Origin of the sequence: Streptomyces sp. LaPpAH-108, assembly GCF_000373625.1 — a bacterium.
Lineage (GTDB): Bacteria > Actinomycetota > Actinomycetes > Streptomycetales > Streptomycetaceae > Streptomyces.
The window spans coordinates 515,926-630,521 of the sequence record NZ_KB891994.1 but is presented as its reverse complement, the minus strand read 5'-3'; the positions used below and the strand labels follow the sequence as shown (position 1 = coordinate 630,521).

Annotated in this window: 100 protein-coding genes and 4 pseudogenes (2 of these 104 only partly in view); 50 read left to right on the top strand and 54 right to left on the bottom strand. The window is 70.5% G+C overall.

Annotation, left to right across the window (positions count from 1 at the left end):
• Together B079_RS0118430 and B079_RS0118425 are read right to left on the bottom strand one after the other, a co-directional pair.
• Window positions 1-387: the start of a D-arabinono-1,4-lactone oxidase gene (locus B079_RS0118430; RefSeq protein WP_026248832.1), read on the bottom strand. It extends 933 nt beyond the left edge of the window; only the first 387 of its 1,320 coding nucleotides appear in the window; its start codon is at window positions 385-387; its stop codon lies off the left edge, out of view.
• Window positions 347-1,588: an MFS transporter gene (locus B079_RS0118425; RefSeq protein ID WP_018547319.1), complete on the bottom strand. Its 1,242-nt coding sequence runs from the start codon at window positions 1,586-1,588 to the stop codon at window positions 347-349. The genes B079_RS0118430 and B079_RS0118425 overlap by 41 nt, the downstream gene beginning before the upstream one ends.
• A gap of 197 nt (window positions 1,589-1,785) precedes the next feature.
• Between B079_RS0118425 and B079_RS0118420 the strand changes: the two genes are divergently transcribed.
• Both B079_RS0118420 and B079_RS0118415 read left to right on the top strand, forming a co-directional pair.
• A complete protein-coding gene (locus B079_RS0118420; RefSeq protein ID WP_018547318.1) occupies window positions 1,786-2,928 on the top strand; it encodes a ferrochelatase in 1,143 nt (380 codons plus the stop codon).
• A gap of 8 nt (window positions 2,929-2,936) precedes the next feature.
• A complete protein-coding gene (locus tag B079_RS0118415; RefSeq protein ID WP_018547317.1) occupies window positions 2,937-3,785 on the top strand; it encodes an inositol monophosphatase family protein in 849 nt (282 codons plus the stop codon).
• Between the two features lie 68 nt (window positions 3,786-3,853).
• Here B079_RS0118415 and B079_RS35535 read toward each other — a convergent pair whose 3' ends face one another.
• Window positions 3,854-4,027, bottom strand: coding sequence for a hypothetical protein (locus B079_RS35535; RefSeq protein WP_018547316.1), 174 nt, complete (start codon window positions 4,025-4,027; stop codon window positions 3,854-3,856).
• Window positions 4,028-4,444: 417 nt separating this feature from the next.
• Between B079_RS35535 and B079_RS0118405 the strand changes: the two genes are divergently transcribed.
• The 4 genes from B079_RS0118405 to B079_RS0118390 all read left to right on the top strand — a co-directional run bounded on the left by B079_RS0118405 (window position 4,445) and on the right by B079_RS0118390 (window position 8,017).
• Complete coding sequence (locus tag B079_RS0118405; RefSeq protein ID WP_018547315.1) at window positions 4,445-5,098, top strand: response regulator transcription factor; 654 nt, start codon at window positions 4,445-4,447, stop codon at window positions 5,096-5,098.
• Between the two features lie 6 nt (window positions 5,099-5,104).
• The gene (locus tag B079_RS0118400) at window positions 5,105-6,352 is read left to right on the top strand and encodes a sensor histidine kinase (protein ID WP_018547314.1); all 1,248 of its coding nucleotides are present in this window, start codon (window positions 5,105-5,107) and stop codon (window positions 6,350-6,352) included.
• A 395-nt stretch (window positions 6,353-6,747) separates the two neighbouring features.
• Window positions 6,748-7,044, top strand: a complete 297-nt coding sequence (locus B079_RS0118395) for a DUF4193 domain-containing protein (protein WP_005481602.1) — start codon at window positions 6,748-6,750, stop codon at window positions 7,042-7,044.
• Between the two features lie 13 nt (window positions 7,045-7,057).
• Complete coding sequence (locus tag B079_RS0118390) at window positions 7,058-8,017, top strand: hypothetical protein (RefSeq protein ID WP_018547313.1); 960 nt, start codon at window positions 7,058-7,060, stop codon at window positions 8,015-8,017.
• A gap of 2 nt (window positions 8,018-8,019) precedes the next feature.
• Here B079_RS0118390 and B079_RS0118385 read toward each other — a convergent pair whose 3' ends face one another.
• Window positions 8,020-8,490, bottom strand: coding sequence for a DUF3093 domain-containing protein (locus tag B079_RS0118385; RefSeq protein WP_018547312.1), 471 nt, complete (start codon window positions 8,488-8,490; stop codon window positions 8,020-8,022).
• A gap of 58 nt (window positions 8,491-8,548) precedes the next feature.
• On the opposite strand from B079_RS0118385, the gene B079_RS0118380 reads away from it, so the two are divergent.
• From B079_RS0118380 to B079_RS0118350, 7 genes are all read left to right on the top strand, one after another.
• Window positions 8,549-9,133 carry a PaaI family thioesterase gene (locus B079_RS0118380; protein ID WP_026248830.1) on the top strand — a complete coding sequence of 195 codons (585 nt, stop codon included), beginning with the start codon at window positions 8,549-8,551 and terminating at the stop codon, window positions 9,131-9,133.
• Window positions 9,130-9,690 carry a dUTP diphosphatase gene (gene dut, locus B079_RS0118375; protein WP_018547310.1) on the top strand — a complete coding sequence of 187 codons (561 nt, stop codon included), beginning with the start codon at window positions 9,130-9,132 and terminating at the stop codon, window positions 9,688-9,690. Before B079_RS0118380 ends, dut begins: the two co-directional genes overlap by 4 nt.
• A gap of 1 nt (window position 9,691) precedes the next feature.
• Entirely contained in the window at window positions 9,692-10,444 is a 753-nt protein-coding gene (locus B079_RS0118370) for a DUF3710 domain-containing protein (protein ID WP_018547309.1), read from the top strand.
• A 205-nt stretch (window positions 10,445-10,649) separates the two neighbouring features.
• Window positions 10,650-13,226: a sensor histidine kinase gene (locus tag B079_RS0118365; RefSeq protein WP_018547308.1), complete on the top strand. Its 2,577-nt coding sequence runs from the start codon at window positions 10,650-10,652 to the stop codon at window positions 13,224-13,226.
• Window positions 13,223-13,909, top strand: coding sequence for a response regulator (locus B079_RS0118360; RefSeq protein ID WP_018547307.1), 687 nt, complete (start codon window positions 13,223-13,225; stop codon window positions 13,907-13,909). Before B079_RS0118365 ends, B079_RS0118360 begins: the two co-directional genes overlap by 4 nt.
• A 105-nt stretch (window positions 13,910-14,014) precedes the next feature.
• Complete coding sequence (locus tag B079_RS0118355) at window positions 14,015-14,413, top strand: OB-fold nucleic acid binding domain-containing protein (RefSeq protein ID WP_078495991.1); 399 nt, start codon at window positions 14,015-14,017, stop codon at window positions 14,411-14,413.
• Window positions 14,414-14,416: 3 nt separating this feature from the next.
• Window positions 14,417-15,202, top strand: a complete 786-nt coding sequence (locus B079_RS0118350; RefSeq protein ID WP_018547305.1) for a DUF3159 domain-containing protein — start codon at window positions 14,417-14,419, stop codon at window positions 15,200-15,202.
• Window positions 15,203-15,267: 65 nt separating this feature from the next.
• Here B079_RS0118350 and B079_RS0118345 read toward each other — a convergent pair whose 3' ends face one another.
• The 3 genes from B079_RS0118345 to B079_RS36340 all read right to left on the bottom strand — a co-directional run bounded on the left by B079_RS0118345 (window position 15,268) and on the right by B079_RS36340 (window position 16,851).
• Entirely contained in the window at window positions 15,268-15,939 is a 672-nt protein-coding gene (locus tag B079_RS0118345) for a potassium channel family protein (protein ID WP_018547304.1), read from the bottom strand.
• Window positions 15,939-16,610 carry a potassium channel family protein gene (locus B079_RS0118340; protein ID WP_018547303.1) on the bottom strand — a complete coding sequence of 224 codons (672 nt, stop codon included), beginning with the start codon at window positions 16,608-16,610 and terminating at the stop codon, window positions 15,939-15,941. Before B079_RS0118340 ends, B079_RS0118345 begins: the two co-directional genes overlap by 1 nt.
• A 106-nt stretch (window positions 16,611-16,716) precedes the next feature.
• The gene (locus B079_RS36340) at window positions 16,717-16,851 is read right to left on the bottom strand and encodes a hypothetical protein (RefSeq protein ID WP_018547302.1); all 135 of its coding nucleotides are present in this window, start codon (window positions 16,849-16,851) and stop codon (window positions 16,717-16,719) included.
• Window positions 16,852-17,021: 170 nt separating this feature from the next.
• Here B079_RS36340 and B079_RS0118330 point away from each other — a divergent pair, with 170 nt between their 5' ends.
• Window positions 17,022-19,070 (top strand): APC family permease, encoded by a 2,049-nt coding sequence (locus B079_RS0118330; RefSeq protein WP_018547301.1) that lies wholly within the window; start codon window positions 17,022-17,024, stop codon window positions 19,068-19,070.
• Window positions 19,071-19,687: 617 nt separating this feature from the next.
• Window positions 19,688-21,016 (top strand): class I SAM-dependent RNA methyltransferase, encoded by a 1,329-nt coding sequence (locus B079_RS0118325; protein WP_026248829.1) that lies wholly within the window; start codon window positions 19,688-19,690, stop codon window positions 21,014-21,016.
• Window positions 21,017-21,481: 465 nt separating this feature from the next.
• On the opposite strand, the gene B079_RS34035 is transcribed toward B079_RS0118325, so the two are convergent.
• Window positions 21,482-22,282, bottom strand: a complete 801-nt coding sequence (locus B079_RS34035; RefSeq protein WP_199779932.1) for a hypothetical protein — start codon at window positions 22,280-22,282, stop codon at window positions 21,482-21,484.
• Window positions 22,283-22,696: 414 nt separating this feature from the next.
• Here B079_RS34035 and B079_RS0118315 point away from each other — a divergent pair, with 414 nt between their 5' ends.
• Both B079_RS0118315 and B079_RS34025 read left to right on the top strand, forming a co-directional pair.
• Window positions 22,697-23,206 (top strand): hypothetical protein, encoded by a 510-nt coding sequence (locus tag B079_RS0118315; RefSeq protein ID WP_018547298.1) that lies wholly within the window; start codon window positions 22,697-22,699, stop codon window positions 23,204-23,206.
• Between the two features lie 288 nt (window positions 23,207-23,494).
• Window positions 23,495-23,716 (top strand): annotated as a pseudogene (locus tag B079_RS34025) (ATP phosphoribosyltransferase); the annotation flags it as partial.
• Window positions 23,717-23,977: 261 nt separating this feature from the next.
• Here B079_RS34025 and B079_RS0118305 read toward each other — a convergent pair.
• The 4 genes from B079_RS0118305 to B079_RS0118295 form a co-directional block, all read right to left on the bottom strand.
• Entirely contained in the window at window positions 23,978-24,307 is a 330-nt protein-coding gene (locus B079_RS0118305) for a hypothetical protein (RefSeq protein WP_018547297.1), read from the bottom strand.
• Between the two features lie 15 nt (window positions 24,308-24,322).
• The gene (locus B079_RS0118300; protein WP_018547296.1) at window positions 24,323-24,868 is read right to left on the bottom strand and encodes a hypothetical protein; all 546 of its coding nucleotides are present in this window, start codon (window positions 24,866-24,868) and stop codon (window positions 24,323-24,325) included.
• 204 nt (window positions 24,869-25,072) lie between these two features.
• Window positions 25,073-25,267: a hypothetical protein gene (locus B079_RS35230; RefSeq protein ID WP_158685010.1), complete on the bottom strand. Its 195-nt coding sequence runs from the start codon at window positions 25,265-25,267 to the stop codon at window positions 25,073-25,075.
• 75 nt (window positions 25,268-25,342) lie between these two features.
• A complete protein-coding gene (locus B079_RS0118295) occupies window positions 25,343-31,561 on the bottom strand; it encodes a DNRLRE domain-containing protein (RefSeq protein WP_018547295.1) in 6,219 nt (2,072 codons plus the stop codon).
• Window positions 31,562-31,936: 375 nt separating this feature from the next.
• On the opposite strand from B079_RS0118295, the gene B079_RS0118285 reads away from it, so the two are divergent.
• Window positions 31,937-32,458 (top strand): hypothetical protein, encoded by a 522-nt coding sequence (locus B079_RS0118285; protein ID WP_018547293.1) that lies wholly within the window; start codon window positions 31,937-31,939, stop codon window positions 32,456-32,458.
• Between the two features lie 187 nt (window positions 32,459-32,645).
• Here B079_RS0118285 and B079_RS0118280 read toward each other — a convergent pair whose 3' ends face one another.
• Window positions 32,646-33,635 carry a GlxA family transcriptional regulator gene (locus B079_RS0118280; protein WP_420705776.1) on the bottom strand — a complete coding sequence of 330 codons (990 nt, stop codon included), beginning with the start codon at window positions 33,633-33,635 and terminating at the stop codon, window positions 32,646-32,648.
• A gap of 52 nt (window positions 33,636-33,687) precedes the next feature.
• Here B079_RS0118280 and B079_RS0118275 point away from each other — a divergent pair, with 52 nt between their 5' ends.
• A complete protein-coding gene (locus B079_RS0118275; RefSeq protein ID WP_037801696.1) occupies window positions 33,688-34,626 on the top strand; it encodes an NADP-dependent oxidoreductase in 939 nt (312 codons plus the stop codon).
• Between the two features lie 101 nt (window positions 34,627-34,727).
• Here B079_RS0118275 and B079_RS0118270 read toward each other — a convergent pair whose 3' ends face one another.
• Together B079_RS0118270 and B079_RS36335 are read right to left on the bottom strand one after the other, a co-directional pair.
• Window positions 34,728-35,693: an SDR family NAD(P)-dependent oxidoreductase gene (locus B079_RS0118270; RefSeq protein WP_018547290.1), complete on the bottom strand. Its 966-nt coding sequence runs from the start codon at window positions 35,691-35,693 to the stop codon at window positions 34,728-34,730.
• A gap of 80 nt (window positions 35,694-35,773) precedes the next feature.
• Complete coding sequence (locus tag B079_RS36335) at window positions 35,774-39,844, bottom strand: AAA family ATPase (RefSeq protein WP_158685009.1); 4,071 nt, start codon at window positions 39,842-39,844, stop codon at window positions 35,774-35,776.
• Between the two features lie 207 nt (window positions 39,845-40,051).
• Here B079_RS36335 and B079_RS35220 point away from each other — a divergent pair, with 207 nt between their 5' ends.
• Entirely contained in the window at window positions 40,052-40,231 is a 180-nt protein-coding gene (locus tag B079_RS35220; RefSeq protein WP_158685008.1) for a hypothetical protein, read from the top strand.
• A gap of 177 nt (window positions 40,232-40,408) precedes the next feature.
• On the opposite strand, the gene B079_RS0118260 is transcribed toward B079_RS35220, so the two are convergent.
• A complete protein-coding gene (locus B079_RS0118260; RefSeq protein WP_018547288.1) occupies window positions 40,409-41,053 on the bottom strand; it encodes a dihydrofolate reductase family protein in 645 nt (214 codons plus the stop codon).
• A 147-nt stretch (window positions 41,054-41,200) separates the two neighbouring features.
• On the opposite strand from B079_RS0118260, the gene B079_RS35215 reads away from it, so the two are divergent.
• Complete coding sequence (locus tag B079_RS35215) at window positions 41,201-41,371, top strand: hypothetical protein (RefSeq protein WP_018547287.1); 171 nt, start codon at window positions 41,201-41,203, stop codon at window positions 41,369-41,371.
• Window positions 41,372-41,535: 164 nt separating this feature from the next.
• Window positions 41,536-41,727 (top strand): hypothetical protein, encoded by a 192-nt coding sequence (locus B079_RS0118250; RefSeq protein ID WP_018547286.1) that lies wholly within the window; start codon window positions 41,536-41,538, stop codon window positions 41,725-41,727.
• Here B079_RS0118250 and B079_RS36330 read toward each other — a convergent pair.
• A complete protein-coding gene (locus B079_RS36330; RefSeq protein ID WP_018547285.1) occupies window positions 41,724-41,852 on the bottom strand; it encodes a hypothetical protein in 129 nt (42 codons plus the stop codon). The genes B079_RS0118250 and B079_RS36330 overlap by 4 nt on opposite strands.
• Here B079_RS36330 and gvpJ point away from each other — a divergent pair.
• From gvpJ to B079_RS0118235, 3 genes and pseudogenes are all read left to right on the top strand, one after another.
• Window positions 41,834-41,983 (top strand): annotated as a pseudogene (gene gvpJ / locus B079_RS34020) (gas vesicle protein GvpJ); the annotation flags it as partial. The gene B079_RS36330 and the pseudogene gvpJ overlap by 19 nt on opposite strands.
• A gap of 148 nt (window positions 41,984-42,131) precedes the next feature.
• Window positions 42,132-42,281: a hypothetical protein gene (locus B079_RS35530; RefSeq protein WP_018547284.1), complete on the top strand. Its 150-nt coding sequence runs from the start codon at window positions 42,132-42,134 to the stop codon at window positions 42,279-42,281.
• Between the two features lie 154 nt (window positions 42,282-42,435).
• Window positions 42,436-43,785 carry a hypothetical protein gene (locus B079_RS0118235; RefSeq protein ID WP_199779931.1) on the top strand — a complete coding sequence of 450 codons (1,350 nt, stop codon included), beginning with the start codon at window positions 42,436-42,438 and terminating at the stop codon, window positions 43,783-43,785.
• Window positions 43,786-43,853: 68 nt separating this feature from the next.
• On the opposite strand, the gene B079_RS0118230 is transcribed toward B079_RS0118235, so the two are convergent.
• Window positions 43,854-44,615: an SDR family NAD(P)-dependent oxidoreductase gene (locus B079_RS0118230; protein ID WP_018547282.1), complete on the bottom strand. Its 762-nt coding sequence runs from the start codon at window positions 44,613-44,615 to the stop codon at window positions 43,854-43,856.
• A gap of 234 nt (window positions 44,616-44,849) precedes the next feature.
• Here B079_RS0118230 and B079_RS0118225 point away from each other — a divergent pair, with 234 nt between their 5' ends.
• Complete coding sequence (locus B079_RS0118225) at window positions 44,850-45,347, top strand: MarR family winged helix-turn-helix transcriptional regulator (protein WP_234016811.1); 498 nt, start codon at window positions 44,850-44,852, stop codon at window positions 45,345-45,347.
• Between the two features lie 8 nt (window positions 45,348-45,355).
• Here B079_RS0118225 and B079_RS33320 read toward each other — a convergent pair whose 3' ends face one another.
• Genes B079_RS33320 through B079_RS33310 form a run of 3 tightly spaced genes read right to left on the bottom strand, consistent with a single transcriptional unit; the run spans window position 45,356 to window position 48,902 of the window.
• Window positions 45,356-46,075: a hypothetical protein gene (locus B079_RS33320; RefSeq protein WP_018547280.1), complete on the bottom strand. Its 720-nt coding sequence runs from the start codon at window positions 46,073-46,075 to the stop codon at window positions 45,356-45,358.
• Window positions 46,072-48,315 (bottom strand): hypothetical protein, encoded by a 2,244-nt coding sequence (locus tag B079_RS33315; protein WP_018547279.1) that lies wholly within the window; start codon window positions 48,313-48,315, stop codon window positions 46,072-46,074. The genes B079_RS33320 and B079_RS33315 overlap by 4 nt, the downstream gene beginning before the upstream one ends.
• A 53-nt stretch (window positions 48,316-48,368) precedes the next feature.
• Entirely contained in the window at window positions 48,369-48,902 is a 534-nt protein-coding gene (locus B079_RS33310) for a hypothetical protein (protein WP_018547278.1), read from the bottom strand.
• 285 nt (window positions 48,903-49,187) lie between these two features.
• On the opposite strand from B079_RS33310, the gene B079_RS0118205 reads away from it, so the two are divergent.
• Window positions 49,188-49,415, top strand: a complete 228-nt coding sequence (locus tag B079_RS0118205; RefSeq protein WP_018547277.1) for a hypothetical protein — start codon at window positions 49,188-49,190, stop codon at window positions 49,413-49,415.
• A gap of 42 nt (window positions 49,416-49,457) precedes the next feature.
• Entirely contained in the window at window positions 49,458-49,925 is a 468-nt protein-coding gene (locus B079_RS0118200; RefSeq protein ID WP_018547276.1) for a CHAT domain-containing protein, read from the top strand.
• Window positions 49,926-50,004: 79 nt separating this feature from the next.
• Here B079_RS0118200 and B079_RS0118195 read toward each other — a convergent pair whose 3' ends face one another.
• The 7 genes from B079_RS0118195 to B079_RS0118165 form a co-directional block, all read right to left on the bottom strand.
• The gene (locus B079_RS0118195) at window positions 50,005-51,255 is read right to left on the bottom strand and encodes a cytochrome P450 family protein (protein WP_018547275.1); all 1,251 of its coding nucleotides are present in this window, start codon (window positions 51,253-51,255) and stop codon (window positions 50,005-50,007) included.
• Window positions 51,256-51,264: 9 nt separating this feature from the next.
• Window positions 51,265-52,470 (bottom strand): cytochrome P450, encoded by a 1,206-nt coding sequence (locus tag B079_RS0118190; protein ID WP_018547274.1) that lies wholly within the window; start codon window positions 52,468-52,470, stop codon window positions 51,265-51,267.
• Complete coding sequence (locus B079_RS0118185; protein WP_018547273.1) at window positions 52,467-53,087, bottom strand: GTP-binding protein; 621 nt, start codon at window positions 53,085-53,087, stop codon at window positions 52,467-52,469. The genes B079_RS0118190 and B079_RS0118185 overlap by 4 nt, the downstream gene beginning before the upstream one ends.
• Window positions 53,065-53,418, bottom strand: a complete 354-nt coding sequence (locus tag B079_RS0118180; RefSeq protein ID WP_018547272.1) for a DUF742 domain-containing protein — start codon at window positions 53,416-53,418, stop codon at window positions 53,065-53,067. The genes B079_RS0118185 and B079_RS0118180 overlap by 23 nt, the downstream gene beginning before the upstream one ends.
• A complete protein-coding gene (locus B079_RS0118175) occupies window positions 53,415-53,843 on the bottom strand; it encodes a roadblock/LC7 domain-containing protein (protein ID WP_018547271.1) in 429 nt (142 codons plus the stop codon). Before B079_RS0118175 ends, B079_RS0118180 begins: the two co-directional genes overlap by 4 nt.
• Before the next feature lie 5 nt (window positions 53,844-53,848).
• Window positions 53,849-55,267 carry an ATP-binding protein gene (locus B079_RS36325; RefSeq protein ID WP_018547270.1) on the bottom strand — a complete coding sequence of 473 codons (1,419 nt, stop codon included), beginning with the start codon at window positions 55,265-55,267 and terminating at the stop codon, window positions 53,849-53,851.
• Between the two features lie 719 nt (window positions 55,268-55,986).
• Complete coding sequence (locus B079_RS0118165; protein WP_018547269.1) at window positions 55,987-56,694, bottom strand: SDR family NAD(P)-dependent oxidoreductase; 708 nt, start codon at window positions 56,692-56,694, stop codon at window positions 55,987-55,989.
• 101 nt (window positions 56,695-56,795) lie between these two features.
• Between B079_RS0118165 and B079_RS0118160 the strand changes: the two genes are divergently transcribed.
• On the top strand, window positions 56,796-57,653 hold the full coding sequence (locus tag B079_RS0118160; protein ID WP_018547268.1) for a helix-turn-helix transcriptional regulator: 858 nt from the start codon (window positions 56,796-56,798) through the stop codon (window positions 57,651-57,653).
• Here the strand turns inward: B079_RS0118160 and B079_RS0118155 are convergent.
• Window positions 57,632-58,126, bottom strand: coding sequence for a nucleotide triphosphate diphosphatase NUDT15 (locus B079_RS0118155; protein ID WP_018547267.1), 495 nt, complete (start codon window positions 58,124-58,126; stop codon window positions 57,632-57,634). The genes B079_RS0118160 and B079_RS0118155 overlap by 22 nt on opposite strands.
• Window positions 58,127-58,303: 177 nt before the next feature.
• On the opposite strand from B079_RS0118155, the gene B079_RS0118150 reads away from it, so the two are divergent.
• Entirely contained in the window at window positions 58,304-58,780 is a 477-nt protein-coding gene (locus tag B079_RS0118150; protein ID WP_018547266.1) for a hypothetical protein, read from the top strand.
• A 25-nt stretch (window positions 58,781-58,805) separates the two neighbouring features.
• On the opposite strand, the gene B079_RS0118145 is transcribed toward B079_RS0118150, so the two are convergent.
• The 6 genes from B079_RS0118145 to B079_RS0118120 form a co-directional block, all read right to left on the bottom strand.
• Window positions 58,806-59,786: a DUF4232 domain-containing protein gene (locus tag B079_RS0118145; protein WP_026248824.1), complete on the bottom strand. Its 981-nt coding sequence runs from the start codon at window positions 59,784-59,786 to the stop codon at window positions 58,806-58,808.
• Window positions 59,787-59,853: 67 nt separating this feature from the next.
• Window positions 59,854-59,997, bottom strand: a complete 144-nt coding sequence (locus tag B079_RS34640; RefSeq protein ID WP_018547264.1) for a hypothetical protein — start codon at window positions 59,995-59,997, stop codon at window positions 59,854-59,856.
• A gap of 53 nt (window positions 59,998-60,050) precedes the next feature.
• A complete protein-coding gene (locus B079_RS0118135) occupies window positions 60,051-60,443 on the bottom strand; it encodes an ArsR/SmtB family transcription factor (RefSeq protein ID WP_018547263.1) in 393 nt (130 codons plus the stop codon).
• 70 nt (window positions 60,444-60,513) lie between these two features.
• The gene (gene meaB, locus B079_RS0118130; protein ID WP_018547262.1) at window positions 60,514-61,515 is read right to left on the bottom strand and encodes a methylmalonyl Co-A mutase-associated GTPase MeaB; all 1,002 of its coding nucleotides are present in this window, start codon (window positions 61,513-61,515) and stop codon (window positions 60,514-60,516) included.
• A 6-nt stretch (window positions 61,516-61,521) separates the two neighbouring features.
• Entirely contained in the window at window positions 61,522-63,696 is a 2,175-nt protein-coding gene (gene scpA / locus B079_RS0118125) for a methylmalonyl-CoA mutase (protein ID WP_018547261.1), read from the bottom strand.
• Window positions 63,696-65,498, bottom strand: coding sequence for a methylmalonyl-CoA mutase family protein (locus tag B079_RS0118120; RefSeq protein ID WP_018547260.1), 1,803 nt, complete (start codon window positions 65,496-65,498; stop codon window positions 63,696-63,698). The genes scpA and B079_RS0118120 overlap by 1 nt, the downstream gene beginning before the upstream one ends.
• A 238-nt stretch (window positions 65,499-65,736) precedes the next feature.
• On the opposite strand from B079_RS0118120, the gene B079_RS0118115 reads away from it, so the two are divergent.
• The 8 genes from B079_RS0118115 (at window position 65,737) to B079_RS0118080 (ending at window position 74,357) form a co-directional block, all read left to right on the top strand.
• The gene (locus tag B079_RS0118115; RefSeq protein WP_018547259.1) at window positions 65,737-66,123 is read left to right on the top strand and encodes a cell division protein SepF; all 387 of its coding nucleotides are present in this window, start codon (window positions 65,737-65,739) and stop codon (window positions 66,121-66,123) included.
• A gap of 152 nt (window positions 66,124-66,275) precedes the next feature.
• Window positions 66,276-67,538 carry an AAA family ATPase gene (locus tag B079_RS0118110; RefSeq protein ID WP_018547258.1) on the top strand — a complete coding sequence of 421 codons (1,263 nt, stop codon included), beginning with the start codon at window positions 66,276-66,278 and terminating at the stop codon, window positions 67,536-67,538.
• Window positions 67,535-67,879 (top strand): nucleotide pyrophosphohydrolase, encoded by a 345-nt coding sequence (locus B079_RS0118105; RefSeq protein ID WP_018547257.1) that lies wholly within the window; start codon window positions 67,535-67,537, stop codon window positions 67,877-67,879. Before B079_RS0118110 ends, B079_RS0118105 begins: the two co-directional genes overlap by 4 nt.
• Before the next feature lie 210 nt (window positions 67,880-68,089).
• Window positions 68,090-68,560 carry a DUF6099 family protein gene (locus B079_RS0118100; protein WP_018547256.1) on the top strand — a complete coding sequence of 157 codons (471 nt, stop codon included), beginning with the start codon at window positions 68,090-68,092 and terminating at the stop codon, window positions 68,558-68,560.
• 49 nt (window positions 68,561-68,609) lie between these two features.
• Window positions 68,610-69,533: an LLM class F420-dependent oxidoreductase gene (locus B079_RS0118095; RefSeq protein ID WP_018547255.1), complete on the top strand. Its 924-nt coding sequence runs from the start codon at window positions 68,610-68,612 to the stop codon at window positions 69,531-69,533.
• A gap of 95 nt (window positions 69,534-69,628) precedes the next feature.
• Complete coding sequence (locus B079_RS0118090; RefSeq protein WP_018547254.1) at window positions 69,629-70,162, top strand: hypothetical protein; 534 nt, start codon at window positions 69,629-69,631, stop codon at window positions 70,160-70,162.
• Window positions 70,153-71,817 carry a 3' terminal RNA ribose 2'-O-methyltransferase Hen1 gene (locus B079_RS0118085; protein WP_018547253.1) on the top strand — a complete coding sequence of 555 codons (1,665 nt, stop codon included), beginning with the start codon at window positions 70,153-70,155 and terminating at the stop codon, window positions 71,815-71,817. The genes B079_RS0118090 and B079_RS0118085 overlap by 10 nt, the downstream gene beginning before the upstream one ends.
• Entirely contained in the window at window positions 71,814-74,357 is a 2,544-nt protein-coding gene (locus B079_RS0118080; protein WP_018547252.1) for a polynucleotide kinase-phosphatase, read from the top strand. The genes B079_RS0118085 and B079_RS0118080 overlap by 4 nt, the downstream gene beginning before the upstream one ends.
• 21 nt (window positions 74,358-74,378) lie before the next feature.
• Here the strand turns inward: B079_RS0118080 and B079_RS0118075 are convergent, their stop codons facing one another.
• Window positions 74,379-75,746: a PhoX family protein gene (locus B079_RS0118075; protein ID WP_018547251.1), complete on the bottom strand. Its 1,368-nt coding sequence runs from the start codon at window positions 75,744-75,746 to the stop codon at window positions 74,379-74,381.
• A gap of 226 nt (window positions 75,747-75,972) precedes the next feature.
• Here B079_RS0118075 and B079_RS0118070 point away from each other — a divergent pair, with 226 nt between their 5' ends.
• The 3 genes from B079_RS0118070 to B079_RS0118060 all read left to right on the top strand — a co-directional run bounded on the left by B079_RS0118070 (window position 75,973) and on the right by B079_RS0118060 (window position 79,930).
• On the top strand, window positions 75,973-77,196 hold the full coding sequence (locus tag B079_RS0118070) for an arginine deiminase (RefSeq protein ID WP_026248822.1): 1,224 nt from the start codon (window positions 75,973-75,975) through the stop codon (window positions 77,194-77,196).
• 137 nt (window positions 77,197-77,333) lie between these two features.
• Window positions 77,334-78,362 carry an ornithine carbamoyltransferase gene (gene argF / locus B079_RS0118065; protein ID WP_018547249.1) on the top strand — a complete coding sequence of 343 codons (1,029 nt, stop codon included), beginning with the start codon at window positions 77,334-77,336 and terminating at the stop codon, window positions 78,360-78,362.
• A gap of 110 nt (window positions 78,363-78,472) precedes the next feature.
• Window positions 78,473-79,930, top strand: a complete 1,458-nt coding sequence (locus B079_RS0118060; RefSeq protein WP_018547248.1) for an amino acid permease — start codon at window positions 78,473-78,475, stop codon at window positions 79,928-79,930.
• Here the strand turns inward: B079_RS0118060 and B079_RS0118055 are convergent.
• On the bottom strand, window positions 79,890-80,345 hold the full coding sequence (locus tag B079_RS0118055; protein WP_018547247.1) for an ATP-binding protein: 456 nt from the start codon (window positions 80,343-80,345) through the stop codon (window positions 79,890-79,892). The genes B079_RS0118060 and B079_RS0118055 overlap by 41 nt on opposite strands.
• A 370-nt stretch (window positions 80,346-80,715) precedes the next feature.
• A complete protein-coding gene (locus B079_RS0118050; RefSeq protein WP_018547246.1) occupies window positions 80,716-81,528 on the bottom strand; it encodes a PaaX family transcriptional regulator C-terminal domain-containing protein in 813 nt (270 codons plus the stop codon).
• Window positions 81,529-81,721: 193 nt separating this feature from the next.
• Between B079_RS0118050 and B079_RS0118045 the strand changes: the two genes are divergently transcribed.
• Both B079_RS0118045 and B079_RS0118040 read left to right on the top strand, forming a co-directional pair.
• Entirely contained in the window at window positions 81,722-82,150 is a 429-nt protein-coding gene (locus tag B079_RS0118045; protein ID WP_018547245.1) for a DUF6299 family protein, read from the top strand.
• Between the two features lie 460 nt (window positions 82,151-82,610).
• Window positions 82,611-83,342 (top strand): AfsR/SARP family transcriptional regulator, encoded by a 732-nt coding sequence (locus B079_RS0118040; protein WP_234016810.1) that lies wholly within the window; start codon window positions 82,611-82,613, stop codon window positions 83,340-83,342.
• On the opposite strand, the gene B079_RS0118035 is transcribed toward B079_RS0118040, so the two are convergent.
• The gene (locus tag B079_RS0118035) at window positions 83,285-84,538 is read right to left on the bottom strand and encodes an HTTM domain-containing protein (protein ID WP_018547243.1); all 1,254 of its coding nucleotides are present in this window, start codon (window positions 84,536-84,538) and stop codon (window positions 83,285-83,287) included. The two genes, B079_RS0118040 and B079_RS0118035, sit on opposite strands and share 58 nt — an antisense overlap.
• Window positions 84,535-85,254 (bottom strand): DUF5819 family protein, encoded by a 720-nt coding sequence (locus B079_RS0118030; protein WP_018547242.1) that lies wholly within the window; start codon window positions 85,252-85,254, stop codon window positions 84,535-84,537. The genes B079_RS0118035 and B079_RS0118030 overlap by 4 nt, the downstream gene beginning before the upstream one ends.
• Window positions 85,255-85,498: 244 nt before the next feature.
• Between B079_RS0118030 and B079_RS33305 the strand changes: the two genes are divergently transcribed.
• The 3 genes and pseudogenes from B079_RS33305 to B079_RS36585 all read left to right on the top strand — a co-directional run.
• A complete protein-coding gene (locus B079_RS33305; protein ID WP_018547241.1) occupies window positions 85,499-86,299 on the top strand; it encodes a hypothetical protein in 801 nt (266 codons plus the stop codon).
• A 130-nt stretch (window positions 86,300-86,429) separates the two neighbouring features.
• Window positions 86,430-86,762, top strand: a complete 333-nt coding sequence (locus B079_RS0118020) for a cupin domain-containing protein (RefSeq protein ID WP_018547240.1) — start codon at window positions 86,430-86,432, stop codon at window positions 86,760-86,762.
• 433 nt (window positions 86,763-87,195) lie between these two features.
• Window positions 87,196-87,480, top strand: a pseudogene (locus tag B079_RS36585) (FAD-binding oxidoreductase); the annotation flags it as partial.
• Window positions 87,481-88,040: 560 nt separating this feature from the next.
• On the opposite strand, the gene B079_RS0118010 reads toward B079_RS36585, so the two are convergent.
• The 5 genes from B079_RS0118010 to B079_RS34000 are packed head-to-tail and all read right to left on the bottom strand — an operon-like array spanning window position 88,041 to window position 98,895.
• A complete protein-coding gene (locus B079_RS0118010; protein WP_018547238.1) occupies window positions 88,041-89,486 on the bottom strand; it encodes a hypothetical protein in 1,446 nt (481 codons plus the stop codon).
• A complete protein-coding gene (locus tag B079_RS0118005) occupies window positions 89,483-92,371 on the bottom strand; it encodes a pPIWI_RE module domain-containing protein (RefSeq protein WP_018547237.1) in 2,889 nt (962 codons plus the stop codon). Before B079_RS0118005 ends, B079_RS0118010 begins: the two co-directional genes overlap by 4 nt.
• Window positions 92,368-95,964, bottom strand: a complete 3,597-nt coding sequence (locus B079_RS0118000) for a hypothetical protein (protein WP_018547236.1) — start codon at window positions 95,962-95,964, stop codon at window positions 92,368-92,370. Before B079_RS0118000 ends, B079_RS0118005 begins: the two co-directional genes overlap by 4 nt.
• Complete coding sequence (locus B079_RS32275; RefSeq protein ID WP_018547235.1) at window positions 95,964-97,187, bottom strand: HU-CCDC81 and SPOR domain-containing protein; 1,224 nt, start codon at window positions 97,185-97,187, stop codon at window positions 95,964-95,966. The genes B079_RS0118000 and B079_RS32275 overlap by 1 nt, the downstream gene beginning before the upstream one ends.
• Before the next feature lies 1 nt (window position 97,188).
• Window positions 97,189-98,895 carry a PD-(D/E)XK nuclease family protein gene (locus B079_RS34000; protein ID WP_158685007.1) on the bottom strand — a complete coding sequence of 569 codons (1,707 nt, stop codon included), beginning with the start codon at window positions 98,893-98,895 and terminating at the stop codon, window positions 97,189-97,191.
• A 203-nt stretch (window positions 98,896-99,098) separates the two neighbouring features.
• Here B079_RS34000 and B079_RS33995 point away from each other — a divergent pair, with 203 nt between their 5' ends.
• Window positions 99,099-101,096: an N-6 DNA methylase gene (locus B079_RS33995; protein ID WP_078495986.1), complete on the top strand. Its 1,998-nt coding sequence runs from the start codon at window positions 99,099-99,101 to the stop codon at window positions 101,094-101,096.
• Between the two features lies 1 nt (window position 101,097).
• Window positions 101,098-102,399 carry a serine/threonine-protein kinase gene (locus tag B079_RS32270; protein ID WP_018547231.1) on the top strand — a complete coding sequence of 434 codons (1,302 nt, stop codon included), beginning with the start codon at window positions 101,098-101,100 and terminating at the stop codon, window positions 102,397-102,399.
• Between the two features lie 12 nt (window positions 102,400-102,411).
• On the opposite strand, the gene B079_RS0117970 is transcribed toward B079_RS32270, so the two are convergent.
• From B079_RS0117970 to B079_RS0117940, 7 genes and pseudogenes are all read right to left on the bottom strand, one after another.
• Complete coding sequence (locus B079_RS0117970; RefSeq protein WP_158685006.1) at window positions 102,412-104,400, bottom strand: hypothetical protein; 1,989 nt, start codon at window positions 104,398-104,400, stop codon at window positions 102,412-102,414.
• On the bottom strand, window positions 104,393-104,797 hold the full coding sequence (locus tag B079_RS0117965; protein ID WP_018547229.1) for a hypothetical protein: 405 nt from the start codon (window positions 104,795-104,797) through the stop codon (window positions 104,393-104,395). The genes B079_RS0117970 and B079_RS0117965 overlap by 8 nt, the downstream gene beginning before the upstream one ends.
• 451 nt (window positions 104,798-105,248) lie before the next feature.
• Window positions 105,249-106,778 carry a helix-turn-helix domain-containing protein gene (locus tag B079_RS0117960; protein ID WP_018547228.1) on the bottom strand — a complete coding sequence of 510 codons (1,530 nt, stop codon included), beginning with the start codon at window positions 106,776-106,778 and terminating at the stop codon, window positions 105,249-105,251.
• A 66-nt stretch (window positions 106,779-106,844) separates the two neighbouring features.
• Window positions 106,845-107,039, bottom strand: coding sequence for a DUF4236 domain-containing protein (locus tag B079_RS0117955; RefSeq protein WP_018547227.1), 195 nt, complete (start codon window positions 107,037-107,039; stop codon window positions 106,845-106,847).
• Between the two features lie 196 nt (window positions 107,040-107,235).
• Window positions 107,236-107,730, bottom strand: a complete 495-nt coding sequence (locus B079_RS32265; RefSeq protein ID WP_018547226.1) for a hypothetical protein — start codon at window positions 107,728-107,730, stop codon at window positions 107,236-107,238.
• A gap of 95 nt (window positions 107,731-107,825) precedes the next feature.
• Window positions 107,826-108,363, bottom strand: a pseudogene (locus B079_RS32260) (DinB family protein).
• A gap of 169 nt (window positions 108,364-108,532) precedes the next feature.
• Window positions 108,533-109,147 (bottom strand): DinB family protein, encoded by a 615-nt coding sequence (locus B079_RS0117940; RefSeq protein WP_018547225.1) that lies wholly within the window; start codon window positions 109,145-109,147, stop codon window positions 108,533-108,535.
• Between the two features lie 235 nt (window positions 109,148-109,382).
• On the opposite strand from B079_RS0117940, the gene acnA reads away from it, so the two are divergent.
• Together acnA and B079_RS32255 are read left to right on the top strand one after the other, a co-directional pair.
• Window positions 109,383-112,100: an aconitate hydratase AcnA gene (gene acnA / locus B079_RS0117935; protein ID WP_026248821.1), complete on the top strand. Its 2,718-nt coding sequence runs from the start codon at window positions 109,383-109,385 to the stop codon at window positions 112,098-112,100.
• A 149-nt stretch (window positions 112,101-112,249) separates the two neighbouring features.
• Window positions 112,250-112,690: a DUF6234 family protein gene (locus B079_RS32255; protein WP_018547223.1), complete on the top strand. Its 441-nt coding sequence runs from the start codon at window positions 112,250-112,252 to the stop codon at window positions 112,688-112,690.
• Here B079_RS32255 and B079_RS0117925 read toward each other — a convergent pair.
• Window positions 112,663-114,237, bottom strand: a complete 1,575-nt coding sequence (locus tag B079_RS0117925) for a GMC family oxidoreductase (RefSeq protein ID WP_018547222.1) — start codon at window positions 114,235-114,237, stop codon at window positions 112,663-112,665. The two genes, B079_RS32255 and B079_RS0117925, sit on opposite strands and share 28 nt — an antisense overlap.
• Window positions 114,234-114,596: the 3' portion of an aldehyde dehydrogenase family protein gene (locus B079_RS0117920; RefSeq protein ID WP_018547221.1), read on the bottom strand. 1,140 nt of this gene lie beyond the right edge of the window; only the last 363 of its 1,503 coding nucleotides appear in the window; the start codon falls outside the window, past its right edge — the gene reads right to left on this strand; the stop codon is at window positions 114,234-114,236. Before B079_RS0117920 ends, B079_RS0117925 begins: the two co-directional genes overlap by 4 nt.

Genomic DNA, 114,596 nt, shown 5'->3' with positions numbered 1-114,596 from the left:
GTGGGTGCCGGTGCTGACCGCCCCGGCCACGGTCTGCTCCATGATGTCGCCCATGTTGGCCAGCGACAGGCCCTCGCGCGCCAGGGCCGCGTTGAGCCGCTTGAGCGGGGTGCCCGCCTCGACCGTGACGGTCATCGCCGTACGGTCGATCTCCCGGATACCGGCCAGCAGTTCGGGCCGTATCTGCACCCCGTCGGTCGCGGCTATGGAGGTGAACGAGTGCCCCGTACCGACCGGCTTGACCCGCAGCCCCTCCTCGGCGGCCTTGCGTACCTCGGCCGCCAGCTCCGCCACCGAGGCCGGAGTCACCTGCCGGGCCGGACGGGCGGTCACATTGCCGCCCCAGTTACGCCACGTGCCGTGCTTCCCGCTCGCCGTGCTGCTCAACGGTGCCTCCCCGACCCGCGGCCGGCCTGCTCAGCCGGCGGTACCCGAGGAACCCGACCGCGACCGCGGCGGCCCCGGCGGCGGCCGGAACCCCGTACCCGGCCCGTGCCCCGGCGGCGTCGATCGCCCAGCCGGCCGCGGACGAGCCGAGCGCGACACCGACGGCGAGGCCGGTACCCACCCAGGTCATCCCCTCGGTGAGGTTCGCGCGAGGTACGTGCTCTTCGATGAGGGACATCGTCGTGATCATCGTCGGTGCGACGGACAGTCCCGCAACGAACAGCGCCACGGCCAGGAGCGGCAGGTTCCCGACCAGTAGGAGGGGGATCATACTCACGGCCATCGCCGCCAGGCCCAGCAGCCACCGGCGTTCGGGCCGCCCGGCGAACCGCAGCAGGCCGAAGACCAGCCCGGCCGAGCAGGAACCGGCCGCGTACACGGCGAGCACCACGCTCGCCGCGCCCTTGTGCCCGCGCTCCTCGGCGAAGGCCACGGTCGCCACGTCCACCGCGCCGAAGATCGTGCCCGTCGCCGTGAAGGCGGCCACCAGCACCTGGAGCCCCTTCGAGCGCAGCACGCTGCCGCCGACGTGGTTCTCGTCGCGCGGGTGCGGCACCGGCTCGGTGGCCCGCTGGGCGGTCAGCCAGAAGACACCGATCGCCAGGAAGACGGCCGCGAACAGCGGGCCCGCCTCCGGGAACCAGGCCGTGGACAGGCCCACCGAGACGATCGGGCCGACGATGAAGCACACCTCGTCGACGACCGACTCGAACGAGTACGCCGTGTGCAGCTTCGGGGTGCCCCCGTACAGCGCCGCCCAGCGGGCCCGGACCATCGCGCCGAGGCTCGGCACCGAGCCGATCGCGGCGGAGAACACGAACAGCGTCCAGTCCGGCCAGCGGAAGTGCGCGGCCAGCAGCAGTCCGGCACCGGCGGCCAGCGCGACCAGGGTGGCCGGGCGCAGCACCCTGCGCTGCCCGTACCGGTCCACCAGACGGGATATCTGCGGCCCGAACACGGCGGCGGACAGCGCGATGGTGGCCGTGAGCGCGCCCGCGAGGCCGTAGCGCCCGGTGAGCTGCGAGACCATCGTGATCACGCCGATGCCCATCATGGACAGCGGCATCCGGCCGACGAAACCGGCGGCGGAGAAGCGCTTGGTGCCCGGTTCGGTGAACAGGGCGCGGTAGGGGCTGGGCACGGCGGTCTCCGTTGTCCGGGCGGTCCTGCGGGGTGCGGACGGTCGCGCTGCACGGCTGTAAGGCGTGAAAGGGGCGCATACAGCTTACGAGTTAGGTAACCCTAACGCACCAGGTCAGCGGGGGACACGTGGCGGTGGGCGGTGAGCGGACCCGGGCCGTTTTCCGGCTGTCGGTGCCGGGTGGCAGGATCGGAGACATGCCAGACGCGCTCGATGTCCCCCCGCCGGACGCCGGTCCCTACGACGCCCTCCTCCTGCTCTCCTTCGGCGGCCCCGAGGGCCCCGACGACGTGGTCCCGTTCCTGGAGAACGTCACGCGCGGGCGGGGCATCCCCCGGGAACGCCTCAAGGAGGTCGGGCAGCACTACTTCCTGTTCGGCGGCGTCAGCCCGATCAACGAGCAGAACCGCGCGCTGCTCGACGCCCTGCGCAAGGACTTCGCCGAGCACGGCCTGGACCTGCCGGTCTACTGGGGCAACCGCAACTGGCAGCCGTATCTGACCGACACCCTGCGCGAGATGACCGCCGACGGCCGCCGCCGCGTCCTGGTGCTGGCCACCAGCGCCTACGCGTCGTACTCCGGCTGCCGCCAGTACCGCGAGAACCTGGCCGACGCGCTCGCCACGCTGGAGGCCGAGGGCCTGGAGGTGCCGAGGGTCGACAAGCTGCGGCACTACTTCAACCACCCCGGCTTCGTCGAGCCCATGACCGAGGGCGTGCTGCGGGCGCTCGCCGACCTCCCCGAGGAGGTCCGCGACGGTGCCCACATCGCCTTCACCACGCACTCCATCCCGCTCACGGCCGCCGACACCTCGGGCCCGGTCGAGGGCCACGGGGACGGCGGCGCCTATGTCCGCCAGCACCTGGAGGTGGCCGGGCTGATCGCCGACGCGGTCCGCGAGCGCACCGGTGTCGACCACCCCTGGCAGCTCGTCTACCAGTCCCGCTCCGGCGCCCCGCACATCCCCTGGCTGGAGCCGGACATCTGCGACCACTTGGAGGAGCGGCACGCGGCCGGTGTCCCCGCCGTCGTCATGGCGCCCATCGGCTTCGTCTCCGACCACATGGAGGTCCTCTACGACCTCGACACGGAGGCCACCGCCAAGGCCGCGGAGCTGGGCCTGCCGGTGCGCCGCTCGGCCACGGTCGGCGCCGACCCGCGCTTCGCCGCCGCCGTGCGCGAGCTGATCGAGGAGCGCGCCGCCACCGAGCGCGGCGAGCGGGTCACCCCGTGCGCCCTCGGCTCCCTCGGCGCGAGCCACGACCTCTGTCCCGTCGGCTGCTGCCCGGCCCGCGCCCCGCGCCCGGCCGCCGCCGGTGCCGACAGCCCCTACGCGTGAGGAGCCACGTGACGACCCCGCACTCCGACCTGCCCGACGACCAGCTCGCCGACTTGCTCGACGACCTGCTCGGCCTGGCCCTGGAGGCCGCCCGCCGCGCCGGTGAGCTGCTGCGCGACGGCCGCCCGGCCGACCTCGCCGTGGCCAGGACCAAGTCCAGCCCCATCGACGTCGTCACCGAGATGGACATCGCGGCGGAGAAGCTGATCACCGACCTGATCTCCGCGCGCCGCCCCGACGACGGCTTCCTCGGCGAGGAGGGCGCCGTCTCCGAGGGCACCAGCGGGGTCCGCTGGGTGATCGACCCGCTCGACGGCACGGTGAACTACCTCTACGGGCTGCCGACCTGGGCGGTGTCCATCGCCGCCGAGCTGCATGGTGAGACCGTCGTCGGCGTCGTCGCGGCCCCGCTGCGCGGCGAGACGTACCACGCGGTGCGCGGCGGCGGCGCCTTCGCCACTGGCGCCTGGGCGGGCGAGCGGGCGCTGGCCTGCCGTCCGGCCGCCCCGCTGGACCAGGCGCTCGTCGCGACCGGCTTCAACTACGTCACCGAGGTCCGCGCCCACCAGGCCCAGGTGGCCGCCCGGGTGCTCCCGCTGGTCCGGGACATCCGGCGGGGCGGCTCGGCGGCGATCGAGCTGTGCGACGTGGCTTCCGGGCGACTGGACGGCTACTGGGAGCGCGGGCTCAACCCCTGGGACTACGCGGCCGGTGCCCTCATCGCCCGTGAGGCGGGTGCGGTGACCGGTGGACGCCCCGGAGAGCCCGAGTCACCCGCCCTGACGTTCGCGGCCACCCCGGCCGTCTTCGAGGCGCTTCAGCCGCTGCTCGAGGACTTCGGAGCCTGGCACGACTGAGCGGTACCGCCACGCGAGTGGGCCCCGGCGGAGAGATCCGCCGGGGCCCACTCGCGTGGCGGTACCGCTCAGGGCTGTGACACGGCGACTTCCACACCGTGCTCGGCCGCGAGACGGCGCAGGTCGTCCAGCTCTCCCTGCTCCACCTCGGCGAGGAAGTCGTCGCCCTCGTCACGAGCCCGCGACAGGTCGGACTCGGTCGTCTTTATGCGCTGCAGAAGTCCTGCGGTGAAAGCGTCCATGCTGCGCCCCCTCGTCCTGGGTCGTGGGTCGGTGGCACGGGGGTGTGCCGGTCGGGAAGGGGCGATCACGTGGCCCGCGGATGCCCGGCACAGCCCTGCCGGGCGGCTGCGGTGCCGGACACCCGCGCCCGCTCCGCCGGGGCTGATCGCGGAGTGACCGCATGGTGCCTCGGCACATGCGGAGCGTGATCGCGGGGTGTAAAGCCGTCCTCCCCCCGCTGTTCGCCCGGGAAACCTCCGACGCCGCAGAAAATCCCGCTTTCTCGCCCTCCGACCGCCGTACCTGCGGCGACCGTCCTCGGCTTACCGCCGACTTATGGCCGAAAAGGGCAGGATGGAGGGCACAATCCCACGGACATCCCTCCGCCCGACCGCGCCCCGGCGCGCCGTGGGCGGACCTGAGGAAGGACAAGCGACGTGCGCGTACTCGTCGTCGAGGACGAGCAGCTGCTCGCCGATGCGGTGGCCACCGGACTGCGCCGGGAGGCCATGGCCGTCGACGTCGTGTACGACGGTGCGGCCGCCCTGGAGCGCATCGGCGTCAACGACTACGACGTGGTCGTCCTCGACCGCGACCTCCCCCTCGTGCACGGCGACGACGTCTGCCGCCGGATCGTGGAGCTGGGCATCGCCACCCGCGTGCTCATGCTCACCGCCTCCGGCGACGTCAGCGACCGCGTCGAGGGCCTGGAGATCGGCGCCGACGACTATCTGCCCAAGCCCTTCGCCTTCAGTGAGCTGATCGCGCGCGTGCGCGCGCTCGGCCGCCGTACGAGCGTGCCCCTGCCGCCCGTCCTGGAGCGCGCCGGGATCAAGCTCGACCCCAACCGCCGCGAGGTCTTCCGCGACGGCCGCGAGGTCCAGCTCGCCCCGAAGGAGTTCGCCGTCCTGGAGGTGCTGATGCGCAGCGAGGGCGCGGTCGTCTCGGCCGAGCAACTGCTGGAGAAGGCCTGGGACGAGAACACCGACCCGTTCACCAACGTGGTCCGGGTGACCGTGATGACGCTGCGCCGCAAACTCGGCGAGCCTCCCGTGATCGTCACCGTGCCCGGCTCCGGCTACCGGATCTGATCCGCCATGGCCGCCACCCCCGCGCCGCCCCAGGCGCCCCCGAAGCCCACCTGGGATCCCCGCCGCCCCCAGCCGCCCTTCCCGTGGCTGCGCCCGACCATCCGCATACGGCTGACCCTGCTGTACGGCGGCATGTTCCTGATCGCGGGCATCCTGCTGCTGTCGATCATCTATCTGCTGGCCGCGCAGGCGATCAGCTCCGGTAACCAGCCGCTGTTCAAGATCGTCAGCTTCCAGGCGCTCAAGGTCTCCAGCGACAACTGCCAGGCGATCAACACCAGCAGCCTCTCGCTCCAGGACTTCAACGACGCGATCAGCCAGTGCGTCGACCATCAGCGCCAGGTCGCCCTGGACGAACTGCTCAGCCGCTCGCTGCTCGCCCTGCTCGGCCTCGCCGTGATCGCCTTCGCCTTCGGCTACGCCATGGCGGGCCGCGTGCTGTCCCCGCTCGGCCGGATCACCCGCACCGCGCGCCAGGTGGCCGGCTCGGACCTGTCCCGCCGGATCGAGCTGGACGGCCCCGACGACGAGCTGAAGGAGCTGGCCGACACCTTCGACGACATGCTGGAGCGGCTGCAACGGGCCTTCACCGCCCAGCAGCGCTTCGTCGGCAACGCCTCCCACGAACTGCGCACCCCGCTGGCGATCAACCGCACCCTCCTTGAGGTCCACCTCTCGGACCCGAATGCGCCCGTGGAGCTGCAGCAGCTCGGCAAGACCCTGCTCGCCACCAACGAACGCAGCGAGCAGCTGGTCGAGGGCCTGCTGCTGCTCGCCCGCAGCGACAACCAGATCGTCGAGCGCGGGCCCGTGGACCTCGCGGAGGTCGCCGGGCAGGCCGTCGACCAGGTGCGCGCCGAGGCGGACGCCAAGGGCGTGGAGATCCGCGGCGAGTGCAAGCGCGCGGTGGTGCTCGGCAACGGCGTGCTCCTGGAGCGCATCGCGCTGAACCTCGTACAGAACGCGGTGCGCTACAACGTGCCCGAGGACGGGTGGGTCGAGGTCACCACGGACACCGAGCACAACCAGGCGGTGCTGACCGTGTCCAACACCGGGCCGGTGGTCCCGGCGTACGAGGTGGACAACCTCTTCGAGCCCTTCCGGCGGCTGCGCACCGAGCGCACGGGCAGCGACAAGGGGGTGGGGCTCGGCCTGTCCATCGTCCGGTCCGTGGCCCGCGCGCACGGCGGTCATATCGTGGCCCGGCCGCGCGAGGGCGGGGGGCTGGTGATGCGCGTCACCCTGCCGCTGTGAGCGGGCCTCCGGCGCGCCCGGAGAATGTTCGCTTCGCGCGGAATTTTCCACCACCCTGCCGGGGTTGTCCCTGTGTGATCAATCACATGTGTGGATTTCCGGCCATGTACTGAACGTGATCAAGAAGTGGGCCACAAAGCCGGGAAAGTCCGGGTTTTCAGCCCTCCTGATCACGGGAAGTACACGATGAGGCGCCTTTGAGGTGCGGCATTCGAACCGTGTACGGTCCTCACCGCCATCCAAGCCGATCACTCTTGAGGAATCGGGTTGGGTGTCGATTGAGTAACAGACCTTGATGTGAGGCAAAATCTCCGCCTCAGGTCGGGCACAAGTCCGGCCTCTCACGCGTTACGTGCGCTGAAGACACCGCAGACACCCAGAGGGGGAGAGCGACCATGGCAACCGATTACGACACTCCACGCAAGACCGACGACGACGTCGACTCGGACAGTCTCGAAGAGCTGAAGGCCCGGCGGAACGACAAGTCCACCTCCGCGGTGGACGTCGACGAGTTCGAGGCCGCCGAAGGCCTCGAGCTTCCCGGCGCCGACCTCTCCAACGAGGAGCTGGCCGTCCGTGTGCTGCCCAAGCAGCAGGACGAGTTCACCTGCATGAGCTGCTTCCTCGTCCACCACCGCAGCCAGCTGGCCCGCGAGAAGAACGGCCAGCCGATCTGCCGCGACTGCGACTGAGGACGGGTCGGCCGTGACTGGCTCGACCCCTCCGCGGAAGCGCCGTTTCCGGTTCCCGGGAGCGGACAAAGGGCCGTTCGGCGGCTCGCACGGCACGCGTGACCACGAGCGGGGCTCACCGGAAGCGGGAGCCTCGCTCGAACCACCGGCGGAGCACCACGCTCCGCGGGCCGGGACGGGGGAGTCCGCCGGTCCAGACGCACCGGTCCGGCACCCACGGGCCGCGGCGATCCGTGGCAGGGCCCGTCAGCTGGCGCGCGAAGGCGCACGCCGGGGCGGCGGCCACGCCCGCGCGGGCATCGCCTACGTCGCGGACCGCGTCATCGACATCGCCCCCCGCGTCCCCGTACGCGACCTCGCGACGCTGCGCAGGCAGTTCCCGGGCCTCGATCCCGAGCAGCTCGCGGACAAGCTCGTGGCGGGAGCCGCGAAAGCCACCTCCACCGTCGGCGCCGGAATCGGAGCGGCGGCCATGCTGCCCGTACCGCCCGCCCTGCCGACCGAACTCGCCGCGGAGATCACCGCGGTCGCCGCGATCGAGCTGAAGCTCATCGCCGAACTCCACGAGGTCTACGGACAGCGCGCCCCCGGCGGCCTCGGCGCCCGCAGCACCGCGTATCTCGGCTCCTGGTCCGGAGAGCGCGGCATCGACGTGATGAAGCCGTCGACCATCGACGCGGCCCTGGGCGGCCGTATGAAACGCGAACTGCGCCAGCAGATCATGAAGCGCATGGTCCGCAACCTGCCCAACCTGACGCCCTTCATGGTGGGCGCGGCCGTCGGCGCGGTGATGAACCGCCGCGACACCAGAAAGCTCGCCGAACGCGTCCGGGCCGATCTGCGCAAGGTCCAGGTCCCCTGGGCCGAACTGGCCGCGCAGCCCCCGCTGGACCAGCCCGAACACCCCGTGCGGATCAAGGAGATCGCCGAGGACCCCGAGGGCCCCGAAAACCCGGCAAGCCCGAAGAGCTGACCTCAGGCCGCGGCCGAGGTGTCCTTCGCCGCCTCGATGGCCGCCGCCAGCCGCTCCGGCTCCCGCGTCGACAGATACAGGTACGGCGTCGGGTCCTCCGGGTCGGTGACCTCCACGCGCAGCGCGGTCGGGATGTAGGCGCGCAGCAGCAGGAACGCGCGCGTGTCCGCCTTGTAGGTCCGCCAGGCGCGCGCCTCCTCGGCGTCCAGCACCTCGGCGGCGCCCAGTGCGGACACCGGGATCTTCGCCTCGCCCGCGATCAGCGCGTCGCCCACGACCCGGATGCGCTGCGAGCCGTACGCGCTCGCCATGACCGCCGCCACGGCGGTGCCCCCGACCAGCCCGCCGAGCAGCGGCAGCGTGCCGAAGGGGAGCAGGATCAGGGCGAAGGAGACACCCACGAGGAAGCTGATCAGCCACCACGAGCGGGGGGCGGTCAGACGTTCTTCGTAGGGGGTGGCGGCAAGCTGCATGGAGCCAAGCTTGGCACGCCGGTGGCGGGTGCCGGGCGGCCGGGTAAGGTCTGCGCCTGTGAGTGGTAGTTCCCCAGCCCTTGAGCCGCCCGCCGACGCGGTGCGCCCCGTCCGTCATCCCGACGCGCCCGCCCCCGGGCAGCCGCTGGGCACCCACTACGAACACTGTTTCGGATGCGGGCCCGGGCAGCCGCACGGGCTGCACCTGGACGCCCGCGCGGGCGACGGTGTCTCGCTGACCGCCGAGTTCACCGTCAAGGCCGCCCACCAGGGCGCCCCCGGCCTCGCGCACGGCGGGGTGCTCGCCACCGCCCTGGACGAGACGCTGGGCTCGCTGAACTGGCTGCTGCGGACCATCGCCGTCACCGGCAGACTGGAGACGGACTTCGTACGGCCCGTCCCCGTGGGCACCACGCTCCATCTGGAGGCCGAGGTCACCGCCGTCGCCGGACGGAAGATCTACTCCACCGCCACCGGCCGTCTCGGCGGCCCCGAGGGGCCCGTCGCCGTCCGTGCCGACGCCCTCTTCATCGAGGTCAAGGTCGACCACTTCACCGACCACGGCCGCGAGGAGGAGATCCGGGCCGCCATGAGCGACCCGGACCAGATCCGCCGTACCCGCGCCTTCGAGGTGAACCCGTGAACGCCGACCGGACCGCCCCGCTGGACGTCCGCATCCGCCGGATCGACCCCGACGTCCCCCTCCCGGCGTACGAGCACCCCGGGGACGCCGGAGCCGACCTGCGCACCACCGAGCCTTGCGAACTGAGCCCCGGTGAGCGGGCCGTCCTGCCCACCGGCATCGCCATCGCGCTCCCGGAGGGGTACGCCGCGTTCGTGCACCCCCGTTCGGGCCTGGCCGCCCGCTGCGGTGTGGCGCTCGTGAACGCCCCCGGGACGGTGGATGCCGGGTACCGTGGAGAGATCAAGGTGATCGTGGTGAATCTCGATCCGCGCGAGACCGTGCGGTTCGAACGCTTCGACCGGATTGCCCAACTGGTCGTCCAGCAGGTCGAGAGGGTCCGCTTCCAGGAGGTCGCGGAACTTCCCGGCTCGGCACGCGCCGAGGGGGGCTTCGGGTCCACCGGGGGTCACGCCTCGGTGGACGGCGGAAGCGGCACAGACGGTCGGACCGCCGAGGGCGGTCCGGCGGGTGGGAATCGATACGCTTCGGTCGTATCCGACCGGGAAGGACAGTGACGTGTTCGGACGTCGCAACAAGAAGGGTGCCGCCGAGGGCGCGGCCGGCGAGGCCGAGCAGGTCGTCGACACCGTCGGCACCGAGGCGGACGGAGAGCGTGAGCGCGTGCGTCTCGAGCCCGAGCCGCGGCCCGACGGGCCCTGGGACTCCGCCGAGGTGCGTGACCCGGCCGAGGGCCGTGTCGACCTCGGGGGCCTGTTCGTGCCGGGTGTGGACGGCATGGAGCTGCGCGTCGAGGTCGCCGGCGACGCGATCGTCGCCGCGACCGTCGTCCTGCGGGACAGCGCCATCCAGCTGCAGGCCTTCGCCGCCCCCAAGCGCGAGGGCATCTGGGGCGAGGTCCGCGAGGAGATCGCGGGCGGCATCACCCAGCAGGGCGGCATCATCGACGAGGTCGAGGGCCCGCTCGGCTGGGAGCTGCGCGCGCAGGTCCCGGTCCAGCTGCCCGACGGCACCGGCGGCTTCCAGGTGGTCCGCTTCGTCGGCGTGGACGGCCCGCGCTGGTTCCTGCGCGGTGTGATCTCCGGCCAGGGCGCGGTGCAGCCGCAGGCCGCCGGACTCCTCGAGCAGATCTTCCGGGACACCGTCGTGGTCCGCGGCGAGGGCCCGATGGCCCCGCGCGACCCGATCGTCCTCAAGCTGCCCAACGACGCCCAGATGGTCCCCGAGGGCGTCCAGCAGGAGGAGGGCTCCCGCTTCTCCGGCGGCATGGGCCAGCTCCAGCGCGGCCCGGAGATCACCGAGGTCCGCTGACCCCGGCATCGACGAGCGAGGGGCCGTACTCCCACGGGGGTACGGCCCCTTTCGCGGGTCCAGGTGCCGCGCGGGTCCAGGTCCTCCGCGCGTCAGGGTTGTGTCAAAGCGCCCCGGTCCGGTGGCCCCCCGCCCGCTTTGTCCGCATCGTTGGCCGTAGGGTCGACGCCGGACGGGGAGCGGTTCACCGGAAGACAATGGGGCCATGGGACGCGGCAAGCTTCGGATCTACCTCGGCGCCGCACCGGGCGTGGGCAAGACGTACGCGATGCTCTCCGAGGCGCACCGGCGTGTCGAGCGCGGCACCGACTGCGTCGTGGCCCACGTCGAACACCACGGCAGACCCCGCACCGAGGTGATGCTGCACGGCCTGGAACGCGTCCCGGGCCGGGAGCTGGAACACCGGGGCGCTCTCTTCACCGAGATGGATGTCGACGCCGTATTGCGCCGGGCTCCTGCCGTCGCCCTCGTGGACGAACTGGCCCACACCAATGTGCCCGGCTCGCGGAATGCCAAGCGGTGGCAGGACGTGGAGGAGCTGCTGGCGGCCGGGATCGATGTGGTTTCCACGGTGAACATCCAGCATCTGGAGTCGCTGGGTGATGTGGTGGAGTCGATCACGGGGGTGCGTCAGCGTGAGACGGTGCCGGACGAGGTGGTGCGGCGGGCCGATCAGATCGAGCTGGTCGACATGTCGCCGCAGGCGCTGCGCCGTCGTATGGCGCACGGGAACGTCTATCAGCCGGACAAGGTCGACGCGGCGCTGTCGAACTACTTCCGGCCCGGCAACCTCACCGCCCTGCGGGAGCTGGCGCTGTTGTGGGTGGCCGATCGGGTCGACGAGTATCTGAATGAGTACCGCAGTGCGCATGAGGTCTCCCGGATCTGGGGTTCGCGGGAGCGCATCGTGGTCGGGCTGACCGGTGGTCCGGAGGGCCGCACGTTGATCCGGCGGGCTGCCCGGCTGGCGGAGAAGGGTGCGGGCGGCGAGGTGCTGGCGGTCTACATAGCCCGCAGCGACGGTCTCACCGCCGCCTCCCCGAAGGAACTCGCTCTCCAGCGCACCCTGGTGGAGGATCTGGGCGGCACCTTCCACCATGTGGTCGGTGACGACATACCCGCCGCCCTGCTGGACTTCGCACGCGGCGTCAACGCCACCCAGATCGTGCTCGGCTCCTCGCGCCGCAAGACCTGGCAGTACGTCTTCGGACCCGGCGTCGGTGCCACGGTCGCCCGCGAGTCGGGCCCCGACCTGGACGTCCACATCGTCACCCACGAGGCGGTCGCCCAGGGCCGTGGCCTGCCCGTCGCCCGGGGTGCCCGGCTCGGGCGGGGCCGGATCGTCTGGGGCTGGCTGGTGGGCGTCGGCGGCCCGGCGGCCCTCGCGCTGCTGCTCAACAGCGTGGACCTCGGCCTCGCCAACGACATGCTGCTCTTCCTGGCCCTCACGGTCGCCGCGGCCCTGCTCGGCGGACTGATGCCCGCGCTTGCCTCGGCGGCCATCGGGTCCTTCCTGCTGAACTACTTCTACACACCGCCCCTGCACCGGCTGACCGTCGCCGACCCGAAGAACATCGTCGCCATCGCGATCTTCTTCGGCGTCGGGATGTCCGTCGCCTCCGTGGTGGACCTCGCCGCCCGGCGCACCCACCAGGCCGCCCGGCTGCGCGCCGAGTCGGAGATCCTGTCCTTCCTCGCGGGCAACGTCCTGCGCGGCGAGACCGGCCTCGAAGAACTCCTGGAGCGGGTCCGGGAGACCTTCGCCATGGAGTCCGCCGCCCTGCTGGAGCGGGCCAGCGACGTCGACCCCTGGACCTGCCAGGGCCGCGCCGGCGTCGGACCGCCGCTGGAGCGCCCGGAGGACGCCGACGTGGACATGCCGGTCGGGGACCACATGGCGCTCGCGCTCACCGGCCGGGTGCTGCCCGCCGAGGACCGCCGGGTGCTCGCCGCCTTCGCCGCCCAGGCCGCCGTCGTCCTGGACCGGCGCCGCCTCCAGGCCGAGGCCGAGCAGGCCCGCACCCTCGCCGAGGGCAACCGCATCCGCACCGCCCTGCTCGCCGCCGTCAGCCACGACCTGCGCACCCCGCTGGCCGGGATCAAGGCCGCCGTCTCCTCGCTCCGCTCCGACGACGTGGCCTGGTCCGAGGAGGACCGCGCCGAACTCCTCGAAGGCATCGAGGAGGGCGCCGACCGGCTCGACCACCTCGTCGGCAACCTCCTGGACATGTCCCGCCTCCAGACCGGCACCGTCACCCCGCTGATCCGCGAGATCGACGTGGACGAGGTGGTCCCGATGGCGCTGGTCGGGGTGCCCGAGGACAGCGTCGCGCTGGACGTGCCCGAGACGCTGCCCATGGTCGCCGTCGACCCCGGCCTGCTGGAGCGCTCGGTGGCCAACCTGGTCGAGAACGCCGTCAAGTACAGTCCCCCCGGCCGCCGCGTCCTGGTCGCCGCCAGCGCGCTGGACGAGCGGGTGGAGGTGCGCGTGGTGGACCGGGGGCCCGGCGTGCCCGACGAGGCCAAGGACCGCATCTTCGAGCCCTTCCAGCGCCACGGCGACGCCCCGCGCGGCGCCGGGGTCGGCCTCGGTCTCGCCGTCGCCCGGGGCTTCACCGAGGCCATGGGCGGCACGCTGGTCGCCGAGGACACCCCAGGCGGCGGGCTGACCATGGTGCTGAGCCTGCGCGCGGCGGGGCGGGGCGCCCAGGAACGCGACGCCGACGAGCGCGCCACGCAGGACGGTGGCGACACCACGGAACGAGAAAGGCAGGCCCTATGACCAGGGTGCTGGTGGTCGACGACGAACCGCAGATCGTGCGGGCCCTCGTGATCAACCTCAAGGCGCGTCAGTACGAGGTGGACTCCGCCGCCGACGGCAGGACCGCCCTCGAACTCGCCGCCTCCCGCCACCCCGACGTGGTCGTCCTCGACCTGGGCCTGCCCGACATGGACGGCGTCGAGGTCATCCGCGGCCTGCGCGGCTGGACCCGGGTGCCCGTCCTGGTCCTCTCCGCCCGCCACTCCTCCGACGAGAAGGTCGAAGCGCTCGACGCGGGCGCCGACGACTACGTCACCAAGCCCTTCGGCATGGACGAACTGCTCGCCCGGCTGCGGGCCGCCGTACGCCGGGCCGAACCCGTCGGCGCGGGCGAGGACGACGTGACCACCGTGGAGACCGAGGGCTTCACCGTCGACCTGGCCGCCAAGAAGGTCAACCGCGCGGGCAAGGACGTACGCCTCACCCCCACCGAGTGGCACCTCCTGGAGGTCCTGGTCCGCAACACGGGCCGCCTCGTCGGACAGAAGCAGCTGCTGCGCGAGGTGTGGGGACCGTCGTACGGCACCGAGACCAACTATCTGCGCGTCTACATGGCCCAGCTGCGCCGCAAGCTGGAGGCCGACCCGGCGCACCCCCGCCACTTCATCACCGAGCCGGGGATGGGGTACCGCTTCGAGAAGTGACCGGTGCGGTGCGGGACATGGGAGGTGCGGGTGGGACGTGAGGTGCGGGGGAGGCGGGGGCGCCACGAGTACGGCCTTGTCGGCCCGCCCCGGTACGCTTCAGATATGAGTGCCGTTCCTCGTTCCGAAAAGCCGGTCGGCCGGTTCCGTCGCATGCTGGACCGGCTCTCCACGTCGCAGGAGGACCTGGAGTCGGAGGAGCTGCGGGAGGACGCCGACACGTCGGGCTGCACCCGTATCGGCGACTGCCACGACCGGCAGGTCGTCACCGTAACTGGTACCTTGCGCACGGTCACCCTGCGCCCGCGCGCCGGAGTCCCGGCCCTGGAGGCGGAGCTGTTCGACGGCACCGCCGCGCTGGACGTGGTGTGGCTCGGCAGGCGTTCCATCACGGGCATAGAACCGGGGCGCAGGCTGATCGCATCGGGCCGGATCTCGATGAGCCGGGGCCGCCGCGTGCTGTTCAACCCGAAATACGAACTGCGACCCCTCGGACGGGAGTAGCCGGTGACGTCCCTCGACAAGCCGACCCAGGACACCGGACAGACACCACCGGACGACGACCACGACGCGCGCGCGGTCACCGAGGCCGCGCTGTTCCAGGCGTTCGGCGGGATCCGGGGGATGGTCGAGACGGTCCTGCCCGGACTGCTCTTCGTCACGATCTACACGATCAACAAGGACCTCCACCTGTCCGCGCTCGCCGCGCTGGGCGTGGCGGTCGTGATGCTGGTCGTCCGGCTGCTGCGCCGGGACACCGTCAAGCACGCCTTCAGCGGCGTCTTCGGTGTGGCCTTCGGTGTCGTCTTCGCGATGTTCACGGGCAACGCCAAGGACTTCTACCTCCCCGGGATGCTCTACACCCTGGGCCTGGCGCTCGCCTACATCATCACCACCCTCGCGGGGGTGCCCCTGATCGGTCTGATGCTCGGCCCGGTCTTCAAGGAGAACCTTTCCTGGCGCACCCGCAACCCCGGCCGCAAGAAGGCGTACGCCAAGGCCAGTTGGGCCTGGGGCCTGATCCTGCTCGCCAAGTGCGCGATCCTCTTCCCGCTCTACTGGTGGGCGGACACCACCCAGCTCGGCTGGGTCCTGGTCATCCTGAAGATCCCGCCCTTCCTGCTGGCGGTCTGGCTCACCTGGGTCTTCCTCGCGAAGGCGCCCGCGCCGATCGACGTGTTCGCCGAGATGGAGGCCGCCGAGCAGGCGGAGAAGGCCGAGAAGGCGGAGCGGGAGCGCGCGGCGGCGGAGGCGGGCGAGCCGACGGGCGGGCGGCACCGCAGAGGCGCGTAGCCGCGTGGAACGCGGAGAACCCCGGCTACCGACGTTGGTAGCCGGGGTTCTTTGTCGTACGGGACTCAGCTGTCCTCGCGCCGTACCGACAGCAGGTCCTCCAGCTGCTCCTCCCGGGCCTGCGCGGCCACGAAGAGGAGTTCGTCGCCCGGCTCCAGGGAGTCCTCCTTGGAGGGGGTCAGCACCCGGGTGCCCCGGATGATCGTGACCAGCGAGGTGTCCTCCGGCCAGGCCACGTCCCCGACCTGGGTGCCGGCCAGGGCCGACTCCTCCGGCAGGGTCAGCTCGACCAGGTTGGCGTCGCCGTGGCTGAAGCGGAGCAGCCGGACCAGGTCGCCGACGCTCACCGCCTCCTCGACCAGGGCGGACATCAGACGCGGGGTGGAGACGGCCACGTCCACGCCCCAGGACTCGTTGAAGAGCCATTCGTTCTTGGGGTTGTTCACCCGGGCGACGACGCGCGGGACGCCGTACTCCGTCTTGGCGAGGAGCGAGACCACCAGGTTGACCTTGTCGTCACCGGTCGCGGCGATGACGACGTTGCAGCGCTGGAGCGCGGCCTCGTCCAGGGAGGTGATCTCGCAGGCGTCGGCGAGCAGCCACTCCGCCTGGGGTACGCGCTCGACCGAGATGGCGGTCGGCGCCTTGTCGATCAGCAGGACCTCGTGGCCGTTCTCCAGCAGCTCGGCCGCGATCGAGCGGCCGACGGCACCGGCACCGGCAATGGCGACCCTCATCAGTGACCGCTCTCCTCTTCGGGGCCCCCGGCGAACGCCGCCTCGACCTTCTCCACGTCGTCCGTGCGCATCATCACGTGCACCAGGTCACCTTCTTGCAGGACCGTCTGCGAGGTGGGCAGCACGGCCTCGCCCAGGCGGGTCAGGAACGCCACGCGGACGCCCGTCTCCTCCTGGAGCTTGCTGATCTTGTGGCCGACCCACTTCTCGGAGGCGTGCACCTCGGCGAGCTGCACCCCACCGGTGGGATCGCGCCACAGCGGCTCGGCGCCGGAGGGCAGCAGACGGCGCAGCATCTGGTCGGCGGTCCAGCGGACCGTGGCCACCGTCGGGATGCCCAGGCGCTGGTAGACCTCGGCACGGCGGGGGTCGTAGATGCGGGCGGCCACGTTCTCCACGCCGAACATCTCGCGGGCGACCCGCGCGGAGATGATGTTGGAGTTGTCACCGCTGGATACGGCGGCGAAGGCGCCCGCCTCCTCGATGCCGGCCTCGCGCAGGGTGTCCTGGTCGAAGCCGACGCCGGTGACCCGGCGACCGCCGAATCCCGGGCCCAGCCGTCGGAAGGCGGTGGGGTCTCGGTCGATCACCGCGACCGTGTGGCCCTGTTGCTCCAGGGTCTGCGCGAGCGCGGAACCCACGCGTCCGCAGCCCATGATGACGATGTGCACGACCGTCCTTCCGGTGTCCAAAAGTTACTGCTCAGCCTCAGGGTCTCAGACCGACGCCCAAAGCTACACACGCGCGGTACCCGTAAGGCACCCGCTGATCACGTGCTCACCTGTGCGGATCGGTGACGCCCGTCACCCCGGGTTCCCCGCGGCGCGTGATGCTGCGCACGCTGCGGCGGGTCAGGATTCCGAGGGCGAGGAGCGCGAAGACGGCTCCGATGAGTTCCGCGGTCGCGGGCATGGGACCTCCGAAGGGCGATGAACTGCGACGACGGGCCGGTCTGCCATCTAGGCACGGGGGGCGCGAGGACCACGGAAACCGCGGTTCCGCGCGCCCCTGATTTCACTCGTGAGGCAGAATGCGTCTTTCGGGTGGGCGGCTGCCTGTTCGAAGCCTTACGATCCTCTGTCGTGTCCAAACTGACCGACGTGCCCAAACGCATTCTGATCGGGCGCGCCTTGCGCAGTGACCGGCTGGGCGAAACGCTCCTGCCGAAGCGCATCGCCCTCCCCGTCTTCGCCTCCGACCCGCTGTCCTCCGTCGCCTACGCGCCGGGGGAGGTCCTGCTGGTCCTGTCCATCGCGGGCGTGTCGGCGTACCACTTCAGCCCCTGGATCGCCGTCGCGGTCGTCGTGCTGATGTTCACCGTGGTCGCCTCCTACCGGCAGAACGTGCACGCGTACCCCAGCGGTGGCGGCGACTACGAGGTGGCGAACACCAACCTCGGCCCCCGGGCGGGTCTCACCGTCGCCAGCGCCCTGCTGGTCGACTACGTGCTGACCGTCGCCGTCTCCATCACCTCGGGCATCGAGAACCTGGGCTCCGCGATCCCCTTCGTGATCGAGCACAAGGTGCTCTGCGCGTGCGCGGTGATCCTCCTGCTGACGCTGCTGAACCTGCGCGGCATGAAGGAGTCGGGCAAGCTCTTCGCGATCCCGACGTACGTGTTCGTCGGCGGCGTCTTCATCATGATCGTCTGGGGTGCGATCCGGGGTCTGGTCCTCGGCGAGACCATGCACGCCCCTACCTCCGGCTTCCACATCAGGGCCGAGCACCAGGGACTCGCGGGCTTCGCGCTGATCTTCCTGCTGCTGCGGGCCTTCTCCTCCGGCTGTGCGGCGCTCACCGGCGTGGAGGCCATCTCCAACGGCGTCCCGGCCTTCCGCAAGCCCAAGTCCAAGAACGCGGCGACCACGCTCGCCATGATGGGCCTGCTGGCCGTCACCATGTTCTGCGGCATCATCGGCCTCGCGATGTCCACCGGCGTCCGCATGGCCGAGAACCCGGCGACCGACCTGCTCAAGGGCGGCGTACCGATCGGCCCCGGCTACGTCCAGAACCCGGTGATCTCCCAGGTCGCCGAGGCGGTCTTCGGCAAGGGCAGCTTCCTGTTCGTCGTCCTCGCGGCGGCGACGGCCCTGGTCCTCTTCCTCGCGGCGAACACGGCGTACAACGGCTTCCCGCTGCTCGGCTCGATCCTCGCCCAGGACCGTTATCTGCCCCGCCAGCTGCACACCCGGGGCGACCGCCTCGCCTTCTCCAACGGCATCGTGCTGCTGGCCGGTACGGCGATGCTTCTCGTGGTCATCTACGGCGCGGACTCCACGCGGCTGATCCAGCTCTACATCGTCGGCGTGTTCGTGTCCTTCACTCTCAGCCAGACCGGCATGGTCCGGCACTGGAACCGCCATCTGGCCGCCGAGAAGAACCCGGCCAAGCGCAGCCGCATGATCCGCGCCCGCGCGATCAACACCTTCGGCGCCTTCTTCACCGGCCTGGTGCTGGTCGTCGTGCTGGTCACCAAGTTCACCCACGGCGCGTGGGTGGCCCTGCTCGGCATGTGCATCTTCTACGCCACGATGACCGCGATCCGTAAGCACTACGACCGCGTCGCCGACGAGATCGCCGCGCCCGAGGGGCCCAGCGACGACAGCGTGCGCCCCTCCCGGGTGCACTCCCTCGTCCTGATCTCCAAGATCCACCGCCCCACCCTGCGGGCCCTCGCCTACGCCAAGCTGATGCGCTCCGACACCCTGGAGGCGCTGACGGTCAACGTCGACCCGGCCGAGACGAAGGCGCTCCGCGCGGAGTGGGAGCGGCGCGGCATCGACGTTCCCCTCAAGGTCCTCGACTCGCCCTACCGGGAGATCACCCGCCCGATCATCGAGTACGTCAAGAACCTCCGCCGCCAGTCCCCGCGCGACGCGGTCTCCGTGATCATCCCCGAGTACGTGGTCGGCCACTGGTACGAGCATCTGCTCCACAACCAGAGCGCGCTGCGGCTGAAGGGGCGGCTGCTGTTCACGCCGGGCGTGATGGTGACGTCCGTGCCGTATCAGCTGGAGTCGTCCCAGGTCGCCCGCGACCGGGCGCGGCGACGGCAGGAGTGGAGCGCGCCGGGTGCGGTGCGGCGGGGGCCGGCGGAGAGGGCGAAGGAGGGGGCGGGGGTTCGGGAGTGAGGGCTTTGCCTTCGGCGTAGGAGGCTGCTGGTCGGGGGGGGGCCTGGTTGGTGCCCTCGGGTGGGGAGGGTGGCTCTGGAGCCGGGGGGCTTCCAAGGCCGCGAGTTTCTGGCTGAGGTTGGGCGGCCCGGGGCGGGGCCCTGGAATGCCTGTCCCGTCTGGGGCGGGGAGCCAGGGGCGGGCCGGTCTGTCTGCGGCAGAGGCGCCGTGGCGGGTGGGCCGGCCGAGGCCGGAGCTTTTCCGGTGGCTGGTCGGGCCGGTCGGGTTGGTCGCTTCGGGGCGGGGCCTGGGTCTCCTGCCCCGCAGGGCTGCCGGGGACGAAGGCTCTCGGATCGCACAGTGCGGCTGGGGGCGCCCGGTGCGAACGGGCTTTCCGGCCGGGCCCTTGGGCGGCGGGTTCGTCCGGGGGCCGGGCTGCTCGGTCAGCCGGGCTGGCTGGGCTGGCTGGGCTTGGTCGACGAAGTGGACGTACGGTCCGTCCGCACCGGAGCCCGGGTTCCAGGGACGGGGGTCGCTCCCGGGTCCTGGGGTGGCCGGGGACGCCGTAGACTGGTGGGCTGTTGTCCCCACGGGGTGTCGTAACCGCCCCCAGCCCCTTGATCTGGAGTCCCCCCACCATGCAGGCAGAATCGACGAAGTCTCTGGTGGGCCGGGAGTACGAGGTCGAGGTCGGCCCCGTCGCCCACGGTGGCCACTGCATCGCCCGTACGTCCGAGGGCCAGGTGCTGTTCGTCCGGCACACGCTGCCGGGGGAGCGGATCGTGGCCCGGGTGACGGAGGGCGAGGAGGGCGCGCGGTTCCTGCGTGCCGACGCGGTGGAGATCCTGGACGCGTCCAAGGACCGTATCGAGGCGCCGTGCCCGTTCGCCGGTCCCGGCAAGTGCGGCGGCTGCGACTGGCAGCACGCCAAGCCGGGCGCGCAGCGCCGTCTGAAGGGCGAGGTGATCGCCGAGCAGCTGCAGCGGCTCGCGGGCCTCACGCCCGAGGACGTCGGCTGGGACGGCACCGTGATGCCCGCCGAGGGCGACAAGCTGCCCGCGGGCGAGGTGCCCCAGTGGCGTACGCGTGTGCAGTACGCCGTGGACGCCGAGGGCCACGCGGGCCTGCGCCGCCACCGCTCGCACGAGGTCGAGCGGATCGACCGCTGCATGATCGCGGCGGAGGGCGTCACCGAGCTGGGCATCGAGTCCCGCGACTGGTCCGGCATGGAGTCGATCGAGGCGATCACGGCGACGGGTTCGCAGGACCGCCAGGTCATCCTGACCCCGCGCCCGGGGGCCCGTCTGCCGATCGTCGAGCTGGACAAGCCGGTCTCGGTGATGCGGGTCGACGAGAAGGACGGCGGCGTCCACCGTGTCCACGGCCGCCCCTTCGTCCGCGAGCGCGCCGACGGCCGTACGTACCGCGTCGGCAGCGGCGGCTTCTGGCAGGTCCACCCGAAGGCGGCCGACACCCTCGTGACTGCGGTCATGCAGGGCCTGCTGCCCCGCAAGGGCGAGATGGCGCTGGACCTCTACTGCGGCGCCGGCCTGTTCGCCGGCGCCCTGGCCGACCGCCTCGGCGACAAGGGCGCGGTCCTCGGCATCGAATCTGGCAAGCGCGCGGTGGAGGACGCCCGCCACAACCTCGCCGACTTCCCCCGCGTCCGCATCGAACAGGGCAAGGTCGAGTCCGTCCTCCCCCGCACCGGCATCACCGAGGTCGACCTGATCGTCCTGGACCCGCCCCGCGCGGGCGCCGGCAAGAAGACCGTCGAGCATCTTGCCTCCCTGGGCGCGCGTCGCATCGCCTATGTCGCTTGTGACCCGGCTGCGTTGGCCCGGGATCTGAAGTACTTCGGGGAGAACGGGTATCGGGTGCGGACGCTTCGGGCGTTCGATCTGTTTCCTATGACGCATCATGTGGAGTGCGTGGCGATCCTCGAACCGGCCGCCAAGGGATCCTGACCTTGACGCCCGTTCCGATGGGGCGTCAGTCGGCTTTTGGGCAGCTCAATTACCTTCAAGCCAGCCATAGTCCGTAACGCGTCGAGGCTACTGACGCGCGCGGCGACGCGGTAGGAGGTCTCAGGGAAGACCTGAGAGACTCCGTGGCTAGGAGCCGCTCTTTCGAAGGCAAACAGGGAATGCCTGCGCGCGGTTCTTGAGCGGATCGCGGCTGGTGGGGCTCCCCGGAGCCTGGGCGGTGGGGGAGTAGTGCCCGTCGTATGCCCCAGTGTGACCGTGGGTTCTTGACGGCCGGGGTGGGCCGTAGGTCGCCGCCGTCCCGTCATCAAGATCTGGGGGCCTTGAGCTAGATGGGGCACGGCCGGCCAAGGCGCGGTAGCCGGTCCAGGAGAATCTGTCGTGTCCGTTGCCCCCGATGCTTGAGGGCAGCCGCCACGCGCCCTGTACCCGCTGCGAGGAGGCGGTCTACCGAGAGAGTTCTGTCATGGAGAACGTCGGAATCCCCCCAGGGCCCATCACTCGATAGCCCTGGCCGTCGTTGTCGAGTGTCTCGCTGCCCAAGTTACCGCCAGATACCCACTGGACCTCGACCGAGAACCGGACATCACGATCTCCGGGAAAGAGATACAGGGACAGCTGTTCGGGATCGCTCTTCGAGATCTTGAACGGGAAGTCGGCACTGGTCCTTGTGGCGCCGTCCTTGTATCGACTGACATGTGGCCGCACGGAGACCGGAACGGAACCGAACTTGACGTCGAACTCACGCTTCGTCATTCCGCCACCGCAGCCGGTCGGTTCCACGATGACTCCACGCGTAGGAAGCTTCCGATCAGACAGAGTCCGGACTTTAATGCCAGTGACAACAATTGCTTCATCCGCCTTGGCCTGCAAGGTCAGCGGGATCTCTACGGGATCGAAATGGGCGTCCGTCACCGGCACCCCGTTGATGGCCGCCTCAGCGGTGGTCGTCTTCAACTCGGAGAGGGACGACTCTGAGTACCGGGGAGCACAACCGTCGGGACCTGCTGAGTAGACCTCCAGTTCGGGTGGGTCCGAGACTTTGTCCGAGATCCACCCCCAGGCGCCTTGGGCGGCGAACAAGGTCAGTGCCCCGACCAGTGGAAGAATCACGATCGTTGCCCAACTCGACTTGTCCAGCAGTGGTGAACGCTGCTGCGGAGCAGTGCGTTCCGGCCGGCTGTTTGACTGAGGTTGCTGGCCTTCTGGCGATGGACTTGGCGTGTCCGCAACCGGATCTGTGGACATCGTGAGCTTTTGTCTCCTCCCATGGCGCCGGGCGTGCTTACCCAAGTCCCTTGCGCCGCAAGTATCCCAAGGCACGCGTGGCTCCCAACCCGGGAGACGGCGCGTGGCAGCCGTTCTTCCTTCTGTCTCCGGATACCGATCTCCGTCCCCTGGCACCGGCCGCACTTCGGCGGGCGGGCGAAGGGCTCCGCATGCTCGTGTGCGAGCAGCTTGCGGGCGAAGTACGCGCCGCGCATCGCGACCATCACCTCACGCGTCCAGCTCTGGGACAGAGCGTTCAGGCTGCCGAGCAGCACGGCTTGTCTTCTGCTCGGGTATCGACCTGGCGTTCCTGTACGTCATCGGCGTTTTTCGGGAACGACCTGGCGGCCGTGGGCCGACTACCTCGGCCTGCCGGACGAGGACGCCGCCCTGATGGCCGAGGCGCTGGGCCGACCCCGGCTGCGCCGGGTCGCCACCGCCTTCATGCGGCCTGACCTGGTCGTCACCGACGCGGGCCTGAAGCTCGTCGAGCTGAACGTGGTCGCCTCGCTGGGCGGACTCAGCACGCTGGCCCCGTACACCGCCGCGACCCGCCACTCGCGGTATGCCGCCTTCCTGGCCACGCGCGGACTGCGGCTGAACGGCCCCGACATGGCGCGGGTGTGGCTCGACGTCTTCGCCGGGCTCACCCGGGCGCGTGGCGACGGGCCGCCGCACGTCTTCGAGGCCACCGCCAACCCGGCGGACCTCGACGGTGGCCGCCGGTTCTTCGTCGACATGATCCGCTCCGCGGGCCACGACATCAGTTGCGGGCTCGTCAGCGGGCTGGACCTCAGCGAGGACGGGGCCCACTTCCGGGGCAGGCGGGTGGATGCTGTTTTCACCGCGTACACCTGGCACGAGACGAAGAACTTCGTGCCGCCCGCGTCGACCGCGCGCTGATGGACCTCGATACGGCTGGCAAGCTGGACTTCATCGGCTCGCCCGCCGCCGCGCTTCACGACAACAAGGCGAACCTGGCCCTGCTCCACGACCCCGAGTTCCAGGGCCTGTCGACTGGCGAAGAACAGGCTCTCGTCCGGGCGCACGTGCCGGTGACCTTCCGGCTGCGGCCGGAGACCCTGGACCGTGCGATCGAGGGACCAACGGTTGCTCCGCAAGCCCGCCTCGGCCTACGGCGGCAAGGACCTGGTCTTCGGCTTCCTGGCCGAGGGCGAGCGGTCCTGGGCGGCGATCGAACTCGGTGTCGCCCAGGTGATCGCCGATGTCGTCGAGACCGGTGCCAGTCTGCGCAACGCGGGCCTGGAGGTCGTCGGCGAGCCGATCGTCGTCCGCCGCGTCGGCGTCGGCGCCTCCGACCCGTCTGTACGGCGCTCGTCCGCCGTCTTCAGGGCGTCCTCATCGCCCCGTACCTACGTGGCCGGTCAGCTGGAGCGGGAGATTTCGACCACCGCGATGTATGCCTGTCGGCTGTGATGTGCGGGGGCCGGGTGAGGTCGTCGCCTTCGTCGCTTCACGCGATCACGGCATGAAGGCCCAGGCGCAGGCCGTGACGAACGGGACGAGAAGCGCGTCGTGCCATCCGACGCGCAGTCTCCTGCCGACGTTCGGATCGATGTCTTTCCCCGTCTCAGGTGTGCGTAGAACCGCATGCCTGAGGTCGCGGCGGGCCTCGTTGGCCCGGCGGCCGTCGAAAAGGGACCGTGTCATGGCTCAGGGGGTCACTGAGCCGACGCCGGTGATGTCGCACGCGGCGCGCGTTTCTGATCTGCCGAGCAGTCGTATCTCGGACAGTGGGGCCGAGTAGGCGATGAACGGGTTGCAGACGGTGATGCGTCCCGCGCCCCACTCGACGTACGGGGTCAGTCCCACGCGGGTGAGTACCCAGATGACGGCGCAGGGGACGGCGAGGGCGAGGATCGCGTCCCAGGTGTTGCGTGGTGTGCCCGAGTCGAGAAACAGGAAGTAGACGGCGGTCGACAGCATGGCGAGGGTGAGCCCTGCGGATGCGATGAAGACGGGGTGGTTCTTGTAACGGGTCACAGGGTTCGTCGCCGATCAGTTGCCCATGAGAATGTCGATCACGTTCCAGACGGAAAAAGCGAGTGGCGGCACGAGCAGGAGATCGGTCGCCCCTCGGCGGACCCAACGGTGGGCGGGTGGATCTCCATCGGCCAGTATTTCCGATGATGTCGTGACATGTGCCTCGGTGATGAGCTCCCGTAGTTCCTTCCTGGCTGACCGGGCGTGCTTGCTGTCGAAGAGCGACCTGGACAGGACCCATGGATGGACCATGCCGATCCCGTCGATACGCAGACCGATTTGCCCATCGCCTGCGACGAACTGAACGTCGGAAAGCCATGCACGATACGAGAGCAGCGGGTTGCGCACGCTGAGCTGGCCGTGCTCACACTCGATCGACGGTTGTATGCCGATTCTGGCGAAGAACCATGCGCAGAGCGACGCCAGACCGAGCAATGCCGCCGCATCCACGAGGCTGTTCCCGTCGGTCTTCGCCGTGAGCAACGCATAGGCCACCACGAATGGTTGGGCGACGATGCCGACGCCCGCCGCGCCGAAGGCAACTCGATTTCTGTACCGCACCCTTGACCTCCACGTTCCGGGATTCCTCACACATGACGCGGCACCCCGACTCCGACAGCAGTCGCCCGGCGCGGGTGGCCGCTTCGGCCGCACAGGCAACGGCGGGCACGTTGCGGGCCGGATCTGGCCTGATCGCGAAGCACGCTGATGACCTCCATCTATTCAGGGTGAAAACGACTCAGCGAGGTCACGTGTGTCGAAATTCTATTTGTCGCCCGCCTTCCTCTTCCAGCCCTGGCGCACCTCCACTACCGCACCAGCCGTGATCGCGACAGCCAGGACGGCTTCAAGCACCCCCCATACTCGTGACCATCCCTGACCGGAAACCCGATCAACTGCACTGCTCACCATGAAGGGAACAAAAATAATAAAGAAAATGGTCAACGTGTAATTACGCATGAAAATCTCCCGGATTCGATATGAAAGATGGAATGCCGGCGGCGGAGGGGACGCCCTCCGCCGCCGGCTGAGCCGCTACCGGCAGCTCGATCTACCTGTGTACTTCCTGCATACATTTCTCCTTGAAACATTGGTCAAGGCGTCATTCCAGTCATTGCGGAATCGCCGATTATTGTTCCAGTTCCTGAAGTCGTTGACAGCGGTTTGCACACCCCAGATAGCTCCGGCGCAGGTGACGAGTCTGCCAGCGGACTTGCCACAACGCTTGAGGGTGCCCTTCGGGCCGCGGATCGCCCGGTACATGTTCTTCGCGGTCCTTACCCGCCCGAAGGGAGCGATGAGTCCCGCCGTGCTTATCGCAAACTTCCCGGACCAATAGAAGGATCGCCAGTTCGGATTACGACCCACGCGATGTCTCTTATTATTGAACCGGTTCCATTGCTTCTTGAACCAGTTCTTCCCGTCGAGGTCGAACTGGTTCACCGGGTCGCCCGGGTAGCCGTAGCGGTTGTCGCCCCCGCCGTAGACGGGGTCGATGGAGAGGAAGCGGCCGGTCTGCGGGTTGTAGAGGCGGACGCCCATCAGCGTCAGGCCGGTGAGTGTCTCGCTGGAGCGCTGTTTGGCGCCGAGCCAGCCGTAGCGGGCTTCGGTCTGGCTCGCGCGGGGGTTGCCGTACTCGTCCGCGTCCAGGGCGACGGGTGCCTTGCTGGTGTCCAGCGGGAGCTGGAGGGCCACGTCGCCGTGGATGGTGGACAGGTGCAGGACCGTGTCGCCCGTCTTGGTGGTCGTCGCGGCCAGATCGCCGGAGGCGGAGTCGACGTTGCGGGTCAGCGCTCCGGTGGTGGTGTTCTCGACGATCCAGCGCGGGTTGTCGCCGTCGCCGTCGTAGTGGTTGAGCTTGGACGCGGTCTGGGTCCAGGTGCTGCCGCTGCCGGTCTCGACCGTCCAGGAGCGGAAGCGCAGAGCCGCGTCCAGCTGCCAGGTCTGGCGCTTGCCGCTGGCCGTCTGCTGGTACGCCAGGTCGTTGGCGTAGTAGCCGATCGTGCCCTGGTTCGGGACGGCGGTGGTGCGGCCGTACGCGTCGTAGGTATAGCCCGAGTCGACGATGCGGTCGGCGCTGTCGTAGGTGGAGTTGGTGGTGGTGCCCCCGCTGGTGGGGCAGTCGGCGCCCGGGGTGCCGGTCGCGGTGGTCAGGGACTTGCGGTTGGTGCGTGCGTCGAAGGTGTACGCGCGGCGGGTGCAGATCGTCTCGGTGGTGTCCTCGACGGTGGTGAGGCGCCCGACGGCGTCGTAGCGGTAGGTCTGGTCGGACCAGCCCGCGTGGGCGGCGACCTGGCCGTGGATGGACTCGGTCACGGTGTCGGAGTAGACGATCGTGCCGTCGCTGTCACGCGTGTAGGTGCGGTCGGTGGCCGAACCGGTGGTGTCCTCGGTCTGGGTGAGGGTGTAACCGCCGGGCAGCTTCTCGGTGGCGACCGAGCCGTCCGCGTCGTAGGTGGCACGGAAGGTGCCGGCCACCGAGTCGGTGGTGCTGGTGGCGAGGCCGCGCGGTTCGACGGCCGTGTCGTAGGTGTAGGTGACGGTCGACGGCGCCGTGTCGGTGACCTTGACCGGGCGGCCCAGCAGGTCGTACTCGGTCGTGGTCTTCCCGCCGTCGGCGTCGGTGTAGGAGATCTGGCGGCCGAGCTTGTCGTACGCCTTGGTGAGGGTGCCGCCGGTGGGCGAGGTGGTCTTCACCGCCTGGCCGGTCGCCGGATCGTACTCGGTGGTCGACTCGGGAACCGCCTGGCCGGTGCCGCCGGTGATGGCGACCTTGGTCGGGCGGCCCGCGCCGTCGTATGTCGTGGTGGTCGTGCGCGTCACGCTGTTGGCGGTCTCGGTGACCTTGGCCGGGCTGCCCCACCGGTCGTACTCGGTGGTGGTCGTGGGCAGTTGAGCGGGTTGCGAGCCGCCGCCGGTGATGGCACCGCCCGCGGCGATCGAGCAGACCAGGTCGGCCCACTCGGGACGGCCCGCACAGGCGCCGGTGCCGGTCGCCGACCAGTACGTGGTCACGCGGGTTCCGGCATCGGTGCCGGTGGCGCCGGGCAGGAGCTGCTTGGTGATCCGGCCCTGGGCGTCGTACTCGGTCGTCTCGGTGATCGCCAGCCCGCCGGGGTCCTTGACGGTCTTCGTCGGCAGGCCCTTGGCCCAGTCGTAGACGGTCTGGGTGGCCCGGATCTCGCCCTGGACGGAGGGGTGCTCGCGCACCTGGGCGCCCACGGTGGCCTTGGTGATCTGGTCCTTGACCTTCGCGGTGCCGTCCGTCGGACGCCCGGCGTCGTACTCGTTGACCGTCCAGGTGCGGGCCGTGACCGACGTGCCGGCGGGGACGAGGGTGGTGGTGCCCTGCTTGAGGTCGGCGGTCAGGTCGATACGGCGCAGCGGCCCGAACTCCTCCAGCTCCCGGGTGCCGTTGTCGTTGTAGACGGAGCGGGTGGCCAGCAGGTCGGCCCGCTCGGCGCCGCTGAGCTTCGCGATGCCGAGGTCGGCCTGGACGGCCTTGTCGTCGGCGGTCAGCCCAAGGGCGACGGCACGGTTGGCGGCGGACAGTTCACGGACGGTGTTGCCGAAGCGGTCGTACTCGGTGGTGGAGATGCGCCCGCCGGGGGTGGCGGAGTCGACCTCGCGGCCCGACACCCCGAGGTAGTGGACGTCGGCCCGCTTGTAGTCGGCCGCGGCGAGCGAGCCGCCGGAGTGCGATGCCGGGACGGCGTCGGCGGGGAAGACGGCGCTGGCGTCGGTGGGTGCGTCGAGCTGGCCCCAGGCCCTCACGTCCGCCGCGCCCATCTTGTACGGCGCCGCGCTGCCGGTCAGCGGCACGTCGTAGACGACGCTGGTGGCCGCCGTGCCCTCCTCGACATCCGCGGTGCCCTGCTTCAGGCCCGGACGGGACGCCTTGAGGAGCATGCCGTCACCGGCGGTGGAGGCGTTGCCCGCCTTGCCGTAGGTGAAGGTCCACGGCAGTTCGCCGGGCGAGGTGTACTTGGTGACGCGGCTCGCGCCGTCGTAGGCGTACTCGGTCTTCAGGGCGGGGCTGATCTGCGGGTTCCATGCCTGGCGCAGACGGCCGTTGCCGTCGTACAGGTACGCCTGCACGGACTTCGACGTGGCCGCGGAGGCGCCGGGGTCGGTGGACCACAGACGGATCTCCTTGACCTGCCCGGTCACATCGCCGAACGCGCTGTCGGTGCCGGTGGTCGCGGTCGCGTAGACGAACTCCAGGACCCGGCAGCCCTTCGTGGTGGGGTCCGAGGTGCACGCGGCGGTCGTCGCGGCCGACGTGGGGGCGATGACCCGCTTGGGACGGGCCAGCTTCTTGCCGTCCACCGTCACCGTCTCGGAGACCACGGTGGTCGTGGAGTTCGAGAGACCGTCCAGCAGGGTGCTGGAGACCTGCCAGGTGGTGGCCCCGGCCTCGGGCTTGGTGAACTCGGTGACCGTGCCCTCGGTGTCCGTGAGCGTGAAGGCGGCACTCACACTGCCCTTGAGGGTCAGGTCCTCCGAACCGGGCTCGGGTATCCACCCCGTCTTGGCCGCGTTCGCGGTGAAGTGGGTCTCCTCGCCTTCGGCGTCGACGACCGCGACGGCGGTGTCGGAGATCTTGCGGAGGTGGCTGAAGTCGGAGTCGGTCATCTCGGCGGCGGTGCCGGAGACCCACTCCTTGCCGAAGATCGGGGCCTGGCCCTCCTGCGTGGCGCCCTTGTCCGGGACGCGCGAGGAGGCGGTGCGGGAGACGGAGAGGTCGAATGCGGAGGCGTCGGTGGCCGACAGGGTGTAATTGCCGGTCAACAGGTTGACGCTGCCCGGGCCGACCTCGTTGCTCGCCGCGCCGTCGGCGTTGCGGTCGACCACGACGGTCAGTGGTTCGGTGCTGCCGGAGGCGCTGTTGGGGCCGGTGAAGTCGGCCTTGATCTGTACGGTGCCGTCGGGGTCGACGGTGCTGGTGGTGTTCCAGACGAGGGGTGTGTTCTTGCCGCCGGTCATCGGGACGGGCCAGGCGGTGAGCGGATCGCCGCCGGAGGTGACGTCCGCGGCCGGGATTTTGACCCAGGGGTCGGCTTCGGAGCGGCGCCAGGAGAAGGACACCGCGTTGTACTTGCCGCCGTCGGCCTCGGCGGCCAGCGGGAGGCGGCGTGCGGTGCGTTCGCCATCGGAGGGCTGGAGGAAGCCGCCGGGTCCGGCGTGGAAGGTGTATTCGACGGCGTCGGACTTGTTGTCCGCCTTGTCGACCGCGCGGACCTGGAGGGTGTGGGTGCCGTCCTTGGGCGGGGTGATGCTGATGGCCTTGTCGGCGCCGGCGCCGTTGGTGGCGACCTTGGTCCAGGTGACGCCGTCCAGGGTCCACTCGAGCCAGTTGTGGTCGGTGCCGGAGGGCGGGGTGACGGTGAAGGTGCCTGCCTGGCCCGCGCCCTTGACCCAGGCGTTCACCGGGTAGTGCGTGGATACGATCTTGGTGGGGGCGGAGGGTGCCTTGGTGTCGACGGTGAAGGTCTTCCAGGCCGACCAGCCGGTGTTGTAGTGCGTGCCGTCGTACGGTGACGTGCGGAACTTGTACGTCTTGCCGTCCGTGAGGACTCCGGAGGGGACGGTCACGGAGGCGACCTGTCCGGACGGGACGTACTTGGAGACGATGACGTCGCCGACCTGGGTGTTGGTGGCGTTGTCGAAGATCTGGAAGGTGCCGTTGACCTTGTCGCCGTCGGCGTCGACGAAGGTGTCCCGCAGGGTCGGGGTGGTGGTGTTGACGACGTAGGTGCCGCTGTAGGAGAAGTACGGCGGGCCGGCTTCCTGCTTGGTGCCGGTGCGCGGCCGGTAGTTGTAACGGACCACCAGTTTGGGCGGGTTGGACGCGGCGTTGGCGGAGTTGACCCGCTTCCACTGGGCGGTGACCGACTCGTCGGTGGCGCGGATGCCCATGTGGCCGCGGGTGGCCTTCGCCGAGGCCCACTCCTGCGTCAGGGTGGTGACGTCGGCGTTGATCCAGCCGTCGGGCTGGCTGGTGCAGTCGGCGTTGCCGCGGGTCTCGGTGGAGGTGGCCTTCTTCGCCGTCATCACCGGGCGGTTGGTCCACCGGCTGGAGGTGGACGCGGCGGGGGAGGACCACACCTCCCACGGGTAGAGCTTGCAGTCGGCGTTGTTGCCCGAGTGGAAGTTCCACAGGGACAGCTTGGCGTCCAGGACCAGCGCGTCCTGGATCGGTGTGGTGTTCCAGGAGATGAACGACTGCGCGGTGCGCGGGGTGCCGTCGGCGTTCTTGGTGCCGGGGTTGCCGAAGTCGAGTTCGGTGTCGGTGGACCAGTCGACGGTCTCGCCCTGCTGGACGTAGGTGTCGAAGACGTTGGACAGCGAGGAGGTGGAGGGGTCCACGGTCACCGGGTACCGGGTGTCCGGGTCGGCGAGGAACGTCGCGTCCGGGGTGATCACCAGGTCGACCAAGGCACCCTTCTGGACCACCTTGAGGCCGACCTTCGCCTTGCGGGTGTGCTCGCCGGAGCGCTTGTCGACGGTGGCGTCCCACATCACCGGAGCGGGCATCACGGCCCGCTTCTTGTTCTTGCGGTCGGTGAACAGGACACTGCCGTCCGCCAGTTGTCTCGCCTTGAGCCCCTTGGCCTTCAGCGGCAGGGTGTAGGAGTAGCCCTCCGCACCGGGGCGCTCCTTGATCTCGACGTACTGCTCGAAACCGGTCCGCGTGGCCTCCACGACCACATCCGCACCGGGGACGGCGTCGGTGTACTGCGCCCGGGTGCCGTCCAGTTCCGGCTTCGGCAGGCCGCCCTTCCACTGCAAGGTGATCTGCCGCTCGCCCTCGCCGAGGGTGACCAGATCGGTGGCCTTCGCCTCCCGCGCGGCCTTCCAGGACTTCACCGGCGTCCCGGACTTCCCGGCCAGCCGCAGACCCTCCGGATGCGCCTTGGGCTCGACACCCTGGGAGGTCTCCCGCAGCTCGACATCCACGTCGGTCCACCGGCCGTCCCGCTCGAACCGAACCGGACCCGCAGCGAGTTCGGTGGTGAGACTGCCGTCCTTGTTCACCCACGTCGTCGACGTCTCGGTACGCTCACTCAGCGCCTCGACGCGGTGGCCGTAGAGGCGGGCGGCGACCCGGGCGGAGGGTATGTCGGCCGCCTGTTGGGCGCTCGGCTTCTTGGGCTTGGCGGTGTGCGTCTTTGGGCTCTGGCCGGACAGATTGAGGGCCACGGCATCGCCCGTGTCGCCGACCAGGAGAGCGGCTTCGGCCGCCAGGAGCATGGCGGCGGAGAGGGCGATACCCGACAGGGTTCGTCTACGACGACGGCGGGCGATCGCGGGGCCCCGCGATCGGGGCACGGCATGTCTCATCGAGCGGCATCCCTTGCGATTCGGAACGTATGGGCGCCCGATCCGATCACCTTGGTGATGACGAAAGAAGTGAGATCCTCACCAGGTTCGTGCGCGATTTCGCGTTGCTCTGGAGGTCTGCTGACGTGCACGTGGCAGTCGGGGCGGAGGACAGCCCGCCCGCCACCTTCTGAGCTACAGGGCGCGTAGTACTTCACCGCGCAGGCCGCATCGTGCCCGAGTTGACCCTGTCTGGGGCCGATGAGATCATCCGCAGCTGACGCACCATCACGGGGAGGGGGAAGCGTGAGGACCACGATCACGGCAGCCATCGCCGGGGCCGTCGGGATCGTCGTCGGTGCCGCCGGGTGGGCGCTGCTGGGCCCGGAAAAGGTCACGACTGCCGACGCGAAGCCGACGGCGAGCACACCGGCGCCCGCAGCGCCTCATACGGCTCCCGCCACCGGCAGCCACTACAAAACGGCGCAGGACATTGCCGACGCTCTCGACCGTGCTGGGTTCACCGTGTCCATGCTGCACAAGGACACCGATGCGTCGTACATCAGCGACGTCGGCGGCAGCGCCTACGACTTCACGGTCACCGACAAGGCCGGAGCGCCTGCGGCGGGGGACGCCGGGATCAACATGTTCCCGAACGGTAAGGCGCTTGCCGGGTGGAGCGGCGTCTCGCAGACCATGGGCGGCATCGCCGTCACCGGCGACACCTGGGCTGTCAGCCTGCCCACCACCACTGACACCGCACGCGCGGACAGCGAGCGCTTGGCACCGAAGATTGCCGAGGCTCTGCACGGCGCGGTGAAGAAGTAGCTGGTACCCGTGCGGCGGAGGGGGCTGATGCGTACGACACGGTCGTCGGCCGGCCGAGGGGACGTGTGATCGCTTCGGGGGGTTCGGGGGCTACCTCCCCGTGCGCGCACCCGGGGTGGCGGACGGCGGCTGCGGCTCGTGGGGGCGAGTGAGGCGGATGTGGTGTCGTATCGGTGGCCCGCGGGTTCTAGGGGGTGACCGTCGTTCCGCGGAACGTCCGGCGGTATGCCACGGGTGTCACGCCGATCGTCGCGTGCAGGTGTTCTCGTAGGGAGGTGCCTGTGGCGAAGCCCACCTGGGTGGCGATGTCGTCCACGGGGAGGTCCGTGGTTTCCAGGAGGTGGCGGGCGCGGTCGAGGCGGCGTTGGATGAGCCAGCGGCCGGGGCTGGTGCCGACCTCCTCGGTGAAGCGGCGGGCGAAGGTGCGGACGCTCATGCGGGCGTGGGCGGCCAACTCCGTGAGCGAGAGGGGTTCGTGCAGGTGCTCCAGTGCCCAATGGCGGGTGGCCGAGGTGCTGTGGGCGGATTCCTCGGGCACCGGGCGCCGGATGTACTGCGCCTGGCCGCCGTCCCGCCACGGCGGTACGACACACGCGCGGGCCACCTGGTTGGCGACGGCGGCGCCATGATCCTTCCGTACGACGTGCAGGCACACGTCGACTCCCGAGGCCGCGCCCGCCGAGGTGAGGATGTCGCCGTCGTCCACGAAGAGGACGTCCGGGTCGAGCGACACCCTCGGGTACCAGGAGCGGAAGAGGTCCGCGAGGGCCCAGTGCGTGGTGGCCGGGCGGCCGTCGAGCCGCCCGGCGGCGGCCAGTACGAAGGCGCCGGTGCAGATGGAGACGATCCGGGCGCCGGGCGGTACGGCCGCCAGCGCCGCGTCGGCCTTCGGGGACAGGCCGCGGGTGAGGCGGTCGACGTCGAACGGCGGCAGCACCACCGTGTCCGCCGTCGCCAGCACCTCGGGCCCGTGGCCGACCGTCACCGAGAAGTCGGAGTTGGTGGCGACGGGGCCGCCGTCGGCCGAGCAGGTCAGCACCTCGTAGCGGCCCCCGGCCGAACCGAAGACCCGGCTGGGGATGCCCAGCTCGAAGGGGTACACCCCGTCGAGAGCGAGGACGACGACACGGTGAGCGGTCATTGGCACGATCCCGTTGAAAGATGTCTTTCCTGCCATGGTACGCGCGGGCGGCTCCGGCGAACCTGGACGTATGACGAACAACCCCACCATGCGCGCCATCAGCCAGGACGAGTACGGCACCCCGGAGGTCCTGCAGGAGACCGAGCTGCCCCGCCCCCAGCCGGGCCCGAGCGAGATCCTGGTCTCCGTCCGCGCCGCCGGTCTCAACCCGACCGACTGGAAGCACCGCGCCCAGCGCGTCTTCCTCGACCGGCTCCCCCTCGTCCTCGGCTGGGACGTCTCCGGCACCGTGGAGGCGGTCGGCTTCGGCGTGACCCTCTTCAAGCCCGGCGACGAGGTCTTCGGGATGCTGCCCTACCCGCACGGCGTCGGCGCCCACGCCGAGTACGTCACCGGCCCCGCCCGCGCCTTCACGCACAAGCCCGCCTCGATCGACCACGTCCAGGCGGGGGCGCTGCCGCTGGCCGCGCTCACGGCGTACCAGGCGCTCGTGGACGCCGCCCAAGTCAAGCCCGGTCAGCGGGTGTTGGTGCATGCCGCCGCCGGTGGGGTCGGGCACCTCGCCGTACAGATCGCCAAGTCGCTCGGGGCGTACGTGATCGGCACGGCGAGCGCGCCGAAGCACGAGTTCCTGCGGTCGCTCGGAGCCGACGAGGTGATCGACTATCGCTCCGTCGACTTCCGGGACGCCGTACGGGACGTGGACGTGGTGCTGGACCCCGTCTCCGGTGACACCCGCGTACGTTCGCTCGACGTGCTGCGCCCCGGTGGCGTGCTCGTCTCGCTGCTGCCCGGTACCGATCCGGAGGAGGCGGCGAAGGCCGAGGCGCGCGGGGTGCGGGTGGAGACGCTGCTCGTGGAGGCCGACCAGGCGGGGATGAAGACCGTCGCCGAACTGGCGGCCTCCGGTGCGCTGCGGGCCCACATTGAGGAGGTGTTCCCGCTGGCGGAGGCGGCGAAGGCGCATGCGCTGGGGGAGACGGGGCGGACGAGCGGGAAGATCGTGCTGGTGGTCGACGGGGCCTGACCGTCCGGCGAGTTCTGACGGGCTTTCAGGGACGGCTCTTCGGCTCGCGTCGGTGGTGGCGACTTCCCCGCCGCCGACGCGAGCCGGAGTGGTGCCGGGGCCTACTTCGCGAACGCGTTCACGCCCGTCAGTTCCGCCGACAGTTCCCACAGGCGGGCCGCCTGCTCCGGGTCGGTGGCCCAGGACTTCACGCCGGACCAGGCGCCGTCCTCGGGGGCGGGTTCGGCGATGTCGCAGTCTTCGAGGTAGAGGCCGCCGAGGGTGTCGAGCTGGGGGGAGGTGGCGGCCCAGACCTGGGTGGCGGCGCCTTGTTCGGGGGTCTTGAAGCTGGAGGGGTCCACGGGGTTGCCCTGTTCGTCGATCCAGCCGCGCTCGACCATCTCCTCGTGGGTGAGGTGGCGCTGGAGCGGGGTCATGATGCCGCCCGGGTGGAGGGAGAAGGCGCGGACACCGGCGTCGCGGCCGAGCTGGTCCAGGTGGACGGCGAACAGGGCGTTCGCCGTCTTGGCCTGGCCGTACGCCTGCCACTTGTCGTACCCCTCGCGCCACTGGACGTCGTCCCAGCGCACGGGGGAGAGGTGGTGGCCGCGCGAGGACACGGAGACCACCCGGGCGCCGCCCGCCGCGAGCGCCGGCCACAGGTGGTTGACCAGGGCGAAGTGGCCGAGGTGGTTGGTGGCGAACTGGGCTTCCCAGCCGGGGCCCACCCGGGTCTCCGGGCACGCCATGATCCCCGCGCTGTCGATCAGGATGTCGACGGTGCGGCCGGAGGCCAGGAACCGCTCGGCGAACCCTCGTACGCTCTCCAGGTCACCGAGGTCCAGCTCGTCCACCTCGACGTCGTCGAGATCCGCCAGGGCTTCCCGGGCGGTGTCGGTGCGGCGCGCGGGCACGACCACCTCGGCGCCCGCCTTCACGAGCGCGCGGGTCGTCTCCAGGCCGATGCCCGAGTAGCCGCCGGTGACGATCGCGAGCTTCCCGGTGAGGTCGATGCCGTGCAGGACCTCGTCGGCGGTGGTGTCGGCGCCGAAACCCGATCCGATCTTGTGCTGTGCAGGAGTGGTCATGCCCGGAACGGTACGAATTGGAGTGCACGCGAAGTCAAGGGGGCTTGCGGGGGATCGCGTGCGGCGGGCCTGTTCGGGCGTCACCGGGGTTGTGGTCTGCCGCCTTCCTGGGTGGGCGTGGGGCTTGGGTTCCGGGTGAAGTTTTCTGTGTAGCGCAGGGCGATCCGGACGTCGGTCTCGGCTACGCCCTTCTCCGCGAGTTCGAGCAGGATCCGCCGTGTTTCCGGGTGATCGGGCCAGGCCAGGGTCAGGAGCTTCAGAGGCAGGTTGTTTGTCTCGCTGAGGGTCGCCGCGGCGTGTGCCACCCGCGTGAGCGCGCCCTCCCGGTCCGGCCAGCGCTGGGCCAGCGCGCGCAGGGCGGTGGCGCGGGTGTACGTGTCGGTGGCGTCGAGGACGGTGGTGTAGGTGTCTTCTCGGTCCGGCCAGTGGCGTGTCAGGAGGTGCAGGGCGGTGTCGCGGGTGTGGGCGGTGGTGTCGTGGGCGGCGCCGAGGACGGCCGTGTAGGTGTCCTCCCGGTCCGGCCAGTGGCGTGTCAGGACGTTCAGGGCGGTGACACGGGTGTGCGCGGTGGTGTCGTGGGTGGCCTTGAGGACGGTGGTGTGGGTGTCTTCTCGGTCCGGCCAGTGATGTGCCAGGAGGCGTAGGGCGGTGTTGCGGGTGTGGGCGGTGGTGTCGTGGGCGGCGCCGAGGACGGCCGTGTAGGTGTCCTCCCGGTCCGGCCAGTGACGTGCCAGCCCGCGCAGGACGGTGTCACGGGTGGAGGTGTCGGTGCGGGTGTCCCGGGCAGCGCCGAGGATGGTGCGGTGTGTTCCTTCCCGGTCCGGCCACTGCTTGACGAGAACACCGAGGGCGATGTGGTGTGCGTCCGTGGTGGGGTCACTGGCCGCATCGAGGACGGTGGTGTACGCGTCCTCCTGGTCGGGCCAGTACTCGCCCAGCATGCTCAGGGCGGTGCCCCGGTCGGGGGCGGTGGTGTCGCGGGCGGCGCCGAGGACGGTGGTGTACGTGTCCTCCCGGTCCGGCCAGTGGCGTGTCAGCAGGTGCAGGGCGGTGCCCCGGTTGGGGGCGGTGGTGTCGCGGGCGGCGTCTAGGACGGCGGTGTAGCTGTCCTTCTGGTCGGGCCAGTACTCGCCCAGCACGCTCAGGGCGGCGCCACGGATGGAGGTGGTGGTGTCGCGGGCGATGTCGAGGACGGTGGTGTAGGCGTCCTCCCGGTCCGGCCAGTGCTGTGCCAGGACATACAGGGTGGTGCCGCGGATGTCGATGCGGGTGTGGGGGCCGCGGGCGATGCCGAGGACGGCGGCGTAGGTCTCTTCCCGGTCCGGCCAGTACTGAGCCAGCACGCGCAGGGTGGTGTTGCTGATGAGCGAGTCGGTGCTGCGAGCGGCGTCGAGGACGGTGGTGTAGGTCTCCTCCCGGTCCGGCCAGTGATCGGCCAGCACTTCCAGCGCGATGTCGGCAGTGAAGGCGCTGGTGTCGCGAGTGGCATCGAGGACGGTGGCGTACGCCTCTTCCCGGTCCGGCCAGTGGTGGGCCAGCGCCTCCAGCGCGTTGTGCCGTGTGAAGGCGCTGGTGTCGCGGGCGGCGCCGAGGACGATGGCGTAGGTCTCTTCCCGGTCCGGCCAGTGCTGAGCCAGCATCTCCAGTGCGGTGTCGCGGGCCTCGGTGCCGGTGTCGCGGGCGGCGTCGAGGACGGCGGCGTGGACCTCCTCCAGCTCGGGCCACCGCTCTCCCAGCGTGCGGAGAGCAGTTGACGCTCCTTGGTTCGGCCAGGGAAGCCGCGCTAGGTGGATGATTTCCTGGGGGGTACGACACAGCGCCGCCGCGAGGGCATGCGGTGTGTCGCTCGGGCCGTTGTCCACCTCGGCGCGGTGCCAGCGCAGGAAGCGCTCCCGACCCGTCCAGGACCAGGGAAAGGACATCAACGCGGGAATGGCGCCGTCCAGAGAGGACGCGGGCTTTTTCCCCAGGTGGGCGATCAGGGCATCGATGACGGCGTTGCTCTGTATGGCGAGCGAGAGTTCGGGGTGGTCCTCGTTCTGCGAAGGCGCGCGCGGAATGCGGTGAGCCTCGGCGAGGGCTCGGACGGCCAGCTCAAGAAACGTCGGAGGCTGGTCCGGTCCCTGGCCTGCGCCGCTGATGCGGTGCAGGCGGAGAAGCCGCGCGATGAACCCGGCGTGCTCCGCCTCCGCCTGTCGGCTGATCTGCCCGATGAACAGCAGGATCACCTCGTGCCAGACGGGATTCCCGGCGCGCTCGGCGAGCATGTCGATGAGCTGTTCCGGGGGCCATTCGCGCCCGGCGTACCGCTGGCCGAGTTCGCGGGCGGCGAGGTATTCGAGGAAGGTGCGGTGGACGAAGCCGTACATGCCGGCGCCGTAGGGGTGGAGGAGGAAGGCGCGGTCCTGGAGGCGTTCGACCATGGCGTGGGCGACGATGCGGCCGACGTTGGGCTCGTAGTTCATGTCGGTGGTGACGTAGTCGGCGATCATGGCGGTGAGGTCGTCGCGGGAGATGAGGGGGCTGCCGTCGGGGGTGCTCGCGCTCTCCTGGAGGCGGCGGGCGAGGCGTTCGAGGAGTTCCTGCAGGAGCCCCATGTCGAGTTCGTCGAGGGCGGCGGCGACCTCGGGATGGTGCTGGCGGGGCAGGGCGAGGTGTTTGGCGTCGCGGTCCCAGCGGCCGGTGAGGACTTCGACGGCGTGACGGTAGACCTGGCGGCGGTCGCGGGGGATGGTCGCGCCGAGGCCGATGGAGGCCAGAATGGTCAGCAGGAGCGGGTTGCCCGCCAGCTCCGCCACCGAGGCGAACCCCCGCACCGCGCTGATCAGTCGCTCGCTCAGCCGTGACGCCTCGCCGGGCTCGGCGGGGTGCGCGGCGGCGTACCAGCGGCGGATGAACGACTCGATCTGCCGCCGGGGCAGGTCGTCGATCTTGGCCCGGCTGAAGCCCGCGTCGGCGAACACCTCCGGGCCGAAGCCGATGACACGCGAGGTGACGACGACGCGTACGTGCGCGTGCACCTCGGCGAACGCGGCCACCTGGCGCGCGACTTCGGCACGCCTGCACGGGTCGAAGATCTCGTCCAGGCCGTCGAATACCACCAGCACCGGCCGATGGGTCCGCTCCAGCAGGTACTCCAGGACATGCCGGGGCAGCCGCATGCGTTCGGTCGCGTTGAACTCCTCCCAGAAGTCCTCCACGGTCCGCCCCTGCCACTGCTTGCCGTCGGCGAGCCGACGCAGCTCCACCACGACCGGCACCGTCCCGGACGTCACCAACTCGCGCAGGGCGGACGGCACTTCCGGCAGGCCACCGGCGAGGGCCAGCGCCAGATAGCGGGACAGCGTCGACTTGCCCGCCCCCGGATCGCCCAGCAGCACCAGACGTCGCCCCTTCGGCGAGGCGACCGCCTCCAGCACCGGCACCGGCGGACGCTCCACGCGCGAGCCGCGCCACGCCTGGACCTGCTCGGCGCGCAGACCGGGCGGCAGCTCCTCGGCCGGTATCTCGCCGCGTTCCATCAGTTCCTGCCAGAGACGTGCGGGCAGGTCCGGCTTCGGCGGATCCCAGGACGCGGGCGGTGCCTCGAACACCTGCGGCAGCCGGATCGCGGGCTGCTCACCGGCCCGCTCGCTCCCGCCGAGCACATCGAGGTTCAGCCGCCCGCACGTCTGCACCAGGCGGGCGAAGTACCGCTCCACGGCGGCGTCGGCCTCCGCCTCCTCGCCGGAGGCCGACGCCGACGCCTCCGACGCCTTGCGCCGGATCGCCCCGGCGTTCTCCCGGTGCGCGGCCTCCAGCAGCCGTTGCCAGTCCCGGCCGCCCGCGTCGGAAGCGAGCCACGCCGACCTCACCCGGCCGTCGTCCTCGAGCGTCCGGGCGCCGGTCCAGGACTCCCATACGGCGACCATCGCGAGTACCTGGTCGGCACTGCGCGGCTGCGGAACGCCGAACCCCGCGAGCGTCCTCGGCGCCCACCGGCTGGCGACCTTCCCCTCCCACGCGGATGTGCCCGGCAGCCCGGTCCTGCGGACCTGCCTCTCCAACGGCAGCTGCAGACCGCGTCCTTCGTGCCGGAGGCTGTACGCGGCCTCGGCCTTCACGCGCAGCGCGCGCAGCCTGCGGTACAGCGTCTCGCGATGAACTCCCACAGACCGTCGCCCCCTTCGACGCGCGCGCACCCGAAACAGGTGAACCGGGCGAGCGGCCCGCAGCGGCGCGGACCAGCAGATTAGTGCCTGACTCGCCTCATGCGCCCCGTACTTGAGACCACGTCACTCCCACCAGGCCAGTCTCGGATCGACGCCGGGCCCCGGCGCACCACCGTGACCACACCGCCACCTTGGGGGAGACCTGCCATGGCACACCGCCGCCGCAAACCCGCTCCGGCCCGTACCCGCATCCGCCTCACCGCTCCGCCGGGCCGTTCTCGTCGGGAGCTGTGGCGGGAAGCCGGTCGCCGTGCCGTTCTCGGTATCGCGGGGGGCGCCGGTTCCCTCCTTGTCGCCGGGGTGGAGTGGTGGCTGCGGCACCACTGACGGCCCCTCACCTCGGCTGCATCAGCACCAGCATGGTGTCGGCCGTAGCGGCACAGGCGGCGAAGGCGCCGAGCGCGGCGGGCGTGGCCCGACCGCCGCGCTCGCCCTCACCCGTCCTCCTCCTGGCCTTGGTCGGCCGCCACAGCGCGCCCGGACCGTCGTCGGCCCGGTGGCGCGCTACTTCCGCCAGAACAGGTGATGCGTCACGCCGCTCGGGCTCGGTACGACGTCCAAGTGGAAGCGGTCCAGGAGTTCGTCGGGCGAGTCCCACAGGCGCAGCCCGTGGCCGAGCTTCACGGGGGAGACCGCCACGTGCAGCGTGTCGACCAGGTCGGCGTCGAGGAACTGCCGGATGGTCGAGACGCCCCCGCCTAGCCGGACGTCCTTGCCCTGCGCCGCCTCCCGCGCCTGCGCGAGGACCGTCGCCGGGTCGCCCGACACGAAGTGGAACGTGGTGTCCGAGAGCGTCAGCGGGGGACGCTCGTGGTGGGTCAGGACGAACACGGGGGTGTGGAACGGGGGTTCGTCGCCCCACCAGCCGCGCCACTCCTCGCCCTGCCAAGGCCCGCGTACCGGGCCGAACTTGTTGCGGCCCATGATCTCGGCGCCGATGTTCCGGGAGAAGTCCCGGGTGAGGTAGTCGTCCAGGCCCCGGCTGCCCCCGGCATCGGTCCGCATGGGCCAACTGGCCGTCGCGCCCGCCCAGGAGAACAGCCGCCCGGGATCGACATGGCCGAACGGCCGTTCCAGGCTCTGCTCCTCCCCGGCGCCGATCCCGTCGCTGGAGACGGTGAAGTTCTGGACCCGCAGTAGCTGCGTCATGCGTTCCCTCCGAAACGGAAGCCGAAGTCGGCACCTCGCCGACCGGGCTTGGACTGTGTCGAACGACAGAACTCATCGGACGGGTACGGAACTCCCGTCTCCCTACGCCCGTACGGACGCGAGGCATACGTGAGAGTCGCACGGTTCATGAGCAGCAGCGACGAGGACGGCAAGGACGGACCTGCCGACGGGTTCGAAGAGGCCGTTCTCGTGGCCCAGTTGGAGGACTTGGACCGGCTGGGACGCCTTGCCACGGTGTACCGGGACGAGGCGCGGGTCGCCGGGGATGCTGGAGGAGCGGCGGGTGCCGTTCGGTGAGCTGCTGGATCTGTTCTACGGCCATGTGGGACTCGGGGTGAAGGTGTACGCCGTACCGCAGGCGGCCGTACGGCAGCGGCAGCCACGTTCGAGGGGCCAGGGCCCGGCGCCGCCACCACACGGGCCGCGCCTATCTGCGGCGCCGACGGGCCCAGAGGGACACCGTGCGGGACGCGTACCGTGCCGCGACCGGCCTGGCGAAGGTCGAGGCGCGGGAGGCGCAGGAGCTGGCGGCGGCCCAGCAGGGCGAGTGGTGCGCGGGGCGGGGCGAGAACGAGGCGTACCTCGTGCCGCTGGGCGCGGTGGCGGAGTTCCGGGAGCGGCTGGCGCTCGCGCGGCCGGGGGCCGGGGTCTAGGTGACCGGGCCGTGGGCGCCGTACTCGTTCGCGACGCCGACGACCAGACGGGCGAGGGCGAGCACGCCGAGCGGCGGTCCCGCGCCGACGGGGCCCGTATGAGCGTGTGCACAGTCAGCGTCCACGACCCCGAGCCCTCGCGGGTCCGCCCGTCGCCCTCATCGCCCTGCTCGACCGCCTGCTGAACGGCGGTGCCGTCCTCACCGGAGATCTGGTGCTGTGCGTCGCCGACGTGGATCTCGGCCATATCAATCTCCGCGCGGTCATCCGGTCGATCACCGCCAAGGAGACCGCGCGCGAGGCGACGGACTCGACGGCCTCCGGTGTCCAGTCGGCCGGTCAGGCCGCCCAGCGGGTGAGCCGGGCGGCGGCCCGTCGGCCTCCAGAGCGGGCAGCAAGCCGTGATGGCCAACGCCGCCAAGGTCGCCGGGTCGGCGTGGACGGTCGTCAAGCACCGCAAGGCGATCGTCGCCGGAGCGGCCTTCGCGATAGGCCGCTCGACGGCCAGGCCCCGGACGGACCCCCTGACCCGGCTCACCGGCGGCCGTATCTGAGAGCCCGCGCCGCGTCCCCCAGCCCCACGACGACCCCAACTTCACCTAAAGAAACTCAGGTTGACTACAACCGTCCACCCCCACCGCCCGTCCAACCCCCGCCCGGTGTCGATCATGGTGCCGGGTTCTTCTTCTGTCCCAGTGGGGGGAAGTCATGAGTTCTGTCTCCGTCGGGCGTGTGCTGCGCCGCGGGGTGTGTGCGGGAGCCGTGGGGGCGCTGGTCGTCGCCGGGCTCGGGAGCGGGGTCGCCGTCGCCGAGGACGAGCCGCAGACCGATCAGCTGTGGATCCAGGCGCCGTACGACCACGCGGTGACCGTCGCGCCGGAGGGCGGGAGCGCGCAGTACCGCTCGCTGACGCTCGGCCTGTATCACGACAACGCCAACTTCACCGTGACCGACGGCAAGTTGACCGTGGACGCCTCCCGGCTCGCCGGGGTCGCCGAGGTGGCGTGGCCCGACAGCTGCGCGCCGGACGCGGCCGGGACCGTCGCGGTGTGCGACACCGGGGACGTGCCGCTGCACTCCGGCACACAGCTGCGGCTGAAGGTGCGGGCCGCCGCCGGTGCCGCCGTGGGGGACCAGGGCACCATCGCGTACTCCGCCGAGGCCACCGGCGGCCCCGACGGCAGGCTCGTCGCCCCGGAGCACTCCTGGGAGACCTCCGTCACCGTCGGCTCCGGACCGGACCTCACCGTCACGGAGCCGAAGCCCCTCGACGGCGCCGCGCCGGGCAGCACCCTCACCGTGCCGTTCACCGTCACCAACACCGGCAACGAGACCGCGCACGGCTTCAGCGTGCGACTGTGGGCGACGTACGGCCTCGATGTCGTCACCCGCTATCCGCAGTGCGCGTACACCGGCCCGGACGAGGGCGGCACGTACTCCTCCATGACCTACGTGACCTGCGACTTCGACACAGACGTGGCGCCCGGCGCGAGTGTGGAGCTGCCGGAGCCGCTGCGGCTCGGCGTCAAGGGGTACGCGCTGCACGAGCGGTTCGACTACGAGGTCGAGCCCGGCGGCGGCGTCACCGATCTCGACGGCACGGACAACGGCCGCTCCTGGCACATCGAGGCCGCCAACACCGCCGACTTCGCGATGGACGGCACCGAGGTCAGCGGCGCCGAGGGCGACACCGTCACCGCGGCCTTCCGCTTCGTCAACCACGGCCCGGCCTGGGTCGGCAACGTCATCTCCGGCGAGCCGGTGGTCGCGATCGACTTCTACCTCCCGGAGGGCACCACCGCCACGTCGGTGCCCGACAGCTGCCACAACGCCTGGAAGTCCGGCGACGACCCGGCCGTCGGCCACTACGCCTGCTCCCTCCACGCGATGGTCGTGCCGGACCTGAAGGTCGACTTCCCGTTCCAGCTGCGGATCGACCGGGTCGTCCCGGACGCGACGGGACACGTCGTGGCGCACGCCGACCGCTATTCGTCCCTGGACTTCGACCCGGACACCGGGAACAACTCGGCGAAGGTGATCGTCAACCCGTCCGCCTGACGACGGGGGAGCGGGCCCGAGCGGCATCCGGGACCGCTCCCCTCTGTTCTCTCAGCAGCTCTGTTCCCTCAGCCGGGCAGCGTGCTGACCTCGCCCCCGTCGGCGTAGAGGATCGCGCCGTTGACGTAGGCGCTCTCCGGACCGGCGAGGAAGGCGACGACGTCCGCGATCTCCTCGGGCTCGCCCACCCGGCCGCGCGCGTTGACCCGGTCCAGCGGCGCCAGCGCGTCGGGCCCGTCGCCGAACACGGCGGAGATGCCCTCGGTGCGCACCGGGCCGGGGGAGACGGCGTTGACGCGTACGCCGCTGCCGCCGAACTCGGTGGCCCAGTAGCGGGTCAGGGTCTCCACACCCGCCTTCGACGCGGCGTAGGCGGCGCCGATCGGCGCGGTGTTCCGGGCCGCGCTGGAGCCGATCGTGATGATCGCGCCGTGGCCGCGCCGGGCCATGGCCGGGGCGAGGGCGCCCACCAGGAGGAACGGGGCCCGGGTGTTGACCGCGATGTGGCGGTCGAAGGCGGCGGCGTCGGTCCGCACGGTCGGCATCAGCTCGTACACCCCCGCGTTGTTCACCAGGATGTCCACCGCTCCCGCCTCGGAGGCCAGCCGGAGCGTGTCCTCGGCGTCGGACAGGTCGGCGGCGACGAAGCGCGCCGCGCCGCCCTGCCGCGCGATCTCCTTCACCACGGCCTCGCCCCGGGCCTCGTCCCGGCCGTGCAGGACGACCCGCGCGCCCCGCTCGGCCAGCCGCTGCGCCACGGCCCGGCCGATGCCCGAGGTGGCTCCGGTCACCAGGGCGGTGCTGCCGCTCAGGTCGGTGCTGGTGCTCATCGCGAAATCCCACTTTCCTTGCGTGTCCACATGGGCTGCGCGTCGCAGGTGTGCGCGGCACCTATGTGCTTGGCGCGTATGTGGTCGGCGTGCATGTGCTCGGCACACATCGGCGCGGCACACATGTGTCCGCCGCACGTGTGCGGCGCAGCCCCTGCCAGAAACTATGCGCGACAGATGTTCTGTTCGCAAGAACATCTGTGAGTCGGCAGGATCGTGCGATAGGTTGTGCCCGTGAGCAACACGCCTTCCGCAGCCGACGCCGGACCGCCCGCAGAGGACACCGGCCTCGCAGCGGACCTGGGCTGGAGCATCCGCATGGTCTCCACCGCGTTCCGCCGCGTGGCCACCAGCTCGGTCGAGGATCTGCCCGGCGGGCCGAGGGGCTATCTGGTCCTGGTCGCCCTGGCCTCCGGCGAGCCGCCCTCCCAGCTCGCCCTCGGCCGACAGGTGCATCTCGACCGCACCGTCATGACCTACCTGCTGGACGACCTCGAAGCGCGCGGGCTCATCACCCGCAGGCCCGACCCCCGCGACCGCCGCGCCCGCCAGGTCCTGATCACCGACGAGGGCCGCACCCTCCTCGACCAGGCCCGCGCCCGCATCTCCCGCGCCGAGTCCCGCCTCCTGGCCGACCTCGACGAACCCGACGCCCGCCAACTGCGCCGGCTGCTCGCGCGGGTGGCGCGGACGGCGCAGCGGGAGGCGCTGGTGGCGGAGGGCGGCTGCTGAGCGGTGGGCTATCCGCGGGCCACGACGGCGGCGACCTGCGCGGCCAGGTCGTGGTGGCCCCGGGCGGCCAGCATGGCGCGCAGGATCTTCAGATGATCCTGGACGGCTGCCTCGGTGATGCGCTCGCCGTAGACCTGGAGCACCTGGGCGATCACGACCCAGCGTGACTCCGGGTGCCAGCGGTGCACCTGGCGGACCAGCTCGTCCAGCTCGGCCGGATCGGTGCCGGGCAGCGGCCCGCCCAGGCGCGGGGACGGCGGGAGCAGGGTGTACAGCCGGGCCGAGGACGGGTCGGCGAGGAGTTCGTCGCGAAGGAACTCCATGCGGGCGCGGGCCTGACGGCGTTCGAGTTCGTCGAGTTCACAGGCGTGGCGGGTCTGCTGTTTGCGCCGGGCCGCCGCCACCACGGGGGCGTCGGCATGCAGGGCGGCCGTCACACCGGTCACCGTCACATCGCCGCCCAGCGGGACCGCGTCCCGCAGTACGGCCGCCAGATCCTGCTCGGCCGCGTGCGGGCGCAGTACGGACCACTCGCCCAGCGTCTTCTCGACGAGCTGCCGCGCCAGCTGCCCGGCGATCAGCGGGGCGTCGGCCGGTGCCGGTCCCCGCCGCGACCAGCGCCACTCGACGCGGGCGGACACCTCGAAGGCGAGCCCCGCGTCCCGGCTCTCGCACACGTCGGTGAAGGCGTGGACGGACGGGGTACGGCGCCGACTCGGCCACCTCACGCCGGGGCCCCCGCTTCGTCGGCGCGGGTCAGACGGCTCCGGAAACCGTCCACGAGGCCGTCGTCCAGCTGCTGGGTCAGCGCCGCGTACACGTCCGCACGGCTCGGTGCGCGGTCCGGCAGCTCGGCCGCGTCGGGCGAGGACGCCTCGGGATCCGGGGTCCGGGCCCAGGTACGGACGATCGCCCGGAGCCGGTCGCGCGGGCTCTCCGCGCACGCGGCCGGTTCCTCGTCGGCTTCGGTGCGGACCGCCGTGGCGAGGACGCTGAGGACTTCGCCCAGCAGTCCTGGATAGCGCCGGGCCGCGTCCAGCCAGAGCCGGACGGCCGTCGCGTCGGCGTCGTCCGGGTCGTCCGGGTCGTCCGGTCCGAGCCCGCGCGCACCGCGCAGCACCGCGCGCCAGCCGGTGGTGAGGTCCGCCGTCGACGGGGTGAAGTCGCTGGCGCCGTCGCGGGTGAGCAGGACCGGGAGGTCGGCGGCGTCGTCGTCCGTGGTGGCGGCCAGGGTACGGAAGGTCTCGCGCCCGGCCTCCCTCGTCGCCTCGGTGCCGCACCAGGACACGACGTAGGCGAAGAGGGTGCGGCGGGCGGTGGGTTCGGACCACAGCGCCTCCACCGCCTGCCGGAGCGCGACACGTACCTCAGGATCCTGGGCCCTGGCCGCGTGGCGCAGCCGGGTCAGCGCCTTCACGGTGTGCTGCCTGCCGAACTCCCCGGCGCACACCTGGACCACGGCGAGACGCTGGGCCGCGTCTCCGTCCCGCGCCCACTGCAGCAGCATCTCGTGGAGGTACGACGCGCTCGCGGTATGGACACTGGCGGAGGTGAGGACCTCGACGAACCAGGGCCACGGCGCCTTCCCCTTCCAGGCCCGCGCGAGCACGCGCAACGGCTCCTGCCGCCGCTGGCGTACGGCCCACTGCACGGCGAACGAGCCGATCCGCAGCGCCATCGCCCGCTGCTGAGCGGCGCTCAGGGTGTCCAGGGCGCGCCGGTCGGTCTTCAGCGGTGCCTCCGCCAGCCAGGTGAGGAACCCGGTACGGGACAGCGGCCGGTCCACCCAGAAGTACTCCAGCGCCGCGTCGTCCCAGTCCGGCCGGTCGAAGGTGACCGTGTCGTCCTCCGCCAGTTCCGCGTCGATGGAGTCGACCATCTCGATGACGCCGGGCTCCCGTTGGCCGTCGAGGGCGACATCCCCCTCACCCAGTTGCCTCCCCAAGTCGGCCGCACCCGTGTAGAGATGGGCGACCGGGGCGCCCCGCAGCGCCGCACAGGACAGCAGGAAGTTGCGCTGGAAGCTGGTACGCCCGTGCTTGCGGTGCCAACTGAGCAGCTGAACACGCCAGTTGGACCGTGCGGCGAGCACGCTCAGCACCTGACGGTCGAACGGCGTGCCGTCCTCGCGGCGGTACTTCCGCGCCAGCGTCTCCAGGTTCGGCAGCCTGCTGTCGTTCGAGCGGTGGGCGTGCAGGATGTGGCCGACGATCTCCAGCACGTCCACCGGGGGCTGTCCTTCCAGCAGCGCCGCGATGTCCCGGTCCTGGAGCCACCGTTCCACCGGGAAGCCGGGGGACTCCGCCCGGAGCCAGCTGCGGGCGATCTCCAGCGGGGGCGGCGTACCCAGGTGCTGCCGGGTGCCCTCCGGGGCGCCGGTGCCGATGCGCCGCCACTGCTCCGGGGTGGTCAGCACGACGAGCCGTGCCCTGCGCCGGGCCAGGTGGTCCCGCAGCTGGCCGAGGTTCGCGCCGAAGGTGTCGGCCACCGCGAAACCGTCCTCGTCGGGCGGGAGTTCCAGCACGTACGCCCAGTCGGTGGTGTGGGGGATCCGGTGCGCGGGGAAGTCGGGGGAGGCGCCGAAGCCGAGTTGGCCGACCTGTACGTCCGGGTGCTCGTGGCGCAGTTCGGCCAGCAGGGCGCGGGCGGTGGTGGTACGGCCCTTGCCGGGGCCCTCGGCGAGCACGGTGATCGAACCGGGCTGCTTCCACGACCGGTAGAGCGCGTCGAAATCCGCGTCCCCCACCGCCCCGACCTCCGGGGCGACGAAGACGGCGCGCACCGCCTCCATGAAGTCGTCGGAGAACGCGCCGTGTTCGAGCGGCATGTCGAATCCCGCGCTGACCTTGACGGCGTTCATCTCACCGAAGTTCAGCAGGGCGAGCTGGCGCAGCCGGGCGACCGCGTCGCTCTCCAGCAGCGCGGCCAGGCCCAACGGGTCGGGCGGCGTGGGCTGTTCGTCGTTCATGTCGTGCATTCCTGACCCCGTGATGTCGAGACGTGCGCGGAACCGGCGTGGCTTCAGCCGAGGGTGCCGTCGACGTCGAGACCGGTGAGTTCACCGCCGGGACGCACGGTCCGCGTGGTCTGCTCGATGTCGACGGCGGCCCGGTCGGTCACGCGCCGCGCCGTGACACCCCGGGCCACGGCGTTCGCCTCTACCTCGTCCACCCGCTGGACGACCCGGACTCCGGCCGCCGGGCGGCGCTCGCCCGCGAAGGTGAAGCGCTGCCCGTAGACCGCTTCGAGGTCGTCGCGCACCTGGCTCAGCGTCCGCACCAGGTTCGCGTCCTCCGGCCTGATGAGGCCGGGGTTGCGCCGGTACACGTCCAACTCCCGCTCCGCACCCGAGAGTCGGGCGACGCGTTCGCCGGTCAGGGCCTCCGGGCGGAGGACGTAGGGGGCCGGAGGCTCCGCGAGCGCCGGGCGGAACTCCTCCTCCTCGCGGGATTCCGCGCGCCGGTCGAGTGCTTCTCCGAGGCGGCCGAACAGGAAGCCGAAGATCTGGGGCAGCGCGGTCGTGGCCACGGTCGCCAGCGAGAGCTGGTCCGTCATGGTGATTCCCCCGGGTGTGTGGTCGTGCCGTGGAGCGGCTGGAGATCGTCACCAAGGTTAGGTTTTCGGGGGGTTCGGAGATGAAGAGGGGATTTTGCCAGTTCTGGGGGTGGTGGGGAGGGTTGCGTGGCACGCCCTGTTCGGGGGTTTATTCGAACTGGTTCCGCCGGGGGTGGTCGTGTAACGGGTCAGGAGCCTTAGGTCTTCGGCGGGGTCGAATTCGGCGGCGTTCGAGCGGCGTGGGCCGCGCGGACGCGTCGTGGCCTGGCTGGATGGCGTCGCCCGGTGGGGCGTACCGCATGTCGATTCGCCCCACCGGGAAGAAACCAGACAGCCATCGCCCGTCAGCGCATCGCCGCCTCCGCCCTTCCCCGGGTCGGGCCCGGCCGGGACGTCCTGCTGGTCAACGGGCTCACGGGCAAGGAGGCCGTCTGGGCCGCGACCGGTCTGCTGCACGAGGCGGTCTGTCCCGACGTGGTCGTGCCCGCGTCCGGCGAGGCCACGGGGCCCTGACTGCTCGGTCAACTCGCCGACGCGCGGCGGAGGTTCACGGTCGTGGACATCGCCGCGCATCTGGTGGCCGATGTGACGGAGTCGTGGCGTGCCCGGATTGAGCTGCCGGGCGGGGGGCTGGGGATCGACCGGATCGGGGAGCTGGACCTGGCCGGGGGGCGCCCCGAGCGGGCCCGGTTCCGGCGCGGATTCCCCGCGCGGTGTCTGCGTCTCGCTGGCCTGCTGTGTCGGCAATGTCGTCGCCGCCCGCACCAGCGCGATCATCGCCTCGGCTTCCTGATGACCGTCTTCCACCACCACCCGAGCGTGGGCCGCGAGCCCGCCGAGGCGCTGCGCCGTGCCCAGCGCTGGATGCGCGACCCCGGGCGCCGAGCCCCGGGCGGATTTCCGGAACCGCTCGCCCGCGCCTTCGAGGACCGTGTCGCCCGCGTCGAGGCGTCCCTGCGCGAGCGGGGCGACACCATGACCGCCCCGGCCCACTGGGCGGGCGTCGTCCATCTGGGACGCTGAACCGTGTCGGGAGCGGGAGCGGGCCGCCCGGGCCGCCGCGCGTACGCACCTCGCGCGGCGGCCCGGGCCGTCGCGCGGGTCAGCCGGCCGGACGCAGCCGTACCGGCAGGCTCTGGTGACCGTTGCTGATCAGGGAGTGGACCGGCTTCAACTCGTCGGCGGGCACCGCCGGTTCCATGTCCGGGAAGCGCTCGAAGAGCTGCCGGAGCGCGGCGGCGATCTCCATGCGGGCGAGCGGCGCGCCGATGCAGAAGTGCACGCCGTGACCGAAGGCCAGGTGCTCCTTGGAGAGGCGGGTCACGTCGAACTGGTCGGCGGTCGCGCCGTGCCAGTCCGGGTGGCGGTTGGCGGCGGCGTAGGAGGCGAGGATCGCGTCGCCCTCGGCGATGACCCGGCCGTCGGGCAGCGTGATGTCCCGGACGGCGTAGCGCAGCGGCAGGTGCTTGACCGAGGGCTCGAACCGCAGCGTCTCCTCGACCACGTCCTCCCACGTCGCGCGCCCGGCCCGCAGGTGCTCCAGCTGCTCGCGGTCGGCCAGCAGGGCGGTGACGGCCTGGTCGATGGCGTTGACCGTGGTCTCGTACCCGGCGCTGATCACCAGCAGCAGGGTGTCGCGCAGCTCCTCGTCCGTCATGCCCGTGTCGTCACCCTCCTCGTCGCGGGTGGCGATCAGCAGGGAGGTCATGTCGTCGCCGGGCTCGGCGCGCTTGGCCGCGATCAGCTCGTCCAGCGCCGCGTAGAGGCCGGCCGTGTTCTTCATGGCCTCCTCGGTGCTCAGCGTGGTGTCGAAGACACCGTCCACCGTGGTGCGGAAGACGGCGGTCTGGTCCACGGGGACGCCCATGAGGCGGCCGATCACGGTGATGGGCAGCGGGTACGCCAACTGCTCGCGCAGATCGGAGACTTCGTCCGCCGGACGGGCGGCGAGGGCGTCCAGGAGACCCGCCACCGTGTCCTCGACCACCGGTTTGAGCACGGCGATGCGGCGGGCGCTGAAGGCGGGCGCGACCATGCGGCGCAGCCTGCGGTGGTCGCCGCCGTACGCGGTGAACATGTTGCTGACCGCGACCCAGAGAATGAGCGGCCAGCTGGTCAGCGCGTCCTGGAACCCGGGCCAGTGCGCACGGGCGTCCTTGGACACGTCGGGGCTGGTCAGGAGTTGTTTGAGGAGGTCGGGGTCGGTCACGGACCACGCGGTGACGCCGAGGATGTCCACCTGGGTGGCGGCACCCCGGGCGCGCAGCGCCTTGAGCTCGGCGTGGTGGTCGGCGCCGGTGGGGTCGAGGACGAGGACGGACTGCTCGGTCGCGGATATCGACTGTTCGGGCACGGGGCTCCTTCAGCGATGGACGGGGAACAGGACGGGGAGGGCTTCCAGGGCGCGGTGGAACGGGCCGGGGCGCCACCGCAGTTCGGACGCCGGGACGGCGAGGTCCATCTCGGGGATGGCGTCGAGGAGATGACTCAGCGCGGTCTCCGCGATCAGATACGCGTGCGAGCGCGCCGGACAGGTGTGGGGGCCGATGCTCCACGCCAGGTGGGCGCGGTTGCCGCTGACGCTCGACGCGGGCATTCCGAGGGTGAGTTCGGGGTCGTTGTTGCACGCGGACAGGGAGATCACCACCGGCTGGTGGGCCGGGAGCAGACAGCCGTCGATGTCCGTGGGGTACGGCGGATAGCTGATGCAGTAGTTCGCCATCGGCGGGTCGCTGTACAGGACGGTGTCCAGCGCGTCGCGCAACGTCGACTGCCCGGCGTGGAGTTCGGCCGAGAAGTCGTCGTCGGTGAGGAGCTTCAGCTGGGTGTTGGCGATGAGGTTGGTCAGCGGCTCGATGCCCGCGCCGTAGAGCGTGACGAGCTGGTGGGCCATCTCCTCGTCGTCCAGGGCGGCTTCGTGCAGGATGAGCCGGGAGGTCACGTCGTCGCCGGGCCGCTCGCGGCGCAGGCCCACCAGCTCGCCGATGGCCTGGGCGAGCAGGGCGTTGCCGTGGTCGGCGTCCTTCGCCTCGAAGATCTTCGCCATGCCGTCCGCGATGCGCGCCCCGATGTCGTCCGGGCAGCCGAGCAGCGCGCTCAGCACCCGGAAACTGATCGGCCACGCGTACTGCGTGAGCAGGTCGGCCCGCCCAGTGTCGCCGAATCCGGCGATCGCCTCCTCCGCGATCGTCTCGACCAGCGCCCGGAGCTGGTGCTGGTCCACCGCGTCGAGGCTCGCGGTGTTGGCGCCCCGGTAGCGGGCGTGCTCGGTGCCGCCGCTGCGCAGCGCGTTGGGCCGCCACTCCATCATCGGCAGCACCGGGCAGGTGCGCGGCACCGCCTTCTGCCACACCCGGGGGTCGGCGGGGAAGCGCAGCGGGTCGTTGAGGATGCGGCGCGCGGCGTCGTAGCCGATCACCAGGGTGGCGGGGATACCGGGGGACAGCTCGACGGGCACCAGCGTGCCGTACGTGGTGCGCATCCGCTCGTAGGCGGCGTGCGGGTCGGCGGCGAACTCCGGTGCGTACAGCGGGATTCGGGCCGGTGCCTGAGGGTCGGCGGAGGTCATCGCAGGGGCTCCAGGGACGCGGTGGGGCTGAGACCGACCAGGTGTTCCGTGAGGGTGATCAGGGCGCGCAGGGAGGAGACGCGGTCGCGGGCGTCGCAGGTGGTGAGCGGAGTGCCGGGATCGAGGGCCAGCGCCTCGCGCAGCTCCGCCTCGGCGTAGACCGGGGCGTCCGGAAAGGTGTTGATCGCCACCGCGTACGGCGTGCCCCGGTCCTCCAGGAGGCCGAGGGCGCCGTGACTGGCGTCCAGGTCCCGGGTGTCGGCCAGGACGAGACAGCCGAGCGCGCCCTCGGACAGGTCCTCCCACAGCGGCTTGAAGCGGACCTGGCCCGGCAGCCCGAACAGGTACAACGCCAGGGCGCCGTCGGCCAGATGGATGCGGCCGAAGTCCATGCCGACGGTGGTGGTGGTCTTGTCCGGGGTGCCGCGCATGTCGTCGATGCCGACGCTGACCTCGGTGATGGGTTCCTCCATGCGCAGCGGCCGTACCTCGGACACGCTGCCGATGAAGGTTGTCTTGCCGACCCCGAACCCGCCGGCTATCACGATCTTGGCCGACTGCGTCACCGTGTGGGGCACGTAAGTGACGGGCGGGTCAGAGGAGTTGTCGAAGTCCATGGAGCACCCTTACGAGAATGTCGTCCTGCGGCTGATCGGAGTCGGCGTCGACCGGACTGGTCAGGCGGCCGGTGTCCATGAGGCGGGAGACGAGAATGCGGACGGTGGAGGGCGGCAGTTGCAGCGCGGCTGCGATGTCGGCCACGGCCAGACCGCCGCAGCCGGGTGAGAACAGGCTCATCACCCGGCGTTCGTCCGTGGCGAGTTCACCGGCCGAGCCGGTCGCGGCGATGACCACGCTCTCCCAGCGCACATCGTCCCGTGGGCGGATCTGGCCGCCGGTACGGACGTAGGGCCGGACCATGTCCGGGTCGCGCCGCGGCCCGCTCATGCCCCGAGACTCCCGTCCCGCTGGGGAACCGGCGTGCGTTCGCCGGTGGAGAGCTGCGTGCCCAACTGCACGGCCAGGCGCACCATGTGATCGGTGATCAGGCCGACGTCCGCCAGCGGTCCGGTCGTACAGACCATCAGCGTGGTGTTCTGCCCGGCGGCCGTCGTCAGACAGAAGTTGTTGGCGCACTCCACGAGGTGCTGGCGCACCCCGCCACCGCCGGTGAACTCGTCCCACGCCTTGGCCGAGGCCCGCAGCGAGGCGGTCAGGGCGGCCAGTTTCTCGCCGCCCTCCTGGTCGATGGTGTGCGTACGGGCCTTGAGCAGGCCGTCGCCGCTCACCAGCACCGCGTACCGGACGCCCTCGACCGAGCCGAGCTGTTCGTCCAGCAGCCAGCCCAGGGAGTTGGCGTGAGTCTCCGACATGGTGTTCAACGTCCTTCTTCAGTGCGGGGGGTGCTGCTGTGGTGGTCCCGGCCGCGCCGGGTGCCCGCCATCCAGGAGGCGGCGACGCCGGGGCTGCCGGGCTGGACCGACGGGGTGGCGGGCTTGGCGACCGGAGCGCCCGGCTTGGTGCCCGGGGTGCCCGGGGTGCCCGGTGTGCCCGGTGTGCCGGGCTCGGCCGGGGTGTCGGTGCGCGGGGCGCGTTTGCGGACGGTCAGACCGCTCGCCGTCGTGGTGGACGGCGCGGGCCGGGGCCGCTCCGGCGCGCTCCGCGTCTGCTGCCCCGGCAGGACCGCCTGGGCACGGGAGGCGGTGCGGGACTGCGTCGAGCGGGCCGACTCGGGGCTGGTCAGCAGGTTCTGCGGGAGCACGATGACGGCACGGGTGCCGCCATAGATGTTGGGGACGGTGATGTCGACGCGGAAGCCGTAGTCCTTGGCCAGCGCCGCGGCCACGCGGAGCCCGGTCTGCGGGTAGGCGCCGAGCGCGGTGATGTCGTCGCGCTGTTCGCCGGAGAGCACCTTGCGGGCCCACAGCACCCGCTCGTCGTCCATGCGCAGTCCGGCGTCGTCCACGATCAGGAAGGCAGCGTTGTGGCCGTGGTCCAGGGTGACGTGCACCCGTGCGGCGGGCGGCGAGTAGCGCAGGGCGTTGCTCAGCAGCACCGAGAGGGTGTGGATCACGGCTTCGACGGCCCGGCTCTCGACCGCGAGGGTCTCCATCTCCGGGTGCTGGACGCGCTCGTACCCTTCGACGCGGCCCATGGCGGCGCGCACGATGTCGGTCAGGGTGGTCGCCCGCCAGCGTGCCGAGAGCTTGTCCCCGGCGAGGACGGAGAAGCCGGAGGCGATCAGCAGCATCTGCTGCGAGAGGTGGTCGATCTCGTTGAGCGTGGCGTACGCCTCGTCGGAGATGTGGACCTTGCGCACCCCGGCGCTCACCGACCGGCTCAGGTTCTTGGCCCGCTGCACCAGGCTGGAGGCGAACGCGCGCACGGTGGCCCGGGCGACATCGACCGACTCCCGTCGGGCGCCCTCGACTTGGGCGTCCGCCGCCTTCTGGATCTCGGCGGCGCGCTCCTCGGCCCGCTCCTCCGCGCGCCGCTCCAGGAGGGCGACGGCGTTGCGGGTCTCCTCGCTCAGCCCGGTGAGCGCGTGGGCGAGGGGGGTACCGGCGAGCTGGGGCGGCAGGACGGGCGCGGTGACCGGCTCGGCCGTCGGGGACGCGACCGTGGTCGTGATCCTCCCGACGAACTGCTCGGCGGCGCGCAGCTGTTGAGAAAGGGTCTCGGCGCGTTCCTGGAGCCGCTCGGCCCGTCGCCGCTGCCGTGCGGCGGCCCGTGCGAAGTACGCCACCGCCGCGGCGCCGACCGCCACGAGCACCAGGAACAGGATCAGTTCGGTCATCGGGCCGTCCTCGCGACGATGGTGCGGGGGGTGTCGGCGGCGGGCCGGACACGGTGACGGGAGGGGGCGTGCGGGCCCGCGCCCGACGGGAGCGCGAGGGCGTGTAATCCGGCCGTCGGTCCGTGCGCCTCCGGCGGCGCCGAGATGGCGCGAGCGGTACGGGCTGCCCGTAAGAGACGCATGACTGAACTCCTGCTGGGGATCGGCCGGGTCACGCCGCGGGGCGCGCGGGTGCGACGGACCGGAGCGTGCGGTGGCGGCGTCGAGCGAACCGGATGTCCAGCGGGGGCCGTCTCGTGCGGAGCCCACTCACGTGGTCCGTGCCCGCTCATCGTGTCCGGGGCGGATCGTCGGTGCGGGCGGCGGCCGGGCCGTAAGTCACGCGCTGGAGCAAGACGTTGGTCCTGGGGCGCCCCTCCCGGTCCGCCGCGGTGTGCTGCCGCGCATGGCCGGCAGCTCAATGACGATGGTGAGAATACGGTCCGTAACGTAGTCCTCGCAACGCCGAACGAAAGTACGGATATGCGTGATCTCGCGTACCCCGCCCGCGACTTGAAGCAGACGCCGCCAGGCCGAATACCGCACCCCCGGCGCTCCGGCCCGGCCGCGGGAGGAGGCCGGGAGGGGGCACCGGGGGCTGAGGTGATCCGGTGAAGATTTCGACACGTCTGTGAATGCGGGAACCGGCGACGGCCCCCGGGTTCATCCGCCCGGGCGGCTCACCATGGCAGCACCCCCGCCGCGTTCTGGAACGTCCCCGTCGGCCCGTCCGGGCCCACGCACGCCAGGCGCACGATGACCTCGGCGCCTTCCTCGACGGTCTGGGTGCCGGTGTGGTGGTTGAGGTCGGTCGCGGTGAAGCCGGGGTCGGCGGCGTTGATCCGGATGCCGTCGAACGCCTTGGCGTACTGCACGGTGAGCATGTTCAGGGCGGCCTTGGAGGCGGGGTAGGCCAGGCCCGGGTAGAAGTGCTCGAAGGCCGCGGGGTCGGCCAGGGCCGGGGTGTGGGCGAGGCCGCTGCTGACGTTGACCACGACCGGGTGCTCCGAGCGCAGCAGCAGGGGCAGGAAGGCGTGCAGGGTGCGGACCGGGCCGTAGACGTTGGTCTCGAAGACGGTCCGTACGTCGTCGGCGGTGGTCTCCGCGGCCAGGACGAAGCCGCCGTCCGGGTGACGCGGCTCGATCCCGGCGTTGTTGACCAGCACGTCCAGGCCGCCCTCGGCCTCGATCGTCTTCACCGCGGCGGCCACGGAGGCGTCGTCGGTGACGTCGAGCGGGACGAAACGGGCGCCCAGCTCCTCGGCGGCCCGGCGCCCCCGCTCGGCGTCGCGGGCGCCGACATAGACGGTGTGCCCGGCGGCGAGCAGACGGCGGGCCGTCTCGCGGCCGAGCCCCTTGTTGGCTCCGGTGATCAGTGTTCTCGTCATGACTCCAGCCTGCGCCGGACGCCCGCCACCAGCCAGAAGACCGCTTTTCCTGGGACTGGCGGTACCAGGCACGCCCCGCCGCGCGGCGGCACACTGGGGGCATGACGACCACGGACCTGGGGGACGCGATCCGCCGGTGGCGGGACCGGCTGGCCCCCGCCGACGCGGGGCTGCCCGCCGGAGGCCGCAGACGGGCGGCCGGGCTGCGCCGCGAGGAGCTGGCACAGCTCGCGGGGATCTCCGTCGACTATGTGACCCGCCTGGAACAGGGCCGCGCGGTCAACCCCTCCTCGCAGGTCGTCCAGGCGCTGACCCGCGCGCTCCGGCTCTCGGCGGGGGAGCGGGACCACCTGCACCGCCTGGCCGGACTCGCACCGCCCGGCCCGAGGACGGTGCCCGTCTTCATCCCGCCCAGCGTGCACCGCCTGCTCGACCGGCTGGCCCACACCCCGGTCGCCGTCCACGACGCCACCTGGACCCTCCTCGCCGCCAACGCGCCCTACGCCGCCCTGATGGGCGACTCCACCCGCTGGCGCGGGCGTGAACTCAACGGCGTCTGGCGCCACTTCCTCGGCACCGGCGGCCCCGTCACCTACACCCCCGAGGCCCGCGCCGCCTTCGAGTCCGCCCTCGTCGCCGACCTCCGCACCGCCGCCGCCCGCTACCCGGCCGACCGCGACCTGCACGCCCTCGTCACTGAACTACGCCACGGCAGCCCGGAGTTCGCCCGGCTGTGGGACTCCAGCACGATCGGCGTCCACGAGGCCGCCCGCAAGACCATCGCCCACCCGGCCGTCGGCCCCGTCACCCTGGACTGCGACATCCTCTCGGTCGCGGGCAGCGACCTACGGATCATCGTCTACACGGCGGAACCGGGCACCCAGGACGCGGAACGGCTGGCGTTGCTGATGGTGTGGGGGACGCAGGACCTGGGCACTCAGCCCCGCGCCACCGGATAGCGGTGCACCGGCGGCAGGCACGGCAGCAGGCCCGGCCAGACCGTGTCGATCACATGCGCGCTCGGGGTGAAGAGCGGTTCGGGGAGGGTGGGCAGGTCGGCGGGGTCGTGCCACTGCCAGTGGTGGATCAAGTGCGGTTCCCTGACCTCCGGTTCGCCCGTGAAAGCGTGGACGCGGACGGCGGCGGTCAGGCGGGGCAGGCCGTGGACGGAGTCCATCAGCAGGGCCAGGGTCCGGGTCGTGTCCGGGTCGGCCCGCAGGCCCGTCTCCTCGGCCAACTCCCGTACGCCCGCCGCCGTGAAGGCCTCACCCGGGTCGTTCTTGCCGCCCGGCAGCTCCCAGACCGCACGCTTCCTGGACCAGCCGAGCAGCACCCGGCCCGCCGGGTCCGTCACGACGACACCGGCACCGGTCAGCGCGTGCGGCGAGGGGCGCCCCTTGTCGGCGTACGGGACTCGCTCGGTTTCTGTCACGTTCTCACGGCTCCTTCTGCCACGTCCGGACCCCCAGTCTGCCCGGCGTACCGAGATCCAGTTCCCCGGTCACGGCTCTGTCACAGCCGATGACGCCGACCGCCCGGCCTGGGCACCCTGGGAGCCACCGCACCCGCCGGGTCGGCCAGCAGCCCCCGACACCCGCCAGGAGAAACGGTGTTCGACCGACTGCCCCGCGCGACGGCGCTCCTCGCGGGCCTGGTGCTCGCCGGGAGTCTGGTCGCCTGTGACCCGGAGGGGCTGCATTCCGCCGAGCGTGCGGGGCCGTTTCCGCACGAGTCGCCGTCGGATTCCGCCGACGTCAGCCTCGAACAGGCCCTGTCCGACCACCGCGTTCGCCTCCCTGAGGGGGTCGAGGACATCGCTTACGGTGCGCTCAAGGCTCTGGACGGGTATCCGTTCAATGTCCAGTTCTCCATGCCATGCGACGGTGTTCCGGCGTTCGTCCGGGACAACCGGCTCGCCGCCACGGGGAAGAAGACCCCCGACGACGTACTGACGGACGTCATGGACGCGGGGTTCACACCGGGCGCGGGCCCGGCCTACAGCCGGGAGAAAGGCTCGGAGTTGCCCGAGATCGCCGTGGCGGTCTTCGAACGGTCGGGGGCGTGCAGGGTGTTCCTCGGGGCCTGACCCCCACCGAGGCCCGCGCCGCCGCTCACTCCTTCTGCCAGGCCCGGACCCCCAGTTTCCCCGTCGTGCCGAGATCCAGTTCCGGGGTCACCATCACGGGCGCGGCGCCCGGCTTGGCGCGGACGCGGAGATAGGGGGCGTTCACGGGGGCGCCGACGGTCTGCACGGTGTTGCGCCAGGCGATGGTCGCGCGGGCGCGTTCGCCGGGGTTCAGGGTGACAGGGCGGACGACGTCAGGTGAGCCGTCGAGATTGGCGACCTCGTCGCCGGGTACGAGGCGGATTCCCTCGACCGTCTTGTGGTCGGCGTCGAGGAGCTGGAGCTGGGGACGGCCGTCCAGCGTGTACGGACTCGTGCCGCAGTTCTCCAGGTGCAGCCCCGTCACCCGCAGCCCCATCGCCGCGTCCCCCCGGTCGGCCCACACCCGCACCCCGGACGCCGGACACGGGCCGTTCTCGGACGGCGCCTCGGCGGTCTGGACGCTGCGGACGGACACGACCGACACCTGCGGCCCGCTCACCGGCTCACCGACGCTCCGGCGTATCGCCACCGTCCCGCGCAGCGTCTTCCCCGGCCGCACCGGCCCGACGATCCGGGTCACCCCGGTGTACCCGTCGGCGTCGAAGATGATCGTGTACGTCATCTCGCGCGCGGCCGTCCCGCTCACCGAGAACGCCGCCGTGAGCCCGTTCGGGCGGCAGACCCCCTCCCGGTCGACGACCCCGGAGTACACCCCGGTGACCCGCACCCCGTCCCGCTCGCTGTTCGCGGCCGACGGCACCGGACTCGGCGTACCCGGCGGTCGCGGGGCGTCCACCGTAGCCGTGGGCCGAGTGAGCGGCGGCGTACTGCCGGGGGTGGGCGTGGCCGACGGGCACGACGGCCCGCCGCTCGCCCCGCCGCCCGCACGCGGGTCCGCCTGCTGGGTGCCGCATCCGGCGAGGACGAGAGCCACCGCTCCGGCGAGCGTGCCGACGGCGACCCGGTCGGCAAATGATCTGCGCATCAAGCGAGTTGACCAGGACCGGACCACCCCGGCTGTGGCGGAGGCCACTCCTCCGGTCGCGGCTCTGTCACAGGCGGCCCGCCGTCACCCCGATCCCCGCGAAAGCGCCCCGCACCGCCGCCAGCCCCGCCTCCCGCTCGGCCTCCGACATCCGGGCCGGGCCGTAGGTGACGACCGGCGGCAGCGGCTCGTAACCGACGAACTCCAGCATTCCCCGGTGGACATGGAAGAGGACAGGAGGTCGGCGGAGCCGCGATCGATCGCTCAGACCAGCCCGCCCACCGCCTCCGACAGTCGTCGCAGCCGCTCCTCGTCCCGTCGGTAGTGGGTCCACTTGCCGACCCGTGTGGAGCGGACGAGGCCCGCTCGTTCCAGGGTCGCCATGTACGAGGAGACGGTCGACTGGGCCAGCCCGCTCTTGGCCTGGATGTGGCTGACGCACACGCCGACGGTGTCGCGGTCCGCGATCGGCTCGTACGCCGCGAACTCCGTGTCCGGGTTCCGCAGCCAGCGCATGATCTGGAGGCGGACCGGGTTGGCCAGCGCCTTGAACGCCTCCAGTGCCTCCGAGGCTGCCAGCACCTCCGGTGACTCCAGCGCCTCCGGCGCCTCCCGCGCTTGCTCGGCCCGTGCGGCGGTCTCGTCGTTCCTGCTCATGTCCACCCAGGGTCCTGTCCGGTCTCCATCACGTCGATATACCAGGATATCTCGATGAATGAGGACCGGGTCAGGACTCCCGCCCCCGCATCCCGTCCTCGAACGCCCGCAGGATCCGCTCCGCCGCCAGCGTCGCCGTCAACGTCCCTTCCCGTACCCGCTGTTCCAGTTCTGGCGCGGTCTCCCGGACCGCCGGGTCGGAGCGCAGGCGGCCGAGGAGTTCGTCGCGGACCATGGACCAGGTCCAGCCGACCTGCTGGTCACGCCGCTTGGCGGTGAGGCGGCCCGTGGAGTCCAGCAGGGTGCGGTGCTGTTCGAGGCGTTCCCATACCGTGTCCAGACCGCTGGACTCGCGCGCGCTGCAGTGCAGGACCGGCGGAGTCCAGAACGCGTCCTTGCCGTGCATCAGCCGCAGCGCGCCCGCGAGTTCACGCGCGGCGGACTTCGCGTCGCGCTCGTGCGGACCGTCCGCCTTGTTGACGGCGATCACGTCGGCCAGTTCCAGGACGCCCTTCTTGATGCCCTGGAGCTGGTCGCCGGTGCGGGCGAGGGCGAGGAGCAGGAAGGAGTCGACCATGTCGGCGACCGCGGTCTCCGACTGGCCGACGCCGACGGTCTCGACCAGGATCACGTCGTAGCCCGCCGCCTCCATGACGATCATGGACTCCCGGGTCGCCTTGGCCACCCCGCCGAGCGTGCCCGCGCTGGGGGAGGGGCGCACGAAGGCGGCCGGGTCCACGGCCAGCCGCTCCATGCGCGTCTTGTCGCCCAGGATCGAACCGCCGGTGCGCGTCGAGGACGGGTCCACGGCGAGCACCGCCACCCGGTGCCCCAGCGAGGTCAGCAGGGTGCCGAACGCGTCGATGAACGTGGACTTGCCCACGCCCGGCACCCCGCTCACCCCGATCCGCCGCGCCCGCCCGCTGTGCGGCAGCAGCTCGGTCAGCAACTCCTGTGCGAGCGCCCGGTGTTGCGGTCGGGTGGACTCGACGAGCGTGATGGCGCGGGCCACCACGGCCCGCTTCCCGTCGAGCACGCCCTTCACATAGGCGTCGAGATCCATCGCGGCCATCGGCGCCTACAGATCGTGGCCGAGATCGGCGGCGAGCCGCTTCACCAGGTCGTGCGCCGCGTCCGGGATGACCGTGCCCGGCGGGAACACCGCCGTCGCGCCCATCTCCAGCAGCGTCGGCACGTCCTGCGGCGGGATCACCCCGCCCACCACGATCATGATGTCCTCCCGGCCCTCCTCGGCCAGCTTCTCCCGCAGCGCCGGGACCAGCGTGAGATGCCCCGCGGCCAGCGAGGACACCCCGACCACGTGCACATCCGCCTCGACCGCCTGCCGGGCGACCTCCTCCGGCGTCTGGAACAGCGGGCCGACGTCCACGTCGAAGCCCAGGTCGGCGAAGGCGGTCGCGATCACCTTCTGGCCCCGGTCGTGCCCGTCCTGGCCCATCTTGGCGACCAGGATGCGCGGCCTGCGCCCCTCGGCCTCCTCGAAGGCGTCCACCAGGGCACGGGTGCGGTCCACGTTCGGGGACTCCCCTGCTTCGTTGCGGTACACGCCGGAGATCGTACGGATCTGCCCCGCGTGCCGGCCGTACACCTTCTCCAGGGCGTCCGAGATCTCGCCCACCGTCGCCTTGGCGCGCGCCGCGCGCACCGCCAGCTCCAGCAGGTTGCCCTCGCCGTCCGCCGCCCGGGTCAGCGCGTCCAGCGCGGCCCGGCACTCGACGTCGTCCCGCTCCGCGCGCAGCCGCCGCAGCTTCTCGATCTGCTGGGTGCGCACCGAGGAGTTGTCGACCTTCAGGACCTCGATCTGCTCGTCGGAGTCCACCCGGTACTTGTTCACGCCGATCACCGGCTGACGGCCGGAGTCGATCCGCGCCTGGGTACGCGCCGCCGCCTCCTCCACGCGCAGCTTCGGGATGCCCGCGTCGATGGCCTGCGCCATGCCGCCCGCCGCCTCGACCTCCTGGATGTGCTGCCACGCCTTGCGCGCCAGGTCGTACGTCAGCCGCTCCACGTACGCGCTGCCGCCCCACGGGTCGATGACGCGCGTGGTACCCGACTCCTGCTGGATCAGCAGCTGGGTGTTGCGGGCGATCCGCGCCGAGAAGTCGGTGGGCAACGCCAGTGCCTCGTCTAGGGCGTTGGTGTGCAGCGACTGGGTGTGACCCTGGGTCGCGGCCATCGCCTCCACACAGGTGCGCGTGACGTTGTTGAACACGTCCTGCGCGGTCAACGACCAGCCCGAGGTCTGCGAATGGGTGCGCAAGGAGAGGGACTTGGCGTTCTGCGGGTCGAACTGCTTGACCAGCTTGGCCCAAAGAAGCCGGGCCGCGCGCAACTTGGCGATCTCCATGAAGAAGTTCATGCCGATCGCCCAGAAGAACGAGAGCCGGGGCGCGAACGCGTCCACGTCCAGGCCCGCTTCCCGCCCGGCGCGGATGTACTCCACCCCGTCCGCGAGCGTGTACGCCAGCTCCAGGTCGGCCGTCGCACCCGCCTCCTGGATGTGATAGCCCGAGATGGAGATGGAGTTGTAGCGCGGCATCCGCTGCGAGGTGTACGCGAAGATGTCGGAGATGATCCGCATCGACGGCTTCGGCGGATAGATGTAGGTGTTGCGGACCATGAACTCCTTGAGGATGTCGTTCTGGATGGTCCCGGCCAACTTCTCGGGCGGTACGCCCTGTTCCTCCGCCGCCACGATGTAGAGCGCGAGCACCGGCAGCACGGCGCCGTTCATCGTCATCGACACGGTCATCCTGTCCAGCGGAATCCCGTCGAACAACTGCCGCATGTCCAGGATCGAGTCGATGGCCACGCCCGCCATGCCGACGTCACCGGTCACGCGCGGATGGTCGCTGTCGTACCCCCGGTGCGTGGGCAGGTCGAAGGCGACCGACAGACCCTTCTGGCCGGCCGCGAGGTTGCGCCGGTAGAACGCGTTGGACTCCTCCGCGGTGGAGAAACCCGCGTACTGCCTAATTGTCCAGGGCTGGTTGACGTACATCGTCGGGTACGGACCGCGCAGATACGGCGCGATGCCCGGGTACGTCTCTAGGAAGTCCAGGCCCTCCAGGTCCCGCCCGGTGTACAGCGGCTTCACCCCGATGCCCTCGGGGGTCTCCCACACCGGCGCACCGCCCCCGGTCGTCCGCTCGACGGCCGCACGCCACTCCTCGGCGCTCCCGTCCATGGCCGGGGTGCCCAGCTCGATGCCGGAGAAGTCGGGGATTCCCATCACGCCACTCCGATTCGGTCCAGGGTCGCGGTCAGTACGGCGACGGCGTCGCAGCCCGCGAAGACGTAACTGTCGACGCCCGCGTACGCGGCGGGGCGGCCCGCCAGGGCCACATGGCGGGCGCCCGCCGCGCGCAGGGCCTCGGCGGTCCGCTCGGCCTCCTCCGCGTACCGGCTGTCGCTGGAGCACAGGACGGCCTCGGTGGCGCCGCTGTCCTCGAAGGTCCCGGCGGTGACCGGTTCGATGCCGCCCGCCTGGAAGAGGTTGGCGGCGAAGGAGGCGCGGGCGGTGTGCTCGGCGGCGGGGCCGAGCGTGGCGAGGAAGACACGGGGACGGGCTCCGGTCGCCGCCAGGTGGGCGTCCGAGCGGGCCCGCAGCGCCTCGTACGCCTCGTCCCGGCGCACGCGCGGCAGCCCGCCGGAGCGCGGCTCGGGGGCGGGCTCGCGCACGACCGGCTTCTCGGCCAGGAACGGGAACTCGCTGACACCGGTGATGGGTTCGCGCCGCTTGGCGAGCTTCGCCGTGCGCGCCTCCCAGGTGTTCGCCAGGTCCTCACCCAGGCGCCCCGAGCGCAAGGCGGCGGCCTGGCCACCGATCCGCTCGATCCACTGGAAGAACTCCCAGCCCGCCCGGGCGAGTTCATCGGTCAGCCGCTCCACGTACCAGGAACCGCCCGCCGGGTCGATCACCCGCGCCAGATGCGACTCCTCCAGCAGGATCGTGGAGGTGTTGCGCGCGATACGGCGGGCGAACGCGTCCGGGAGGCCCAGCGCGTGGTCGAAGGGCAGCACGGTCACCGCGTCGGCGCCGCCGACCCCGGCCGCGAGCGTGGCGACCGTGGTGCGCAGCATGTTCACCCACGGGTCGCGGCGGGACATCATCACCGGCGAGGTCACCACGTGCTGGGCCTGCGCGCCCGGCGCCCCGCACACCTCCGCGACCCGCGCCCACAACCGGCGCGCGGCGCGCAGCTTGGCGACGGTCAGGAACTGGTCGGCGGTGGCGGCGTAGCGGAACTCCAGCTGGGCGGCGGCCTGTTCGACGCTCAGCCCGGCCTCGGTCAGCTCCCGCAGATACGTCACGGCGGTGGCCAGCGAGGCCCCCAGCTCCTGCGCGGCCGAGCCGCCCGCCTCGTGGTACGGCAGCGCGTCCACGGTGAGCGTGCGCAGCCCCGGGTACTCCCCGGCCACCCGCTTCGCGAGCGCGGCCACGGGAGCGAAGTCCAGCGCGGTGCCGGTGCGGGCCTCGTGGCCCAGCGGGTCGGCGCCGAGGTTGCCGCGTACGGCCTCGGGGGCGATGCCCCGCTCCGCGTACAGCCGCAGCAGCGCGGTCGCGGCGGCCTCGGTGTCGGCGCCCGCGTCCAGCACGACGGGGGCGAGGTTCAGATAGACGCCGTCCAGCGTCCGGCCGAGGTCCGCGACGGGGATGCCGCCCTCGCCGAGCACCAGCCAGAGCGAGGTGACGCCGTTCTCCAGGTCGGCCAGGACGGTGCCGTCGCCGAGCGCCGCGTGCCGCTGCCGTACGTCCCAGCCGCCCGCAGTGCTGCCCTCGGGCCTGCCGCCGCGCGTGAACGGGGCGAAGCCCGGAAGGCCGGGGTCGGGGGCGGTGTCGCGCGCGGTGTACAGGGGGCGGGTGCGCAGCCCGTCCTCCAGCGTCGTGGACAGGGCGTCCTCAGCCGCGCCGCCGGAGACTTCCTTGCCGGACTTGCGCAGTACACCCTCGACCAGGCGTTGCCACTGCTCGTGCGTCGCGTCAGGGAACTCGGCGGCCAGGGAGAGCCCGTCGTCAGGCAGGACCGTCATGCTCGGATGTTAGGACAGGGGCTCAGACGGCAGCAGAAGGCCGGGCTGTGACGTTTCCCTCGTTGCGGTTGTGATCCGGGCCTCTGGACGGCCCATGTGACGCCGTGCGCACGGCGGATGGGTCCTGGAGCGGACATGCGGAGGGTCGCACAGTGTGTCGCTGTTGGGCTGAACGGGTGACTTGGCGTAAGAATTGGCAGGTGCAGGCATCGCAAGCGAGTCAGGTCAGGGGGAGCCGGTGAGCCGTTACGACGTCACCGATGAACAGTGGGAAGGGCTCGCCCAGGTCGTGCCGCTGCGGGGCCGGGACGCCTGGCCGTCCGCGGTGAACCACCGCTCGCTGCCGGAGGCCGACACCGAGACCCGCCGCCGTTTCGTCGTTCTGCGGGTCAATGTGTTCGCGGACGCGCGCGACGTGGCCGAGACCCTGATGGCCGGGATTCCGGTGCTCCTCGATCTGTCCAGCGCGGAGACCGAGGTCGCCAAGCGCGTCCTGGACTTCAGCACCGGCGTGGTCTTCGGCCTGGCCAGCGGGATGCACCGGGTGGACCGCAACGTCTTCCTGCTGACCCCGCCCGGGACCGAGGTCAGCGGGCTGATGGGCATGGAGGCGTCGGGCGGCTGAGGCGCCGTCATGGCGTCTCGTGCGTGCGGCTCGTAGGGTCGTAGGACTTGGGCCGGGCGGACGGTGTGCCCGTTTTGACCCGGTCGCCCGATCGTAGGAAGGTCCGAGGGACAAAACGGTTCACCGGTCCGGGGCGGTCCTACGGTCCGCGTATGTCCGTGCCTTCCCCGACCGCTGAGCCGTCCGCCGAGCTGTCCGCGGCGCCGTGCGCCGAGCCGTCCGCCATGCCGACCGCCGTGGTCCCCGCCGCGCCGTCCGTGGCGGACGCCGCACCGGCGGACCCCGGCTCCGGCGCCCTCACCGACGTCCGCGCCCGGATCACCGAGCTGCGGCTGTCCGCCTTCGCCGGGCACCGCCGGGCCGCGTTCCCGCTCGGCGCGGTCACCCTGTTCGCCGGGCCCAGCGGTACGGGCAAGTCGACCGCGCTCGCCGCCTTCGAGGCGCTGGCCCGGCTCGGCGGCGGTGCGAACCTCGCCGAGGTGTTCCCGGACCCGCTCGCCTGGGTGCCGGAGCGGGCCCGCCCGGACCGCGAGGGCCGACGCGGTTTCCGCATCGGCTGTACGGCGGACGGCGTCGCCGGGCCGGTGCTGCTCGACGTCGCGGTCCAGGCCGAGCCGCAGCTCAGGATCGTGGGGGAGCGGCTGACGGCGGGCGGGACGGTCCTGCTGGAGACCGCGCTGCGCGATCCGGCCCGCCGGGCGGTGCAGGCCGCCTGGCACACGGCGGGCACCGCCCCGGTGACCCGCGCCCCGCTCCCCGACGACCGCCTCGGCACCCCGCTGCTGCCGCTGCGCGTGGCCGGGGCGACGGACGGACAGCGCCGGGTGCTGGCGGCGGCCGAGCAGATGGTCGTCGCGCTGCGCTCGGTCTTCCCGTGCGATCCGCGCCCCGAGTTCATGCGGGTACCCGTCCCCACCGGGTCGGGACGGCTGCTGCCGGGGTGCGACAACCTGGCCGACGTCGTCGCCCGCACCCGCACCGAATGCGGACGGCGGCACGCGCTGCTGGTCGAGACGGTGCGCACGGGCTGTGCGGGCCCGGTCGCCGACCTGCTGGCCGAACGGCTCCCGGACGGCACGGTACGGGCACTGCTCGACCGGGGCGACGGCCACCGCACCGACCTGGCCCGGCTCGGCGAGGGCGAGCTGCGCTACATCGCGCTCGCCCTGGTGCTGATGACCGGGCCCGGCGTGCTGGACGTGGACGCGCCGGGGGAGGTGCCCGACGCGCTGCGCACCCTCACCGTGCTGGCCGACGGCTTCGACCGCTGCCTCGATCCCGCCCGGCGCCGCGAACTGCTGGGGCTGGCGGCCCGGATGGGCGAGCGCGGCCATGTCCGCTGTGTCGGGGCGGTGAGCGACGCGTCCTGGGCCTCGGGGACGCCGGGCGTCACGGTGGTACACCTGAGAGGGTGACCGAACGCCCCGATCTCCCCGGACTCCAGCGCAGGCTGGCCGAGTTCGCCGCCGCGCGCGACTGGCAGCCGTACCACACCCCGAAGAACCTCGTCTCCGCGCTCAGCGTCGAGGCGTCCGAACTGCTGGAGATCTTCCAGTGGCTGACGCCCGAGGAGTCCTCCCGGGTGATGGCGGACCCGGACACCGCGCACCGGGTCACCGACGAGGTGGCCGACGTGCTCGCCTATCTCCTCCAGCTGTGCGAGGTGCTGGGCATCGACCCGCTGACGGCGCTCGCGGCCAAGATCGAGCGGAACGAGAAACGGTTTCCGGTGGGAGGCGACGGAGGGGCCGCCTGAGGTGGGCGAGAAAGAGGCGACGACCACTCAATAACCGGACTATCAGACTCCGTTATCACTCTATGGAGTCAATTTCCCTGCCGATTCCGAATTGTTGTCCACAGATTTCCGCCTTCCTCTGGCTTTTCGCACCAAGCGCCCTCACTCTGGGTAGTGAACAGAAGAAGTGCGGACAGATGTACGGCGGCTTCGGCGGACCGGGGGCAGCGGATGGATGCGGTGCGGCTCATCGAGACGAGCAGGCGTGCCCTGGCGGCGGAGGCCGAGGCACCCGAGGGCATGGTGGAGGTGTGGCAGGCACAGGCCCTGGCCCAGGCGATAGGCAGCCGCCTCGCGGTTTCCGGTCCGCCGGAGCTGCGCGGCGAGGCGCTGGGGCTGACCGAGCTGGCGGGCCGCGGCTGCGGCGTCCTCGACCCGCCCGAGCTGGAGTTAGGCGACCTGCGGGCCGCCCAGCTCACCGAACTGGACGACGCCCGGCAGACTCTGCTGTGCCTGTGCGGACTCCTGGGCGAGGTGGGCATCGCCCTGGTCGGCATGGCCAGCGCGGCGGCGGACGAGACGACGTACTGGCAGTGCATGGAGGCCATCGACGCGGCCGACGAGTCCCGCGACCGGGTCCTGGAGATGCTGCGCAAGCTGGCGGCGCGGGAGGAGATGGTGCACGAGAGAGAGGCGGGCTGAGGAGCGTCCTTGCCGCAGGTGGGGCACGGAGGTGTTGCAGGATGGATGTATGGACCTTCGAATCTTCACCGAGCCCCAGCAGGGGGCCACCTACGACACCTTGCTGACCGTGGCGAAGGCCACCGAGGACCTCGGTTTTGACGCCTTCTTCCGCTCCGACCACTACCTCCGCATGGGCAACGTCAGCGGTCTGCCCGGCCCCACCGACGCCTGGATCACCCTGGCGGGCCTCGCCCGGGAGACCCGGCGCATCCGGCTCGGCACGCTCATGACGGCCGGTACGTTCCGGCTGCCCGGCGTGCTCGCCATCCAGGTCGCGCAGGTGGACCAGATGTCCGACGGCCGGGTCGAACTGGGCCTGGGAGCGGGCTGGTTCGAGGAGGAGCACAAGGCGTACGGCATCCCGTTCCCGAAGGACAAGTTCGCCCGCCTGGAGGAGCAGCTGGAGGTCGTCACCGGACTGTGGGCGACCGAGGCGGGCAAGACGTACGACTTCCACGGGACGTACTACGACCTCACCGAGTCGCCCGCGCTGCCCAAGCCCACCCAGTCGAAGATCCCGGTGATCATCGGCGGCCACGGCGCGAAGCGCACCCCGCGGCTCGCGGCGCGCTATGCGGACGAGTTCAACATCCCCTTCGCGTCCGTCGAGGACTCCGCCCGTCAGTTCGGCCGGGTGCGTGCGGCGGCCGAGGAGGAGGGCCGGGCGCCCGACTCGCTCGTCTACTCCAACGCGCTCGTGGTGTGCGTCGGCCGTGACGACCAGGAGGTCGCCCGCCGCGCCGCCGCCATCGGCCGCGAGCCCGAGGAGCTGAAGGCCAACGGCCTGGCGGGCACCCCCGCCGAGGTCGTCGAGAAGATCGGCCGCTACGCCGAGGCGGGCTCCGAGCGGATCTACCTCCAGCTCCTGGATCTGACCGACCTCGACCAGCTGGAGCTGATCTCCGCCGAGGTCATGCCGCAGCTGTCCTGAATTGCGCCCCGGGGACGGTCGGCTGTGACGGTCCTGTGACCGGAACTGTGGCTTCCATCACGGCCCTTGACGGGCCGTGATGGTCCTCTCGGGCGATGGAAGTCCTGCGCTCGATCGTCTTCGCCCTGTTGTTCTTCCCGGCCGCCATCGGGGCCTTCATCTGGTGTGTGGTTCTGCTCGGCAAGATCCTCTCCGTCGCGCTCCCCGGACGCCGCCCCGACTGGCGGGACAGCCTGCTGCGCTGGGGAGCCGGGATGGCGGGAGCGGCGGCGGTGATCCTCTACTTCCTGGGCGCCGGGAACGTCGCGATGTCCGTGAACGAGTCCTCCCACGGCGCGGACTCCACCCCCGCCCACGAATGCCGGGACGCCTACCCCATGGACCGGCTGCGCGGCCAGCGGGGCTCCTACTTCCCCCTCGGCTTCGACTGCGTCCTCGACGACGGCAGCACCGGCTCCAGCACGAACGGCTACTTCTGGCTCAACACCTCCATCGCCGTCTCCGCGTTGACCTCCTTCGGACTGGTGATCACCATGGGCGGGATCGCCGAACACCGCGCCCGCGTCGCCCTGCGAAAACCACTGGTCACCACGGTGGACAATCCACCAGACTCGGACACGTGTTCCTGACGATCTCCACGCGCGGCACCGCCGCCCTCCCGGCCACCGACCTCGGGTATCTGCTGCACAAGCACCCCGATCACGCCCAGACGTTCACCACCTCGCACGGTACGGCGCACGTCTTCTACCCCCAGGCGGACGCCGAGCGCTGCACGGCGGCGCTGCTCCTGGAGATCGATCCCGTCGCGCTCGTCCGCAAGGGCAAGGGGAAGGGCCGGGGCGGCGCCCCCGACACCGCGCTCGCGCAGTACGTCAACGACCGCCCCTACGCGGCCTCCTCACTGCTCGCGGTCGCCCTCAGCTCGGTCTTCTCCAGCGCCATGCGCGGTGTCTGCAAGGCCCGCCCGGAGCGCGCCACCGCCCCGCTGCCGCTGCGCGTCGAGCTGCCCGCGCTGCCCGCCCGAGGCGGCGCGGAGCTGGTACGCCGCCTCTTCGCGCCGCTGGGCTGGACCGTGGGCGTCGAAGCCGTCCCCCTGGACACCCAGTTCCCTCAGTGGGGCGACTCGCGCTACGTCCGGCTCGTCCTGGAGTCCGACACCCTCACCCTGGCCGAGGCGCTGCGCCATCTGTACGTCCTGCTCCCGGTCCTGGACGACGCCAAGCACTACTGGGCCTCCGCCGACGAGGTGGACAAGCTGCTGCGCGCCGGTGAGGGCTGGCTGGCGGACCACCCCGAGCAGAAGCTGATCACCAGCCGCTATCTCTCCCGCCGCTGGTCCCTGACCCGGCAGGCGATGGAGCGCCTGGAGCTGGCCCGGCTCGCCGAGGCGGACGACAGCGAGGTCGAGGACATCGACAACGCGGTGGCGCAGGAGACGCAGGAGTCCGAGGAGTCCGAGGAATCCGGAGGCGAGGACGGCACGGGCGGCACCGGGACGGGAACCGGCACCGGCGGCATCGAGCCCGGCACCGGCACCGGCGGCACCGCGACCGGCGTCGCAGTCCGCACCGGGCCCGAAGCGGGTACTCCCGCCGCCGACCCCGCCACCGAAGCCGACGGTACCCCCACCGCGGCCAAGCCCGTCCCCCTCGCCGTCCACCGCCGCGAGGCCATCCTCGCCGCCCTGCACGAGTCCGGCGCCGCCCGCGTCCTGGACCTCGGCTGCGGCGAGGGCACCCTGCTGCGCGCGCTGCTCCAGGAGCCCCGGTTCACCGAGATCGTCGGCATGGACGTCTCCGCCCGCGCCCTCGCCATCGCCGCGCGCAGGCTGAAACTGGACCGCATGGGCGAGCGCCAGGCGTCCCGCATCACCCTGCTCCAGGGCTCGCTGGCCTACACCGACAAGCGGCTCACCGGCTACGACGCCGCCGTGCTCAGCGAGGTGATCGAACACCTCGATCTGCCCCGGCTGCCCGCCCTGGAGTACGCGGTCTTCGGCGCCGCCCGCCCGCGCACGGTCCTCGTGACGACCCCGAACGTCGAGTACAACGTCCGCTGGGAGTCGCTGCCCGCCGGACACGTCCGGCACGGCGACCACCGCTTCGAGTGGACCCGCGCGGAGTTCCGCGCCTGGGCGGAGGACACGGCTCAACGGCACGGCTACAGCGTCGAGTTCCGTGCCGTCGGACCCGACGACCCCGAGGTGGGGCCGCCCACCCAGCTGGCCGTGTTCCACCGGCACACCACCCCGCAGGAAGAGAAGAAGGAGGCGAAGGCGGCATGACCGAGAACAGCGAGGGGCGCGTGCTGCCCGTCACCGACCTCTCCCTGGTGGTGCTCGTCGGCGCCTCCGGCTCCGGCAAGTCCACGTTCGCCCGGCGGCACTTCAAGCCCACCGAGGTGATCTCCTCCGACTTCTGCCGGGGTCTGGTCTCCGACGACGAGAACGACCAGAGCGCCACCCGCGACGCCTTCGACGTCCTGCACTACATCGCGGGCAAGCGGCTGGGCGCCGGGCGCCGCACCGTCGTGGACGCCACCAGCGTGCAGCCGGACGCCCGCCGTCAGCTGATCGACCTGGCCAGGCAGTACGACGTGCTGCCCATCGCCATCGTGCTCGACGTGCCCGAGGAGGTGTGCGCCGAGCGCAACGCGGCCAGGGCCGACCGCGCCGACATGCCCCGCCGGGTCGTCCAGCGGCACACCCGCGAACTCCGGCGCTCGCTCAGGCACTTGGAGCGCGAGGGCTTCCGCAAGGTGCATGTGCTGCGCGGTGTGGAAGAGGTCGAGCACGCCACCGTCGTCACCGAGAAGCGCTTCAACGACCTGCGCCACCTCACAGGACCGTTCGACATCATCGGCGACATCCACGGCTGCTCCGCCGAACTGGAGTCGCTGCTGGCCAAGCTGGGCTACGAGGACGGTGTGCACCCCGAGGGCCGTACCGCCGTGTTCGTCGGCGACCTGGTCGACCGGGGGCCGGACTCCCCGGGCGTGCTGCGCCGGGTGATGGGCATGGTCCGCGGGGGCAGCGCGCTGTGCGTGCCGGGCAACCACGAGAACAAGTACGGCCGACACCTCAAGGGCCGCAAGGTCCAGCACACCCACGGCCTCGCCGAGACCATCGCCCAGATGGAGGGCGAGAGCGAGGAGTTCAAGGACGAGGTGCGCCGCTTCCTGGACGGCCTGGTCAGCCACTACGTCCTGGACGACGGCCGGCTGGTCGTCTGCCACGCGGGCCTGCCCGAGAAGTACCACGGCCGAACCTCGGGCCGCGTCCGCTCGCACGCCCTGTACGGCGACACCACCGGCGAGACCGACGAGTTCGGCCTGCCCGTGCGCTACCCGTGGGCCGAGGACTACCGGGGCCGTGCCGCCGTGGTCTACGGCCACACCCCGGTCCCCGAGGCCACGTGGCTGAACAACACCATCTGCCTGGACACCGGCGCCGTCTTCGGCGGCAAGCTCACCGCGCTGCGCTGGCCGGAGCGCGAGGTGGTCGACGTACCCGCCGAGCGGGTCTGGTACGAACCGGCCAAGCCGCTGCGCACCGAGGCGCCCGGCGGGCGTGACGGGCGTCCGCTGGACCTGACGGACGTGCGCGGACGCGGTGGCGTGGAGACGCGGTACCTGGGCCGGGTCACGGTCCGCGAGGAGAACGCGACCGCCGCCCTGGAGGTGATGAGCCGCTTCGCCGTCGACCCGCGCCTGCTGCCGTATCTGCCGCCCACCATGGCGCCGACGCCCACCTCTCGGGAGGGGGGCTACCTGGAACACCCGGCCGAGGCCTTCGCGCAGTACGCGCGGGACGGGGTCGCACGGGTCGTGTGCGAGGAGAAGCACATGGGCTCGCGGGCCGTCGCCCTGGTCTGCCGGGACGCGGAGGCCGCGCGCGAGCGGTTCGGCGTCGAGGACGGGCGCACCGGCTCGCTCTACACCCGCACCGGGCGCCCCTTCTTCGACGACGAGAAGGTGACCGAGGAGATCCTCGGCCGACTGCGCTCGGCGGCCACGGAAGCGGGCCTGTGGGACGAACTGGCCACCGACTGGCTGCTGTTGGACGCCGAGCTGATGCCGTGGTCGCTGAAGGCGGGCGGGCTGCTGCGCCGCCAGTACGCGGCCGTGGGCGCCGCCTCCGGGGCGGTGTTCCCGGACGCGCTCGCCGCCCTGGAGTCGGCCGCCGCACGCGGCGCCGAGGTGACGGACCTGCTGGAGCGGCAGCGTGAACGCGCCGTGGACGCCGCCGCGTTCACCGACGTCTACCGCCGCTACTGCTGGACCACCGACGGTCTTGAGGGCGTCCGTCTGGCACCCTTCCAGCTGCTCGCGGTGCGGGGCCGCAGCCTCGCCGGACTCCCGCACGACGAGCAACTGGCCCTGCTCGACCGGCTGGTGGAGCACGACTCCAGCGGACTGCTCCAGACCACCCGGCGCCTGTACGTCGACACCGGCGACCCGGAGTCGGTCCGCGCGGGCACCGACTGGTGGCTGGAGATGACCGGGCGGGGCGGCGAGGGCATGGTCGTCAAGCCGCTCGGCGCCCTGGTCCGCGACGACCAGGGCCGCCTGGTGCAGCCCGGCGTCAAGTGCCGGGGCCGGGAGTACCTGCGGATCATCTACGGTCCCGAGTACACCCGCCCGGACAACCTCGCCCGCCTGCGGCAGCGCTTCCTGAACCACAAGCGCTCCCTCGCGGTCCGCGAGTACGCCCTCGGCCTGGAGGCCCTGGACCGCCTCGCCGACGGCGAGCCGCTGTGGCGGGTGCACGAGGCGGTCTTCGGGGTGCTCGCGCTGGAGTCGGAGCCGGTGGACCCGCGCCTGTAGCGACCCGGGTCCTGGTGCGGCCTACCCGTGCCAGGGCCCGGTCACCGCGAACGTGGTGCCGGGCGTGTAGCAGTTGACGTACATCGTCTCCCCGTCCGGCGAGAAGGTGACGCCCGCGAACTCGCCCCACTCCGGCTGCTCGGGCGTGCCGATGTTCTGCCTGCCCCGGGCCATCGCGTACACCTCGCCGCCCCGGGTGACGCCGAAGACGTGCTGGGCGCCGTTGCCGTCCTCGCACACCATCAGGCCCCCGCTCGGGGCGAGGCAGATGTTGTCCGGGGACTCGCCGGGCAGCTGGACGTCCGTGTCCGGGCCGAAGACGATCACCAGGGTGAGACGGCGCCGGTGCGGGTCGTAGCGCCAGATCTGGCCGTAGTGGTCGGCGGCCGAGCCCTCCGCGCTGTGGGCGAAGGACGACACGAAGTACACCGAACTGCCGCCCCAGTAGCAGCCCTCCAGCTTCTGGGCGTGGGTGATGCCGCCGGTGCCGTAGTCCTGGAGCCGGGTCGGGGTGACGGCCGCCAGCGGGTCTGGGACGTCCACCCACTCGATGCCGTCGAAGCTCGCCCCCGTCTCCTGCACCGTCGACAGATCGGGTACCCCGGGTACCCGCATCGCCTGGAGCCGGCCGCCCGCGCGCAGCGAGCCCACTCCGCCGAGCGGCTTGTGCGGCAGGAAGCGGTAGAAGAGGCCGAAGGGCTTGAGGAAGGCGTCCTCCGTCTCGTAGACGACGCCGGTGCGCGGGTCGATCGCGATCGCCTCGTGCTGGAAGCGGCCCATCGCGGTCAGTGGGACCGCGCCGGTGCGGTGCGGGTCGGTGGGGTGGACCTCGAAGATGAAGCCGTGGTCCTTGGTGTGGCCGTTGTCGCCCGCCCGGTCCTCGGTCTCCTCGCAGGTCAGCCAGGTGCCCCAGGGGGTACGGCCGCCCGCGCAGTTCACGGCCGTACCGGCGATGGCCACCCGCTCCGACAGCACCCGGTTGCGGGAGTCCAGCTCCAGGGCCGTACAGCCGCCGTGGCCCTCCGGGTCGTAGGTGAGGCCCTTGACGGCGGGCACCCGGATCTTCGCGGTCGGGCGGTTCTCGTGGTTGCGCACGAGGTGGGTGCGTCCGCCCCGCCCGGCGAAGGCGGCCATGCCGTCGTGGTTGGACGGCACCGGGCCCTCGCCGGAGCGCAGCGGGGCGCCCTCGCGGGAGAGCACCCGGTAGCGGAAGCCCTTCGGGAGGTCGAGCAGCCCGTCGGGGTCGGGGACGAGCGGGCCGTAACCGGTACGGCCGAGCGAGCGTGCGGCGGCGGTGCCCGCGAAGAGTTCGGAGAGCGCGCCGGTGAAGACGATGCCCGCCCCCACCGCGCTCGCGGAGGCCAGGACCTGACGTCGTGATGCGGACATGCGGGAGCAACCTTCCTGCTGGCGGACAGGAACACGTGCGTTCCGCTGTGTGTACCACCGCGCACGGATCACGGGAACCACGCGTGCGTCACCTGTCACTCTCCGCGCACACGTCACGCCCGGCCCCCGCCGGTCGCCCCCGTCCGATGCGACCCACGGCGAAAACAGGGGCGCGCAAACGGTCGGGAAGCGCGTGAACCCGGTCGCGGACGGCCAGGATGAAGGCATGGCATTCCACGTCGATTCCGAGGCCGGACGGCTGCGCCGGGTGATCCTCCACCGCCCCGACCTCGAACTGAAACGGCTCACCCCGAGCAACAAGGACGCCCTCCTCTTCGACGACGTGCTGTGGGTGCGCCGGGCGCGCGCCGAGCACGACGGGTTCGCCGACGTGCTGCGCGACCGCGGGGTGGAGGTCCATCTCTTCGGCGACCTGCTCACCGAGACCCTGGCCGTCCCCGAGGCCCGCGCCCTCGTCCTGGACCGGGTCTTCGACGAGAAGGAGTACGGCCCGCTCGCCACCGACCATCTGCGCGCCGCCTTCGACGGGATGGCCCCGGACGCGCTGGCCGAGGCGCTGGTCGGCGGCATGACCAAGCGGGAGTTCCTGGAGGCGCACGCGGAGCCCACCTCGGTCCGCTTCCACGTCATGGACCTGGACGACTTCCTGCTCGGCCCGCTGCCCAACCACCTCTTCACCCGCGACACCTCGGCGTGGATCTACGACGGTGTCTCCATCAACGCCATGCGCTGGCCCGCCCGGCAGCGCGAGACCGTGCACTTCGAGGCGATCTACCGGCACCACCCGCTCTTCCGCGACGAGACCTTCCGTGTCTGGTCGCGCGGCCAGGCCGACTACCCCTCCACCATCGAGGGCGGCGACGTGCTGGTGATCGGCAACGGCGCGGTCCTCATCGGCATGAGCGAGCGCACCACCCCGCAGGCCGTGGAGATGCTGGCGCACAAGCTGTTCGCGGCGGGCTCCGCGCGCACCATCGTGGCGCTCGACATGCCCAAGAGGCGGGCCTTCATGCACCTGGACACCGTGATGACCATGGTCGACGGCGACACCTTCACCCAGTACGCCGGGCTCGGCATGCTGCGCTCGTACACCATCGAGCCGGGCGTGGGCGACAAGGAGCTGAAGGTCACCGACCACCCGCCGGAGCACATGCACCGGGCCATCGCCGCCGCCCTCGGCCTCGGCGAGATCCGCGTCCTCACCGCCACCCAGGACGTGCACGCCGCCGAACGCGAGCAGTGGGACGACGGCTGCAACGTCCTCGCCGTCGAACCCGGCGTCGTCGTCGCCTACGAGCGCAACGCCACCACCAACACCCATCTGCGCAAACAGGGCATCGAGATCATCGAGATCCCGGGCAGCGAACTGGGCCGGGGCAGAGGCGGCCCGCGCTGCATGAGCTGCCCGGTGGAGCGCGAGGCGGTGTGACGCGAGGCCGTGTGACGCGGGGCCTGATCGGCGGACCGTTGTGAGACTCCGCATCATCATGCCGCGAAATGAATAGCCATGCCGCGCCTCGTATAGAATTACCGCAGTCCCCGCACCCGTACCCCTGGAGCGCCCCCATGGCGACAGTCCCGACCGTCCTCGCCGGCCGCCACTTCCTCAAGGAGATCGACTTCTCCGCTGAGGAGTTCCGCGGTCTGGTCGAGCTGGCCGCGGAACTGAAGGCCGCCAAGCGCGCCGGGACCGAGACGCGGCACCTGACCGGCAAGAACATCGCGCTGATCTTCGAGAAGACCTCGACGCGCACCCGCTGCGCGTTCGAGGTCGCCGCCGCCGACCAGGGCGCCCACACCACCTACCTGGACCCGGCGGGCTCCCAGATCGGGCACAAGGAGTCCGTGAAGGACACCGCCCGGGTGCTCGGCCGGATGTACGACGCGATCGAGTACCGGGGCCACGGCCAGGGCGTCGTCGAGGAGCTGGCCGCCCACGCGGGCGTCCCCGTCTACAACGGCCTCACCGACGAGTGGCACCCCACCCAGATGCTCGCCGACGTGCTCACCATGACCGAGCACAGCGACAAGCCCCTGGACGAGATCACCTTCGCCTACCTCGGCGACGCCCGCTACAACATGGGCAACTCCTACCTGGTCACCGGCGCCCTGCTCGGCATGGACGTACGGATCGTCGCCCCCCGCGTGCTGTGGCCGGACGAGACGATCGTCGCCCTGGCCCGCCAGCTCGCCGGAACCTCCGGCGCCCGCGTCACCCTCACCGAGGACGTCAAGCAGGGCGTGCACGGCGCCGACTTCGTCGCCACCGACGTGTGGGTGTCCATGGGCGAGCCCAAGGAGGTCTGGGACGAGCGGATCGCGCTGCTCGGCCCGTACGCCGTCACCATGGACGTGCTGCGCGCCACCGGCAACCCGGACGTCAAGTTCCTGCACTGCCTGCCCGCCTTCCACGACCTCGGCACCACCGTCGGCCGCGAGATCTTCGAGCGGCACGGACTGACCGAGCTGGAGGTCAGCGACGAGGTCTTCGAGTCGCCCCACTCGGTGGTCTTCGACGAGGCCGAGAACCGCATGCACACGATCAAGGCGGTGCTGGTGGCGACGCTCGGCGATATCTCACAACCCCTTGCGTGACCCGCCTCACCTGGCCTTATCCTGACCGACGGCCTGGCCCCACCCCCGCCGCGCCGACGCAGCGGCCTCACCCGGGCCGTCCGCACCACCCAGAAACGAGCACCACCCCTATGCCCGCTCCCCGCATCAAGTCCCCGCAGCTGCTCGTCGCCGAATCCGGCGCCGACCGCGAGGGCCACGGTCTGAAGCGCACCATGGGCCTCTTCCAGCTCATCTGCTTCGGCGTCGGCGCCATCGTCGGCACCGGCATCTTCGTCGGCCTCTCCTCCTCCGTCGCGCAGGCCGGTCCCGCCGTCGTCATCTCGTACATCCTCGCCGCGATCACCTGCGTGTTCACCGCCTTCTCCTTCGCGGAGCTGGGTGGCGCCATCCCGGTCTCCGGCTCCTCGTACTCCTTCGCCTACGCCGGTCTCGGCGAGACCACCGCCTTCCTGGTCGGCTGGTGCCTGCTCCTGGAGTACGGCGTCTCCATCTCGGCCGTCGCGGTCGGCTGGAGCGAGTACGTCAACGAACTCCTGCACAGCCTCATCGGCCGGCAGATCCCGGACGCGCTCTCCGCCGGACCCGGCGACGGCGGCATCGTGAACCTGCCCGCCGTCATCGTCATCGCCATGGGCGCCGTGCTGCTGGTGCGCGGTGTGCGCGAGAGCGCCCGGGCCACCGCCGTCATGGCCGCGGTCAAGCTGGTCATCCTGCTCGCGTTCTGCGCCATCGGCTACAGCGCGTTCAAGGACGGCAACCTCACCCCGTTCTCCCCGGCCGGGCTCGGCGGCATCGGCGCGGGCACCACCGCCGCGTTCTTCTCCTACATCGGCTTCGACGCGATCACCACGGCCGGTGAAGAGGCCAAGAACCCGCGCCGGGACATCCCCGTGGCGATCCTCGTCTGCATGGGCCTGGTCACGCTGCTGTACTGCGCGGTCGCCCTCGCCGCGATCGGCGCCATCGGCGGCAAGGAGGTCGGCAGCCGCTCGGCCGCCCTGTCCTACGTCGTCAACCAGGTCACCGGCTCCGCCGTCGGCGGCGGTGTCATCGCCTTCGGCGCGGTCGTCGCCATCGCCTCCGTGGTCCTCGCCGTGATGTACGGCCAGACCCGCATCCTGCTGTCGATGTCCCGCGACGGCCTGGTCCCGCGCGTCTTCGAGAAGGTCTCCCCGAAGACCGCCACGCCGGTCGCGGGCACCCTGATCGTCGCTGTCGTCTTCGCGGTCCCGGCGGCCTTCGCCTCGCTGGACTCCACGGTCAACCTGTGCACCATCGGCACGCTCGCCATCATGGCCGTCGTCAACATCGCGGTGATCGCCCTGCGCCGCCGCCAGCCGGACCTCAAGCGCGGCTTCCGGGTGCCGCTGTACCCCGTCGCCCCGCTGCTCGGCATCGCCTTCTGTCTGTACCTGATGTACGAGACGGGCTGGCGGACCTGGGCGCAGTTCGCGGTGTTCCTCGTGGTGGGCCTCGGCGTCTACTACGCCTACGGGCGCCGGCACTCCCTGATGGCCAAGGGCGCGGGCACCGAGGCCCCCGGCGTCACGCCGAGCGACGCTGAGCGGGAACCACAGGCAGTCTGAACCAGACCGCCTTGCCCGACGAGGTGGGGCGGTGACCGCAGGACGAACTGAGGGCGCGGATCAGCAACAGGCCGCGCCCTCCCTCCTGCCAGGGGTCGGGCTCCTCGATCACGGGCCGGGTCAGATGGCCCGGCGGCGCCGGGTCCGGGTCGTGCACCTCGACCTGGCAGCCGCTCGGCCGCAGCTCCACGACCAGCTCGATCGGGCCGCTCCCGGCGGTGTGCTCCACGGCGTTGGCCACCAGCTCGGCCGTGAGCAGCTCCGCGGTGTCGCAGTCGGCCGTGTGCTCCACCCCGGCCAGCGCCGACCGCACCAGCGCGCGCGCCACCGGCACCGCCGCGGCGGTGTGCGGCAGCGCGATGCGCCAGGAGGCCGATTCGGTGGGGCGTTCGTGCAAGGCGAGTAGTCCGTTCATGGAGCAGGCTGTCCTGCTTTCGACTGTAGGAAATGGTACGGGCCCGCCCTCGCGGACGGTCGGCCGCCGCCGGGCGGTGCCCGAGGGCCCCGCCACGCCGTCGCCTACCCGCCCGGGAACCCCGCCGCACCCGCCCGTGCCAGCCGTTACGGCGTTGTCGAACCCCGGTGACACGTGTGACGAGACCGGGTTCGAGGGACGATCCGGCCGCACGCACGTGACGACATTCACAAACGATCCGGGGGCGGACGAGGTCACTTCCGTACACGCGCGCGCACGAGGCGTGGGCGCGGTCACTCCCCGCGGGCAGGGGTTCACCCCCCGGCGCGGACGGCTCCGGGCAGCGCTGTCACGCCGCGCCGCCCTCGCCTCACACTCCGGCGAACCCGGCCCCCGCGTCGCGCAGCCGCTCGTGCAGGGCGCGGAAGACCTCCGCCGAGGCGAGGCCGGGCCAGTCGGCGGGCAGCAGCCGGGCGGGCAGCCCGGGGTCGGCGTAGGGCAGGTGCCGGAAGGAGTCCAGGGCGAGCAGATAGTCGCGGTAGGCGTCCTCGGGCGGGGTGTCCGCGCGCTGCCGCCAGGCCCGCAGCACCGGCTCGTGGGCAGCCAGGAACCGCTCGTGCTCCTTGGCGATCGCCGCGAGGTCCCACCAGCGGGCGACGGCCTCGGCGGTCGCCGCGAAGCCGAGGTGATCGCCCCGGAACAGATCGACGTACGGGTCCAGGCCCAGCCCGCTCAGCACATGCCGGGTCTCCTCGTACAGCCGCGCCGGAGCCACCCACACCCCGGGCGCCGCCGTGCCGAAGCCGAGCGCGGCCAGCCGTGAGCGCAGCACGTGCCGCTTCTGGCGCTCCGACTCGGGCACGGAGAACACCGCGAGCACCCAGCCCGCGTCCTCGGCGGTCCCGGCGGCGCGGGTGCGAAGGTCGCTGTCCTGAAGCAACTGGCGTGCCTCGGCGGAGAGTTCGTACCCGGCGGCGCCCTCGGCCGTACGGGCGGGCAGCAGCAGGCCGCGGCGCTTGAGCCGGGACACCGAGGAGCGCACCGAAGGGGCGTCGACGCCGACCGCGGCCAGCAGCCGGATCAGTTCCGCGACGGGCATCGGACCCGGCAGAAAGCGGCCGTACGCGCCGTAGAGCGTGACGATGAGAGACCTGGGGGCGTGCTGCTCGGACACGTTGATCATTTTAGATCTTCGACATCAGTGCTGGTCACCACCGGTGTGACGGGCGGCTGGTACGCCCGGCCCAGTGACGTGCCACCGCTCGGGTGATGATCGCGCCCGGCCCCGGGGCGCCCGGCACCGAGGGGGAAACCCATCCCAGGAACCACCCCCTCGAACCCGACTGGCCCCTTGAATCCGACCGGGAGGCACCCCCATGTCCGTACGCCCCGCCCTCGCCGCCGTGCTCGGCGCCGCCGCGCTGCTGTGCGCCCTCGCCGCACCGGCGGCCGTCGCGGCCCCGTCCGAGACCGTCACCGTCGACCCGGTCGCCACGATCGAGGAGGACGGCACCGTGACGCTCTCCGGCACCTACCGCTGTCTGTCCGCGACCGGCCCGGTGTTCGTCAGCTCCTCCGTCGACCAGGACGACTCCCGTGTGAAGTACGGCATCGGCGGCACCCGGGCCACGTGCGACGGCATCCGGCACCGCTGGACCAACACCGGCCAGGTCCCGGACGACGCCCTGCTCCCCGGCCCGGCCCATGTGGAGGCGACCGTCACCGAGCTGCACCCCTCGGGCCTCGCCTTCCTGCCGGTGTTCCACGCGAGCGGCGAACGGGACGTGACGCTGGTCGAGGACTGACCCGCCCGGGTCGGCCGAGCGTGCGGCAGCGTCCCGGCCGGGGCGCGCCACCTCCGCCGCTCGGCCTCCAACTCCCCGCGTGCGCACCGGAGATGGGGATCGTCACCGGTGCGCCTCCGTATCCGTGGACGTTGCGGCTCTCCTCGCCCCGGCCGAACTCCAGGCCGGTTCCGGCGAGTTGCGGCGTGTGCCGCTGCTCCTGGTCCGCCACCTCTGCCCGCGCCGCCGACCCGTCCGCCCGCCCCGACCGGGTCCTGAGGGTTTCAACTAACGCCTATAACTAGACAAACCGACACGGCGGAAGCAAGCTGGATCTCACAGCGAGTCTGCGGTTCGCACGCCTGTGGGCAACGGCCGCACGGCCGGGCACGCGGCGCGGCCGACCCCTCTACGCGCTGAGGCAGATATGACCGCACGTGATCATGCCATCACGTCCAGAGACGTGAAGATCAAGCCCTCCGTGCGCATTGCTCTCCTGGGTGGTTTCGACCTCGTCGTCAACGACTCACCGGTGATCATGCCGGTGGGCTCACGACGCCTGCTGGCGTTCATCGCGCTCAACTACCGCGCCCCCGTGCCCCGGGGGCTGATCGCCGGCAGCCTGTGGCCCAAAGTGCCCGAGCACTGCGCGTACACCAATCTGCGGGCGGCCCTGTCCCGGCTCGGCTGCCTCGGCAGGCGCGCGCTGGACATCACCCCGACCGATCTGCGCCTCGCCCCCGGCGTCACCGTGGACCTGCGCGACGCCCGCGTCCTCGCCCAGGGGCTGCTCGACCCCGGCGGGCGCCCCGCGGCCCTCCGCCTCAGCACGGCGACCGTGGACCAGCTCTCGGCCGATCTGCTCCCCGGCTGGTACGACGAATGGGCCCTCCTTGAGGGCGAGCACTGGCGGCAACTGCGTCTGCACGCCCTGGAGTCCCTGACCGAAGCCTTCATCGACGCCGCCGAGTTCGCGGGCGCGGTCGTCGCCGCCCAGGCCGCCGTCCAGGCCGACCCCCTGCGCGAGAGCAGCCAAGCCTCCCTGATCCGCGCCTACTTGGCGGAGGGCAACCCCTCGGAGGCCGTGCACCACTTCGAACGGTACGTACGGCGCCTGCGCGACGAACTCGGCCTGTGCCCCACCCAGCGGCTGCATCAGCTCGTGGCCCGGCTGCGGTGGGCCGGTGACGGGGGAGCGGCGCTGCGGGGATAGGGGATGCGCCGGAACAACCGCCGTGCCGCGTCCGCCGTACCGTCGCCGAACCAGCGCAGGAAGCTCGTCGGCAGGAACACCGCGTCGGCGAACACCATCGCCATGGAGAAGAACGGCAGCCCGCACAGCACCGCGATCGAGGCGTGCTCGGCCATCAGGACGGGCAACAGCACGTTCTTCACACGGCGGTTGAGCAGGGTGAAGGGGAAGGCGACCTGGAGGATCACCGTGCCGTAGGTGATCGCCGTGATGAGCAGCCCGCTGCTGTCGAGCGTGCCGGACAGCGGGGCCCACGGCCTGAAGTAGTCGAGATGCAGCGGGTAGTGGACCGCCGTGCCGTCCTGCCAGCGGGCACCCTGGATCTTGTACAGGCCCGCCGTCGCGTACAGGATGCAGACCTGCGCGGCGATCAGCAGCAGCGCCGCGTTGTGCACGATGTTCGCCGTGGCGTCGAGCACGCCCCGCACCTCGGTGAACGTGCCGCGTTCCGCCCAGAACCACAGCGCCTGGATCGCCCACATCCCCCACAGGAACAGCGCCCAGCCCCAGTGGAGTTCCGCGAATCCGGTCGCCTGCGCCACCGCGAGGGCCGCGCCGAGGAACGCCCACAGGGCCACGCTCACGGGGTCGCCGGTGGTGGCAGTGGTGGCGGTGGTGTGGTGGGCCTCCGCGCGCCGTCGCCGCCGGGCGTCCAGCGACCACACCGTGCCGCACCGGGTGAGCACCAGATAGCTCGCCACCAGATGGATCAGGGTGTCGCCGCCGTCGCCCAGCAGGACGCTGCGGTTCAGCAGCGAGAGCACGCCCACCATGTACAGCAGGGACATCGTGCGGGTGTGCCAGCCGAGCAGCAGCCCCAGGCACACCAGGATCGTCCCGTTGTAGACCAGCTCGAACCACCAGTTCGTGTCCGACCACATCAGCACCGAGAAGGCGCCGTTCGAGTCGAGCAGCCGCTGGGCCAGCCCGAAGGACCACGGCCCGGCGGCGCCGTACAGCTCCTGCCGGTGCGGCCACTCGCGCACCAGATAGAGGAGGAAGGTGAGCGCGAAACCGATGCGGACGACGGCCGCCTGGTAGGGGAACAGGGTCCGGCCCGTGATGGCGTTCAGATACCTGACGATCCGCGCGTCGACCCGCTTGCTCATGCCCTTGAAGGGCGAGGGCGCCCGTCCGGTGTCCGTGTCGGCGGTCAACGGAAGTCCTCCTCGGTCACCGGCCACCACGCCTGTGTCTCGGTGGTCGTCCGCGTGTCGTCGCTCTCTTCGCTCTCGCCGCTCCACGCCGGGGGCGCGATCGGGTGGTACGTGGAGCGCAGCTGCACCGCGACGATCTGGCCGTCGAGCTGCTGCGGGCCGAGCCGCTGCGCCGCGATCCGGCGGACGTAGTCCTGCGCCAGCTCGCCGCGCAGGCCGAGGGGCGCGCCCTTGGCGTCGTGGGTGCGGGTGAAGAAGTCCCAGGCCTGCCGGAGCAGATTCTGGTGGGCGTGGCTGGGGGCCGGGTTGTCCCGGATCTCGGCGAGGTCCTGCCCGGTGAGGGAGGTCCAGCCGGTCGTGCCCACGGAGCCGTCCGGCAGCCGTACCTGGGCGCGCGCGTCGACGGTGATGTTGCCCTGGAGCGGGTTGGGGGCGAACAGCTTCCAGTTCTGGTCGAACTCGGGATAGACGTAACCGTTCACGAGAGCGGTGTGATTCCGGCTGACGGCGTTCGCGGGGGCCAGATAGAGAAAGAGGAGCAGCAGGTGCACCGCCACGGCGGTCGTCGCGACCACGAGGACCCCGGCGAGCACCAGCCGCGAGGGTATGGACCACGAGCCGTTCGGCCCCGGCGCCAGCACCCCGCCCGCGTACGGCCGCTCGTGCGGAGCGGCGTCCCGCAGCCCGGTCTCACCCACGCCCTTGCGTTGCTCCACAGTGCTCCCCTTGGTCCGGGGTTCCGCCTCGCGGCGGCCGTCTCTTGGTACGGGGCGATCGGCGACCGTGTGATCAGCATAGGAATCCGCGCGGCAGGAAGAACTTTCTGCTGGGCCGAACGGGCCGGTCCCCCGCAGGGCGGCCCGCGCGGCGTCACGCCGGTGTCACGCTGGACCAACGCCCCGGTCATGGCCCGTCCCTCAGCTTGGAGAAGTACCTGGCCAATCCCCAGAGGGAGGCATCATGGCGGCGCGCAAGTGGAGGCACGTACCCAAGGCGGTCGGCGCCACCTACCTGGCTGCGGCACTCGTCGGAACAGGCGGCGTGATGGCCGTCGGGGCGACAGCCGACACACCGAAGGCGCCGTCCTCGGCGTCGGCGAACACACCCAACGTGGTCTGCAAGTTCGTCGTACGGCACGGCAAGGTCGTCACGGTCGACGCCAAGACCGGCATGCTGGTGAACCCGAAGTTCTGCCACCGCGGCGGCGGAGGCGGCACCGGCGCGACCACCACGGGCGCGACCACCGGCGGCGGCGGTGGCACGGGCGCGACCACGACCGGCGCGACCACCACGACGACAGGTGCGACCACCACCACGGGTGCCACCACGACCGGCGCGACCACGACAGCGGGCGGCAGCACCGGCGCGACCACGACCGGTGCGACGACCGGTGGCGGCGGTGGCACGGGCGCCACCACGACCGGCGCGACCACGGGCGGAGCGGGCGGCACGGGCGCCACGACCACGGGCGCCACCACCGGTGGCGGCGGCGGAACCGGTGCCACGACGACCGGTGCGACGACCGGCGGTGGCGGAGGGACGGGCGCCACGACGACAGGGGCGACTACGGGCGGCGGTGGCGGCACCGGCGCGACCACGACCGGTGCGACGACCGGTGGCGGTGGCGGCACCGGCGCGACCACGACCGGTGCGACGACCGGCGGTGGCGGCGGAACCGGTGCCACGACGACCGGGGCGACCACAGGTGGCGGCGGTGGCGGCACCGGCGCGACCACCACGGGTGCGACGACAGGAGGCTGATCCGTGGGAGCGGCTGCCGGAGGCCCGAGGAAGAGGTCTCCGGCAGTGCCGTGCCCGGGACCGTCCGGCATCGTTGCCCTTGCCAGGTCGCATCTGCCAGGTGCCGACATCTCCGGAGAACGGACGACCCATGCGCAAGCTCTCCCTGGACGCCGAGGCCCGCACACAGCTCCAGCGCGCGAAGGAGGCCTCCACCGGCCGCAGCGCGACCACCGTCTACGGCGGCCACGAACACATGCTGCGGCAGACCCTCATGGCCCTGACCGCCGGAACCGTCCTCGCCGAACACCAGAACCCGGGCGAGGCGACCGTCCAGGTCCTCGGCGGCCGGGTCCGCCTCACCACCGACGAGACCTCCTGGGACGGCCGCACCGGCGACTTCCTCGTCGTACCGCCCACCCGGCACGGGCTGGAGGCGCTGGAGGACTCCACGGTGCTGCTGACGGTGGTGGTGGGGGCCTGAGGGGGAGTCAGCGGGGCGGTGTCCGACTCGCCCGGTTCCCGCCCGCGGCATACGTTGGGTGGGGAACGCCCGAGGCCCCGGCCGCGGTGGAGGACCACCTCCCGCAGGCGACTGCCCGGCCCCGGCCCAGGCTCACCCTCGGCATCATTCACCCGGAGGACCTTCCTCCGTCCGCGGTTCCGCGCCGCTCAGGGGTGCCGTGCCCCGGCCGGGGAGGCCTGTCGCTCGGCATCCGCCCCGACCAGTACCAGATCGTCCACGACCACCTGATGTGGGCCATCGGCGACGTACTCGGCGGGCACCCCCGAGGTCGCCGCCGCCTGGGACGAGGTCTACTGGCTGATGGCCGACTCCCTGACCAACGAGGCGCGCGGCCTCCACAGCGCGCGCGGCGCGCGGCCTCCACAGCGCGCGCGGCGCGCGGCCCGAGACGGTGTGGCGGGAGTGGCAGGTCGAGAAGAAGATCCGCGAGACCGCCGACGTGGTCACCTTCGTACTGAAGTGGATCGACGACCGCCTGGTGAAGAGTTCCCTGTCCGGCCAGTACGTCACCGTACGGATGCGGCTGCCGGACGGGGTCCGCCAGCCGCGCCAGTACAGCCTGACCCGCGCCGACGAGGGCGAACACCGCCAGTTCTCGGTCAAGTGCGTCCGCGGCGACGGCATCGGCTCCACCGGCGAGATGTCGACCCTCCTGCACGAGGTCGTCCAGGTGGGCGACACCGTGACGACCTCGACGAGGCGTCCTTTCCCCTGCGCCGCCAGGTCGGCAGTGACGTTCTGGAGATGCGCGACGCGGAACTCTACGCCTGGTACGAGACCGGCGCCGAAACCATGGAACCCTGAGCGGCGTCTTCGAAGGCCACATCGACGTCCGGGACATCGACCTCCCCGACGACGCCCTCTACTACCTTTGCGGCCCCCTCCCCTTCATGCAGGCAGTCCGCACCCGCCTCCTCGAACAGGGGGTGGCACCGGAGGACATCCAGTACGAGGTGTTCGGGCCGGATCTTTGGCAGGCGGATCTGGACTAGCGCATGCTGCCAGCAGAGCGCCTCTTCGTCTGCCGAGGAAGCCAAGCAGGGTAGTAGGAGCTCACTCGCGATGGCACGGTGTCCGAGACCTCGTACTGCAAGGTACTAGCCACAGGACGTTGAAGACGCTGCTTGCCACGTCCGTGCAGACACACCGCCGTGGCGGGCGACGGCGGCGGTGTGTAGACCCGTATGCGTGTGCTCCAGGTGAAGGATCATCGCGGATGACGCTCGGGCCGTGCTGTCACACGCTGCTGTCTGTGAGTGCGCGGTTTCCCGTGGACCCTGTCCGTCTGGTCCAGGTGCGTCTATCACGCATGATTCCGTACTGTGTGCCGACCAGGCGCGGAGTGAGGCACAGCGGGATTTCCTCGGCTAGATGGAGAAGACCGTCATCTCCGAGTTCCGCTGTCCACGCAGTATATTGCAAGTCGGGATAGGCTGGATTGATTCCGATCTCCCCTTTGGGGATGGTCCCGTTGAAGGGAAGCGGGATATCCAGCTGATTCCAGTAGTTCCACGCCTGAAACGCCTTGTCCTGATCGTAGAAATGATAGAAGTCCGGATAGCGCCGGAAGCGGCGCAGTTCACGGTGGATGAGGTGGCCCAGGAGGGGGCCGAAGGACTTCACCACGTTGCCGAAGTCCCAACGGGTCCGATGTGCCTCTTCGGGCGGCGTTTCTGACCCGAGGAGGCGAGCTGCCGTGAGGTGGCTGATGCGGGCAGTGAGGTGCGCGCCGGCGTGGGTCGTGTCGATAGTCGGGTCGATTTGATACAGGAGCTCCTCCAGGCGGGTGAAGTCGGGGCGGAAGCGGGCCAGATCGAAATGGCCAGTTGTTCCTGGGGAACCGTCGAAGAGAAGTTGCTTGGAGAGCCAGTTGTTGAGTTCACCTCGCTCTGCGAGCTGTCGGGTCTGCGTAGACCGGGAGTACAGCATGAGGTACTCGGATAGGGCTTCAAAACAGATGTAGCCCAGGATGGGGAGCCGGGTAATCGTTTCGGAGAGTAGACGGGAGAATGCCTCATGCTCCGCCGGTTCCGGTTTGATGGCGATGGTCGCCGCAAGATGCAAGAACCCCACCGAGTTCTTCACGCGGTTCACCACGGTTTCCCGAAGGAGGTACCGCTCCTCCCGGCCGAGGAGGAACTCCCGGTCGAGGTAGTTTCGGAGATGGATCGCCCCCAGTCGCAGGTAGTCGATGCCGGTGAGTCCGCGATATGTGTGGTTTGGCAGGCTGAGCTGGAGCACGAGCGGTGTCGTCGTCCGGCCGGGGAACGAGGAGCGGGCTACTGCGGCCGGTGCCTCTTTTGTGAGGATGTATTCGGCGAGGTTGTGCATGCGGAGTCCCTCCGCTGCAGGCGTCAAAGGGGCGCAATAGATACTTCCTACCAAGCACCCCCCGGACGGTCGGAGTGTGCCGTGGCGCGTGATGCGGTCCAGGGACTGCGTGACGTGGAGAAGGTGGAGAGTGTCGGCGCTGCGCAGCGCGTCGAACATGCTGTTCTCGACCAACAACCCACCATTCGGCGCGGTTTCGGTCAGGCGGATTCGCCACGCAGTTTCTTGTTCGGCCAGTGCACCGCGGGGACGGCCCAAGTCGACGGGGCCGGTGGGGGAGGAATAGGAGACATGAGCGTCCGCCCACATGCTGTGGAGGTCGGGTGTCTGCTGCGGGTCAGGGAAGTTCATCCGGTGGTCACTCCGAGGTCGAAGGAGAGTTGCACGGCTCCGTCGTCTTCGTCTGGCTCCGAGGGCTGATCCTGTGTGGTGGGGAGGACGTACTCGGCGGCTTTACTGGCTAGAATGAGGGGGAGGGGAAGGGCGAGAAGGGGGGCACGGCCGGGGGACTGCCGCAGCCGGTGGGACAGGGCCGCCCACAATTCGGGATCGTCATCAGGTCCGCATGCGGCCACGGTGATTTCCAGGAGAGCGGGATTCCACGCCAGTTTGTCGGTGTCGATCGTCATGACCGTCGTTTCGTTCCGTGTGGAGGACCGGAGAGCCCAACGGGAGGCATTTACAGCCACTGTGGCGCCGGGGCCCGCCTTCTCGCTCGTGCTGCCGAAGACCCGATGCCGGGGACCGCAGCCGGGCGGTTTCCACAGTCCGGTTGGAAGGCCGAAGCGGTCCTCCTCCGTATCGGAGTTCTCCCGGCTAAGCGCCTCGTGGCCCCACCACTGAGGGGTCTCGGTGCCGGTGTGGTCCCGGATCCGAACCACCCGGAGGCCAGATCCTTGAAGCGCGATGCGCTGTGCCGGTTGTCCGTGAAGCTGGATCATGTCGGGCTGGATGTGGGCGTTCTGCAGCCATGGCCACAACTGACGGGTGTTCTGCGCGTGGAGGAGCAGCAGTGTGGGGCGGTCGCGTAGACCGTAGAGGATTTCCTGCACCGTGGACGCGAGTGCTCTGCGCTGCTGTTCCGTACGGCCGTCGGGTTCCGCATCCGCGCCGAAGTTGTCCTCTTCCTGGTCGGCGGGTTCGTCCACGTTCCATTCCGAAGGACTCTCGGTGATCTCCGCTGCCGGTAGCTCGGCCGATTCCGCGAGGCGCATCAGCAACTCCGGGTACGGCACCCATACTCCGGACCTGTGGTCCCAGCCGGTGATCCGTTCAGCGGCGGCCGCATCGGGCCGCACGCGTACGGCAATCGGTACAAGGTCCGCCTGGCGGGTGGGGCCGTCGCGTCGCCGTCGTACCAGCCACAGGGCTGCGTACTGAGTGTCGGCCGGGACTGCCTCTCCGAGGCGGTGATCAGGAACAGTACGGTGACCGAGTTGACGGAGACCGTCCGTCCAGCACGATTCGAACTTCTTGCTCCTGGCGTCGTCGGCCTTGGAACGACCGTGAGTCACCTGTTGTGCATTAGTGGCGAACTGCGTCACACGACCCGCGTCCCTGAAACCGAGGCGCAGAGCGAACTTGGGGTCGGTGGAGCGTGGCGTATACGCCTTCTTCCGATGGATCTCGACGAGGGCCAGCGTCACCCTGCCGTCGGCTGTTGCTTTGGGCAGTCGCTGTACAACCTGGTCGCGGCGGGCCGAGATGGCGGCGTGCAGATCACTGGTCTTCATGCGGCCGTCGGCGGGGAGTGGCAGGCCGTCCGCGAGTTCACCGACGCGGGTCAGCCGCAATTCCACCATCAACTCGGATGTCCGCCAGCAGACAACCTCCCCAGCCCGCCCCGCTTCCTCGTCCAGCTCCACGGTTTCGGTCTCCTTCGTGAGGCCGAGTACGGTGCGGAGGGCCTGTACTCCGGCATCCCGATTGGGCTCGGTGAGCCATAGGAACTCCAGCCGCAGCGGTTCGCCTCCGAGCGCGGCGGCTACCTCCTGGCGTAGCGTCGCGAGCTCTTCCGCCTTCCGGTCGGCCGGACTGTTGCCCCTTCGAGGTCGGCGTCGCGATCGGAGGTACCGGTCTGCCCGGACGTTGTCCGGTACTCGCATGAGCCCTTCGGGCAGGGCTTGCTCGAACCACTGCATGAGCGGTACCCGGTCGCCGGGCATGAGGCCGGCCTTGACACCGTGGGAGCCCATTGCAGTGCTGTGCACAATGGCGGCCGTGAGCCCGTCGGCCCGCCGCAGCCAGCCCTCGGGGCTGCGCAGGAGCTGGCTTGGCGCCGGGAGCGGGCGGGACAGACGCAATCGGGTCAGCATCCCCTCGGGGCCGCCATTCTCCCAGCAGTGAGCGCCGAGTTCGCTGTCGTACCGGAGTCGGCTCACCGAGAAGCCGGCGGAGGGCTGATTGCCGGGGCTGTCGCCGAGCCAAGGCGCGTCCGAGAGCATGTAGACGGACGTTGCGCGGCGAGGGGGGAGGTACAGCCCGTGCTGGCCGGTTTGCGTCGCCCAGCGGCGAACACCAGAGCGTACATGAATCAATAAGTCCGATGAAAAGGGGACAGACTGGAGTGTCGCGGTGAGAAGCGCCGAGAAGTACCATGTCTGGCCGTCGCGGTCAATGTGATGGCCGGGGGGCCAGGAGAGCAGCTCTGCGCCTCGGTCGCCTGGGCGTCGGGCGACTCGGTGGAAGGCGAAGGTGCCGCCCTCATAGGTGAATGGTTCGGGGAGGCCCAGTACTCGGTCGGCGAGCGCGTCAGGCAGCAACTGGTAGAGTAGGTCCGGCGGGTGGGCGGTGCCGCCCGGTGTGGTGGCACTCGACAGTAGAGAGATACTGCGCTTCTCCCAGCGCAGCGTGCTGAAGCGTAGTTCGCGTAGTGCCTCGCGCACCGCCTGGCGGTGCTCGCTCTCAGGGCGCAGATCGTGGACCCAGGTGGTCAAGAGGGCCGAGAGGACATCGCGGGGAACCGGAGTACGGGCGTACAGCCAAGGCTCGTCCCGTGTGACGTCGATCCATTTCGCCACCGAAATCACCTCGGGGGCGAGAGCTTGCAGGAGCGAGTTGAGGCGCCCCACCGGCACGCTGCGGCAAGTGTCCGGCCGCTTGAGTCCCAGCCGGTACAGGTGCAGGAGCCGCTTCCTATGAAATTCCGGAAGGGGCAAAGTGTGGTAGGAGCTGGTCCAGTCGGCTTTGGGGGCAGGGGCGTAGCGGGCGAGGCGAATGGTCTCGTAACGCTTCACGCGGCTCCTCGGAAGGTACGGTGCAGGGTGTCCGGCTGGTGTGGGGGGATGTTCCTCAACGCTTGATAGATGGGTTCGTACAGCGTCCTCACCAGTTGCCGGTCCGCGAGTGGGTGCGGGCCATCCTCGTCGAAGTACGGGGCGAGAACGTGAAGCATGCTGGCAAGCAAGCCGGTGCGGAAGTCGTCCTGACCCCGGCCGCTGGCTTCCCGCTCGGCGAACCGGGCATCCACGAAGACCACGCGGGCCGGCACCCCGCCGCGCACCAGTCGTCCAATGACCTGCCACATCACCACAAGGCGGTCCCAGGTGAAGGCGACCTTGTCCTCATCGTTCAGCTGTCGCCAGGCCATTTTGCGGGTCAGTAGATGCTTCCAACGAATACGTGCCTCGCGGCGAAATGCACGGCCCGCGGTGTCCAGATCGGAGGCTGTGTTGACGAGTCTGTCGAAACCACCGTCGGCCATCAGACGAGTCACCCAGTTGTTGATGCCCTGAACCGCGATGCCGATGTCATACGGGCGGGGGTGGGGACGGGCCAAGAAGAACACTGAGCCGATGGCTGCTTGGCCGGCATCGTTCAGAATGTTGTGGCCGCGCTCCACCGACATAAGCGGAGCAATGAGTATCTGGGCATCCATGGCTCCGAAGGCGGAGACGTCGCCTCGACGCAGGGTTCCCGTCTCGGAACCGGCAGTCGCCTCACTCAGATCGACCCCGCCGAAGGACACTTCCAGCTCGGCATCGTCCGGGACGAGCCTGCACACTCTGCCCTTCCAGCGAGGGATGGCGTCGAGGACGTCGAAAGCTCGGCGGGCCTCGTCGTAAGATCCTACGAGAAGAAGTAGACGCTTACGGCGTGAGCTTTTGATCAGGCGCAATTCTTGCTCGAAAGTGCTCTCGAACTGCCCTTCACGTGGTCGGGCAAGTCCGTCGAGCATGCGTTCCAATACCTTCGGGCGCCGGTCCGGGCGCATGCCGGACAGATGGAGCGGCCTTCCGTCCGGGCCCGGAACGAATACTTTGCGGAAGGTGGTGCCAAGCAGGGCGGCCTGTTCGCGGGAGGAGATCTTCAGGATCGCTCGGACAGGCGCCAGTACATGTGCCCCCGCTGCCGTACCGGCCCAGCTCGTTCCGGACATGAGAAGGACATGGGCAGTGGGACTCCCGTCGAGTGCGCTTACCCGGTGCAGTTCGGTGAGCAGCGCACGTCCTACCCCGGTGCATCGGAAGAAGCGGAGCTCGGCCCCGGTGGAGTTGGTGGACGTCTCGTCCAGGTCTTCGGCCAGCAGCTGGAATCCCAGAATGTTACCCATCGGCGATTCGGGTAGCAGTGGCCCGTAGTCGAGCGGAGGCCGACGAGAGAGCTGATTGTCCGTCGATTCCAGGCTGAGCGCGGCTTCCACCGAAGGCCACAGCTCCGTGAGGACATCGAGACGCTGCTGGAGAATGCAGACCAGCATCGTGAACTCGAAACGCAGGACGCTGGGCCGTAGTTCGTCATCGGAGTCGGCGGTGAGCCCAGACAGCTGCCTGAGCGTGGTGGTGGCCTGGACGCGAGTGCTCTCCTCATCAAGGGTGTGCAGGAGCGCACGGGCCAAGTCGATCAGTCGGGTGAGTTCGGTGTTCTCCGTCCGCTCACCACCGAGCGGGTTGTCGCGAAAAGCGTCCAGCACGTCGTTGATGACGGCACGCCGGGCTTCGAGGGGATCCTCCAGCTCAGACGCAGAGGTTTCGCCATCCGAGTCGTCGTCCGTCTCGTCCAGATCGTCGGCCTCGTGAGGCTCCTCATCAAGGTTGAGGTCGGGCTCGTCATCCTGATCCTCTTGCGGTGTGTCGTCGGCCCGCTTGCGGAACCACTCTTCGAGCAACTTCTGCTGCAACGTCCACGAGCTGAAATAGTCTCTCCTGATCCAGCGTTGGAGACTGGGGTGACGCATGAGCATGGAGTACAGCCGGTTGGTGGCCGCGACCGAGGCCGTCAGGGACGAGGACCATCGATCCACCTCCGCGCTGGATAGCTGGTGGCGCCCCTTCCGGGCGAATTCAGCGGTCGTGTGGGTCTGGAGTTCGTCCAGCCAGGAATCGGGTGAACGTCCGACGAGGGTCGCGGAGGGGACGAACATGGTGTCGAGCTGCATCTGCACGCGATCCGCCTCATCCACGATGATCAGGTCGCTGCGGACACACGCGAGTTCCAGGAAACGGGCCCTTTCCCGGTTCTGGTGCCGGGGCGTCAATCCGTAGATCAGGCTGGCCGGATTGGCGACCCAGATGTCCGCGTCGACGAGCTCGTGCGCACCACGATGCCGTGGGCATGCCCCCCACAGCGGGCAGCCTTCTGCGGTGCCCGGTCGGTCGTTGTCCGCATCGTCCTGATGTGGGTCGGAAGCTGTTTCGGGCGCTTCTGCGGCGGAGCCGGCAGAGTGATCGGGCGGAGGTTCGTCCGTATGGCGCTCGACTGGATAAAGGCGGGTGCACGGGGCATCGGCGATGTCGAGCGGCTGGAGGGCTTCGGTGCCGCGTAGTGCGTCGAGAGGACAGGCCGTACTCAGGTAGGTGAAGTGGTCCGCCTCGTGGCCGAGTAGGGAACCCGCGCCTGCCCCGGTGAGCCTTCGGTGCATCCGCTCGACGTTCCGCGCTCGGGTAGAGGCACCCAGGACCGGAGCGACCTTCAGATCCAGTCGGCGGAAGAGCTCCACCATTCTGAGTTGCTCGGCGACATCACCCACGACGATAGTGACCCGCCGGCCCTGCCGAGCGGTCTCCACGGTGAGTACGTCGCGCAGTGTACTTTTGCCGGCGCCGACCATACCCACCAGATGGAAGAGCCCGCTGACGGACAGTGTGTCCTTCGTTCCGAGGGGACCGAAGGACAACCGCGAGGCGTCCAAGACGTCCAACTCGATGCGCTTTACACGTCGCAGCCAGGAGGCACGCACATCCGTGATGCACAGTTTACGGTCCATCCACGCGGCTGTATCCCTGAGTTTTTCCAGGGTCGTTTCGATCGGCCGCCCCGCGGTGGGAGGGGGGACCAGGACATGCGGATGTGTGGGGGCGGTGGGCAGCGCCCGGGGCAGCCGTACGGAGGTGATGAGCTTGCCCTGCGGAAATCGGTACGACTTCCCGGGCCGTGCGATGGCCACGCGTGGCCGGGGATAGAAGCGGGGGGCGGTGTTGAGTGCGTGCTCGTACACCTGCCAGCGTTCGGCGAAGACGGTGGCCTCTTCACGGACGGCAGGAGCATGAGAATCGGTGATCCTGTAGCCGCGTACCTCGGCAGGGAAGGAGGCGTACTGCCGAAGGGCGCGTTCCCAGGTACGGGGGCGCCGGAGTGGCCAGAGCAGGTGCCGGGCCACTCTGAGCATCCGCTCCCGCTCTGGAGTCCTCTTCAGTGCGAGGGCGAAGGGATAGCCTCCCAACAACGGCCATGCGGCGATTGCTGGTTGGCCGGGGCAAAGCTGTTCCAGGAGGTAGAGGCCGAGTTCGACACGGAAGAGGCGGGAGGGCCGGATCGGGCCGACGTCCGTGGGCCACGCCCCGCGAACCTGGTTGGCGTGCCGCGAGCGCCAGAAAACGCGGTCGCGCATTAGAACAATCCCTCCGTCAGCTCGGTTTCCGTGGCTTCGCTGCTGGATGGTTCGGTTTTCGTCAAGGTCGCGTGGGACAAGCTGACAACAGTCCTGTTGGGTCCGACGGCCTTGCGTACGCTCTCGACGAGGTCTTTGTCGCTCATCAGTTCTGGCATCCTGGTAGGGCGGTAGCGCTCGAAGGTCATTCGGAAGGTCGGCTGTTCACGAAGCCGGGCGGCTGGCACGACCCACACGCACCGGTCGTAGGGGGGTCCGGAGAGCGGCGGGAAGGCCCGGCGACCCAGTAATGCTGGATTCGTCCAGTCCTTGTGTTCGACAGCCAGCGTTCTGCCGCCAGGCATTCGTACCCGCATGCCGTACGCGCCGTAATCGGGCCACAGCTCGACATCGGCACCGACCTTCTCCAGCTTTCGGGCCAGCCGTTCCTCAAGGATCCCGGGTGCCGACACCCACTGGCGAAGCGGTCGGATCAGGAGGTGGATGCCTCCGTCCTCATCGGCCCGGTACTCGCGGCCGGGTCGCACGGAGTCCTGGTTCTGGCAGGTCCGCCGTTCGCACCACAGCCTGTCCGTGGTGGTGGGATGCAGCAGCGCGTGACACCGGCCGCATGCCGTGTAGACCCTGCGCCTCCGATCGAGGAAGGCAGCGGGTGCCGGCTGGTAGATTTCATGCAGCAGTTCTCCGACAGGTCCCAGGTCACGGTCATCTGCCGCGGGAAGGGTGACCAGAGCGCGGTGGGTCAGGACGGGATGTCGGATCAACAGACGGCGGAAGGCGCGGTACGCCTCCGGATATTCCTCCTCCCGGCACCGTGTGGATGCCGAACTCATGAACGGCTGCTCCGATAGGGCGGTGGATTCCTCCGCGTCGACCGCCCATTCGTAACAGAGCTGGGTCGGCTGGTGAGTTACCTCGTCGAGGAGCAGTGCGCCCGGCCGGATGGCATCGGCGGGCACGGTAAGCGGCCATCGGTCGAGTGGGCGCTGTGCCGCCCATGCGACGAGGTCAGGAAGACTCGTGGGCGGCTCGGCCTGGAGCAGGAGGCATGCGAGGACGGTGCGGTTCAACGCGCTCTGTGCCTCCTCGGGATACGGCCGGCTCAGCGACTGCGTGCCCGTGGCCTCGCCGAGGCGGACCATGGCGGTGGCAACGCTCCGGAGGAGGCGGATGCCCTCCGAATCGGGCCATGAGGTAGCGCGGTTCGCGTGGTTTTGGTCCATGTCAGCCTTTCACCACGCCGGTGCCAGGGCTGGCGACGGAATAGGAGGCGGGGCCGGTTGGGAGACTGGGGCGGCACCATACGGCCATCTCGCAGTCACGGCAGTGCGAGCCTGGGCGGGCGGGAGCGACGGTGTCTCTGTGCCAGTCGGCGGCCAGTTCGTGCACGGCCCGGCGCGCTGCCGCACGGTTCTCCGGATCAAACGGGTCGATGATGGTGAGCTGTGCACCAGTCGGGCCCAGGACCTCCAGTTCCACACGGGCGGCAGAGACGTTGTCGCCGAGTAGGGGGCTGGTGCTGAGCAGCACGGCGAGTGCCAACTGAGGTCGTTCACGGAAGATGTCGGTTGTCTGGGCCGGGTTGCGTCGGGCGTCCGTCTTCGTCTCCCGATAAACCCAGGAGGAACCATCCCGGTAAAGCATGTCAGTCTTGGCCAGTACCAGAACGTCTGCCGAGGTGTCGTGCAGGACGATGGTCCGCTCGTGGATGACCTCGTGGACACTGGAAAGCGAGTACGGACAGTGACGGGCGTGCGCGGCGACCATCCGGGCGCCGAGCTCGGCTTGCTCCTGCGGCACGGTCCAGCGCCCGGCGGACCAGGCTGACCGTCCGTCGGGAGCGTCCTCGGGTCGACACGCTCTGCCCGGGTACGTCTCGTGACGCTGTTGGATCCATGCGTGCACCGCGTGGCCGCGTATGACATGCGGGGTCAGCGAGCGGGCTTCCGGGTCCGGCAGACGTAGACGTCGTAGTCGCTCGCGGGCTGGGCAGCCTTCGTCTCGGCCCGGACGGCCCGCGTAAGAGCGCCCGTTGGTGACCGACCAGACGCGGCGCGGTCGCGTCCGGTCGTCGATATCGAGGACCCCGCCGAGGCGGCCCAACGCCGGGCAGGAGGGGGCGTACTTGCAGTCCTCGCAGTCAAAACCGGGAACGAAGGCGTTCCCCGACACAGCGGCGGTCAATTCCGGAGCGCCGTATGAGGCATAGCGTTGCGCGACTTCGTCAGGATTGTGCCGGAGCAGTTCGACGCGCTCTCCATCGACGCAGCTCACCTCGGTGATCCGTACTTCCTCGGGTGGTCCCCAAGCTGCCTCGTCGACGTTCGTGGCAGGCGCGGCGTCGTCGCTCCAGTGGAAGCGGTCCGGTAGCCGGTGGGGGGTACCGCGACTGAGTACATGGGCGGCCGCGGCCAGGTCCGCACGTTCCGTGGGATCGATCGTGTCCGTTGCGGTGCGCCTGGCTTGGGTGGCGGAGCGAGCGACCGGTACGCACAACTCGCGCACGCGCCCGTCCGTGGAGACGTAGGGGCGCCCCCAGACGCATTGTTCGTATCGCCTAGCACCGCGGGCGTCGGTCTGGCCGAGTGCCGTGACAACGATCCAGGTGCAGTCGACGGGGAGGAGTCCTGGGGGCCTGCCTTCCAGATATTGCCCCACCGCGAATCGAGTCCAGGCGGCGAGACCCGGGTCGGCCTCCGGACGTTCATGCGTGGCCGCCAGGGATCTGCGGATGGCCTCGTCGGGATGCACGCCCGCGTACTCGACCAGGTCAAGGGCCGCACCCACCGGTCCGAGGTTGAAGGTTTCCCGGTGATCAGGCTTGTACCCACGCAGCGGGCCGGGAGGTAGGCGAAGCCCAGTGCGTGCCTTGAGGGACTTCTTGTACGGACAGTGGCCGCTGTCCGGACGCAGCGACGAACCCGCGAACACGCGGATCAACCTGTTGGGCGTGGGCCAGGTGCTTCCGGGGGGTGGTGTCCATGTCTGCATAAAGTTCTCCGTGGCGTAGGGCTCGACGGAATATCTTCATGAGAGCACGCGCTTGTGAATGGAGTCAACAGACTCTTTCGGGTGATGCGCATTAACGAATCGACACGTTATGGTTCTGCCTGACATCGCGTGAGGAGGGCAGGATGGTGCGCGAAAGTACGGTCACGGCTGCTGAGATCGCCCGGATCGCCGACGTTGGTCCGGCGGCGGTGAGCAACTGGCGCCGGAGATACCCGGAGTTTCCCACTCCAGTGGGCGGTACGGCTGGCAGTCCGCAGTTCTTGCTCTCTGAAGTGGTGAACTGGCTGGAAGAGCACGGAAGATCCGTGCGGATCACACCGGCCGACGGGGTATGGCGAGCCATGGAAGCCATGCGTGATCCGGGGCGACCTGGCGCGATACTGGCGGCCGTCGGCTTCCGGCTTCTGGGTGAGGAACTGCCCCATCGTCTGGCCGGAGTGGTCGGTGGCTCAGCCGTACTGCCCTCAGCGTTGGGCGCCGACATCGATGACCTGGGAGCGCGCTACGGTGCCGCGGAGGCTTTCGAGGCACTGCTCCACCGCTGGACGGAAGCTCATGCCCGTCACGCGGAAGTGACAGTACCTCCGGTGGCGCAGTTGATGTGTGCATTGCTCGCTCCCGCTGACGGTGAAGCGCTCGCGACTGTGTTGGACCCAGCATGCGGCACCGGAGGTCTACTCCTGCGCGCCGCTGAACGCGGGGCTACGTCGTTGCTCGGGCAGGACATTGATCCCGACCTTGCGGAGGTCGCCTCCATCCGACTGCGACTGCACGGGTGCCCGAATGTGACTGTGGAGCCCGGTGATTCATTGCTGAGGGATACACACTCCACCACACGAGTACGCGGCGTCGTGTGCAACCCGCCCTCGGGTCAGCAGGACTGGGGACGGGCGGAACTCGCCTACGATACTCGGTGGACCTATGGCCTTCCCCCGAAGGGGGAGCCCGAACTGGCCTGGCTTCAGCATGCTCTGGCCCACCTCGACCCTGGTGGTTGCGCTGTCCTCGCCATGTCACCAAGCGTGGCGACCAGGCCCTCGGGGCGCCGCATTCGGGCCGAACTAGTGCGCCGGGGTGTCCTTCGCGCCGTGGTGGCTCTTCCGTCCGGCTCTCCCCGCACACCGGGCATTCACCTCTGGGTGGCCGAGCCTGCTCAGGAGTCGGTGCAGCCGGGCAACATTCTGTTCGTCGACGCGGAGTCGCTCTTCGTATCGAATCCGGAACAGCCTGGTAGCGCGGTGAAATGGGACGCGGTACATGCCGAGGTCACGTCGCTGTGGCACAGGTTCCGCGCGGGCGAGGAGCCTGACACCGATTTCGCCAGTAGCGTCCCCGTGACCGGCCTCCTGGGCAACGACGTCGATGTCACCCCGGCGCGGCATGTCCGTATCTTCCTCGGCACAGCCATCGATCCGGGAAGCCTGGCTGAGGAACGAGTCGAGTGGCTGCGGTCGCTGAACGGACTCTTGGACGCGCTCCCTGCCGTACGAGAGCCAGCCGCGTCCCAGACGGGGGCCGCTGAGGCCGACGCGTCGGCGGTTGTCTCACTGGACGATCTCATCCGCTCGGGCGCTCTGCGCCAGTGGCGTGGCTCAGCCGCGCGGGGGCCGACAGATAAGGACTTGGCACGCGTCCCGCTGCTCTCACTGGATGACGGCCTCTCTCGTGCCGGCCCCAGTGGTCATACATACGTGGCCGAGACTGAGCGCATCCGTGAGGCGGACGTCCTGGTCTTTGCCGCTGCACCAGAGAGCGCACGCCCCGCCGAACGACGGGAGTACGGTGCCGCAGCGGGACAGGGGGTCACCGTACTGCGGCCCGAACGCGCTTTTCTGGACCCGTGGTTCCTGGCCGGAGCTATGAGCGCCGACACCGGCATTGGGCGCTCCCTCACGTCGACGGGATCGACCAGTCGCCGCACCCGGCTGGACACCGGGCGCATCTTCGTCCCGGTGCGGTCGCCGGAGGAGCAGCGCGCGATCGGTCGAGCCCTCCAGGACATCGCCCGGTTCCAGGAGTCGTTGACCGTAGCGGTGGATCAAGGACGCCATGTCGCCCGGCAATTGGCGCACGCGCTGGCCGCAGGACTGGTCGACCCGATCGATGACAGGTGGAGATGACATGGCGTGGGAAGACGGCGGCAGTTTGTTCGAGTTGCGCGCGGGTTTTGTCCTACGCTCCCGCTACCGCTTGGACAGCCCCTTGGAACAAGGGGGCATGGGGATGGTCTGGCAAGCCTATGACCAGAACCTCAGCCGCCCGGTCGCGGTGAAGTTTCTCGCTCCGGGGATGGCGACGCCCAAGGAACGTGCGGAGATGCTCAAGCGCTTCATCCAAGAGGCGGGGGTCACCGCGCAGTTCACGTCCGTTCTGGTTCCTGCGGTCTATGACGCGGGAGAGGAGCATGGATACTTCTACCTCGTGATGGAACTCATCGAGGGTATGTCACTGAAAGACTTGATCGAGGAGAGCCAACAACTCGAACTTCCCGTCGCCGTGAGCGTCATTGTCCCGCTCTGCCACGTTCTCGCCGAAGCCCATCGCGAAGGGATCGTGCACCGCGACCTCAAGCCATCGAACGTGATGATTTCCGAGAAGGGCTATACGAAGCTCCTGGACTTCGGTATCGCCCACGTTCCCGGAGCGCCCGAAGACACGCGGTTGACGAGAACAGGCGGCAAACCTGGCAGTCCGCTCTACATGTCACCCGAACAGTTCGAGGGCGGCGAGGTCACCGTGCAGTCAGACCTCTATAATCTGGGCAGTCTGCTGTACGAGATGCTAACGGGCCGTCCTGTTATCGCCGGTGAGTCGGAACTGTGGGAACGCCAGAGACTGCGGCACGGCACTCATTCCCCCCTGGGCTCCCTGACCGTCGGGCTCCCCACCGAAGTGCTGGATCTGGTTGAGCGGCTGCTCGCTTTCGTTCCCGTAGATCGCCCGGCCACCGCAGACGAAGTGAACCGCGTACTCCGTCCCTATTTGCCGGCCCCGGGCGATCCGCCTCCGGCGGGATTCCTGCCGTGCGACCCCACGCTACCGTTCCGGGAGCTCTTCGCACCCGAAGGACCGAGCATCTTCCGTGCCTCCGAACCCTCCTCGATCACGCGAACGTTCCGGCCGCGAGCCGACATCAAAGACCTCCACCACGAGATTCGACGTCTGCTCGCAGAGGATCCGGCCAAAGCGGTCGACCTGCTCACCGAAAGGCTCCCCGACTTCGGAAAGCAGTACGGCATGAGATCCGCCGACGTGCTCGACCTCCGCTTCGACCTGGTCGAGGCGTTCCTGGTCCAGGGGGAACGCGGTGAGGCGGCAGCGGTCTGCGCCGCGGTTCGGGATGCCACACACAATGTGGATGTGCTGGCGCTATACCATGCACGCGCGGTGGAGATGCTTGAAACGCTTGCTTCCAATGACTGACTCGGTGAGTTCTCAGAATTCGGCAGACTCGTCCGCCCGCTCCGCGTACCGATCCGCCCAAGCGGCGATTCTCCGGCTGACTCGATCCAGAGAGTCACGCACTTCTCTCACCTGTACGGGATCCCAGCCCTCGTGAATTACGAGGCTCGGGCCGTCTTCCTCCATGGGGACTCGCTCCATGGTTGAGACTCCCCTGCGCAGTGTCTCGACGTTCTCGCGCACGGTTGCCCAGCTCGTGGAGGCGGCTTTGAAACCCACCCTGGCCTCTGGAACGGGGGCGGGGCTGCCGCCATAGGTGTGACGGACCACGGCGTCGGTGAGGCTGCGGGGCTGGCCATTTGCCGTCGGTACTGGAGTTCCTGCCTCGTCCACTTCCGGGAGCGCGTCTCCTCTTCGCCCGGAGCGGACCACTTCATATGCCTGGCGGATGCCGCGGCGTCGGGACAGCATCGCCCGGAGTACCGTCGCCGCCCCCCGGTCGTCATTCGCCCCGACGCCGAAGACCTCGCGCTGAAGGGCCATAGGTTCGGCCATCGCCATGTAGAAGGCGGCCTTGACGGCGAGTTCTGTCTGTGCCGGGCCGAGCCGACCGCTGTCGCCCAAGCCTTTGTCGGCCTCGGCCAGGGCTGCGTCTCGCAATTGTTCCAGAGTACGCCCCCCCGCCGTGGCTCCCTCCTGGGGAACGTCGGCCGACAGGTCCTCGATCTCGGGCAGCCGGTACGCGCGTTGCAACACCGCACGCCTCGGACGCAGGAACTTCGTGTCCGCAATTGTGCCTGTGCGGGCCGGACGCAGAATCAACTCCACAGCAACATCGACCCGTTCCTCTCGCTTTGGCCGCTGCTTCGCGGTCAGGGACCGGATGCCACCATTGACCCGCCGCGCGGTCCTCAATCCACCGCCCAATAGGGAACGGACGATTTCCCCAGCGCGCACGTCACGATGCTTGCTCAGGCCGGCCGCTGTCACCTCGTCCTCGGAGATGGTGCCTGCGAACCACCCTTTCTCTGCCTCCGTGATGTGTGCGGCCCCGGAAGGTCTAGGCTCGGCGAGATTGTCCAGGACGGCATCCGCCTTTGCCTCGTTCTCCACAGCCGGCCCGTAGGGGCGCGGAGGGCGAATGTGCGTGAGGCCGATGAAATTACGCACCGCTGTGTGAAATGCCTGATCAGCCTGTACGTTTGGCCGGAAGCCGACGACAACGCGAGCGGGAACACTGAGGACTCGGAGCTTCCGCCGCTCGTCCTCGGTGAGATTTTGCCATCCCTGACGCTGCATCAGGCGAACCCAGCGGCTGACCTCACTGCGCAGCTTTCGGTCATCGTCGATCCACTCGCAGGCGATCCGCGAGGGCTCGTAGCCCAGGATGTCGTGGGCAGCGCTGATACGGCTCGATCCGTCGGCGGCGATCAGCAGCGCCCGGTTAGGCTGTCCATCCTCATGGGTCACATTCAGTGAAACCACGGTCAACGGTTGGAGAACACCCTCGACAGCCAGATCCTGGGCCAGTGGATTGTCCCGCACTAGACGGCTCTTGGCGCTTTCCAGTCGCTGGGCGATCACGCTGGGCGACTCGACGTGCATGGCCAACTCGGCCACTCCCGACGCATACGACTTGGGCTCGGTTATCGTCGCCCCCCAAGTCCCGGAGCCGCCCAGCGCGTACTGGCGGTGCCCGTATTCCCGGGGATTGGCCGGATGCGGCAGTACGGCCACCGACCACAGCCGTGTTTCCGCGATCAGCAGGGTGCCCCCCTGGACTCGTAGCTCGGCTGGCTCTACGAGCTTTCGTCGCATGTCGTCTGGGCGTACGGAGGCGAGTGACAGGGTCCGCGCGCTGCTTTCCGTCAGTCCTTGACTGCGTAGGGAATTCGCCAGGTTGTTGACTGCGGCTGTGCGAGGCAGGGGCCAGAGAGGTGGTTGCCACCCGGAGGCAATGTCAACTTCCGCTGATTCCTTCTCCTTTGCGAGATTCTGGGTGTCAGTGATCGCGTCACTCATCGGCGATCGCCTCTGTGATGAGGTCCACGAGGAGCAGCGCCCTTCTCGCACTGTGACGATCGGTGCGAGCTGTTGGCGAGTGGCCCGCTACGCGCGTCTTCCGGGCGGCATGTTCACTGAGCGCTGCTCGCACGTGATACCACTCCTCTGCGGTGAGCGAGATGTTGTACAGACGATCACCATGGATGTTGACGACATCGCAATGCTTCTCACGCTCGGCGATGGCTGCCCACAGTGCGGCCATACGGCCAAAGGTGACCATCGAGCGGTCGTCCATTGAAGCGTCCGGGGTGTCTGTGGCGCGACAGTCCAAGGCTGCCTGGTGCATCACGGAAGCCGTGAGGCTGACCTGTGTCTGATCGAGGGGAATGGAATGCTGGCTGGCCGTGTTCGCCACAGGACCACGCTCCGCTGGGTCGGCCGATCGCTCGTTGGCGATGGCAGCCTGGCTGCCGTCACGGGCGCGACGGGCAGAGCGAGAGAACGCGGGCGTTGCCCAGCCCTTGACCTCCACCCGTGTCGGCCCGCAGTGGTGAACACTCTGCGGACGTCCGGTGCCGCGCGCGCCGCGTACCATCCGGCCCTGGGGGAGAGGCAGTCAACAGCCCTATTCCCGAGGAACCCAGTCAGGCGACACGGCGGCTTGCGATTCCGAATGCGAGCGGGCCGTTTCTCCATGGTGCGAGGACATCGAGCAGGTCGCTCCGCGAAACTGTAGTGGCATCAGTACTGAGCGTGCAAAGAGGCAGGTGAAGGCCCATTGAGGCGAACGCGTACCGGCGAGATGCCGCCACACCTTTTCCTGACCTGCTTCAAAGAAGGTCAGGCAGCATGGCGGCACCCGTCTCTCAGATGTCCCGGAAGATCTCGATCTGGGCCCCGATCGAGTTCAGTCGTTCCGCCAGGTCCTCGTACCCCCGGTTGATGACGTACACGTTGCGGAGTACGGACGTTCCCTCCGCCGCCATCATTGCCAGGAGGACGACGACGGCGGGGCGGAGGGCGGGGGGGCACATCATTTCGGCGGCGCGCCAGCGGGTGGGGCCCTCCACCAGGACGCGGTGGGGGTCCAGCAACTGGAGGCGGGCGCCGAGGCGGTTGAGGTCGGTGAGGTAGATGGCGCGGTTGTCGTAGACCCAGTCGTGGATGAGGGTCTTGCCCTGGGCCACGGCCGCGATCGCCGCGAAGAAGGGGACGTTGTCGATGTTGAGGCCGGGGAACGGCATCGGGTGGATCTTGTCGATCGGCGCCTCCAGCTTGGAGGGGCGGACCGTGAGGTCGACCAGGCGGGTGCGGCCGTTGTCGGCGAAGTACTCGCGGCTGCGGTCGTGGTCGAGGCCCATCTCCTCCAGGACCGCCAGCTCGATCTCCAGGAACTCGATCGGCACCCGGCGCACCGTCAGCTCCGACTCCGTCACCACGGCCGCGGCGACCAGGCTCATCGCCTCGACCGGGTCCTCGGAGGGGGAGTAGTCGACATCGATGTCGATGTTCGGCACGCCGTGCACGGTGAGGGTGGTGGTGCCGATGCCCTCGACCCGTACGCCCAGGGCCTCCAGGAAGAAGCACAGGTCCTGGACCATGTAGTTGGAGGACGCGTTGCGGATGACCGTCACGCCGTCGTGGCGGGCGGCGGCCAGCAGCGCGTTCTCGGTCACGGTGTCGCCGCGCTCGGTCAGGACGATCGGGCGGTCGGGGCGGACGGTGCGGTCCACCACGGCGTGGTACTGGCCCTCGGTCGCCGCGATGTCCAGGCCGAAGCGGCGCAGCGCGATCATGTGCGGCTCGATGGTGCGGGTGCCGAGGTCGCAGCCGCCCGCGTACGGCAGCATGAAGCGGTCCATGCGGTGCAGCAGCGGGCCGAGGAACATGATGATCGAGCGGGTGCGGACGGCCGCCTCCGCGTCGATCGCGTCCATCTCCAGCTGGGCCGGGGGGACGAGTTCGAGGTCGACGCCGTCGTTGATCCAGCGGGTGCGGACGCCGATGGAGTTGAGGACCTCCAGGAGGCGGTACACCTCCTCGATGCGGGCGACCCGGCGCAGGACGGTACGGCCCTTGTTCAGCAGGGACGCGCACAGCAGGGCGACGCAGGCGTTCTTGCTCGTCTTGACGTCGATGGCGCCGGACAGGCGGCGGCCGCCGACGACGCGCAGATGCATCGGGCCCGCGTAGCCCAGCGACACGATCTCGCTGTCCAGGGCCTCCCCGATGCGGGCGATCATCTCAAGGCTGATGTTCTGGTTCCCGCGCTCGATGCGGTTGACGGCGCTCTGGCTCGTGCCGAGAGCGTCCGCGAGCTGGGCCTGAGTCCAGCCGCGGTGCTGCCGGGCGTCGCGGATGAGCTTGCCGATGCGTACGAGGTAGTCGTCTGACATGAGGTTGAGGCTATCTCAGATATGAGATGGCGCCCTCTCCGGGGGGTCCATTCGGGTGATGCCGGGTCAGTGGCGCTTGGTCGTGGTCTTGCGCCAGCCGAACGGACCGGGCAGATCCATCGAGGTCGTACGGCGTCCGGTGCTGCTGTGGGTATGGCGGGGGCCGTGCTTGCCTCCGGTCGTGATGGACCAGGAGTGGCGGTTGATGTTCAGTCGGACTCCGGGCAGGATGCGGAAGCTCTTGCGGAACGTGAGGCCCACGGTTGTCTCCTCCGATTGTCAATGCGACGGAAGGTCGCTCAACTCGGATACCCCCGAACGGGTTACTGATGGCCGGACGTCGGCCGATTCCGTGGGTGGCCCTGTCGGCGCTCCGTGCGTCTGACCCGCACCTTCATTTCCGTTGCCTCTTTGCCCCCTTTTGCTTCGTTCGCTCCCTCCGGCGAAGCGCTCGCCTCTACTTGCCGGGCAACGTTCCGGACAATTCGCCCACCTGGGAGGCGTGGTGGCCGCCGGTCTCCGTACCTCCCGGGCACCACCAAGTGACCGCCTCCGCGTCGGACCGTACGTGCGTCCCCAACTTGTGCGCCGGACACACCGGCCACACCTGCCAGGACAGCTCCATCACCGTCTCCTGCGCGGCCTCGGCGACGAGGGTGAGCAGGGTTGCGGGGTCCGTCGGCTCCGGTTCGGCGGAGTTGGTCGTCGTGTCCTGGGGGTGTACGGGGTTGCCCTGCCGGCGGCCGTCCGGGAGTGCCACGTAGAGGCGGTCCGGCTCGTCCGACCCGTGGGCCGGGTCGACCGTCAGGACCAGCGGCGGATGGTCCGGCAGTGTGGCCGCGAGGTCCTGGTTCACGGCCGCGAGCGCCTTCTCGAACCCCGGCCACGCCCCGGGCTCCGCGCGCCGGGGTTCGGGGGTGTGGGCGGGTGGGTGGTGCGAGAAGGGGCTCATCGGGGGATGGTTGCACCGGGCGCGGGGGCCGGGCGAGGGGATTCACCCGGGTGGCGGTGTTCAGGGGAGTTGCCGTGTGCGGGCCGGGTGCGGCGTCACTTCTCCCGGTCTGTCGCCTCCCGGGCCACCCCCTCCAGCCGGTCCCGGTACGCCGCCCACCACTCCGCGTCGCCCGGCGGCAGGCTGGTGTTGCCCTGGTTCATCCCGTTCCCGGAGGATGTCGGTGTGCCCGGCGTGGCGGTGGGCGTCGGCCGTCACGCGGATGACGGCGTGATGCAGCGTCACCTCGTCCTTCCCGTCCGGCCACCACGGCACCCTGCCGACCGTGTCCAGCGGCAGCGCGTCGATCGTGGCGTCCGCGTGCGCCCACGCCCTGCGGTAGAGGTCCACGAGGTGCGCGCGTGACTCGTCGGCGGGCGCCCACATGTCCGCGTTCGGCTCCGCGCCCCCGTCGAGCCAGGGCAGCGGTTCACCCGACGGCCGCCCGAAGGTGTCCCCGAGGTACCCCAGCTCCACCCCGGCCGCGTGCTTCACCAGCCCCAGGAGGTTGGTTCCGGTCGGTGTGAGCGGGCGCCGGACGTCGTACTCCGAGAGCCCGTCGAGCTTCCAGAGGAGGGCGGGGCGTGGGGTCAGTGTGCCGCCGCGGACGTATGCGGTACGGCCGTTTTCCGACCCCGACCCCGACCCCGGCCCCAGCCCCGACCCCGACCCCGGCCCCAGCCCCAGCTCCGGCTCCGGCTCCGATCCCAGCTCCAGGCCCCGGCCGGTATCCACACGTCGCCCCCCAACCCCCGCTCAGGCCTTAACGCATGGAGTCGCCAGAACCCGCGCGATCGCGCTCGGCCACCGCCGCCTTCGCGGCTCGCTCCACGCGTGCCCACTGGGCTTCCCGGGAGGCCGCGTCGGGCTGTGCGGCGGCGTTCCTGGCGCGGATGCCTGTCGACCCGTCGAGTTGTTCGCGCAGGATGTCGGCGTGTCCGGCGTGCCGGGTCGTCTCGACGAGCATGTGGACCAGGACGGTGAACAGCGTCACGTCGGGCTGGGGCCACCAGGGCACGTGGCCGGGGGCGTCGAGGGGGAGGGCGGTGATCGTGGTGTCCGCGTGCTCCCAGGCGCGGTGGTAACGGCCGACGATCTCGTCGCGCGTCTCGTGCTCGGTCGCCCACAGGTCGGCGCCGCGCTGTTCGGCGTCGTCCCACCGGGGCAGCGGCTCGGGGAACGGCCGGTCGAAGACCATGCCGAAATAGGCGGACTCCAGCAGCGCCAGATGCTTGACCAGGCCGAGGAGGTTGGTGGCCGTCGAGGTCAGGGGGCGGCGGACGTCGTACTCGCCGAGGCCGTCGAGCTTCCAGAGCATCGTCTCGCGGACGTCCCGGAGGCGGCTGTGCAGGTGGTCTTTCACGAAGTCGTCGCTCATGGGGCATGAGCCTGTCATGCGTCGGCGCCCGCGTGACCAAGCCCACCCCGCCGCCCGGGCATGACCAGCCAGCCCCCATGTACTAGAGTTATCTCGACATCGAGATATCTGCCGAGGCGCACCGCAGCAGCCGTACCGGTAAGGGTTACCTAACTTAGCCTTACCTTAGCGGATTGGCCAGACCGGCGTGGCGGCAGGATGCGGTGGAACGCGCACATCAATGAAGGAGACTGTCGTGTCGGCGAACAGCTTCGACGCCCGCAGCACGCTGCAGGTGGGCGACGAGTCGTACGAGATCTTCCGGCTGGACAAGGTCGAGGGCTCGGCCCGCCTGCCGTACAGCCTGAAGGTCCTGCTGGAGAACCTGCTCCGCACGGAGGACGGCGCGAACATCACCGCCGACCACATCCGTGCCCTCGGCGGCTGGGACTCGCAGGCTCAGCCCAGCCAGGAGATCCAGTTCACGCCGGCCCGCGTGATCATGCAGGACTTCACCGGCGTCCCCTGTGTCGTGGACCTCGCGACCATGCGTGAGGCCGTCGCGGCGCTCGGCGGTGACCCGGCGAAGATCAACCCGCTCTCCCCGGCCGAGATGGTCATCGACCACTCCGTCATCGCCGACAAGTTCGGCACCAACGACGCGTTCAAGCAGAACGTCGACCTGGAGTACGGCCGCAACAAGGAGCGCTACCAGTTCCTGCGCTGGGGCCAGACCGCGTTCGACGACTTCAAGGTCGTCCCGCCGGGCACCGGCATCGTCCACCAGGTGAACATCGAGCACCTGGCCCGCGTCGTCATGGTCCGTGACGGCAAGGCGTACCCGGACACCCTGGTCGGCACCGACTCGCACACCACCATGGTCAACGGCCTCGGCGTGCTCGGCTGGGGCGTCGGCGGCATCGAGGCCGAGGCCGCCATGCTCGGCCAGCCGGTCTCCATGCTGATCCCGCGCGTCGTCGGCTTCAAGCTCACCGGTGAGCTGACCCCCGGCACCACCGCCACCGACCTGGTGCTCACCATCACCGAGATGCTGCGCCAGCACGGTGTGGTCGGCAAGTTCGTCGAGTTCTACGGCGAGGGTGTGGCCGCCACCTCCCTGGCCAACCGCGCCACCATCGGCAACATGTCGCCGGAGTTCGGCTCCACCGCCGCGATCTTCCCGATCGACGACGAGACCCTGAACTACCTCAAGCTCACCGGCCGCTCCGAGCAGCAGGTCGCGCTCGTCGAGGCGTACGCCAAGGAGCAGGGCCTCTGGCTGGACCCGAAGGCCGAGCCCGACTTCTCCGAGAAGCTGGAGCTGGACCTCTCCACGGTCGTCCCCTCCATCGCGGGACCGAAGCGCCCGCAGGACCGCATCGTCCTGGCGAACGCCGCCGAGCAGTTCAAGTCGGACGTCCTCAACTACGTGGACGTCGTGGACGAGGCGGGCAAGGAGTCCTTCCCGGCCTCCGACTCCCCGGCCGTCGCCCCCAACGGCACCCCGTCCAACCCGGTCACCGTGACCGCCCCCGACGGCACCACCTACGAGCTGGACCACGGTGCGGTGACGGTCGCGGCCATCACCTCCTGCACCAACACCTCCAACCCGTACGTCATGGTCGCCGCGGCGCTCGTCGCCAAGAAGGCCGTGGAGAAGGGCCTGACCCGCAAGCCGTGGGTCAAGACCACCCTCGCCCCGGGCTCCAAGGTCGTCACCGACTACTTCGAGAAGGCGGGCCTGACCCCCTACCTCGACAAGGTCGGCTTCAACCTGGTCGGTTACGGCTGCACCACCTGCATCGGCAACTCCGGCCCGCTGCCGGAGGAGGTCTCCAAGGCGGTCAACGACCACGACCTCGCGGTCACCTCGGTCCTCTCGGGCAACCGCAACTTCGAGGGCCGGATCAACCCCGACGTCAAGATGAACTACCTGGCCTCCCCGCCGCTGGTGGTCGCGTACGCCATCGCGGGCTCCATGAAGGTGGACATCACCAAGGACGCCCTCGGCACCGACCAGGACGGCAAGCCGGTCTTCCTCAAGGACATCTGGCCCTCCGAGGCCGAGGTCAACGAGGTCGTGGCGAACGCCATCGGCGAGGACATGTTCGCCAAGTCCTACGAGGACGTCTTCGCGGGCGACGCCCAGTGGCAGGCCCTGTCGATCCCGACCGGCAACACCTTCGAGTGGGACGCGGAGTCGACCTACGTCCGCAAGCCCCCGTACTTCGAGGGCATGGAGATGGAGCCGGCCCCGGTCTCCGACATCACCGGCGCCCGCGTGCTCGCCAAGCTGGGCGACTCGGTCACCACCGACCACATCTCCCCGGCCGGTGCGATCAAGGCCGACACCCCGGCGGGCAAGTACCTCACCGAGCACGGTGTGGAGCGTCGTGACTTCAACTCCTACGGCTCGCGCCGTGGCAACCACGAGGTCATGATCCGCGGCACCTTCGCCAACATCCGCCTGCGCAACCAGATCGCGCCGGGCACCGAGGGCGGCTACACGCGCGACTTCACCGTCGAGGGCGCGCCGGTCTCCTTCATCTACGACGCCTCGCGCAACTACATCGACCAGGGCATCCCGCTGGTCGTGCTCGCGGGCAAGGAGTACGGCTCCGGTTCGTCCCGTGACTGGGCCGCCAAGGGCACCGCGCTCCTCGGCGTCAAGGCCGTCATCGCCGAGTCCTACGAGCGCATCCACCGCTCGAACCTCATCGGCATGGGCGTCCTCCCGCTCCAGTTCCCGGAGGGCGCCACCGCGGCCTCCCTCGGCCTGACCGGCGAGGAGACCTTCTCCTTCACCGGCGTCGAGGAGCTGAACAACGGCACCACCCCGCGCACGGTCAAGGTCACCACCGACACCGGCGTGGAGTTCGACGCGGTCGTCCGCATCGACACCCCGGGTGAGGCCGACTACTACCGCAACGGCGGCATCATGCAGTACGTGCTGCGCAACCTGATCGCCAAGTAAGCGGTCCGGAAACGCGGTTGGGCCGCATCCCCTCGGGGGTGCGGCCCTTCGTCATGCGCGGCGGCCGTGCCGTCGCCACTGGGGCGCGCTGGGGCGCACTGAGTAGGCGTACTCATGCGGCCCCACGCCCGGACCGGCACGGTAGGCGCATGACACCGTCGCCCCCCGTCCCCGGCTCCGTCTCCCCGCCGCGCCGGAGACGGCCCTGGTCCCGCAGGACCCCCACGTTCGCGGACGTCTCCGTCGCCCTGCTGCTCCTCGCGGTGGAGGCGCTGGTGATCTGGGGAGCCGTCCTCGGGTACGGCCTGCGGTCCTGGGGTGCACAAGGGGAGCGGTCGGAGATCGACGCCGCCGCGCTCGCGGAGATCGCGTGGCTGCGGAACGCGGCCGTCGTCGTGACCGTCTGCGCCGTACTCGCGCTGCTCTCCCGGGCGCCCTGGACCGTCGCCTCGCAGGTGATCGTGGCGCTGGCGGTGGGGGCGCTGCTCGCGCGGGTTCAGCATGACTACGACCGGAGCCACCCGGTGCCGGTGCCCACGTCGACGACACGTCATGCGCCCTGCTACAGCGGCAGCGGCACCTGTGAGTGACCCCTGGTGAGGAACCGGGCAGCCGCCTCGCCGATCATCACCGACGGTGCGTTGGTGTTGGCCGAGGTGATGGTCGGCATGATCGAGGCGTCGGCGACCCGCAGGCCCGTGATGCCGTGGACGCGGAGGCGGGCGTCGACCACGGCCTCCGGCCCGCTGCCCATCGCGCAGGTACCGGCCGTGTGCTGGTAGGGGAGGCACGCGTCCCGCAGGAACGCCCTGATCCGCCGCCCGTCCAGGGGGCCCGCCGGGGCGATCCGGCGCCGGACGAGTGCGCGGTGGGCGGGCTGGTCCGCGAGGTCGAGGCCCAGTTCCACGGCCGCCGACAGGGCGTCCACATCGGCCCGTTCGGTGAGCAGGTTCGGCTGGATCTCCAGCGGGCCACCGGGCTCGGCCGACAGCAGCCGCAGATGGCCGCGGCTCTCGACCCGCATCAGCCCCGGCAGCACCGAGAAGGCGAACGGCGGGGGCGGGGATGTCGCGCCGATCTCCCGTGACACGTACGGCAGTTGGATGGACACGAACATCAGGTCGGGGACCGCCCGGCCCGGACCGCTGGGCCAGAAGGCGATGCTGCCCTCCAGGTTGTTGTCCGGGGGCGGCAGCGCCCGCCGGGTCTCGAAGCACAGCCCCGCGAGCAGCGGGTGCTCCTGGAGGTTTCGTCCCACGCCGGGCAGGTCGGCCACCGGCGCGATGCCGAGCCGGGCCAGCTCGTCGGCGGGTCCGATCCCGGACAGCATGAGCAGCCGGGGACTGTCGACCGCACCGGCCGACAGCACGACCTCGCCGGTGGCACGGGCCCGGTGCACCCGGCCCTCCCGCGCAAACTCCACGCCCGTGCAACGGTTTCCGGCGAAGGTCAGCCGCCGGACGGTCGCCCGGGTGAGCACGGTGAGCCGGGGATGGCCGAGCAGCGGCCGGAGATGGCCGTGCCAGGAGTTCCAGCGCCGCCCGTCGCGGACGTTCATGCTGACCGGCCCCGCGCCGACGGGCTCGGGGACGTTGATGTCGTCCAGGTACGGCATGCCGTAGGACAGACAGCTCTCGATCAGGGCGTCCGCGACGGGGTGCAGGTCCCTGGCCCGCTCCACCCGGAGGGGTCCGCCCGCGCCCCGGTGGGCGCTCGGCCCGTCCTCCCAGTCCTCGGACCCGGTGAAGTACGGCAGGACCGAGGCGTAGTCCCAGCCGGGGTTCCCGGCCGCCGCCCAGCCGTCGTAGTCCGCCGCCCGGCCACGGGCCCACACCAGCGCGTTGACGGCACCGGAGCCTCCGACGACCTTCCCCCGGGCCAGCGGCAGCGTGCGGTTGCCCGTGTGCGGGTTCGGGGCGTACCGGTAGTTCCAGTCGAAGGCCGAGCCGAAGTTCTCCACCCACCGGCGCGGGCAGGTCAGGCTCGGGGCGTCGTCGCGCTCCCCGCCCGCCTCCAGGACCAGGACGCGGCCGTCGGTGCGGCACAGCAGACGGGCGGCGACGACACACCCGGCGGAACCGGCGCCCACCACGATGTGGTCGTACTCCCGCGCCCTCCTGCTCGCGGCCCCGGTCATGAGCCCAGCACCATCGCGAAGGCGGCGTGGTCCGCCAGGCCGCCGGACCGGTCGACGCTGATGAACTTGGACTCGGTGTAGGCGTCGAGGGCGCCCGGGCCGCCCTCGCGTCCCAGACCGCTCTGTTTCATCCCGCCGAACGGGTAGGCCGTCGGCGTCACGTGCCAGTCGTTGACGAACACCATCCCGGCGTCGATCCGCCGCGCGACGTCGAGCGCCCGCTCCTCGTCCCGGCCCCACACCCCTGCCGACAGCCCGTACGCGGTGTCGTTGGCGAGCGCGACCGCGTCCTCGACCGTGTCGTAGGGGAGGACCGTCAGGACCGGTCCGAACACCTCCTCGCGGGCGATGCGGGAGTC

Bases quoted from the DNA above. Each gene is read 5' to 3' on its own strand.
- B079_RS32265 (WP_018547226.1), bottom strand. From the start codon at position 107,730: ATGAGCCCCTTCTCGCACCACCCACCCGCCCACACCCCCGAACCCCGG.
- B079_RS0118230 (WP_018547282.1), bottom strand. From the start codon at position 44,615: ATGAGCACCAGCACCGACCTGAGCGGCAGCACCGCCCTGGTGACCGGA.
- B079_RS0118075 (WP_018547251.1), bottom strand. From the start codon at position 75,746: ATGTCCGCATCACGACGTCAGGTCCTGGCCTCCGCGAGCGCGGTGGGG.
- B079_RS0118060 (WP_018547248.1), top strand. From the start codon at position 78,473: ATGCCCGCTCCCCGCATCAAGTCCCCGCAGCTGCTCGTCGCCGAATCC.
- scpA (WP_018547261.1), bottom strand. From the start codon at position 63,696: ATGGGAATCCCCGACTTCTCCGGCATCGAGCTGGGCACCCCGGCCATG.
- B079_RS0118180 (WP_018547272.1), bottom strand. From the start codon at position 53,418: ATGAGCGGGCCGCGGCGCGACCCGGACATGGTCCGGCCCTACGTCCGT.
- B079_RS35215 (WP_018547287.1), top strand. From the start codon at position 41,201: ATGAGCAGCAGCGACGAGGACGGCAAGGACGGACCTGCCGACGGGTTC.
- B079_RS0118145 (WP_026248824.1), bottom strand. From the start codon at position 59,786: ATGCGCAGATCATTTGCCGACCGGGTCGCCGTCGGCACGCTCGCCGGA.
- B079_RS0118385 (WP_018547312.1), bottom strand. From the start codon at position 8,490: ATGCAGCTTGCCGCCACCCCCTACGAAGAACGTCTGACCGCCCCCCGC.
- B079_RS0118235 (WP_199779931.1), top strand. From the start codon at position 42,436: ATGAGTTCTGTCTCCGTCGGGCGTGTGCTGCGCCGCGGGGTGTGTGCG.
- B079_RS0118010 (WP_018547238.1), bottom strand. From the start codon at position 89,486: ATGAACTTCCCTGACCCGCAGCAGACACCCGACCTCCACAGCATGTGG.
- B079_RS0118190 (WP_018547274.1), bottom strand. From the start codon at position 52,470: ATGACCTCCGCCGACCCTCAGGCACCGGCCCGAATCCCGCTGTACGCA.
- B079_RS35230 (WP_158685010.1), bottom strand. From the start codon at position 25,267: ATGCGTAATTACACGTTGACCATTTTCTTTATTATTTTTGTTCCCTTC.
- B079_RS36340 (WP_018547302.1), bottom strand. From the start codon at position 16,851: ATGCCCGCGACCGCGGAACTCATCGGAGCCGTCTTCGCGCTCCTCGCC.
- B079_RS0118345 (WP_018547304.1), bottom strand. From the start codon at position 15,939: ATGAGGGTCGCCATTGCCGGTGCCGGTGCCGTCGGCCGCTCGATCGCG.
- B079_RS0117970 (WP_158685006.1), bottom strand. From the start codon at position 104,400: ATGAGTGACGCGATCACTGACACCCAGAATCTCGCAAAGGAGAAGGAA.
- B079_RS0118120 (WP_018547260.1), bottom strand. From the start codon at position 65,498: ATGACGGTCCTGCCTGACGACGGGCTCTCCCTGGCCGCCGAGTTCCCT.
- B079_RS0118275 (WP_037801696.1), top strand. From the start codon at position 33,688: ATGCGCGCCATCAGCCAGGACGAGTACGGCACCCCGGAGGTCCTGCAG.
- B079_RS0118165 (WP_018547269.1), bottom strand. From the start codon at position 56,694: ATGACGAGAACACTGATCACCGGAGCCAACAAGGGGCTCGGCCGCGAG.
- B079_RS0118420 (WP_018547318.1), top strand. From the start codon at position 1,786: ATGCCAGACGCGCTCGATGTCCCCCCGCCGGACGCCGGTCCCTACGAC.
- B079_RS0118050 (WP_018547246.1), bottom strand. From the start codon at position 81,528: ATGATCAACGTGTCCGAGCAGCACGCCCCCAGGTCTCTCATCGTCACG.
- B079_RS35220 (WP_158685008.1), top strand. From the start codon at position 40,052: ATGGCACACCGCCGCCGCAAACCCGCTCCGGCCCGTACCCGCATCCGC.
- B079_RS0118355 (WP_078495991.1), top strand. From the start codon at position 14,015: ATGAGTGCCGTTCCTCGTTCCGAAAAGCCGGTCGGCCGGTTCCGTCGC.
- B079_RS32255 (WP_018547223.1), top strand. From the start codon at position 112,250: ATGACACCGTCGCCCCCCGTCCCCGGCTCCGTCTCCCCGCCGCGCCGG.
- B079_RS0118270 (WP_018547290.1), bottom strand. From the start codon at position 35,693: ATGACCACTCCTGCACAGCACAAGATCGGATCGGGTTTCGGCGCCGAC.
- B079_RS0118135 (WP_018547263.1), bottom strand. From the start codon at position 60,443: ATGAGCAGGAACGACGAGACCGCCGCACGGGCCGAGCAAGCGCGGGAG.
- meaB (WP_018547262.1), bottom strand. From the start codon at position 61,515: ATGGCCGCGATGGATCTCGACGCCTATGTGAAGGGCGTGCTCGACGGG.
- B079_RS0118360 (WP_018547307.1), top strand. From the start codon at position 13,223: ATGACCAGGGTGCTGGTGGTCGACGACGAACCGCAGATCGTGCGGGCC.
- B079_RS0117960 (WP_018547228.1), bottom strand. From the start codon at position 106,778: ATGTCAGACGACTACCTCGTACGCATCGGCAAGCTCATCCGCGACGCC.
- B079_RS0118000 (WP_018547236.1), bottom strand. From the start codon at position 95,964: ATGCGCGACCGCGTTTTCTGGCGCTCGCGGCACGCCAACCAGGTTCGC.
- B079_RS0118280 (WP_420705776.1), bottom strand. From the start codon at position 33,635: ATGGCAGGAAAGACATCTTTCAACGGGATCGTGCCAATGACCGCTCAC.
- B079_RS0118055 (WP_018547247.1), bottom strand. From the start codon at position 80,345: ATGAACGGACTACTCGCCTTGCACGAACGCCCCACCGAATCGGCCTCC.
- B079_RS0118400 (WP_018547314.1), top strand. From the start codon at position 5,105: ATGGCCGCCACCCCCGCGCCGCCCCAGGCGCCCCCGAAGCCCACCTGG.
- B079_RS35535 (WP_018547316.1), bottom strand. From the start codon at position 4,027: ATGGACGCTTTCACCGCAGGACTTCTGCAGCGCATAAAGACGACCGAG.
- B079_RS0118100 (WP_018547256.1), top strand. From the start codon at position 68,090: ATGGATGCGGTGCGGCTCATCGAGACGAGCAGGCGTGCCCTGGCGGCG.
- B079_RS0118365 (WP_018547308.1), top strand. From the start codon at position 10,650: ATGGGACGCGGCAAGCTTCGGATCTACCTCGGCGCCGCACCGGGCGTG.
- B079_RS34035 (WP_199779932.1), bottom strand. From the start codon at position 22,282: ATGTCCACAGATCCGGTTGCGGACACGCCAAGTCCATCGCCAGAAGGC.
- B079_RS36325 (WP_018547270.1), bottom strand. From the start codon at position 55,267: ATGACCGAACTGATCCTGTTCCTGGTGCTCGTGGCGGTCGGCGCCGCG.
- B079_RS0118185 (WP_018547273.1), bottom strand. From the start codon at position 53,087: ATGGACTTCGACAACTCCTCTGACCCGCCCGTCACTTACGTGCCCCAC.
- B079_RS0118175 (WP_018547271.1), bottom strand. From the start codon at position 53,843: ATGTCGGAGACTCACGCCAACTCCCTGGGCTGGCTGCTGGACGAACAG.
- B079_RS33315 (WP_018547279.1), bottom strand. From the start codon at position 48,315: ATGAACGACGAACAGCCCACGCCGCCCGACCCGTTGGGCCTGGCCGCG.
- B079_RS33305 (WP_018547241.1), top strand. From the start codon at position 85,499: ATGGCGGCGCGCAAGTGGAGGCACGTACCCAAGGCGGTCGGCGCCACC.
- B079_RS35530 (WP_018547284.1), top strand. From the start codon at position 42,132: ATGGCCAACGCCGCCAAGGTCGCCGGGTCGGCGTGGACGGTCGTCAAG.
- B079_RS34640 (WP_018547264.1), bottom strand. From the start codon at position 59,997: ATGCTGGAGTTCGTCGGTTACGAGCCGCTGCCGCCGGTCGTCACCTAC.
- B079_RS33995 (WP_078495986.1), top strand. From the start codon at position 99,099: ATGGTGCGCGAAAGTACGGTCACGGCTGCTGAGATCGCCCGGATCGCC.
- B079_RS0118095 (WP_018547255.1), top strand. From the start codon at position 68,610: ATGGACCTTCGAATCTTCACCGAGCCCCAGCAGGGGGCCACCTACGAC.
- B079_RS32270 (WP_018547231.1), top strand. From the start codon at position 101,098: ATGGCGTGGGAAGACGGCGGCAGTTTGTTCGAGTTGCGCGCGGGTTTT.
- B079_RS32275 (WP_018547235.1), bottom strand. From the start codon at position 97,187: ATGGACCAAAACCACGCGAACCGCGCTACCTCATGGCCCGATTCGGAG.
- B079_RS0118160 (WP_018547268.1), top strand. From the start codon at position 56,796: ATGACGACCACGGACCTGGGGGACGCGATCCGCCGGTGGCGGGACCGG.
- B079_RS0118295 (WP_018547295.1), bottom strand. From the start codon at position 31,561: ATGCTCCTGGCGGCCGAAGCCGCTCTCCTGGTCGGCGACACGGGCGAT.
- argF (WP_018547249.1), top strand. From the start codon at position 77,334: ATGGCGACAGTCCCGACCGTCCTCGCCGGCCGCCACTTCCTCAAGGAG.
- B079_RS0118315 (WP_018547298.1), top strand. From the start codon at position 22,697: ATGGCCGAGGCGCTGGGCCGACCCCGGCTGCGCCGGGTCGCCACCGCC.
- B079_RS0118020 (WP_018547240.1), top strand. From the start codon at position 86,430: ATGCGCAAGCTCTCCCTGGACGCCGAGGCCCGCACACAGCTCCAGCGC.
- B079_RS0118070 (WP_026248822.1), top strand. From the start codon at position 75,973: ATGGCATTCCACGTCGATTCCGAGGCCGGACGGCTGCGCCGGGTGATC.
- B079_RS33310 (WP_018547278.1), bottom strand. From the start codon at position 48,902: ATGACGGACCAGCTCTCGCTGGCGACCGTGGCCACGACCGCGCTGCCC.
- B079_RS0118110 (WP_018547258.1), top strand. From the start codon at position 66,276: ATGTCCGTGCCTTCCCCGACCGCTGAGCCGTCCGCCGAGCTGTCCGCG.
- B079_RS0117925 (WP_018547222.1), bottom strand. From the start codon at position 114,237: ATGACCGGGGCCGCGAGCAGGAGGGCGCGGGAGTACGACCACATCGTG.
- B079_RS0118325 (WP_026248829.1), top strand. From the start codon at position 19,688: ATGCAGGCAGAATCGACGAAGTCTCTGGTGGGCCGGGAGTACGAGGTC.
- B079_RS0117940 (WP_018547225.1), bottom strand. From the start codon at position 109,147: ATGAGCGACGACTTCGTGAAAGACCACCTGCACAGCCGCCTCCGGGAC.
- B079_RS0118260 (WP_018547288.1), bottom strand. From the start codon at position 41,053: ATGACGCAGCTACTGCGGGTCCAGAACTTCACCGTCTCCAGCGACGGG.
- B079_RS0118080 (WP_018547252.1), top strand. From the start codon at position 71,814: ATGACCGAGAACAGCGAGGGGCGCGTGCTGCCCGTCACCGACCTCTCC.
- B079_RS0118395 (WP_005481602.1), top strand. From the start codon at position 6,748: ATGGCAACCGATTACGACACTCCACGCAAGACCGACGACGACGTCGAC.
- B079_RS0118090 (WP_018547254.1), top strand. From the start codon at position 69,629: ATGGAAGTCCTGCGCTCGATCGTCTTCGCCCTGTTGTTCTTCCCGGCC.
- B079_RS0118045 (WP_018547245.1), top strand. From the start codon at position 81,722: ATGTCCGTACGCCCCGCCCTCGCCGCCGTGCTCGGCGCCGCCGCGCTG.